The 115,343-nt window shown below is 56.2% G+C and carries 80 protein-coding genes and 1 tRNA gene (1 of these 81 cut by a window edge); 34 read left to right on the top strand and 47 right to left on the bottom strand.

The features are described 5' to 3' along the window. Positions 1 to 23 precede the first annotated feature (23 nt). The 5 genes from ACXKZG_RS07300 to yejF all read left to right on the top strand — a co-directional run bounded on the left by ACXKZG_RS07300 (position 24) and on the right by yejF (position 7,230). Positions 24 to 1,628, top strand: a complete 1,605-nt coding sequence (locus tag ACXKZG_RS07300; RefSeq protein WP_488875915.1) for a cyclic di-GMP phosphodiesterase — start codon at positions 24 to 26, stop codon at positions 1,626 to 1,628. Between the two features lie 86 nt (positions 1,629 to 1,714). Then, the gene (locus tag ACXKZG_RS07295) at positions 1,715 to 3,523 is read left to right on the top strand and encodes an extracellular solute-binding protein (protein WP_488875914.1); all 1,809 of its coding nucleotides are present in this window, start codon (positions 1,715 to 1,717) and stop codon (positions 3,521 to 3,523) included. A gap of 10 nt (positions 3,524 to 3,533) precedes the next feature. Further along, positions 3,534 to 4,622, top strand: a complete 1,089-nt coding sequence (locus ACXKZG_RS07290) for a microcin C ABC transporter permease YejB (protein WP_488875913.1) — start codon at positions 3,534 to 3,536, stop codon at positions 4,620 to 4,622. Beyond that, positions 4,622 to 5,647 carry a microcin C ABC transporter permease gene (locus tag ACXKZG_RS07285; protein ID WP_488875912.1) on the top strand — a complete coding sequence of 342 codons (1,026 nt, stop codon included), beginning with the start codon at positions 4,622 to 4,624 and terminating at the stop codon, positions 5,645 to 5,647. The genes ACXKZG_RS07290 and ACXKZG_RS07285 overlap by 1 nt, the downstream gene beginning before the upstream one ends. Then, positions 5,647 to 7,230 carry a microcin C ABC transporter ATP-binding protein YejF gene (gene yejF / locus ACXKZG_RS07280; protein ID WP_346597871.1) on the top strand — a complete coding sequence of 528 codons (1,584 nt, stop codon included), beginning with the start codon at positions 5,647 to 5,649 and terminating at the stop codon, positions 7,228 to 7,230. The genes ACXKZG_RS07285 and yejF overlap by 1 nt, the downstream gene beginning before the upstream one ends. Positions 7,231 to 7,251: 21 nt before the next feature. Here the strand turns inward: yejF and ACXKZG_RS07275 are convergent, their stop codons facing one another. The 3 genes from ACXKZG_RS07275 to rsuA all read right to left on the bottom strand — a co-directional run bounded on the left by ACXKZG_RS07275 (position 7,252) and on the right by rsuA (position 9,813). Further along, on the bottom strand, positions 7,252 to 7,593 hold the full coding sequence (locus ACXKZG_RS07275; RefSeq protein WP_013203031.1) for a YejG family protein: 342 nt from the start codon (positions 7,591 to 7,593) through the stop codon (positions 7,252 to 7,254). Between the two features lie 275 nt (positions 7,594 to 7,868). After that, on the bottom strand, positions 7,869 to 9,068 hold the full coding sequence (locus tag ACXKZG_RS07270) for a Bcr/CflA family multidrug efflux MFS transporter (RefSeq protein ID WP_013203032.1): 1,200 nt from the start codon (positions 9,066 to 9,068) through the stop codon (positions 7,869 to 7,871). Positions 9,069 to 9,108: 40 nt separating this feature from the next. Continuing rightward, on the bottom strand, positions 9,109 to 9,813 hold the full coding sequence (gene rsuA / locus ACXKZG_RS07265; RefSeq protein ID WP_488875911.1) for a 16S rRNA pseudouridine(516) synthase RsuA: 705 nt from the start codon (positions 9,811 to 9,813) through the stop codon (positions 9,109 to 9,111). Positions 9,814 to 9,998: 185 nt separating this feature from the next. Here rsuA and radD point away from each other — a divergent pair, with 185 nt between their 5' ends. Both radD and rplY read left to right on the top strand, forming a co-directional pair. Then, complete coding sequence (radD, locus tag ACXKZG_RS07260) at positions 9,999 to 11,753, top strand: DNA repair helicase RadD (RefSeq protein WP_488875910.1); 1,755 nt, start codon at positions 9,999 to 10,001, stop codon at positions 11,751 to 11,753. A gap of 137 nt (positions 11,754 to 11,890) precedes the next feature. After that, positions 11,891 to 12,175: a 50S ribosomal protein L25 gene (rplY, locus tag ACXKZG_RS07255; protein WP_488875909.1), complete on the top strand. Its 285-nt coding sequence runs from the start codon at positions 11,891 to 11,893 to the stop codon at positions 12,173 to 12,175. Between the two features lie 56 nt (positions 12,176 to 12,231). On the opposite strand, the gene yejK is transcribed toward rplY, so the two are convergent. Continuing rightward, on the bottom strand, positions 12,232 to 13,236 hold the full coding sequence (yejK, locus tag ACXKZG_RS07250) for a nucleoid-associated protein YejK (protein ID WP_013203036.1): 1,005 nt from the start codon (positions 13,234 to 13,236) through the stop codon (positions 12,232 to 12,234). A gap of 157 nt (positions 13,237 to 13,393) precedes the next feature. Between yejK and ACXKZG_RS07245 the strand changes: the two genes are divergently transcribed. The 7 genes from ACXKZG_RS07245 (at position 13,394) to ACXKZG_RS07215 (ending at position 19,554) form a co-directional block, all read left to right on the top strand. After that, on the top strand, positions 13,394 to 13,621 hold the full coding sequence (locus ACXKZG_RS07245; RefSeq protein WP_013203037.1) for a YejL family protein: 228 nt from the start codon (positions 13,394 to 13,396) through the stop codon (positions 13,619 to 13,621). Between the two features lie 21 nt (positions 13,622 to 13,642). Then, positions 13,643 to 15,394, top strand: a complete 1,752-nt coding sequence (yejM, locus tag ACXKZG_RS07240; protein WP_488875908.1) for an LPS biosynthesis-modulating metalloenzyme YejM — start codon at positions 13,643 to 13,645, stop codon at positions 15,392 to 15,394. 166 nt (positions 15,395 to 15,560) lie between these two features. Continuing rightward, positions 15,561 to 17,042, top strand: a complete 1,482-nt coding sequence (locus ACXKZG_RS07235; protein ID WP_488875907.1) for a hypothetical protein — start codon at positions 15,561 to 15,563, stop codon at positions 17,040 to 17,042. A gap of 84 nt (positions 17,043 to 17,126) precedes the next feature. Next, positions 17,127 to 17,203 (top strand) — tRNA-Pro (locus tag ACXKZG_RS07230). A gap of 331 nt (positions 17,204 to 17,534) precedes the next feature. Continuing rightward, the gene (locus ACXKZG_RS07225; protein WP_134824599.1) at positions 17,535 to 18,362 is read left to right on the top strand and encodes a glycosyltransferase family 17 protein; all 828 of its coding nucleotides are present in this window, start codon (positions 17,535 to 17,537) and stop codon (positions 18,360 to 18,362) included. Positions 18,363 to 18,506: 144 nt separating this feature from the next. Beyond that, a complete protein-coding gene (locus ACXKZG_RS07220; protein WP_053144630.1) occupies positions 18,507 to 18,713 on the top strand; it encodes a hypothetical protein in 207 nt (68 codons plus the stop codon). 202 nt (positions 18,714 to 18,915) lie between these two features. Beyond that, a complete protein-coding gene (locus ACXKZG_RS07215; RefSeq protein WP_488875906.1) occupies positions 18,916 to 19,554 on the top strand; it encodes a 4'-phosphopantetheinyl transferase family protein in 639 nt (212 codons plus the stop codon). Positions 19,555 to 19,569: 15 nt separating this feature from the next. On the opposite strand, the gene ACXKZG_RS07210 is transcribed toward ACXKZG_RS07215, so the two are convergent. The 3 genes from ACXKZG_RS07210 to apbE all read right to left on the bottom strand — a co-directional run bounded on the left by ACXKZG_RS07210 (position 19,570) and on the right by apbE (position 23,019). After that, on the bottom strand, positions 19,570 to 21,222 hold the full coding sequence (locus ACXKZG_RS07210) for a multidrug ABC transporter permease/ATP-binding protein (protein ID WP_488875905.1): 1,653 nt from the start codon (positions 21,220 to 21,222) through the stop codon (positions 19,570 to 19,572). Between the two features lie 88 nt (positions 21,223 to 21,310). After that, positions 21,311 to 21,955 (bottom strand): DNA oxidative demethylase AlkB, encoded by a 645-nt coding sequence (gene alkB / locus ACXKZG_RS07205; RefSeq protein ID WP_134824602.1) that lies wholly within the window; start codon positions 21,953 to 21,955, stop codon positions 21,311 to 21,313. Between the two features lie 23 nt (positions 21,956 to 21,978). After that, positions 21,979 to 23,019 carry an FAD:protein FMN transferase ApbE gene (gene apbE, locus ACXKZG_RS07200; RefSeq protein WP_488875904.1) on the bottom strand — a complete coding sequence of 347 codons (1,041 nt, stop codon included), beginning with the start codon at positions 23,017 to 23,019 and terminating at the stop codon, positions 21,979 to 21,981. 159 nt (positions 23,020 to 23,178) lie between these two features. On the opposite strand from apbE, the gene ACXKZG_RS07195 reads away from it, so the two are divergent. After that, positions 23,179 to 23,307 carry a hypothetical protein gene (locus tag ACXKZG_RS07195; RefSeq protein ID WP_256372240.1) on the top strand — a complete coding sequence of 43 codons (129 nt, stop codon included), beginning with the start codon at positions 23,179 to 23,181 and terminating at the stop codon, positions 23,305 to 23,307. A gap of 78 nt (positions 23,308 to 23,385) precedes the next feature. Here the strand turns inward: ACXKZG_RS07195 and ompC are convergent, their stop codons facing one another. The 5 genes from ompC to ACXKZG_RS07170 all read right to left on the bottom strand — a co-directional run bounded on the left by ompC (position 23,386) and on the right by ACXKZG_RS07170 (position 48,430). Beyond that, the gene (ompC, locus tag ACXKZG_RS07190; protein ID WP_041692069.1) at positions 23,386 to 24,504 is read right to left on the bottom strand and encodes a porin OmpC; all 1,119 of its coding nucleotides are present in this window, start codon (positions 24,502 to 24,504) and stop codon (positions 23,386 to 23,388) included. 593 nt (positions 24,505 to 25,097) lie between these two features. After that, a complete protein-coding gene (locus tag ACXKZG_RS07185; protein WP_013203047.1) occupies positions 25,098 to 26,267 on the bottom strand; it encodes a beta-barrel domain-containing protein in 1,170 nt (389 codons plus the stop codon). Then, positions 26,264 to 28,417, bottom strand: a complete 2,154-nt coding sequence (locus ACXKZG_RS07180) for a type I secretion system permease/ATPase (RefSeq protein ID WP_013203048.1) — start codon at positions 28,415 to 28,417, stop codon at positions 26,264 to 26,266. The genes ACXKZG_RS07185 and ACXKZG_RS07180 overlap by 4 nt, the downstream gene beginning before the upstream one ends. A gap of 34 nt (positions 28,418 to 28,451) precedes the next feature. Next, positions 28,452 to 29,756, bottom strand: coding sequence for a TolC family outer membrane protein (locus ACXKZG_RS07175; RefSeq protein WP_049789663.1), 1,305 nt, complete (start codon positions 29,754 to 29,756; stop codon positions 28,452 to 28,454). 470 nt (positions 29,757 to 30,226) lie between these two features. Then, positions 30,227 to 48,430 carry an Ig-like domain-containing protein gene (locus ACXKZG_RS07170; protein ID WP_488875903.1) on the bottom strand — a complete coding sequence of 6,068 codons (18,204 nt, stop codon included), beginning with the start codon at positions 48,428 to 48,430 and terminating at the stop codon, positions 30,227 to 30,229. An 805-nt stretch (positions 48,431 to 49,235) separates the two neighbouring features. Here ACXKZG_RS07170 and ACXKZG_RS07165 point away from each other — a divergent pair. Genes ACXKZG_RS07165 through rcsB form a run of 3 tightly spaced genes read left to right on the top strand, consistent with a single transcriptional unit; the run spans position 49,236 to position 53,723 of the window. Beyond that, positions 49,236 to 50,390: an MFS transporter gene (locus ACXKZG_RS07165; protein WP_013203052.1), complete on the top strand. Its 1,155-nt coding sequence runs from the start codon at positions 49,236 to 49,238 to the stop codon at positions 50,388 to 50,390. Positions 50,391 to 50,410: 20 nt separating this feature from the next. After that, entirely contained in the window at positions 50,411 to 53,071 is a 2,661-nt protein-coding gene (gene rcsD / locus ACXKZG_RS07160) for a phosphotransferase RcsD (RefSeq protein ID WP_013203053.1), read from the top strand. Position 53,072: 1 nt separating this feature from the next. Beyond that, positions 53,073 to 53,723 carry a response regulator transcription factor RcsB gene (gene rcsB, locus ACXKZG_RS07155; protein WP_013203054.1) on the top strand — a complete coding sequence of 217 codons (651 nt, stop codon included), beginning with the start codon at positions 53,073 to 53,075 and terminating at the stop codon, positions 53,721 to 53,723. Between the two features lie 58 nt (positions 53,724 to 53,781). Here the strand turns inward: rcsB and rcsC are convergent, their stop codons facing one another. Beyond that, positions 53,782 to 56,631, bottom strand: a complete 2,850-nt coding sequence (gene rcsC / locus ACXKZG_RS07150) for a two-component system sensor histidine kinase RcsC (protein WP_105760637.1) — start codon at positions 56,629 to 56,631, stop codon at positions 53,782 to 53,784. Between the two features lie 153 nt (positions 56,632 to 56,784). Then, entirely contained in the window at positions 56,785 to 59,448 is a 2,664-nt protein-coding gene (gyrA, locus tag ACXKZG_RS07145; protein ID WP_105760636.1) for a DNA topoisomerase (ATP-hydrolyzing) subunit A, read from the bottom strand. Positions 59,449 to 59,639: 191 nt separating this feature from the next. Here gyrA and ubiG point away from each other — a divergent pair, with 191 nt between their 5' ends. The 4 genes from ubiG to yfaE all read left to right on the top strand — a co-directional run bounded on the left by ubiG (position 59,640) and on the right by yfaE (position 64,705). Further along, positions 59,640 to 60,368 (top strand): bifunctional 2-polyprenyl-6-hydroxyphenol methylase/3-demethylubiquinol 3-O-methyltransferase UbiG, encoded by a 729-nt coding sequence (gene ubiG / locus ACXKZG_RS07140; protein WP_053144243.1) that lies wholly within the window; start codon positions 59,640 to 59,642, stop codon positions 60,366 to 60,368. A gap of 565 nt (positions 60,369 to 60,933) precedes the next feature. After that, complete coding sequence (gene nrdA / locus ACXKZG_RS07135) at positions 60,934 to 63,219, top strand: class 1a ribonucleoside-diphosphate reductase subunit alpha (protein ID WP_013203059.1); 2,286 nt, start codon at positions 60,934 to 60,936, stop codon at positions 63,217 to 63,219. A gap of 93 nt (positions 63,220 to 63,312) precedes the next feature. Continuing rightward, positions 63,313 to 64,443, top strand: coding sequence for a class Ia ribonucleoside-diphosphate reductase subunit beta (gene nrdB / locus ACXKZG_RS07130; RefSeq protein ID WP_013203060.1), 1,131 nt, complete (start codon positions 63,313 to 63,315; stop codon positions 64,441 to 64,443). 1 nt (position 64,444) lies between these two features. Next, positions 64,445 to 64,705, top strand: a complete 261-nt coding sequence (gene yfaE, locus ACXKZG_RS07125) for a class I ribonucleotide reductase maintenance protein YfaE (protein ID WP_488875902.1) — start codon at positions 64,445 to 64,447, stop codon at positions 64,703 to 64,705. Positions 64,706 to 64,768: 63 nt separating this feature from the next. On the opposite strand, the gene ACXKZG_RS07120 is transcribed toward yfaE, so the two are convergent. After that, complete coding sequence (locus tag ACXKZG_RS07120; RefSeq protein WP_151036898.1) at positions 64,769 to 65,965, bottom strand: nicotinamide mononucleotide deamidase-related protein YfaY; 1,197 nt, start codon at positions 65,963 to 65,965, stop codon at positions 64,769 to 64,771. Positions 65,966 to 66,185: 220 nt separating this feature from the next. Between ACXKZG_RS07120 and ACXKZG_RS07115 the strand changes: the two genes are divergently transcribed. Then, entirely contained in the window at positions 66,186 to 67,625 is a 1,440-nt protein-coding gene (locus tag ACXKZG_RS07115) for a catalase (RefSeq protein ID WP_488875901.1), read from the top strand. A 15-nt stretch (positions 67,626 to 67,640) separates the two neighbouring features. Here ACXKZG_RS07115 and menE read toward each other — a convergent pair whose 3' ends face one another. From menE to ACXKZG_RS07075, 8 genes are all read right to left on the bottom strand, one after another. Continuing rightward, a complete protein-coding gene (gene menE / locus ACXKZG_RS07110) occupies positions 67,641 to 69,014 on the bottom strand; it encodes an o-succinylbenzoate--CoA ligase (protein WP_488875900.1) in 1,374 nt (457 codons plus the stop codon). After that, positions 69,002 to 69,970, bottom strand: coding sequence for an o-succinylbenzoate synthase (gene menC, locus ACXKZG_RS07105; protein ID WP_488875899.1), 969 nt, complete (start codon positions 69,968 to 69,970; stop codon positions 69,002 to 69,004). The genes menE and menC overlap by 13 nt, the downstream gene beginning before the upstream one ends. Then, positions 69,970 to 70,827 (bottom strand): 1,4-dihydroxy-2-naphthoyl-CoA synthase, encoded by an 858-nt coding sequence (gene menB / locus ACXKZG_RS07100; protein WP_488875898.1) that lies wholly within the window; start codon positions 70,825 to 70,827, stop codon positions 69,970 to 69,972. The genes menC and menB overlap by 1 nt, the downstream gene beginning before the upstream one ends. After that, entirely contained in the window at positions 70,824 to 71,600 is a 777-nt protein-coding gene (gene menH, locus ACXKZG_RS07095; protein ID WP_488875897.1) for a 2-succinyl-6-hydroxy-2,4-cyclohexadiene-1-carboxylate synthase, read from the bottom strand. Before menH ends, menB begins: the two co-directional genes overlap by 4 nt. After that, positions 71,597 to 73,252 (bottom strand): 2-succinyl-5-enolpyruvyl-6-hydroxy-3-cyclohexene-1-carboxylic-acid synthase, encoded by a 1,656-nt coding sequence (gene menD, locus ACXKZG_RS07090; RefSeq protein WP_488875896.1) that lies wholly within the window; start codon positions 73,250 to 73,252, stop codon positions 71,597 to 71,599. Before menD ends, menH begins: the two co-directional genes overlap by 4 nt. A 51-nt stretch (positions 73,253 to 73,303) precedes the next feature. After that, positions 73,304 to 74,596 (bottom strand): isochorismate synthase, encoded by a 1,293-nt coding sequence (locus ACXKZG_RS07085; RefSeq protein ID WP_488875895.1) that lies wholly within the window; start codon positions 74,594 to 74,596, stop codon positions 73,304 to 73,306. Positions 74,597 to 74,746: 150 nt separating this feature from the next. Beyond that, positions 74,747 to 75,058, bottom strand: coding sequence for a stress response protein ElaB (elaB, locus tag ACXKZG_RS07080; RefSeq protein WP_013203070.1), 312 nt, complete (start codon positions 75,056 to 75,058; stop codon positions 74,747 to 74,749). Positions 75,059 to 75,169: 111 nt separating this feature from the next. Beyond that, positions 75,170 to 75,595: a VOC family protein gene (locus tag ACXKZG_RS07075; RefSeq protein WP_488875894.1), complete on the bottom strand. Its 426-nt coding sequence runs from the start codon at positions 75,593 to 75,595 to the stop codon at positions 75,170 to 75,172. Between the two features lie 117 nt (positions 75,596 to 75,712). Here ACXKZG_RS07075 and ACXKZG_RS07070 point away from each other — a divergent pair, with 117 nt between their 5' ends. Beyond that, positions 75,713 to 76,606 (top strand): LysR family transcriptional regulator, encoded by an 894-nt coding sequence (locus tag ACXKZG_RS07070; protein WP_013203072.1) that lies wholly within the window; start codon positions 75,713 to 75,715, stop codon positions 76,604 to 76,606. 205 nt (positions 76,607 to 76,811) lie between these two features. Beyond that, positions 76,812 to 78,467, top strand: a complete 1,656-nt coding sequence (locus ACXKZG_RS07065) for a glucan biosynthesis protein D (RefSeq protein WP_488875893.1) — start codon at positions 76,812 to 76,814, stop codon at positions 78,465 to 78,467. Positions 78,468 to 78,507: 40 nt separating this feature from the next. Here ACXKZG_RS07065 and ACXKZG_RS07060 read toward each other — a convergent pair whose 3' ends face one another. Beyond that, positions 78,508 to 79,179 carry a MarC family NAAT transporter gene (locus ACXKZG_RS07060; protein WP_013203074.1) on the bottom strand — a complete coding sequence of 224 codons (672 nt, stop codon included), beginning with the start codon at positions 79,177 to 79,179 and terminating at the stop codon, positions 78,508 to 78,510. A gap of 230 nt (positions 79,180 to 79,409) precedes the next feature. Between ACXKZG_RS07060 and ACXKZG_RS07055 the strand changes: the two genes are divergently transcribed. The 3 genes from ACXKZG_RS07055 to yahO all read left to right on the top strand — a co-directional run bounded on the left by ACXKZG_RS07055 (position 79,410) and on the right by yahO (position 81,436). Beyond that, positions 79,410 to 79,733 (top strand): DUF3302 domain-containing protein, encoded by a 324-nt coding sequence (locus tag ACXKZG_RS07055; protein WP_488875892.1) that lies wholly within the window; start codon positions 79,410 to 79,412, stop codon positions 79,731 to 79,733. Between the two features lie 4 nt (positions 79,734 to 79,737). Continuing rightward, positions 79,738 to 80,874 (top strand): HlyD family secretion protein, encoded by a 1,137-nt coding sequence (locus ACXKZG_RS07050; protein ID WP_013203076.1) that lies wholly within the window; start codon positions 79,738 to 79,740, stop codon positions 80,872 to 80,874. 292 nt (positions 80,875 to 81,166) lie between these two features. Then, entirely contained in the window at positions 81,167 to 81,436 is a 270-nt protein-coding gene (gene yahO / locus ACXKZG_RS07045; protein WP_013203077.1) for a DUF1471 family periplasmic protein YahO, read from the top strand. A gap of 135 nt (positions 81,437 to 81,571) precedes the next feature. Here the strand turns inward: yahO and ACXKZG_RS07040 are convergent, their stop codons facing one another. From ACXKZG_RS07040 to lrhA, 17 genes are all read right to left on the bottom strand, one after another. Continuing rightward, positions 81,572 to 82,021, bottom strand: a complete 450-nt coding sequence (locus ACXKZG_RS07040; RefSeq protein ID WP_013203078.1) for a GNAT family N-acetyltransferase — start codon at positions 82,019 to 82,021, stop codon at positions 81,572 to 81,574. Positions 82,022 to 82,131: 110 nt separating this feature from the next. After that, entirely contained in the window at positions 82,132 to 83,469 is a 1,338-nt protein-coding gene (locus ACXKZG_RS07035; RefSeq protein ID WP_488875891.1) for an HdeD family acid-resistance protein, read from the bottom strand. Positions 83,470 to 83,584: 115 nt separating this feature from the next. Beyond that, positions 83,585 to 85,042: an NADH-quinone oxidoreductase subunit NuoN gene (gene nuoN / locus ACXKZG_RS07030; RefSeq protein ID WP_013203080.1), complete on the bottom strand. Its 1,458-nt coding sequence runs from the start codon at positions 85,040 to 85,042 to the stop codon at positions 83,585 to 83,587. A gap of 6 nt (positions 85,043 to 85,048) precedes the next feature. Beyond that, complete coding sequence (gene nuoM / locus ACXKZG_RS07025) at positions 85,049 to 86,569, bottom strand: NADH-quinone oxidoreductase subunit M (RefSeq protein WP_013203081.1); 1,521 nt, start codon at positions 86,567 to 86,569, stop codon at positions 85,049 to 85,051. A 97-nt stretch (positions 86,570 to 86,666) separates the two neighbouring features. Beyond that, positions 86,667 to 88,505: an NADH-quinone oxidoreductase subunit L gene (gene nuoL, locus ACXKZG_RS07020; protein ID WP_471719850.1), complete on the bottom strand. Its 1,839-nt coding sequence runs from the start codon at positions 88,503 to 88,505 to the stop codon at positions 86,667 to 86,669. Next, positions 88,502 to 88,804 carry an NADH-quinone oxidoreductase subunit NuoK gene (gene nuoK, locus ACXKZG_RS07015; protein WP_034894855.1) on the bottom strand — a complete coding sequence of 101 codons (303 nt, stop codon included), beginning with the start codon at positions 88,802 to 88,804 and terminating at the stop codon, positions 88,502 to 88,504. Before nuoK ends, nuoL begins: the two co-directional genes overlap by 4 nt. Beyond that, the gene (nuoJ, locus tag ACXKZG_RS07010; protein ID WP_013203084.1) at positions 88,801 to 89,355 is read right to left on the bottom strand and encodes an NADH-quinone oxidoreductase subunit J; all 555 of its coding nucleotides are present in this window, start codon (positions 89,353 to 89,355) and stop codon (positions 88,801 to 88,803) included. Before nuoJ ends, nuoK begins: the two co-directional genes overlap by 4 nt. 10 nt (positions 89,356 to 89,365) lie before the next feature. Continuing rightward, on the bottom strand, positions 89,366 to 89,908 hold the full coding sequence (gene nuoI / locus ACXKZG_RS07005; protein WP_013203085.1) for an NADH-quinone oxidoreductase subunit NuoI: 543 nt from the start codon (positions 89,906 to 89,908) through the stop codon (positions 89,366 to 89,368). A 12-nt stretch (positions 89,909 to 89,920) separates the two neighbouring features. Then, a complete protein-coding gene (gene nuoH / locus ACXKZG_RS07000) occupies positions 89,921 to 90,898 on the bottom strand; it encodes an NADH-quinone oxidoreductase subunit NuoH (protein WP_013203086.1) in 978 nt (325 codons plus the stop codon). Continuing rightward, complete coding sequence (gene nuoG, locus ACXKZG_RS06995) at positions 90,895 to 93,621, bottom strand: NADH-quinone oxidoreductase subunit NuoG (protein WP_134824623.1); 2,727 nt, start codon at positions 93,619 to 93,621, stop codon at positions 90,895 to 90,897. The genes nuoH and nuoG overlap by 4 nt, the downstream gene beginning before the upstream one ends. A 61-nt stretch (positions 93,622 to 93,682) precedes the next feature. Then, on the bottom strand, positions 93,683 to 95,029 hold the full coding sequence (gene nuoF, locus ACXKZG_RS06990) for an NADH-quinone oxidoreductase subunit NuoF (protein ID WP_206403905.1): 1,347 nt from the start codon (positions 95,027 to 95,029) through the stop codon (positions 93,683 to 93,685). Then, complete coding sequence (gene nuoE, locus ACXKZG_RS06985) at positions 95,026 to 95,541, bottom strand: NADH-quinone oxidoreductase subunit NuoE (RefSeq protein WP_013203089.1); 516 nt, start codon at positions 95,539 to 95,541, stop codon at positions 95,026 to 95,028. Before nuoE ends, nuoF begins: the two co-directional genes overlap by 4 nt. 2 nt (positions 95,542 to 95,543) lie before the next feature. Continuing rightward, positions 95,544 to 97,343, bottom strand: coding sequence for an NADH-quinone oxidoreductase subunit C/D (nuoC, locus tag ACXKZG_RS06980; RefSeq protein ID WP_488875890.1), 1,800 nt, complete (start codon positions 97,341 to 97,343; stop codon positions 95,544 to 95,546). A gap of 160 nt (positions 97,344 to 97,503) precedes the next feature. Further along, positions 97,504 to 98,178 (bottom strand): NuoB/complex I 20 kDa subunit family protein, encoded by a 675-nt coding sequence (locus ACXKZG_RS06975; RefSeq protein WP_013203091.1) that lies wholly within the window; start codon positions 98,176 to 98,178, stop codon positions 97,504 to 97,506. A 15-nt stretch (positions 98,179 to 98,193) separates the two neighbouring features. Further along, entirely contained in the window at positions 98,194 to 98,631 is a 438-nt protein-coding gene (locus tag ACXKZG_RS06970; RefSeq protein WP_013203092.1) for an NADH-quinone oxidoreductase subunit A, read from the bottom strand. 265 nt (positions 98,632 to 98,896) lie between these two features. Continuing rightward, positions 98,897 to 99,193 carry a hypothetical protein gene (locus ACXKZG_RS06965; RefSeq protein ID WP_134824624.1) on the bottom strand — a complete coding sequence of 99 codons (297 nt, stop codon included), beginning with the start codon at positions 99,191 to 99,193 and terminating at the stop codon, positions 98,897 to 98,899. 107 nt (positions 99,194 to 99,300) lie between these two features. Then, entirely contained in the window at positions 99,301 to 100,227 is a 927-nt protein-coding gene (gene lrhA / locus ACXKZG_RS06960) for a transcriptional regulator LrhA (RefSeq protein ID WP_013203095.1), read from the bottom strand. A gap of 1,011 nt (positions 100,228 to 101,238) precedes the next feature. On the opposite strand from lrhA, the gene ACXKZG_RS06955 reads away from it, so the two are divergent. Together ACXKZG_RS06955 and yfbR are read left to right on the top strand one after the other, a co-directional pair. Continuing rightward, positions 101,239 to 102,453: a pyridoxal phosphate-dependent aminotransferase gene (locus ACXKZG_RS06955; RefSeq protein WP_013203097.1), complete on the top strand. Its 1,215-nt coding sequence runs from the start codon at positions 101,239 to 101,241 to the stop codon at positions 102,451 to 102,453. Positions 102,454 to 102,561: 108 nt separating this feature from the next. Continuing rightward, positions 102,562 to 103,158: a 5'-deoxynucleotidase gene (gene yfbR, locus ACXKZG_RS06950; RefSeq protein WP_013203098.1), complete on the top strand. Its 597-nt coding sequence runs from the start codon at positions 102,562 to 102,564 to the stop codon at positions 103,156 to 103,158. Positions 103,159 to 103,160: 2 nt separating this feature from the next. On the opposite strand, the gene ACXKZG_RS06945 is transcribed toward yfbR, so the two are convergent. The 4 genes from ACXKZG_RS06945 to yfbV all read right to left on the bottom strand — a co-directional run bounded on the left by ACXKZG_RS06945 (position 103,161) and on the right by yfbV (position 106,283). Further along, positions 103,161 to 104,432 carry an SLC13 family permease gene (locus ACXKZG_RS06945; protein ID WP_488875889.1) on the bottom strand — a complete coding sequence of 424 codons (1,272 nt, stop codon included), beginning with the start codon at positions 104,430 to 104,432 and terminating at the stop codon, positions 103,161 to 103,163. A 78-nt stretch (positions 104,433 to 104,510) separates the two neighbouring features. Continuing rightward, positions 104,511 to 105,170: a sugar phosphatase gene (locus ACXKZG_RS06940; protein WP_346594028.1), complete on the bottom strand. Its 660-nt coding sequence runs from the start codon at positions 105,168 to 105,170 to the stop codon at positions 104,511 to 104,513. A gap of 14 nt (positions 105,171 to 105,184) precedes the next feature. Then, positions 105,185 to 105,679 (bottom strand): YfbU family protein, encoded by a 495-nt coding sequence (locus ACXKZG_RS06935; protein ID WP_013203101.1) that lies wholly within the window; start codon positions 105,677 to 105,679, stop codon positions 105,185 to 105,187. Between the two features lie 151 nt (positions 105,680 to 105,830). After that, complete coding sequence (gene yfbV, locus ACXKZG_RS06930) at positions 105,831 to 106,283, bottom strand: terminus macrodomain insulation protein YfbV (protein ID WP_013203102.1); 453 nt, start codon at positions 106,281 to 106,283, stop codon at positions 105,831 to 105,833. A gap of 333 nt (positions 106,284 to 106,616) precedes the next feature. Here yfbV and ackA point away from each other — a divergent pair, with 333 nt between their 5' ends. The 3 genes from ackA to ACXKZG_RS06915 all read left to right on the top strand — a co-directional run bounded on the left by ackA (position 106,617) and on the right by ACXKZG_RS06915 (position 111,434). Beyond that, entirely contained in the window at positions 106,617 to 107,819 is a 1,203-nt protein-coding gene (ackA, locus tag ACXKZG_RS06925) for an acetate kinase (protein ID WP_053144295.1), read from the top strand. A 108-nt stretch (positions 107,820 to 107,927) separates the two neighbouring features. Continuing rightward, a complete protein-coding gene (pta, locus tag ACXKZG_RS06920) occupies positions 107,928 to 110,072 on the top strand; it encodes a phosphate acetyltransferase (protein ID WP_173363015.1) in 2,145 nt (714 codons plus the stop codon). Between the two features lie 369 nt (positions 110,073 to 110,441). Continuing rightward, entirely contained in the window at positions 110,442 to 111,434 is a 993-nt protein-coding gene (locus ACXKZG_RS06915; RefSeq protein WP_488875888.1) for a TIGR04086 family membrane protein, read from the top strand. 66 nt (positions 111,435 to 111,500) lie between these two features. Here the strand turns inward: ACXKZG_RS06915 and ACXKZG_RS06910 are convergent, their stop codons facing one another. Beyond that, the gene (locus ACXKZG_RS06910) at positions 111,501 to 112,586 is read right to left on the bottom strand and encodes an ABC transporter ATP-binding protein (protein WP_206403903.1); all 1,086 of its coding nucleotides are present in this window, start codon (positions 112,584 to 112,586) and stop codon (positions 111,501 to 111,503) included. 277 nt (positions 112,587 to 112,863) lie between these two features. Continuing rightward, positions 112,864 to 114,357: a MocR-like pyridoxine biosynthesis transcription factor PdxR gene (gene pdxR / locus ACXKZG_RS06905; protein ID WP_488875887.1), complete on the bottom strand. Its 1,494-nt coding sequence runs from the start codon at positions 114,355 to 114,357 to the stop codon at positions 112,864 to 112,866. 121 nt (positions 114,358 to 114,478) lie between these two features. Between pdxR and ACXKZG_RS06900 the strand changes: the two genes are divergently transcribed. Beyond that, positions 114,479 to 115,343, top strand: the 5' portion of a protein-coding gene (locus tag ACXKZG_RS06900) for a 4-aminobutyrate--2-oxoglutarate transaminase (RefSeq protein WP_488875886.1). The gene runs 395 nt beyond the window's last position; only the first 865 of its 1,260 coding nucleotides appear in the window; its start codon is at positions 114,479 to 114,481; its stop codon lies off the right edge, out of view.

The raw sequence follows: 115,343 nt of genomic DNA, 5'->3' as shown, positions 1-115,343 counted from the left end.
GGCGCTCCCCGGAGATCCCCACAATGCCACTGACAAAAACGATAACGCGGCATGTGACCAATCCGCGCAAGATTGCCCAGTTTAGTGCCGCTATTGGCGTCTTATTATTTTTTCTCTTTACTGTCATTACCCTGCTTTTGCTCTGGCACCAGCGCGCCAGAAATCATGACCGGCTGGCCAGCGAAACCCAAATTTACGTCATTCATTCTTTAACGGAGCTGCGGCAGACGCTGGCGCCGTTACTCTCAGTCACCACCCTTTCCTGCCCTGCGGTAAACAGCACGCTGACGCAGAAGGCCGCCTTTGCCGGTAATATCCGGGCCATTTTACTGGTCAGTGATAATATCGCCTTTTGCTCTTCCGCCACTGGCACCATGCAGGTCGCCGTTTCCCGGCTGTCACCTGATACGCAAACCAGCCATGCGTCTGATATCCAGCTCCTTGCCGACACGCCAATGGTGCCCGGTAAACCGGCGATTGCCTTGTGGTTAAAAGGCCCCGGCGCGCAGGGAAGTGGTGTCCTGACCACGCTAAATATTAACCTCACCGATTATCTGCTGATGGCCGCAACGCAGCAGGAAGTCAGTGGTATGGCCATCGTGGCAGGCAATAACGCGCTGACCACCTGGCAGCGACGGGTCATTTCCGTTAAAGACCTCCCCGCTTCCCCACTTAAAACCATCGCCATTCCTGGCTATGACATGACCCTGCTGCTGTATGGCAAAACCTTGCCGGCAAAGGATATCAATCTGATCCTGCTGGCGGGGTTACTGCTGGGTCTGCTCGGCGGCAGCGGCTGCTTCCTGCTGATGACGCTGAAAATAAAGCCCGGCAAGGAGATCCTGCTGGGCATTAAGCGCGGTGAGTTTCATGTGGAGTATCAGCCGGTGGTCGAAGTCTCCACCGGCAAAGCGGTAGGACTGGAAGCGCTGCTGCGCTGGACGCACCCAACGGAAGGCCCTATCTCGCCAGATACCTTTATCAGCTATGCCGAAGGGAAAAATATGATTATCCCGCTGACCCGCCATCTGTTTCAGCTGGTCGCCAGGGATGCGCACAAATTTCGCCATGCGGTGCCTGCCGGCGTGAGCCTGGGATTAAATCTTTCTCCTAAGCACCTTATTGATGCCGGTTTTATTCAGGACGTGAAAAACTGGCTGGCTTCGATGCCCGTTAACCACTTCAGCTACATTTTCGAAATTACCGAACGGACGATGGTGGAAAAGAATAATGCTGATGAAGTGTTCGACTGGATCCACCAGCAGGGGATCCGCATTGCCATTGACGACTTTGGCACCGGGCACAGCGCGTTAATCTATCTTGAACAGTTTAAGTTCGATTATTTAAAAATCGATCGCGGCTTTGTGCAAAGTATTGGCCTGCAAACCGTTACCTCACCGGTATTGGATACTGTATTAAGGCTGGGCAGAACGCTTAATTTACGCACCGTTGCCGAAGGGGTGGAAACCCAGCAGCAGGTCAGGTGGCTGCTTCAGCACGGCGTCACCTATATGCAGGGGTTTTATTTCAGCCGCCCGCGTACGGTTTCCCAGCTGATTGAATATTTTAATGAAGAGCGGGCGCGGGGTCCTGTGTCCCTGTCGGCCAACGACTGTCTGGAAGCGTAAAGAGCGGGATTTACGCATTGCTTCGCCTGTTCTCCTGCTGCTACGCTTGCACAGTGCGTTTTTTTCTCCCGGAGCCGAATAACACCATGATATTGCGCTGGTTTACTTTTTTACTCTTCAGCGTGACGGCTGCCGTCGCCCAGGCTGAAAATATCAGTGAGAGTTATGCCTTCGCGCAACTCGGTGAACCCAAATACGCCACCGACTTCACCCACTACGACTATGCCAATCCTGCTGCGCCCAAAGGCGGCAGCGTCACGCTGTCGGCGATTGGCACCTATGACAACTTCAACCGCTTTGCGATGCGCGGCAATCCCGGTGCCGGTACAGACACCTTATATGATTCCCTGTTCACCACCTCCGATGATGAAACCGGTAGCTATTATCCGTTGATTGCCGAGTTCGCCCGTTATCCGGATGACAGCCGCTGGGTGGAAGTGACGCTGAACCCGCAGGCGCGATTCCAGGACGGATCGCCGATCACCGCCGACGACGTTGCCTTCACTTTTCACAAATTTATGACCGAAGGCGTGCCGCAGTATCGCGTGTTTTATAAAGGCGTGACGGCGAAAGCCATTTCCCGCCTGACCGTGCGCTTTGAACTGCCTGAAAGCGATCGCGATAAAATGCTTTCTCTGCTCTCGACGCCGGTATTTCCAGAGAAATTCTGGAAGGATCACAATCTGGGCGAACCGCTCGCCAGCCCGCCGTTATCCAGCGGCCCTTATCGCATTACCGCGTATAAAGTGGGCCAGTCGATCACCTATTCTCGCGTGAAGGATTACTGGGCCGCCAATTTACCGGTGAATAAAGGACGGTTTAATTTCGATACGCTGCGCTACGACTATTACCTTGATGACAACGTGGCCTTTGAAGCCTTTAAAGCCGGTGCCTTTGATTTTCGCACCGAAGGGTCGGCCAAAAAGTGGGCAACGCAATATCGTGGCAAGAACTTTGAGAATCACTTTATTACTAAAGACGAACAGCCGAATGATGTGGCCACTGCCAGCAGCTGGCTGGCGTTTAACGTGCAAAAACCGCAGTTCAGCGATCGTCGGGTGCGGGAAGCGATCTCCCTCGCCTTTGATTTTGAATGGATGAATAAAGCGCTGTTCTACCATGCCTATAACCGTACCAACAGCTATTTCCAGAACACCGAATATGCCGCGCGAAACTATCCGGATGCCAAAGAGCTTGAGCTGCTGGGCCCCTTAAAAGGCAAAATACCGGATGAGGTGTTTTCGCAAATTTATCAGCCACCGAAAACCGACGGCAGCGGTTATGACCGGGCGAATTTGCTTAAGGCGCTGGCGCTGCTGAAACAGGCCGGCTGGGAGCTTAAAAATCAGAAGCTGACCAATGTGAAAACCGGCAAGCCCTTTACCTTTGAACTGTTGCTGCGCAGTGGCGGCAACGATCAGTGGGTACTGCCTTTCCAGCATACCCTGAGCAGATTGGGCATCACGCTGAACGTTCGCCAGGTCGACAGCTCGCAGTATCTTGCCCGCCTGCGCAAAAGTGATTTTGATATGCTGCCCTCACCCTACCCGGCGATGACCTTCCCGGACAGCAATCTGCAATTCTACTGGGCGTCCTCTTTTATCAGTTCCAGCTATAACCGCCCGCATGTGATGAACCCGGTTCTGGATGGGCTAATCGCCCAGATCAACCAGCATCAGGGCGATCGGGCCGCGCTTCTGCCGTTGGGTCGCGCGCTGGATCGGGTGCTGACCTGGAGTTATTACATGATCCCGATGTGGTATAACGCCACCAACCGGTATGCTTACTGGAATAAGTTTTCAATGCCATCGATCCGCCCGACCTATTCTCTGGGCTTCGATAACTGGTGGTATGATGTGAACAAAGCCGCGCAGCTGCCGGCCCAACGTCGTTAAGGAGTCAGGATTGGGCGCTTATTTACTCCGCAGACTGCTGCTGGTGATCCCCACGCTGTGGGCGATCATCACCATCAATTTCTTTATCGTGCAGATTGCGCCCGGTGGGCCGGTCGATCAGGCTTTGGCGAATATTGAGTTTGGCCAGACCACCGGCATGCCGGGCGGCAACAGCGGTGAAAGTCAGAGCCGGGCCAAACTCAGTGCCAATCCCGGTGACAGCCAGTATCGCGGCTCGCGCGGCTTAGACCCGGAAGTGATCGCTGAGATCACTAAACGCTACGGGTTTGATAAACCGCTGTATGAACGCTACTTCACCATGCTGTGGAACTATGCCCGCTTTGATTTTGGCGACAGCCTGTTCCGCAGCAGCTCGGTGCTCCAGCTGGTCAAGGACAGCCTGCCGGTCTCCATCACCCTCGGGTTATGGAGCACGCTGATCATTTATCTGGTCTCCATTCCGCTGGGGATCAAAAAAGCGGTGCGCAACGGCAGCGCCTTCGATATCTGGAGCAGCACGCTGATCATTATCGGCTATGCCATTCCCTCCTTCCTGTTCGGTATTTTATTGATCGTGCTGTTTGCCGGCGGCAGCTATCTCGACTGGTTCCCGCTGCGCGGCCTGGTGTCAGCGCAATTTGATTCGCTGCCGTGGTACGGCAAGATTGGCGATTATCTCTGGCACATTACCCTGCCGGTGATTGCCACGGTCATTGGCGGCTTTGCCACCCTGACCATGCTGACCAAGAACTCGTTTATGGATGAGATCCGCAAGCAGTATGTGGTGACCGCCCGTGCCAAAGGGCTGGATGACAAGAAAATTCTCTATCGCCACGTGTTCCGTAACGCCATGCTGCTGGTGATTGCCGGTTTCCCGGCCACCTTTATCAGCATGTTTTTCACCGGCTCGCTGTTAATCGAAGTGATGTTCTCACTCAATGGCCTCGGCCTGCTGGGCTATGACGCCACTATTCAGCGCGACTATCCGGTGATGTTTGGCACGCTGTATATTTTCACGCTGATTGGCCTGCTGCTGAATATCCTTAGCGATATCACTTATACGCTGGTCGATCCGCGCATTGATTTTGAGGGACGATAATGAGCCGCTTAAGCCCCGTTAATCAGGCGCGCTGGGCGCGATTCCGTGATAACCGCCGCGGATACTGGTCGCTGTGGATTTTTGCCGTGCTGTTTGTGCTCTGCCTGGGTGCCGAGCTGCTGGCCAACGACAAGCCGCTGCTGGTGCATTATCACGACCGCACCTATTTCCCGCTGGTCATCGATTATGAAGAAACCGATTTTGGCGGCCCGCTGGCCACCGCAGCGGATTATCAGGATCCCTGGCTGAAGTCGCGTATTGATAAGGAAGGGTGGGCGATTTGGGCGCCGATCCGCTTTGGTGACGGCACCATTAACTTTGCCACCACGGTGCCCTTCCCTTCCCCACCTTCAGCGCAGAACTGGCTGGGCACCGACGCCAACGGCGGCGATGTGCTGGCACGCATCCTCTACGGTATGCGCATCTCCCTGCTGTTTGGCCTGATGCTGACGCTGATTTCCAGCGTGATTGGGGTGATTGTTGGCGCCTCGCAGGGCTATTACGGCGGCAAAGTGGATTTATGGGGCCAGCGCTTTATTGAAGTCTGGTCCGGGATGCCAACGCTGTTCCTGATTATTCTGTTGTCGAGCGTCATCCAACCGGGTTTCTGGTGGCTACTGGCAATTACGGTGGTGTTTGGCTGGATGCAGTTGGTGGGCGTGGTCCGGGCGGAATTTCTGCGCACCCGCAACTTCGACTACATTCGTGCTGCGCAGGCGCTGGGCGTCAGCGACCGTAAAATCATGTCGCGCCACATGTTGCCCAACGCGATGGTCGCCACGCTGACCTATCTGCCGTTTATCCTCTGTGGCTCGATCACCACGCTGACCTCGCTGGACTTCCTTGGCTTTGGCCTGCCGCTCGGTTCGCCTTCGCTGGGTGAACTGCTGTTGCAGGGCAAAAATAATCTGCAGGCGCCCTGGCTTGGCATCACCGCCTTCTTCTCGCTGGCGATCCTGCTGTCGCTGTTAATTTTTATCGGTGAAGCGGTTCGCGACGCCTTTGACCCCAGTAAGGTGTACTGATGACGCTGCTGACCGTTAAAAATTTAAGCATTGCCTTCCGCCAGGCGGGCGTTGACCGCCAGGTGGTCAGTGACCTGTCGCTGTCGGTGGATGCTGGCGAAACGCTGGCGCTGGTCGGCGAGTCGGGGTCCGGCAAGAGCGTGACCGCACTGTCGATGATGCGTCTGTTGCCCACCCCGCCGGTGATTTATCCGCAGGGGGAAATCCTGTTTAACGGCCAGGATGTGCTGAAGGCCGATGAACGCACGTTGCGCGGGCTGCGTGGCAACCGCATGGCAATGATTTTTCAGGAACCGATGATCTCGCTGAACCCGCTGCACAGCATTGAGAAACAGCTGTATGAAGTGCTGTCGCTGCATCGCGGGATGCGTAAAGAGGCGGCGCGCGCGGAGATGCTGAGCTGTCTCGATCGGGTTGGCATCCGCCAGGCGGCGAAACGGCTGAATGATTTTCCGCACCAGCTTTCAGGCGGCGAGCGTCAGCGCGTGATGATCGCCATGGCGTTGCTGACGCAGCCACAGCTGTTGATTGCCGATGAACCGACCACCGCGCTGGATGTGACCGTACAGGCGCAAATCCTGACGCTGCTGCGCGAGTTAAAGCAGGAGCTGAATATGGGCCTGCTGTTTATTACCCATAATCTGCGGATTGTCCGGCAGCTGGCAGACAATGTGGTGGTGATGCGCAACGGTCAGGCGGTGGAAACCAATAGCACCACACAACTGTTCAGTGCGCCGCAACATGCCTATACCCAGGCGCTGCTGAACGCCGAACCGGAAGGTCGACCGGAGCCGGCAGACGTCGATGCTGAGCCCTTGCTGCGGGTTGAAAATTTGCGGGTGGCCTTTCCGATTAAACAGGGCTTTTTACGGCGCATCACCGGCTACCATCATGCTTTGAAGTCGTTAAGCTTTACCCTGCGGCCCGGCGAGAGTCTTGGGCTGGTTGGCGAGTCTGGCTCCGGTAAAAGCACCACCGGGCTGGCGCTACTCCGCCTGATCCAGTCCGAAGGTGAGATCTGGTTTAACGATCGGCCGCTTCATCAGTGGGATCGTCGTCAGATGCTGCCGGTTCGTCGTCAGGTGCAGGTGGTTTTCCAGGATCCCAACTCGTCGCTGAATCCGCGCCTTGACGTGCTGCAGATTATTGCCGAAGGCTTGCAGGTGCATCATCCCGATCTGAACGCGGCCCAGCGCGAAGCCAGAGTGATTGCGGCGATGGAGGAAGTGGGGCTGGATGCGGAAACGCGCCACCGCTATCCGGCAGAATTCTCCGGTGGCCAGCGCCAGCGCATTGCGATTGCCCGCGCGCTGATCCTTGAACCGCAGCTGATCATTCTGGATGAACCGACCTCTTCCCTCGATCGCTCGGTGCAGAAGCAGATTCTGGCCCTGTTGAAAAAACTGCAAAACACCCACCGGCTGGCGTATATCTTTATCAGCCACGATTTACAGGTGGTGCGCTCGCTCTGTCATCAGGTGGTGGTGTTGCGGGAAGGAGAAGTGGTTGAACAGGGAGAGTGCGAACAGCTGTTCGCTGCCCCGAAAGCCGACTATACCCGCCAGCTGCTGTCACTGGCCTGAGTCACTCTCTGCCTGATACGTTCAGGCAGAAGAGTCTTTAAGGGTTTCTGCAATGCCCACGCCGAAGTTTTTCAGGCGACAGGTGGTGGTGCACTCATCATGACGTGAGACAAACAGGCAAGGTTCCCCTCCCCACTCCACCACGGCACAATCGAGCTGGATTTCAGCCAGCGCGTCTTTAATCATCTGCATAATGTCCCACGCCTGCGCGCCCTGATGGCTGAGCAGCGTCAGACCGACCAGATCGTCATCGGCAGTGATGCTGTTAAGAATAAGCGGTTCGACACAGGTGCCGGTTGGCCCTGCGCCCCAACGATAACTTTGCGGTAAACGGTGTACCACCGAATGTTGTAACGTATTCACCCGAACTCCCCAGACCGGTACTGCAGTCTTCCAGCGGCCAAAGCCGTAAACGTTGCCATGAGAATGGCTTATTTTTGAGAAGTACCTCTCATTTTAACGTTATATTTACCGCGTTAACGGCGTGATAACAACCCCTTTTGTTGCATGAAGGTAACTTTTCGTTGGGTTATTTTCACATATCTATAACATTAGTGCGGGTAAAGCATTCAGGCAAGGTCTGGAAAGAAGGGATGTGACAGGGAATAAGCTGTGCGCCTTGCGACGCACAGTCGGTATCAGGCAGCCGCGCCCTTACGTGGACGGGTGGCGTAGATGAACAGCAGGATGGACAGGGTCGCGCAGATAAAGATAGATCCCACCATTGGCCAGGCGCTCTGGAATGACAGCGTGGAAAGCAACGCCCCCACCAGCGCACCGACACCAAAGCGTAACGTCCCGGCCAGTGAAGACGCGGTACCCGCCATATGCGGAAACTCTTCGAGGATCACCGCCATTGCATTCGATGACACCATCGCCACGCAGCCGATAAACATTGCCACGCCAAACACCAGAGGCAGGAAGCCAAGGTTAAGCGCACTGACGATCACCATCCACACCGCCATGGTGAACTGCACCAGCAGCCCGAAGCGGAACATCGCCAGCGGGCCGAAACGGCGCACCGAACGGCTGTTCAGCAGGGTCATCAGGAACAGGAACACCACGTTAAGCGCAAAGTAGTAGCCAAAATCCTGCGGCGTGATGTGGTTCAGCTCAATATAGACAAACGGCCCGGCATTAAGGAAAGAGAACAGCCCGGCAAACGAGAAGCCGCTGGCCAGCATATAGCTGAATACCCGCTTATGGCGGAACAGCGACAGGAAGTTACCCATCGTGGTGCGCAGATGGAATTTTTGCCGCTTATCTTTGGGAAGCGTCTCTTTAATCTGCGTGACCACCAGCACGGTGGTGATGACAGCCGCGCCGGAGATGGTCCAGAAAATGGCGTGCCAGCTCCACAGCAACAGCAGCCAGCCACCGACAATCGGCGCCATCAGCGGGGCGATAGTGGTCACCAGCATCACAAACGACATCATGCGTGAAAACTCCTCTTTCGAGTAGGTATCACGCATTAACGCACTGATCACCACGCTCCCGGCCGCCGCCGACAGGCCATGCAACAGGCGCATAAAGATCAGCTGGTCGATGGTTTGCGACATCGCACAGGCCGCGGCCGCGACGGCAAAAATCAGCGTGCCGGCGGCAATCACCGGTTTGCGGCCAAAGCTGTCGGCCAGCGGGCCATAAATTAGCTGACCCAGGGCAAATCCAAGAATGTAGATATTCAGCGTCATCTGCACGCTGCCTGCCGACACCCCGAATTCACGAGCAATTTGCGGTAGCGCAGGCAGATACATATCAATCGACAACGGCATTAACATGGCCAACAGGCCGAGGATCACCACCAGTCCCACTGATGAGTTCTTGTCCTTACGCACCCTCATTGCTCCTCACTTCCGGTTTGCTCTTTAAATGTTATTAGCGGGGAACGACCACACTGGCAATTTCTTCTGCCGTCAGTGGGCGATATTCCCCTTCTCCCAAATCTTCATCCATCAAGATGGCACCAATACGCTCACGGTGTAATGCCACAACGTGGTTACCCACCGCTGCAAACATCCGTTTCACCTGGTGATAACGTCCTTCGCTGATGGTGAGACGCACCTGGCACTCGCTGACCACTTCCAGCGTGGCGGGTTTGGTCAGGTCTTTCTCGTTGTGCAGCTGTACACCCGCCGTGAACTGCGCGGCGGTGTCATCGGCAAGCGGTGACTCCAGCGTTACCAGGTAGGTTTTTTCGCAATGATGGCGAGGAGAAGTAATCCGGTGTGACCACTGACCGTCATCGGTCATCAGTACCAGGCCGGTGGTATCGATGTCCAGTCGCCCTGCCGCATGCAGTTTGTAGGCGGTGGGCTCTTCGAGGAAATACAGCACGGTAGGATGATCCGGATCGTCAGTAGAGCAGACGTAGCCTTGTGGCTTGTTCAGCATAAAGTAGCGCGGGCCGAACTGCAGGTGCAGCGGATTACCGTCATATTCTACCTGGTTTTCCGGCTTGAGCTTGAAGGCTCCCTGCCTGACCACTTCCCCGTCTACGGTGACTTTATGAGCCCGCAGCTCACGAAGGGCAATCGCCCGGCTGATTTCCAGTTGCTGAGACAAAAATTTATCAAGTCGCATTAAATCTGCACTGCCTGTTTAAATGAGAATGAAACCGACGCACCGCTAACCGGCACGTTTGAAGAGAGAATCTCGAAATGAACCCACAGTATATCGGGAGTTAGGCCTCAGGCACAGAGGCTGACAGGCATCAATGCTGCTTTCGTGGCATAATGCGGTTTTGCTCCCAGATTGCCTGAAAATTCATGTCGTTTACCCTACGCCCTTATCAACAGGAAGCGGTTGATGCCACGCTCAGCTACTTCCGTCGCTCCCATCAGCCCGCTGTTATCGTGCTGCCCACCGGTGCGGGCAAAAGCCTGGTGATTGCTGAACTTGCCCGTCTGGCAAAAGGTCGGGTGTTGGTTCTCGCGCATGTGAAAGAGCTGGTGGCGCAAAATCACAGCAAATATCAGGCTTACGGTCTGGAAGCCGATATCTTTGCCGCCGGGCTGCAACGCAAAGAGAGCCGCAGCAAAGTGGTCTTTGGCAGCGTGCAGTCCGTGGCACGCAATCTGGCGCAGTTCGATGCGGAATTCACCCTGCTGATCGTCGATGAATGTCACCGCATCAGCGATGCCGACGACAGCCAGTATCAGCAAATCCTCGCGCATCTGCGCCAGCGCAATCCTCACCTTCGTCTGCTGGGCCTGACCGCTACACCCTACCGGCTCGGCAAAGGCTGGATTTACCAGTTCCATTACCACGGTATGGTGCGCGGCAACGAACGCGCGCTGTTCCGCGACTGCATCTATGAACTGCCGCTGCGCTATATGATTAAGCATGGCTTTCTGGTGCCGCCTGAACGGCTGGATATGCCGGTGGTGCAATACGATTTCAGCCGTTTGACCGCTAACGAGAATGGCCTGTTCAGCGAAGCCGATCTCAACCGGGAACTGAAGCAGCAACAGCGCATCACCCCGCATATCATTCAGCAGATCGTCGAGTTCGCGCAGGATCGCCAGGGCGTAATGATTTTTGCCTCAACGGTTGAACATGCGAAAGAGGTGCTGGGCCTGCTGCCCGGCAGTAAAGCGCTGATCAGCGCCGGAACGCCCGGCCCCGAGCGCGATGCGCTGATTACCGCATTTAAAGCCCGCGAACTGCGTTATATGGTCAACGTTGCGGTGCTGACCACCGGTTTCGATGCCCCGCATGTCGATCTGATCGCCATCCTGCGGCCGACGGAATCGGTCAGCCTCTATCAGCAAATCGTCGGACGGGGATTGCGCCTGTCCCCAGGAAAAACCGACTGCCTGATCCTCGATTATGCCGGCAATCCCCACGATATTTTCACCCCGGAAGTCGGCGCGCCGAAAGGCAAAAGCGATAACCAGCCGGTGCAGGTGTTTTGCCCTGCCTGCGGCTTTGCCAATACCTTCTGGGGAAAAACCACCGCCGATGGCACCATCATCGAGCATTTTGGCCGCCGCTGTCAGGGCGTGCTGGAAGACGATGACGGCGAACGCGAACAGTGCGATTTCCGCTTCCGTTTTAAAAGCTGTCCGCACTGTAATGCCGAAAACGATATTGCCGCGCGAAGATGTCACCAGTGTGACGCGACCCTCGTCGATCCCGACGATATGCTGAAGGCGGCGCTGAAACTGAAGGATGCGCTGGTGCTGCGGTGTGCCGCGATGGTGCTGGAAAGCGGTGCCGATGAGAAGGGAGAATGGCTGAAGGCGCGCTATTACGATGAAGAGGCAACGGAAGTCAGCGAGCGGTTCCGACTCACCACGCCGGCGCAACGAACCGCCTTCGAGCAGATTTTCCTGCGTCCGCACCAGCGTGCGCCGGGCGTGCCGCTCGGCTGGAAAACCGCTGCGGATATCGTCGCCCTGCAGCCGCTGCTGCGCCAGCCGGACTTTGTGGTGGCCCGCAAGCAGCGTCATTACTGGCAGATCCGCGAGAAGATGTTCGATTATCAGGGCCGCTACCGCCGCGCCAACGAACTTCGTTAATGCACCCGCTTTAATACATTGCCCGCACAGCCTTAGTTGGGCTATACTTCGCCCCGCTTTTGCTAATGCAAAAGTTGAACACTCCAACCTGTTGCTGGGTCGCCTGTAACAGGATCATCAGATAAAGAGATTGAACAATGTTCACTATCAATGTTGAAGAACGTAAAGAGCAGGGCAAGGGTGCGAGCCGCCGCCTGCGTGTAGCTAACAAATTCCCAGCCATCATCTATGGCGGTGAAGTTGCACCAATAGCTATCGAACTGGATCACGACTCAGTAATGAACATCCAGGCTAAGCCTGGTTTCTACACTGAGGTTCTGACCCTGGTCGTCAACGGTAAAGAAGAAAAAGTAAAAGTGCAGGCTGTTCAGCGTCACCCGTTCAAGCCAAAACTGCACCACATCGACTTCGTTCGCGCTTAATCGCCTGACCGAAATCGTTTGAAGAAAACGCCGCTTATGCGGCGTTTTTTTTTGCCTTAACCGCCGCTGCTCCGACGCTGCAGCTGGTCGCGCAGGTTTGGTGGCGTGCCTTTAATGGTCAGCGTGTCGGTCGCCGGATCCCAAAAAATACGTTCGCCTAACAGCAATGCATCGAAGTTCAGCGTCATTCCGCCGCCGCTTCCGGCGAACTTGGTCAGCTGACGCAGCGTACCGCGATCGGCCGGGAAGCTCTCTTCCAGCTCGTAACCCTGCTCCTGAGTGAACGCCTGGAAAGTTTTCTCGCCCAGCGGCGCCAGCTCGTTGGACAAGCCTTCCAGCTCGATCTCTTCACCGGCTTTTAACTGCTCGCTGCAATAGCTGTGCACCTGCTGACGGTAGTTCTGCCGCTCGTTTTTATCGAGGCTGGCCTCAGAACAGTAGTCATCAACCGCCTGCAACAGACCCCGGTTTTGCGCTTTGGTATCCAGACCGACGCTGGCACCGAGGAAATCCATAAAGAAGTCGGAAACTTTGCGGCCCACGCGCCCCCGCAGGAAGGTCAGGTAGCGGGTGGATTCCGGATTGGTTTCCCATTCCGTCAAATCGATGCGTGCAACGATATCCGCATGATTGATATCAAGATAATGGGTGCTGCTGATATCCAGCGCTTCATTGACGCGCATACTGTTCTGGCTGTTCAACACGGCAACCAGCAAATACTCTACCGCCAGATAGCGATAATGGCCGAACAGCACGATGCCGCCTTCAGCGAACGGGTATTTGGCCAGCTCATCACGCAGGCGACCGGTGGCTGCCCGGCTGAAAGCCAGAAAATCGTCTTCGCCTTTGCGGCAGTTACGCAACGCATCCGCCAGTTCGCTCTCTTCATTAAACAGGCCATAAGCCTTGCTCTTGGCGCTGTAAACGCGGTGCAACTCTTCCATCATTTCGGTGACGGGCGCATTGGCAGGCAGCAGCGATTCGCGCAGCACCAGCTCAAGCGTCTGTTCATCGCGCTTGATCAGCTGGTGGAGGGCAATCTGCTCGATATCCAGACTCATGGTAGACTCTCCTTTTAACGTAGGCGCGTATTCAATCACCGAGTGTCGCTACGATCAACAGGCAACAACATTAACCTGATACTGACGATAAAAGTGCAGAAAAAATCCCGGTTTTACGGTAAGATGCCGCCCTTTAATACTCAATAAATTCGACGTTATGCCACAATCATCTCGCTACAGTGACGACCGCGTGGAGAAACTCCTCGCTGAACTGGCCCATGTACTTGAAAAAGACAAGGCCCCGACCGATCTTTCCCTGATGGTACTGGGAAATATGGTCACCAATTTGTTAAATACCAGCGTGGCACCGGCTCAACGCCGCTCGCTGGCACGCTCGTTCGCCGAGGCCTTACAGGCTTCCGTGCGCGATGATAAAGCCCATTAATTTGATGATCCTGACCCTGTTATGGTAACCAATCGGCAGCGCTACCGAGAGAAAGTCTCCCAGATGATTAGCTGGGGGCATTGGTTCGCCCTCTTTAATATCATCTTTGCCTTTATTCTTGGCAGCCGTTACCTGTTTGTCTCCGACTGGCCAGCCTCGCTGGCCGGGCGCATTTATGCGTTCACCAGTTGGATGGGTCACTTCAGCTTTATCGTCTTTGCCGCCTATCTGCTGATCGTCTTCCCGCTCACCTTTGTGGTGATGTCCCAGAGGTTGCTGCGCTTCCTTTCGGCCATTATCGCCACGGCTGGCCTGACGCTGATCCTGATCGACAGTGCCGTCTTTAACCGCTTCCACCTGCACCTGAATCCGGTGGTGTGGGAGCTGGTGGTCAATCCCGATCAGACCGAGATGGCACGTGACTGGCAGCTGATGTTTATCAGCGTGCCGGCTATTTTCCTGGTAGAGATGCTGTTTGCCACCTGGAGCTGGCAGAAGCTGCGCAGCCTGAACCGGCGCAGTTTCGGTAAGCCGCTGGCGGTGCTGTTTATTGTGGCGTTCTTTACCAGCCACCTGATGTATATCTGGGCTGACGCGAACTTCTATCGCCCGATTACCATGCAGCGTTCCAATTTGCCGTTGTCCTATCCAATGACCGCGCGGCGCTTCCTTGAGAAGCACGGTCTGCTGGATGCGCAGGAGTATCAGCGCCGTCTGGTGCAACAGGGTAATCCTGAAGCGGTGTCCGTGGCCTATCCGCTGAACGACATCACCTTCCGCGATAAGGGCACCGGCAGTAATTTACTGATTATCACCGTCGACGGTTTGAATGAGTCGACGATAGCCAAATCGCTGCCGCATCTGGCGCAATTTGCGCAGCAGAACGTCCGCTTCACGCAGCATTACAGCTCCGGCAACAATGCAGACAGTGGATTATTTGGCCTGTTTTACGGTATTTCCGCCAGCTATATGGACGGCGTGCTCTCCAACCGCGTTCCTTCTGCGCTGGTGGATTCACTGGGCAAACAGGGCTATCAGTTTGGCCTGTTTGCCGCGGATGGCTTTGCCTCGCCGTTATACCGTCAGGCGCTCTTAGCGGATTATTCGTTGCCGCCTTCGCAGCCGCAGTCGAATGCGCAGACCACCGCGCAATGGCAACGCTGGCTTGAAGGACAGAAATCACAAAGCTCGCCGTGGTTCTCCTATCTTTCGCTGGATGGCAACGACACCCCGGACAACGGCGGCAAGAATATTGCCCGCCGCTATAACCGCACTGCGGCCGATGTGGACAAGCAAATTCAGCAGGTGCTGACCACGCTGCAGGAGAAAGGCCTGCTGGATAAAACCGTGGTGGTGATCACCGCCGAGCATGGCGTGGCGTTGGATGGCGATGACAGTCTGGGCAATAGGGCGAATCTTCAGGTGCCGTTGATTGTTCACTGGCCGAACACGCCAGCGCAGCAGGTGAACAAGCTGACCGACCATCAGGATATTATGACCACGCTGATGCAGCGCCTGTTGCACGTCAGCACCCCTGCGGCTGACTATTCTCAGGGTGAAGATCTGTTCGCAGCGCAGCGCCGCCATGACTGGGTAGCCAGCACCAACGAGCGCCAGCTGGTGATCACCACCCCTGACGTGACGCTGGTGTTGGATAACAGCGGTAGCTACACCGCGTGGGATAAGAATGGTCATCGCCTGAAAGACCATAAACCGCAGTTGGGCCTGCTGCTGCAGGTACTGACAGAAGAGAAGCGGTTTATCGCTAACTGACAGGCGATCAAAAATTTGAAAAAAGCAGCTGCTAATAGCTGCTTTTTTATTGACTGCATTTTCTCTTTTTAAGTCGCAATGGCGAATCAATACGCTGTGTTTAATGGATCTATAGGTCAAATATATGTCTACATTCAGGTTCAAAAAGTTACTCATTCTGCTGTTCATGCTGGCATTAGCTTTAGTTATTTCGACCCTGCTGACCTCACGCTATTTCCCCATCGATCCTGATGGCGCCAACAGTTCACTGGTCTGGCGGGCACTGCTTTCCGAAGGATTGTCCGCATTCAGGGATTGGGCGCCTACTCCAGATAACTGGTACTTCACCACCTATCCGGTAAATTTTGTTTTCTTCCTGCTGATGAATAACGACGGCATATTGCCGCTGATGTTATCGACTTCATTGTTCATCGGCCTGACCGCGTTCATGTTGGCGCTGGTTATCTACACTGTTGAAAAGAGCTGGTTTGCGCTTATAGCCTTACTGAGCCTGATCCTTTTCCCTGCCTACGTCTATACGTTTGGCTTCGCTGCACACCCCTTCTCGCATTACTCTACCAACTTCTTTGGTGTGTTGACCTTTGCCCTGTGCTTTTTGAATCTGAAGAGAAATTCAACGACACTGGCCGTTGTCTGTAGCCTGATCGCGCTATTGGCTTCCATATCCGATCCGTGGTTATTGGCGACCTATTTCCTGCCACTGCTGCTGGTACAGGCTTATTTCGCCTGGAAAGGTAGCCCGCAGAAGAAAATCCCGGTCATTTTCGCCGTCAGCTTTATTGTTTCAATGAGCCACGTGGTGCAAAGGCTGTTCGGCTTACCTATTCAGCGTTTTCATCTGATGCCGTTTGATCAGTGGGGAGTCAACACGGAGTGGGCAATCCATATTCTGGGTAAGAGCCTGAATATTCTGTTCGTTGACAGCCCTTACGCGTATGTTATTTCGCTGCTGGTATGGGTGGTGCTGTTTGTTTACTCTTTCTTGCTGTGTCTGCGAAAGGGCAAGGAAGCGGTGTTTGTTGCTGGCTTTAGTTTACTAACCATCGCGGCGATCGTCTCTTCTTTCATTATCAGCTACGACTCCCCTGCCGAGATCAGCGCCAGATTCTTTGTTAACGTCGTCTGCTTTGCCATTGCCCTGTCTGCGCTGGGATATGCTTTCTCTAAAAAGTGGCCTGTGGTAATTGTCTTCGCGCTGTTTATCGCTTCTTCGCTCTATTCCTATCAGCAAAATAAAACGCCGATTTACGATCAGCAACAGCAAACCTATGATTACATTAACTTCCTTGAGAAAAATAATCTTACCTTTGGTTATGGTGACTACTGGAAGTTGTCGAACAACGTTAACTGGCTTTCTGACGGCAGGATCCACATCAGCCCCGTGCTCTTTGACACCACGGATAACCGGATCCTCTTCGATACGGTACGCCTGCAAACCATGAAGTCATGGTTGACCGACGACTACGTGAGCAAATCTCCCGATCGCCAGTTTGTGGCCATCCCGGCGGTGAAGAGCTCAGAAGCGGATACCCAGGCCATCAGCAAACTGGACGCCATACGGCACCAGCTGGGTGAACCCGATGAAATGCTGACCTTCCAGGACATGACGTTCTTCGTTTATCACCACAAGATCCCGCTCATTAAATAGCGATAAAGGTGTTTAAATTCATAGCACTCACACAGCCGGCCACTTGCAATCAACGTCGTTTTGAGTAGTATTAACCCCACGTGTCGGCACGTAGCGCAGCCTGGTAGCGCACGGTCATGGGGTGTCCGGGGTCGGAGGTTCAAATCCTCTCGTGCCGACCAAAACCTCCTTCAAAGCAGCTAGCCATAGCTGCTTTTTTATTGCCTGCATTTCTGTGACCCTGCACAATACCCCCCTCTTCTCCTGACTCCAGAATGTGCCAGCTCCAGCTCATTTTTTGAATGAATTAGCAATATAACCACGCTTAATGTGTGATTTTTGCTAGAATATTTAACGGCATTATAAATATAAATATTGAATAATGAGTTAACTAATAAATTTAACCATTACTCTTTATTCCACGGTTACTTTTTTGATGTTTAGATCACGTCGTTAGTGGTTACATCTTATTGATTATAAACAAAATCCAAATTACTCTGGTTGAATACGCGAATGATTTACGACTGTTTTTTATATTATGACGAAGATATGCTTTTGTCGTTACGGTTGCATACCCTGTCTGACGTCGTCGACAAGTTTGTTATCGTTGAGTCAACACACACCTTTACCGGCAAGCCAAAACCGCTCAATTTCGACCGGGATAAATTCGCAGAATTTGCCGATAAAATCATCTATGTTGTTTTCGATCGTCCTCCTCATGCGGATGCCTGGCAAAATGAAGCCGATACGCGTAATGCCATCATGGATGGTCTGAAGCAAGCCCGTCCTGACGATCTGATTTTGATTTCTGACGTTGACGAGATTTTTAATCCGCAGGTCATTCCTACCATTCGTGGCAGCAAGCTCTGCACCACTATTTACCAGAATTTCTATAATTATCAGTTCAATCTGCAGGTATTCAATACCGACGATACGCCTCGTCAGTGCAAGCTACCTAAAGCCCTGAGCTACAAGAATCTGGTCAACTTCTTTGACGGCCAGCCCGAGATGCTGCGGAACGTGAAGCGCTCGGCCATCAGAAAAAATTGGCTCAAGTGGCGATGGTTAAAATGGAATACCCGGGTTATTCAGCAAGGTGGGTGGCATTTCTCGTGGATAATGACGCCACAGCGTATCGCTGAGAAAATGTCGTCAATTTCTCACACCGAATACGATCTGCCGGAATTTAACAACCCGGAACACATTATGAAGGTGATTGCGCAGGCTGAAGATATCTGGGGACGGGACAGAAAGCTGGTTGCCCAACCATTATCCCACAGCACCTTTCCCTGCCACTTGGTTGATAATCAGCAGGCCTTCAGCCAGTTCCTGAAATTGTAAACTGGCTGATTTGATGAGACTTTCATTTCACAATACGTGGCGAAAGTCTCAATCCGGCACACTGAAACAAAACTGTCACACGATTAACATATGCTGTCGCTACACTTTTATGGCAAAACCAACACCACATACCGGGTGAATAAAATGGCGATAATCAAAGCAAGAAACTTTAAAGATGCAGAAGAGATGCTGCACTCCGGCATCAATAAAGTAGAGCTGGCGTATGATATTGATAGTGATGACTTTTTCAGGCTGGCAAGCCACTGGTGCGACCGGGGTGCGAAAATCTCCCGCGGCAACGAACACTTTGTCGTTTCCCTGAAAAACTTCGCAATCCCGTCTAACGAGTAGTCAGTTTTTGCTATCGTGAATCTAACCTGCTTAAATTACGCTTTATAAAGATAAGCAGGTTAGGTATTCGGTGACACCTCATAGCGCATTCCCCCTTCTGACAATCCCTTGTGGCGTTCCCCTTATTCCTGTTGCCTTGCCTGAATCCAATGGCTTTATTACCGATGTGTGTTTTTGCTCACCAGCAGATCGGCCAGAGACGGTGCTGATAAAAGCGGCTTTCGATCTCTCCCGCTTTGATGAGCGGTTATTTGTCGCATGTGATATCCCCAGCCCGACGCATTTAACTCAAGCGGTGCGCAAACGCCGGGCGGAATATCTCGCCAGCCGGGTAATAGTGCGTAATGCTTTGAGTCGGATGGGAATTGAGGCGGCGATACTGTCCAATGACGGCGATCGCGCGCCGGTGTGGCCGGTCGGCATTTCAGGTTCGCTGTCTCATAGCCATCAGAGCATCGCCGTGCTGCTATCCAGAGCAGAGCATCGGCTTCTTTTGGGGGTAGATTGCGAGAATATCCTGCCAGCGGAAACCGCGGAACAGATGCACAGTGTGATTGTGTCGCCGGCGGAAAAACAGACGCTGCTGGAGAGTGGATTGCCCTTCGCCACCGCGCTGACGCTGGCATTCTCGGTTAAAGAGAGCCTGTATAAGGCCCTTTTTCCGCTACTCAGACAGGCGATGGATTTCAGGGCCGCAGAGATCACGGCTCTGCATCCGGCAACCGGCCAGGTACAGCTGCGCCTGACCGATTCATTTGCCAGCGACTTCCCGGCTGGCAGAGTCTTTAGCGGTCAGGTTGAGGTGCAGGCAGAACAGCTACTGAGCTGGATTATTGCTTGACGCCAACTCCCACCTCTAGCTCACCACATCCGTGCGCTTCACCGCATCCAGCGTCGCCAGTTCACGCTCTTCGCCGGTCAACTCGCTGAGCTTACCTTCACGCATTTCCAGCAGGCGATCCGCGTGCAGGAAATAGTGGTCATCATGGCTGATAGCAAACACGGTTTTGCCCATCTCCTGCAGCCATGGCAGCAACTCCCGGTAGAAAATGCGGCGGAAATGCGGGTCCTGATCGGCGGCCCACTCGTCCAGCAGCAGGATATCGCGCTGCTCAGCGGTCGCCAGCAACAGCGCCAGGCGCTTGCTTTGCCCTTTAGATAGCTTCAGGTTCAGGACTTTGTTCCCTTCCAGCTTCACTTTGTCCTGCATTTGCAGACGCGCCAGCCAGGCCTGAACTTTGGCCGGATCGGCAGCCTGTCCCTGATTATCGATCAAGCGGTCAAACAGATGGACGTCGGTAAATACCGCCGAGAACAGGCTGCGGTACTTCTCCCTATTCGCGCCGTCGATCTCTTCACCATCTAACAGGATCTGACCGGATACCGGGCGATAAAGTCCGGTCAGTAACATTGCCAGCGTCGATTTTCCGCTGCCGTTACCGCCGATCAGGAATACCAGCTCGCCGCGCTTCAGGGTCATGTTTATCGGCCCAACCTCGAATCCCTGCTCACCGTAATGGAATACCAGATTACGCAGTTCAAGCGTCTTCCAGTTGCTGGCAGCCTGAGAAACAATAAAGTCGGGATGGTATGCCGTAAGTTGGAAGGTGTTCAGCTTGTCAAAAGCCACCTGAGCCGTCAGCAGTGTCGGCAACGCCCCCACCGCAGAAAGCAGTGGCGTGCGCAGGAACAGCAGGGTCAGTGAATAGGTTGCCGCAACGGCGGTGTTTGCCCAGCCGAGGCTGTTGGCCATAAAGAACACCAGCCCAATGGCACCCAGCATCATGATGTTCGACCAGTTTACCGCACTCAAATGGAAGGTATCGGCGCGCACGATATGATGGCGATAATTACGGGCATCTTCCTGATAGACCGTTTCATAAATTAGCTGGGCACGCTGACGGTTTAACGCCAGCTCTTTGCGCCCTTCTATAATGGTCTGGAAATCGGTGTAGAGGTTATCTTCAATATCACGAAGTTTGGCCATGTGGCGGTACACTTTCGACACCAGCAGCCAGCCGCCAATAATGGTGATAGCAACCCACACCGCGGTGACAAACAGCATTTGTGGCGAGAGCCAGGCGAGGTAAGCCGCCGATCCGATGGTCAGGATGATCCCCTGAATCAGCTCAGGCAGACGGACAAAGGCGATGGTGATGGCCCGCACATCGCTGGTTAGCCCGGCTAACAACTGGGCGCTGCCGATCTGCTCGATGCGTTCAACCTGGGTATCCAGAATACGTTTGATAAACTCGCCGCGCAGGCGGTAGACGAAATGGTGTCCCAGCACGGTTAATGCCAGTTGCGAGGCCAGCGTAACGGCCATCAGCAGCAGCAGCAGTCCGAGAAATTCTGGCAATATCAGCAGAGAAGAGTTCAGAGCGACGATCAGCTCTTTATTAATAAAGGCGATCAGTCCAATCCCCAGCGCGGCACTGAGCAGGCTGAGAGCAATAACCAAAATAAACGGCCAGCGATACTGCCGGTAAACAACGCGTAGCAACTCCATGACACCATCCAGGTAACAATAAGGCAGTGTGCAGTTTAATGAGTCGCCAGACGATATCAATAATAATTCTCATCTGACTCCGGATCGCTTACCGAAAAGCGCGCCGGAAGGTCAGATTGTAGCGAAAAGCGCCGGTTAAGGGGTGTATTCCGGGTTTCAGCGGCAATATGCCGTGAAAACGCAGACGTGAAGGACCGCCCCAAACCACGATATCGCCATGCTCCAGCAGAACCCGTTGCGTGGCGTCGCCACGATCGAAGCCACCAAACTGAAACACCGCCGGCAACCCCAGCGAGACCGAAACAATCGGCTGCTTTAAGTCCTGTTCATCTTTATCCTGATGCAGGGTTAATTTTGCCCCCGGCTCGTAGCGGTTGATCAGGCAGGCATCAGGATTGAACTGTGCAAAACCCGCCTCGTCAGCGCATTCTCTTGCCAGCTGGCGAAAACGATCCGGCATCGCTGGCCAGCGCAGACCGCTGGCATTATCGCGCTCGCTGTACTGATAGCCGCGTGAATCCGTTGACCAGCCAAAATCCCCACAGTTGGTCATCGCCACCGACATGCGGTGTCCACCTGGCGTAATCCGGTGGTGAAACGGATTGCGGGCAGAAACCTCTTCGACTAACCGCATCAGTTCGCCGGCGTCCTCTCTGGCCCGTCGGCGCAGGATCACCGCGCCCTCTGCCAGGGGTTCGGCCCACGGTGCTTCTTCACTAAACAAATCCAGCATGTTGATTCCTCAGGCCTGTCGCCCTACGGTTGCACGATAAACGCCTTAAACTGCGGTGACATCCAGCTACTGAAACCCTCGCCCTGCTTCTCTATCAGATAGACCGCCAGATTTTCTCGCAGCGCCAGCGCTTTGGCCTTCTCTTCGCCCAACACCATCAGTCCGGTGTCCCAGCCATCGGCCTCCAGCGCGGTGGTGGCAATAACCGTAGCAGAAACCAGCTTGTGCTGGATCGGCCGGCCGGTCGTGGGGTCGATCACATGTGAGATGCGCTTGCCATTCAGCTCGTAATAGTTACGGTAGCTGCCGGAGGTGCTGATGCCATGCCCCTGCAGATCGACCACCGCCTGCACCGCATTTTCGCGATCGGTGGGCTTCTGAATAGCCACTTTCCACGGCTGCCCCTGGGCATTTTTTCCCCGGGTCAGCACGGCGCCGCCCACGGAAACAAGGTAGCTGTTAATGCCCTCTTTCTCCATCAGTCTGGCCAGATGATCGGTGGCAAAACCTTCTCCCACGGTTGAGAGATCAACATACAGGCCGGGCAAATCCTTTTGCAGATAAGCGCCTTCCGCTTTTTGGATCACCCGTAAATGCTGCAATCCCGTCAGCGCTTTTGCCGCATCGATCTGCGCCTGAGTCGGCTCTTTTAGCGGCTGTTTATCCGGCCCGAACCCCCACAAATTGACCAGCGGACCCACGGTAATGTCCATCGCGCCGGCGGTTTTCCGCCCAATGCGCAGGGAAAGGCTGACGATATCCGCCATGTTTTCGCTCACCGGTTGTGGATCGCTGCCGCGGTACTGATTAAAACGCGACAGAACGGAGTCATTTTTCCAGGTTGAGAGCTGGCGATCGTCCTCGTCTAACTGCTGCTGAACCGCTTTTTGCAGGCTCGCTTTACGTTCTGGCGCCACGCCAGCGAGGCTAATTCGCCAGAATGTTCCCATTGTGCTTCCTTCCAGCACCATCGCCGAATTGTCGCGACTCTGGTTATGATCGTCACAGCCCGAAAGCAGGATAAATGCTGTCAGACCAGTACAATACAGCCAATTCTTCTTCATATAACTCACAACACCTGTATTAAATATTGGACCGAAAAATGAGCAAAACGGCCTATACTGCGCTGAAAACTCACTTGATCTTGTGTGAAATGCTCACCAGGATAGGCGATGTACGCAGGCTATAAACGTCTGCCATTTAATGATTTCAAAGGAGATATCATGATTTATTACGCACTCCTTGCCGTATGTCTGGGGCTGATTATCTTTTCAGGCTACAAGCATTACAAGCAGACGCACGTCAAACAGCTCAATCGTCCACGTCACCGTCATCAGCGCGCAAGCCATTAAGAGAATAAAAGAAGGGATGAAGCGGAATACGAGGGATGGTAAACGAGGGAGCGCAGAGGCCTGCGCTCCCCAAACAGCTTAGAACTGGTAAACCAGACCCAGTGCCACGACGTCATCGGTGTTAATGCCGGCTGCGTCGGTGAAGTTGTTGTCATCCAGCAGGTTGATTTGGTAATCAACATAGGTAGACATGTTTTTGTTGAAGTAGTAGGTCGCGCCCACATCAACATATTTTTTCAGGTTCTGAGAACCGTAACCTTCGATGTCGCTGCCGCGTGAGCTAACGAACGCCAGGGAAGGACGCAGACCGAAGTCAAATTGGTACTGAGCAACCAGTTCCCAGTTGTCCGCGGTGTTAGCATAACCGTAGGCATCAGAACCGCTTGAACCGAAGCGAGTGGCGTTCAGTGAACGGGTGTACATCGCCGCCAGGTAGATGTTATTCGCATCATATTTCAGGCCGCCGGTGTAAGCCGTTGCTTTGTCACCACGACCCAGAATGTCCTGAGTTGCTGCGCTGCCGCCATTCTGCTCATTGGTACGGTCAGAACTGAACATTGCTGCACCGATACCAAAGCCTTCGCCCAGGTCGTAAGTGGTTGACAGACCATAGCCATCGCCATTTCCGCCCAGTACGTCACGGCCAGTCGCAGATTCGGTATCGCTGTCATTTTTGCCCTGATACTGAACGGCAAAGTTCCAGCCATCGACCAGACCAAAGAAGTTGTTGTTACGGTAAGTCGCCAGGCCGTTAGAACGCTGGAACATAAAGTTGTCCGCGCCATAGGTGTCACCACCGAACTCTGGCAGGACGTCAGTCCAGGCGCCGATGTCATAGGCTACGCCGTAGTTACGACCGTAGTCGAAGGATCCGGCATCGCCGAACTTCACACCTGCAAAGCCAACACGGGTAAAGCTGTTTGCTGTCCCTTCAGACTCAGCTGTGTTCAGCGCTGCCTGATACTCCCACTGGCCGTAACCGGTCAGCTGATCGCTGATTTGGGTTTCGCCTTTAAAACCGAAGCGAACATAAGACTGGTCGCCATCAGAACCGTCGTTATCGGAGAAATAGTGCAGACCGTCTACTTTACCGAAGAGGTCAAGTTTGTTGCCATCTTTGTTGTAGATTTCAGCCGCGCCCGCTGAACCGGCGATCAGCATCGCTGGGACCATCAGGGAAAGAACTCGAAGTTTCATTTTAATACCCTCTAGTTATGTGCCTTATTATGCCACTGCTTGCTGAACGTCGAATTTTCAGCCGGCAACCTCATACTAGAGTGCGGTGCGTAATAATCTATAAAGAAAATGATACTAAATTTCCGAAACTGTTTCAGAGTACAAAGTATATATTTCAAAATGTAAGTTTAGGGGAACTTTCATACAGCACGTATCGATAAAAAATATAGCATTTATCATCAAAATTCAGGCGATGCTTTGTTTTTCATCAAGTTATGTAAGGTTAGCTTGCTAAGCACTGAATGATAAAAATTTTCAGCCATCAGGGAATATAATGATCTCGCTATCATCATTTTATTTCAGTATTACCTTCATTCACCCCGAATGAGATTGTTTTACCCTATTTCCCGCCGAGCTTGATGCTCGGCATTTTTTTATTCTTTTTTCAACAAACCGTCAATTTAAGTAAAGATAATTACGGTAAAACAATAACCACATCCCCCTTGCCCGTTTTTTCCGCAATTAAGCACAAATAATCAAAAAAAAAGCCACTGATAAAGATGTTAATTATTCCGTGGAAATAACCCTCATCAACTATTCAGTGGCGTTAATTTCTAGCGTTCTCTCATCGATTCTTTAACTTTATTCAGCGGCTTAATCAGATAGTCCATGACCGATTTTTGACCCGTTTTAATTTCAACATTCGCCACCATTCCGGGGACAATGGGGAATTTCCGCCCGGCCTTGTTGGTTAACTCCGCTTTTTGCGTACGAACGTAAACCCGGTAGTAGTACTGATCGCGCTTCACCTCATCCTGAATGGTATCTGGCGAGACGGTTTCCACTTCGCCCGGCAGATCGCCATAGATAGACGAGTCATAGGCGGTGACCTTCACCGTGGCCGGCAGGCCGGGACGGATGTAGGCGATATCCCGCGGGTTGATGCGGGTTTCAATCAGCAGCTGATCCTCCAGCGGCACGATTTCCATCAGCTTGCCGCCCGGCTGCAACACGCCACCGACGGTGGTCACCTGAATGTCCTTTACGATCCCGCGCACCGGTGAATACAGCGTCGCACGGGTGAGCTGATCCTCTTTACCGGTCACCACCTGCAGCTGAGCATCCAGGTCGGCGTTGTTTTTGACCTGCTCTTCCCTCGCCCGCACCGCGTAGTCATTTTTGGCTTCATCGATTTTGCCCTGCAGATCGCTGACCTGGCGGCGAAGACGAATGACTTCCACCTCACCCGCCGCCCCTTTTGCCACCAGCGGTGCGGTCATCCTCAGTTCGTCCTGCACCAGCTTTTTCGCATCTTCCAGGTTTTTAACGGTTTCCGACAGGTTACGGCGACGGGATTGATACAGCTGGGTTTCCCGCGCGACCAGCTCCGGCTCTTTCAGCGTCTCGGCACTGAAGGCCAGCGGCGCACCGGTCAGCTCGGCCTGTAAACGCTCTGCGGAAGCACGCAGCGTTCGGGCTTTGGAGGCAGCCTCACCGAAGTTCGACTGGAAGCGGGTAGGATCCAGTTTTGCCAGCACCTCGCCCTTCTCAACAATATCCCCTTCATGCACGTTGAGCTGGTCGACGATACCGCCGTCCAGACTCTCAATCACCTGGGCGCGGCTTAACGGCGTCACTTTACCGGTGCCGACGGTGACCTCATCGAGAATGGCAAAATGGGCCCAGACAAAGAAAATCACCAGCGCAGCGGTACATAGCCAGATGATGGCGGAGGTTTTGCGCTCGTTCTGCTTCATGCCGCGGTCGACCATAATCAGGCTCATGCTGCATCTCCCCGCGCCACGTTCTGTTTCGCCGTTTGCGCGGCGGCGTTGCGAATGATCTCATCGCGCGCACCGTCAGCAATAATGCGGCCGTTATCCATCACCACAATCCGGTCTACCAGCTTGAGTAACGCCGGTCGGTGCGTCACCAGCACCAGCGTGCGGCCGGAGAGCCAGCCCTGCATCTGACGGATCACATGGTCTTCAAGCTGCTCATCCATTGAGGCCGTCGGCTCGTCCATTAGCACCACCTGCGGCTGGCGCAGGATCATCCGGCTCAGCATCACCATTTGACGCTGACCACCGGACAATCCCCGGCCGCCTTCATTGATTACCCGATCGAGGCTGGCGGCATCCTGCTGCACCAGGCTCAGCGCACCGCTGATCCGCAGTGCCTGCAGCATCTCCTGTTCGCTGGCATGAGGATTGCCCAACATCAGGTTTTGCCGCAGCGTGCCAAAGAACAGGCGGGAATCCTGCGACAGCCAACCCAGCTGGCGGCGCAGGTCGACGGGATCGATATGGCGAATATCCACGCCATCGACCACCACTTTCCCCTGAGTGGCCATCGATTGTCCGGCCAGCAACCGCAGCAGGGTGGATTTGCCCGCGCCCACCTTGCCGAGAATGGCGATACGCTCGCCGGGTTTGATTTGCAGCTGTCCAATATTGAGCACGTTTTTCGCGTTTTCTTCATCGTAGCTGTACTGAACGCCCTTCAATTCATACTGCCCGGTCAGGGTTGGGCAGTGGGCCATTTCCCCTTCATCCACCTGATCGAGCGGCTTTTTCAGCAATTCGTCCAGTCCGGTCATCGCGCTTTTGGCATGTTGCCAGCGGGAGAACACCATCGTCAGCTGCATCAGTGGCGCAATGGTGCGTGAAGACAGCATGCTGCTGGCGACCAGCGTACCGGTGGTGATATCGCCATTCAGAACCAGATAAACCCCGAACACCAGCATGCTGGCATAGGTCAACTGCTGGACAGTGGAGGCCCAGCCGGTCAGCCGCGCGCCCCACAGGCGTTGCTGCATGCCCACCGCCGCGCTGACTTCATGGGTCTGTTCCCACTGGCGCTGGAAGTAAGGTTCGGCCTGCAGGGATTTGATGTCTTCAATCCCTTCAATGGTTTCCACCAGCACCGCATTGCGCAGCGCGCCTTCGCGCAGCCCTTCTTTCGCCAGTTTCGCCATCGGGATCTGCACCAGCAAACCCGGAATGACAATCAGCGGGATCGCCAGCAGCGGCACAATCACCAGCGGGCCGCCGATAAAGGCCATGATAAACAGGAACAGGATTACGAAAGGCATGTCCGCTGCCGCACCGACCGTGGTGGAGGTCAGCAGTTCGCGCACCTGATCGATTTCGCGCAGTTGCGAAATAAAAGACCCGGTTGATTTCGGCCGGGCCTCATTGCGGATATTCATCGCCCGGGCAAACAGCATGGAAGAGACTTTCAGGTCAATGCGCTTCCCCATCAGGTCGGATACCTGGGTACGCATCAGGCGGATCAGATATTCAAACACCGCCGCAATCAGCACCCCGGTAAACAGCACCCACAGTGTCGGTTCTGACTGCGCCGGGATCACCCGGTCGTAGATCTGCATCGAGAACAGGATCCCGGCCAGCGCCAGCACGTTACCCACCACCGACGCCAGCGAGATCTCGGCGATCTTGCGCCCCATGCCGCGGAAGTTTTCCCAGAACCAGTGCTTTTTATACGGCTTAACGAATTCATCGATGCGCGCATCACGCCCACGCGCCGCGACGCCAACAATCCCGACCTGCTCCTGACTTTGCGCCAGCAACAGCGCAAGCTCGCTTTCGCGCACCACATCACCACCGTCGCTCAGCCAGTAACGCGCTTTGCCTTCCGCATCAATGGTTTCGACCACCACCACGTTGCCATTTTCCATGATCAAAATGACCGGCGTTACTTCCTGCCGCCAGCGGATTTTGTCGCGCGGCATCATGGTCATATGCAGCCCCAACAGGCCTGCCAGTCTTTCCAGCTGCTGGGCTGGCGTCAGGTGTTCAAACCAGCGCATCTGCTGGCGTAAGGTGGAGCCGTCCGCAGGTTTGCCAAAACGCGCGGCGACACGCAGCATGGCGTCAATCCAGTTCTCAGTGCTTGCGGTTTGTTTGTTCATAGTACTGCCTTAAAAGTTGCGTGTGCTTCAAGCGTCACAGTGACGGCAAGGTTTGCCCACTGGTGGCTTCGCGATCAATCCCCATAATGTCCAGCAGATTGTCGACCGCTGCGGCATAACGAACCGTGGCATCCCAGCCATCATAAAGTGCCATCAGGCGACTGCTGTCGGCCTGGAATACATCCTGCTCCACGCTCAGCAGATCGTTGAGGCTGCGCTTATTCAGCTTGTACTCATCGGCATAAACCGCGCGGGTGTGGTCGGCGCTGCCCAACTGGGCCTCGCCGGCGGTTTGCCGTTGCTGGGCACCGATCATGTCGGCATAGGCCGTGGAGGCATGCTGATTGATATCCAGTTTCGATTGCTGAATCGCGGCCTCGGCCGCTTCCCGGTCGCCTTCTGCGGCGCGGGTTTTGGCATTGACCAGTCCGCCCTGATAGAGCGGTGCCTCAACCTGCAGCTGCAACTCATCGTCCCAGTAGGATCGGCTGCTGTTTTCATAGCGGGTACGGCCGGCCTGCACTTTGATGGTTGGCCAGTGGTTAGAAGAGGCCTGACGGACGCGCTCCATCGCCGCTTCCTGTTTGGCCTGCGCACTGCGTACCGCAGCGCTTTTTTCGTAGGCGATTTTGTCGAGGGTGATTTGCTGATTGAGCAACGACTGCGGCAGCTCCGGCAAATCGTTGGAGACCACGCCGGTCAGCACCGTCAGCTGCGCCTGCGCCGAACGTTCCTGCGCGCGGTACTGTTCGAGCGTGGCGTGCATGCCCGCAATGCGGGTTTCGGCCTGCAACACGTCGGATTGCGAACTCAGCCCGGCGTCAGCACGCAGTTTGGCAATGTCCTTGACGTGTTCAAGCGAGGCGACGTTATTGCGCGAGGCGTCCACCAGCGCCTTGTAGCGCTTGACCTCCAGATAGGCTTGCAGCGTGTCCTGCGCCACGGTGGTCATGGTGTCATAAAGGTCGTAGCGGTAGGCATCGGAGAGTTTATGCTGCTCGTCGATGGCGCCGCCGGTGCGGCCAAAGTCATACAGCAACTGGCTCAGCGTGATGCCGCCGGAACCATTATTGTTCAGGCTGCCGGCCGAATCGGTCTGCTGTGACCGCCCGCCGGTGGCTGAAAGGGAAATTTGCGGATACCACGCACTTTCGGCGGCATCGAGATCGGCTTCGCCAACGTGGATTTGCGCCGCCGCTTCGGAAATTTTGGGATTACGGGCAAAGGCGCGAAGGATGGCATCGCGCAGGGTTAAGGTGGCGATTTGCTCCTCGGTCGGTGCTGCACGCCAGTTGAATTGAGCTTTCGGCTCTTTTGCTGCCAGCGCAGCCTGTCCCATTGAAGCGCAAAGTGCGCCGATACAGAGTGACAGCCACACTTTCTTCAATTTACTGCCTGTATACACCATCGAAATTCCCTTGTGCACCGGATATTAGGTAAAGGCATGCGGTCGAAAGATAAAGCAGCGCTTTATTTTCCAGAAGCATAAGCTAGCCAGCGCCGAAGAGGGAGCTGAGCCTGACCCGGTGTCGGACGGATTACAGAGCAACCCGCCACAAGAGAAATGGTTAGAACAGCAGCCATGACATCTTGCATAAAAAAGAGGGCATCCCCTCTAAATGGCAAGATCGCCGTTCAAGGCGATCTTCTTATATTAGTATTATTGGTCTTTCTTTACGCAACGTTAACACATTGCCTTGACTGTCTTATTTTATAAGAACCTTTTGCAAAAGCCAGTAACTGTTAACCTCCTCTTAACCTTAGACGCCCTGCACGAGAATTTCCTCTCTCGTGCAGGGAAAGTCTTTATCAGACCACGTGAACCTGCAGATTGTGCTGTACCAGCACGTCGCCGAGCGTGTTGGCCGAAGAGAGCGCCGAGTTGTGATAAACGTCAAACGTTTGTCCATCAACGGTCCGCTGCCCTGAGGTTGCCCATACGCCGCCATCGCCGTTGGCCAGCGTCACCTGGTCACCGGTGGTCCCTTTAATCACCAGGTCGTTGGTCTGACTGTCGGTGATATTCAGCGCTTCGTTGAGATCCAACTTCACGCTGTTGGTGCCGGCTTTACCGAGGTCGATCACCTCAATGTGCTCAACTTTCAGCCCCAGTGAGGTGAGATCGAGGGTCATATGCTCACCGTTCAATACCAGCGTATCGGTACCTGCCCCGCCGTCGATATGGGTAAAGTTCAGCGAGTTCACGGTTACCGTGTCGTTGCCCGCACTCCCGGTAACGGATGCCCCTTCCACCGTGTGACCATCCGCCAGGGTGATCACCACGCCGCCAATGGTGTAAGCACTGCTGTCTGCCACTGCCGCCGTGTCGGTCGCCGTCGCTGCGGCGGCCGTTGCATCATGCGTGGTGGTGCTGGTATCCGTACTGCTGGTATCACTGCCGGTCACCAGAGTGGAATCTACCGTCGCGGCATGGGTCACCGCCGTGGTGCTGGTGTCCGTGGTGGTGGAGTGCGTTGACGCCGCGGCAGCCGAGGTATCGTCGGCCACCACCGCCATCATCACCGAGGCGGTGGCGACAGAGGCGGTGCTGACTGGCAACAGCGAACCCAACAGCAAGGTGTTGCTGGTTGATGCCGGGTTACCCGCCGCATCCACCGCCGTCACGGTGACGATGCTGCTCAGACTCAGCGCCGTCAGCAAGCCGCCAGTGAACTTCACGCTGTAGCGACCCAGCGCATCGGTGGTGGCCTGCAAGGTGGTGCCGTTCAGGGTGACGTTCAGTCGGGTGCCCTGCGCCAGGTTCAGCGTGCCGCCCGATACGGTCAGACCGGTCAGCAACACGCTGACCAGGCTGAGGATTGGGTCGACGCCGATGGCGGGCAGATTATGGGTTACCGCGGTAAAGGCATCGCTGGCCGTCGAGGTATTGCCCACCGCATCGGTCAGCGTGACCGTCACGTTGGTCGAGCCATCCGCGATGTTTTTCAGCGCTGCGGAAGGCACGGTGACGCTCCAGGTGCCGTTGGCCAGCACCGTGGTGGTGTAGACATTCCCCGCCACGTTAACCGAGACCAAACTCCCTACCGCATTGGTCGAGGTACCGCTGATGGTCTCGGCGACATTGGCTTCGCTGAGGTTCAGATAGTGGTCGCCGCCAAACACGCTGCTGTTGGTGATCGCCACGGTTGGCAGCGTGTGGGTGCCCACCAGTACCGTGGTGGCTCCGCTACCGACATTACCGGCGGCGTTGGTCAGGGACGCGGTGACCGAATCCGTGCCGTCCGGCAGGGCAGCCAGCGTTGCGGCCGGAACCGACACGCTCCATGCCCCGCTGGCGCCCACGGTGGTGGTCAGCGTAGCCGTGCCGACTCTCACCGTGATCACCGAACCTTCGGCATTGGTCGAGGTACCGGAAATGGTCTGCGCACTGAGGGCATCCGTCGCATTCAGCAAGCCATCACCAAAGACGCTGGAGATGGTTACCGTTGGCGGCGTCTGCGCAATCACGCTTAACGAGCCGGTATTGCTTGCCTGGTTGCCATACGCATCGGTTGCGGTCGCCGAGGCGGTCAACGTGCCGTTAGCCAGGGCGGTCAGGTCGGCTTTCGGTACGCTCAGGCTCCAGCTGCCGCCGCTACCCACGGTGGTGGTGTAGGTTTTGCCGCTCAGCGATACGCTGACCGTGGTACCCGCCGTCAGGTTAGTTGAAGACCCGCTGATGGTTTGCGCCGCGTTCAAATCGCTGGCACTCAGCACACCGTCACCAAACACCGTGTTGAGGGTCAAGGTTGGCGTGCTGTGAATGCCAACTTTCAGACCCGCGCTGGTGCTGGCCACGTTCCCCACCGCATCCGCGACCGAGACACCGACCGTCAGGTTGCCGTCCAGTAAGGTGCCGAGGATGTTTGGTGCAACCTGCGCGCTGAATACCCCGCCCTGACCCACGGTTGCGGTCACGGTAGAGCTGCCCAGATTAATGGTCACAATTGAACCGGCGGCGACGCCGTTACCGACCGTACCGCTGATGGTTTGCGTCACCAGCGATTCCAGCAGGCTAAGCACCCCGTCACCAAACAGCGGATTCAGGGTGATGGTTGGCACCTGCAGCCCAACCAGCGCGCTGGCTGACGACGCCGTGGTGTTGCCTGCGCTGTCGGTCACGCTAACCCCAACGGACAGATTACCGTCAGTGAGTCCCTGCAGAAGAGTTGGTGTCAGCGCCAGGCTGAAGGTGCCGTTGGCTGCGGTGGTGGTGACAAACTGCGTACCGCCGATGGTAACCACCACGCGGGATCCTGCATCCGCGCCGGTAATGGTTCCGCCAATGGTCTGACCCAGGACCGCATCCGCCACGTTCAGCAGGCCATCACCGAACAATGGATTGATGGTGATAGAAGGCGCGGTCAGTTTGACCACCGCGCCGGCGCTAACGACTGGCGAGGTGTTCCCCGCCGGATCGGTCACCGACGCGGTAACGGTCAGATTACCGCTGGTCAGGGTGCTTAACAGGGCCGGCGTGATGGTGGCGGTAAAGGCACCGTTGCTGCCGACGGTGGCATCCACCGTGGTATTACCGACGGACACATGGACGATGGATCCCGCCACGGCATTGTTAACCGTCCCGCTGATGGTCTGATTGGTCAGCGCATCCGCAATGTTCAGGATGCCATCGCCAAAGATCGATCCGATCGACACGGTTGGCGTGGCGGTAAAGATGCCGACGTTCACCGCCGTTGAGCTGGTGTTCCCCGCCGGGTCGACAACCTTAACCCCCAGCGCCAGCGTGCCATCGGTCAGCGCAGCCAGATCCAGTGGTGGAATGTTGACGCTCCAGCGACCCAACGCATTCACCGTTGACTGGTAAGATTTGGTGCCCAGCGTGACGGTAACGGTTGAACCGGTTGCCGCCGTGACGGTGCCGCCCACCGTTTGGGTTAAGGCAGCCTCGGCGATATTCAGCAGGCCATCGCCGCCAAACAGCGTATCCAGCGCGCCGATAACCGGTGCGGTAAGGATTGTGGTGACGGTTTCGCCGATGGTTCTGCTGTTACCCGCCGCATCGGTCAGCACCAGTTCCAGTTCCGTACTGCCTGGCTGCAGCGCACCCAACAGGCTCGGCGGTACCACCAGCGCAAAGTTGCCGTCCTGGCCAACGTTAGCGGTCAGCGTGGTGCCGCCCAGCGTTAAGGATACCGTCGCGCCGACGCCAGCGGAGGTTGCCACACCGGTAATGGTCTGGGCAACGGCCGTGTCGGCAGCATTGAGGAAGCCGTCACCAAACAGTGAGTCGACCACCAGATTCAGCGCGCTGTTCACCACTTTATTAATGGTGACCGTGGCATCGGTCTGATTACCGGCGGCATCGTCGACACGCAGGCCAAACACCAGCGTGCCGTCGGTCAGGCTACCCAGCACTTCCGGCGTCAGTTGAATGCTGAAGGTACCGTTTGGCTGCACGATGGCGGTCGCAATCGGTGCACCGTCGCCGAGATACAGACCAATGGTCTGGCCTTCGGCCCCGGAGGCGGTACCGGTCAACAACTGCGTGGTGAGGATATCGGTGGCGTTCAGCAGGTTATCGCCCAGCAGCGCCTCCACCTGAATCAGCGGTGCGCCGGTATCCACGGTGAAGGTATCCGTAGTGGTCGTGAGGTTACCCGCCGCATCGCTCAGGGTGGCGGTAATGGTATGACCGGTCTGCGTGAGCGCCTGCAGGTCACCAGAAGGCACGCTGGTGCTCCAGCTGCCGTTTGCCTGCACAATCGCGGTATAGGTTTTGCCTTCCAGCGTCACGGTGACCGCTCTGCCCGCCTCGGAAGTGGATGCGGTGCCGCTGATGGTCTGCGAAACCGCAGCTTCACTGCCATTCAGCACGTTATCGCCAGCAAATGCCGCGATGGTCAGCGTTGGCGCTACGCGGTCGACGAGGATTTGCTCGCTGGCCGTGAACGTGCCGTCGTCCACCGTGACCAGTTGCGCCTGAACAGTGTGGGTCCCGTCGGCCAGGTTCGCTGGCAGATTCGGGATAGTCACCGACCAGGTCCCTGCGGCGGTCGCTACCGGATAGGTGCCGACCGGCACACCATCTACCGTGACGGTAATGGTTCCCGCACCCGTTAAGGCTGGCAGATTGGCAAAGGTGCCGCCAATCGTCAGCGTGTCACCATCGGTGAGGTTCACGATATTGTCAGTCGACACCGGTGCCAGCGTTAACAGCGGCGTTGCCGGCAGCGTCAGGTCTATGGTGACGTCGGCACTGGCGGTGCCGATATTGCCAGCCGCATCGGTCACCGACACCCCGATGGTGCCAGTGCCGCTGGTGCCAAGCTGCGCAATTGCCGCTGGCGTAACGTTCACTGACCAGCTTCCATCAGCCTGTACCACACCGGTCAGCGTGGAGGTACCGATGGTGACAGTCACCAGCTGTCCCGCGCTGGCGCCGACGGTGGTTCCGCTCAGCGTCTGCGCAGACAGGCTTTCGACATAGGTCAGCGCATTGTCGCCGGTAAACGGCGTAATGGTGACGGTCGGTGCCTGGGTATCCACCGTGAAGCTGCCCGCCACGGTGGTGGCATTGCCGGCACTGTCGGTAGCCACAACTGTGACCGCCTGCGTACCCTGTGCCAGCGCACCCAACGCGGCCGCGTCGAGATCCAGCGTCCAGACACCGTTGGTGCCGGCGGTAACGTCATAGTTAGTGCCACCAACGGTGACCCTCACCGCCTGGTTAGCGCCCGCCGTACCGGTCAGAGATGCACCGGCTGTGGCTTCTGCAAGATTGAGGAAGCTGTCGACAAACGGCGTCGCCAGCGTAGCCACCGGGGCCGTCAGTGCCGCGGTAAAGTCGAGGGTTTCCGTGGTGCTGTTGCCCGCCGGATCGGTGACCGTCACGTTGACGCTGTGCGTCCCTGCGGTCAGGCCGCTCAATGTGCCCGCTGGCAACGCCACCGACCAGTTACCGTCAGCATCGACGGTGCCGGTATAGGTGACGCCCGCCACGTCGATCCTCAGCTGTACGCCCTGATTAGCGCCGGTGGCACCGGTGGTGCCGGTCAGCGTTAACGCGCCGGCCGCTTCCGCGATGTTCAGTACGCCATCGCCAAACAGGGTATTGATGGTCGGATCCGGTGCGGTCAGTACGGCGGTAAAGTCGAGTGCCGCGGTATCGCTGTTACCCGCGCTGTCGGTGGCGGTGACGCTGACGGTATGGGTGCCGTTGGCCAACGCGCCCAGCTGCGCGGGCGTCAGGCTCAGCGACCAGTTGCCGCCCGCATCGACGGTCGCCGCGACTGGGTTACCGTTGTTGAAGCCGCTGATGGAGACATTCACCGTCTGGCCCGCACCGAGTTTACCGGTAGAGCCACTGATGGCCTGCGCCAGGGCGGCTTCGCTGATATTCAGCTGGCCATCGCCAAACGGCAGATTGATCGACACGTCAGGCAGATCGTTAATCGCCACCAGCAAGGCACCGCTGGTCGTTCCAACGTTGCCTACGCTGTCGGTGACGGTAACCGCAATTGGCCAGTTGCCATCCGGCAGCGTGGTCAATACGTTGGCCGGTAGTGCCAGACTCCATTGCCCGGTCGCCGTATCCACCGTCGCGGTATAGGCCGCGCCGTTAATATTGACGCTCACCGTCTGCGCACCGGTGATACCGGTGACGCCCGTCAGCGCACCGCCTGCTGCCGCTTCCGTGGCATTCAGCACGCCATCGACAAACGGCTGCACCAGCGTTGGTGCCGGCAGTCCGGTGATGATGGCGGTGAAGTCCAGCGAGTCGCTGCTGCTGTTACCCGCGCGATCGGTGACCACCACGTCAATGGTATGCGTGCCGTTGCCCACATCCGCCGCCATTGATGGCGTCAGCGTGGCGCTCCAGTTGCCGTTAGCATCGACGGTTGCGGTGACGACATTATTATCAATCCGTAATTCGACCGTCTGGCCCGCACCGACAATACCGGTGGTGCCACTGATGATTTGATCGACACCGGCTTCAGCCGCATTCAGGGCGCCATCGACAAACGGAACCGCAATATCAGCGACAGGCAGCGTATTGACCAGCACTTCAATACTGCCGTTGACGCTGGCCGGGTTGCCCGCCGCATCCGTAGCGGTGACGGAAACCTGCAGCGTTCCATCCGCGAGGCCGCTGAGCGCCCCGGCCGGGATGTTCGCCGACCAGAGGCCGTCAGCCTGAACGGTGCCCGCGAAGGTCAGGTTACCAATGGTCACCTGAACCGCCGTGCCGACATCCAGGTTAGTGGCGGTACCGGTGAGGATCTGTGCCGCCGTGACTTCGGCTGCATTGAGCAGTCCATCCACAAACGGCGTCGCCAGCGTCAGCACCGGCAGCGTATTGATCGCCACGCCCAGATCCAGCAGATCCGTGGTGGTATTGCCGGCGGTATCGGTGACCGAAACGCCGACCTGCGCAGTGCCATCAGGCAGCAGCAGCAAATCACCGGCCGGAATAGTCAGGCTCCAGGTGCCGTTATCCGTCACCGAGGTGGTGTAGGTTTTATTGTTCAGCGTCACGTCAATGGTCAGTCCCGCTTCAGACGTCCCGCCCACCAGCAATCCGGCGACCGCTTCAGCCAGATTCAGGATCTGATCCGTTCCGGCACCTAAGGTGACGTCGAGGATCGGTGGATTGGTGTCGACGGTGAAGTTTTCGCTGCTGGTGGCAGGGTTGCCCGCCACGTCATTGCCGCTGGCCGTCACGCTGTTGCTGCCCTGATTCAGCGCCTGAACATCCGCCGCCGGAACGGTTGCCGTCCAGTTGCCGTCCGCATCCACCGTGGCGGTGTAGGTTTTGCTGTTGAGGGTAACGGTGATGTTATCCCCGGCGGCAATATGCTGGCTGGTGCCGGTGATCTGCACATCACTTCGGGATTCATTGAAGTTGATCACATCATCGCTGGTCACCGGGTTAATGGCGATCACCGGCAGTTCGGCTGCCTGAGCAATCACCGTTACCTGATGCGTTGAGCTGGCCGGATTGCCGGAGGTATCCGTTACCGACACGCTGATGGTCTGCGCACCGTCCGTCAGCGCGCCAACGTTAGCGGCCGGCACACTGGTGGTCCATGTGCCGTCTGCCAGCACCGTGGTGGTATAGGTGACGTTGTTAAGCGTAATAGTGACCGTCTGTCCTTCCGCCACGTTAGTGGTGGTTCCCGCAATGGTCAGCGGCTGTCCGGCTTCGGCCTGATTAATGTAGTCATCACCGGAGACGATGCCCACGGTAATGGTTGGCTGGTTAGCCGGAGACGCATCCACCGTCACCGTCAGATTCTGCACGGTGCTGTTCCCGGCGCTGTCGGTCAGCGTGGCGGTGACCGGATAGGTGCCATCGGCCAGGGTTTGCGTCACGCTGGAAGGCAGATCCAGCTTCCAGGTGCCATCACTTTGCACCGTTTGCTGATAGCTCTGGCCATTAAAGGTAATGGTCACCTGCTGACCCGCTTCGCTCACGGACGCGGTACCGCTGATGGAGACTGGCTGCAGGATCTCAGCCGCATTGATGATGTTGTCGCCGGCAACCGGCGTCAGTGCCAGCGTCGGCGCAACCAGATCGACGGTAATGGTGGTGTCGATCGTACCGGTATTGCCCTGCGCATCGGCGGCGGTCACGGTGATGGTCTGGATCCCGTCGCCCAGGCCCTGCAAGGTCGCCGTGCTGAGTGGCAGGGTCCAGTTGCCGTTGGCATCCACCGTGGCGGTGAAATCAGCGCCATTGATGTTTACGGTGACGGTTTGACCGGCCCCGCTGACGCCTGTGGTGCCGGTCAGCGTCTGATCGGCCCCGGCTTCGCTGATACTCAGATAGCCATCGACAAACGGTGTGTTGATGGTCGGCTGCAGCGCTTCCGTCGCCACAACCACCGTGGTGGTGATGGTGCCGGTGTTACCTGCCGCATCACTGAGGCTGACATTCAGCGGATAGCTACCGTCTGCCGCAGCCTGCAGTAAACCGGCTGGCAGTTGCAGACTCCAGTCACCCTGGGCATTAACGGTGGTGCTGTAGTTTTGTCCATTGAGGGTGACCGTGACCGTCTGGCCTTCCTCTGCGCCCACGCTGCCACCGCTCACGGTGATTTCCGCGGCGGCTTCACCGTTGTTCACCACGCCGTCACCCGCGACAGGATTCAGAGACAGTGTTGGTGCAACCGTATCCACGCTGAACGGGATCGCCAGTATATTGCTGTTGCCGGCGACGTCGGTGACGGTCACCGGAATACTGGTATCACCCTGCGCCAGGGTTTGCAGGGCCACAGACGGCACGGACACCGTCCAGTTACCATCCGCATCCACCACACCGGTATAGGTCGTGGTGCCAATCACTACCGAGACGGTCTGACCGTCGCCGGTGACGCCGGTGGTGCCGCTCAGGGTCTGCGTCAGCGCGGCTTCATTACCGTTCAGCACGCCATCGGAGAACGGTGTATCGGCAGTGGCCAATGGCAGATCGTTGACGTGAACATTCAGGATGCTGCTTCCGGTGACGGTTGCGCCGGTATTGTCGGTGACGCTGGCGGTCAGCGTTACCGCCCCGTCCGGCAGACCGGCCAGTGAAGAAGCCGGAATAATGGCATTCCACACGCCATTGGCGCCCACCACGGCCGTAAAGGTCTGGCCATTAAAGGCCACGGTCACCGTGCTGCCTTCGGCGACGTTCGCCGTGGTACCTGAAACAATCAGCGCATCCTGCGCTTCTTCGGCATTCAGATAGCCATCGGTGCTCAGCGGATCCAGGCTGATGCCTGCAGCCTCACTGTTAACCGTCAGGCTGTGGGTGGCAGTGACCGGGTTGCCTGCTGCATCGCTGACCGCCACGTTGAAGGTGGCGGTGCCGTCAATCAGTGCTGCCAGCGCGGCGGATGGAATGCTGACGCTCCAGCCGCCGCTGGCCTGTACGGTCGCTTCATAAACCTGACCGTTAAGGGTCACGGTGACGATCTGACCGGCTTCGACGTTAGTCGTCGAGCCGCTCAGCAGCTGCGCGGTCTGCTGTTCAGCACCGTCCAGAATGTCATTGCCGGCAAAGGTGTTAACGGTAAGGGTTGGCAGCGAGGCGGCATCGGCTTTCACCGCCAGCGTGCTGTCGACCGTGCTGCTGTTGCCTGCCGGATCGGTGGCGGTCACGCTCAGGGTATAGTTGCCGTTGGTCAGCGCAGCCAGGTCGCCTGCAGGAACGGTCACCGTCCACTCGCCGGTATCGTTAACCTCAGCGGTGTATTGCACGCCGTTCAGGGTGATCTGAACCGTTGCATTCGCTTCGCTGCTGCCATTGACCACCAGTGGAGCGCCCTGCTCAGCCGCATTCAAAATGTTGTCGCCGGCAACCGGCCCCACTGCAACCGCAGGTGGCAGAGTATCAACCGCCAGGGTGAGATTGGCGGTCGCCGGATTTCCGGCCGCATCGCTGACGTTAACCACCGCAGTGGTATCGCCCTGAGGCAGCGCCTGCAAGGCATCAGCCGGAACGCTGACGCTCCAGTTGCCGTTGCCATCGACCGTACCGCTGTAGGTGACGCCATTAATGACGACGTTGACCGTCTGACCATCGCCGGTCACGCCGGTGGTGCCGGTCAGGGTCTGCGGAATGCCCGCTTCCTGACCGTTCAGGGTGCCATCAACAAACGGCAGATCGGTGGTGACCACCGGCAGATCGGTAATTGCCACGGTCAGCCCGGCAGTGCTGGTCACCGGGTTGCCAGCCGCATCGGTACTGGTCACGGTGAGCTGCAGCGCGCCGTCAGGCAGGCCCTGCAGGGTTGCCGCCGGAACCGAGATGCTCCAGCTGCCATCCGCCGCCACGGTGGTTGGATAGGTTACGCCATTCAGCACCACGGTTAACGCGGCACCTTCCGCTACGTTAAGCGTTGTTCCGCTGATGATCAGCGGATCCTGGGCTTCGGCGAAACTCAGGTAGCCGTCGCCGCTGACCGGGTTAATCGCCACGCCGCTCAGGCTGCTGTTAATGTCAAAGTTGCCCGGCAAGGTGGTGATGTTGCCGGCCGCATCGCTGACGGTGACGCTGTAGGTCTGGCTACCCTCAGCCAGTCCACCCAGCGCAGCCGCTGGAATGGTGACGCTCCAGTCACCACTCGCCTGCACCACGCCGGTGTAGCTGACGCCATTCAGGGTCACGGTGACCAGTTGGCCTTCCTGCACATTGGTGGTGGTGCCGCTCAGCAGCTGATCAACCTGCTGTTCAGCGCCATCAACCACGTCGTTTCCGGCGAACGCATTCAGCGTCAGCGTTGGCAGCGAATCGGCATCAACGACGACGTTCAGTGGTGCATCCTGCGTGGTGGTATTACCGGCCAGATCGGTAGAGACCACGGTCACGGTGTAATTGCCGTTGGTCAGTCCGGCCAGTGCATCGGCCGGAATGTCCAGGCTCCACTGGCCATTGCTGCCAACGGTGGTGAGGTATTCGGCTCCCTGGAAGGTCACGGAAATGGCCGCGCCGTTTTCCCCGGTCCCGCTGACGGTCAGGGGTTGCGCCTGTTCAGCCACGTTCAGTACGCCGTCTCCAGCGATGGGGGCCACGCTCAGCGCCGGTGCGGTCAAATCCACCGCCAGCGAGGAATTGGCTGAAGTGCTGTTGCCCGCAACATCCGTTGCCGTCACGGTCACCGGATAGGTGCCGTTGGTCAGCGCCGTGGCATCGGCAGCCGGTACCGCAACGGTCCAGTTGCCATCGCCATCGACCGTGCCCTGATAGGTCACGCCATTCAGGGTGACACGAATGCTGTCACCGACCTCGCCCGTACCGCTAATCGCCAGCGGCTGGCCCTGCTCACTGGCATTCAGCGAACCGTCGCCAGAAATCGTTGCCACAATCAGCGCCGGTGGGGTGAGATCCACGGTGACAGTCCGATCAACCGTCACCGGCTGGCCGGTGGTTGGCGTCGCGGTGACAGTCAGGGTGTATGGGCCATCCGTCACGCCCGCTAAGGCACTGGCAGGGATCGCTGCGGTCCACAGCCCGTCAGCACCGACCGTGGCGGTGTAATTCGTGCCGTTAAAGTTGACCACCACGGTGGTGCTGCCATCCGCCACGCTACCGGTGACGTTAACGCCCAGCTGCGCTTCGGCGGCGTTGACGATATCGTCGCCCGCCACGGTATTGACGATCACCGTGGTATCGATAGCGGTTTCGACGCTGACCGCAGGGGTCTGCACCGCGCTGTTACCCGCGGCATCGGTAACCGTCACGGTGACGGTATTGTTCCCTTCGGTCAGGTTGCCCAGCGTGCTGGCAGGCACGGTAACGCTCCACTGCCCATCCGTACCCACGGTGGTGTTGTAGGTCTGTCCGCCCAGCGTCACCGTCACCGCATCGCCCTGCGTACCGGTACCGGTAATGGCCAGCGGCTGGCTCTGTTCAGCCAGGTCGATGATGTTATCGCCCGCAATGTCATTGACGGTAAAGGTTGGCGCTGCGGTATCCACGCTCAACGGCAGGTTTTGCGTGGTGGTATTGCCATACACATCTGACGCCACGATCTGCAACGCATAAGGACCGTCGGCAAGACCGGCCACCACGGTTTGCGGCACAGTCACGCTCCAGTTGCCTGCATCATCCACCGTTGCCGCGTACGTTGTGCCATTCAGCAACACATTAACGGTATCCCCAGGGGAGACCGTACCGCTCAGCACCAGCGCGCTGGCCTGTTCTTCCTGATTAATAATATTGTCGCCGCCGGCCACATCACCGGTAGTCAGCGTTGGCAGGGTGGTTGCCACGGTAATGTCCGGGACCGGCGTAATGGTGGCGGTGTTGCCCGCGATATCGGTGACGGTCACGGTGACCGGCGTGGTGCCCTGCGGCAGCGCCTGCAATACGGTGCTCGGCAGATCCAGTGACCAGACGCCAGAGCTGTTGACCGTGGCGTTGTAATCCTGGCCATTAATATTGACGACAACGGTCTGACCGTCGCCGGTTTGGCCGGTGACCCCGGTCAGTGTCTGTTCCACGCCCGCTTCGGCATTGTTCAGCACGCCGTCGGTAAACGGCGGCGCCAGCGTCGGTGCCAGCGTCGGTTCGTTCAGAACCGTCAGCGAGCCATCGCTGGTCACGGTGGTGCCATTGCCTGCCACCACGCTAACGGCGGCATCCACCGGGCCTTGCGGTAACGCCGCCAGCGCGGTGGCCGGAACCGATACGCTCCAGCTGCCGTCGGCATTGACGGTGGTGGTGTAGGCGACACCGTTAAGGGTAAAGGTGACCAGGCTGTCGACCGGGACGTTAGTGGTATTACCGGTGACGTTCAACGCGGATTCGGTCTCAACCGCATTCAAATAGCCATCGTCGCTGAGCGGATTGAAGGCGATGCTGCTGAGGGTGTTATCCACGCTGAAGGTTTTGTCGGTGGTGCCGGTATTGCCGGCCAGATCGGTCACGCTGACGCTAAGGGTTTGCGAGCCATTGGCCAGGGCGGCCAGATCGTTGGCGGGAACGCTCACCTGCCAGCCGCCGCCGGTTTCAACGGTAGTGACATAGCTGACGCCGTTCAGCGACACGGTCAGCGTTTGCCCCGCTTCAACGTTGGTGGCGGTACCGGTGATCAGCTGGTTCACCTGCTGTTCGGCACCATCGATGACGTTATTGGCGGTGATATCCGAGACAAAGATGGACGGAATATTTTTATCCACCACCAGCGTGGTGCTGGTGTCGGTGGCATTGCCCGCCTGATCGCTGGCGGTAACGTTGAGGGTATAGCTGCCGTTCGCCAGACCGGCCACCACGTTGCCCGGAATCGTCAGCGACCACACGCCATCCGCATTGACCACCGCGGTGTAGTTAACATTGTTCAGCTCAACGCTGACCGTGTTGCCGACTTCGCCGGTGCCGTTAACCACCAGCGGTTGATTACTCTCGGCCGCATTGAGGTAGCCGTCAGAGGCCGGATTCACCGTAACCGTTGGCGGCGTTAAATCGACGTCCAGCGTGCGCAGGACAGACGTCGAGTTACCGGCAGCATCGGTGGTGGTGACCTGGACTTCATAGCTGCCATCGGTCAGCGCAACCAGCGCCGCTGCCGGGACATCCACACTCCAGTTACCGGTGCCGGTCACCGTGGCGGTATAGAACTGCCCATTCAGCGAAATTGTGACGGTATCGCCAAATTCACCGCTGCCGCTTAAGGTCAGTGGCTGGCCCTGCTCTGCCAGATTCAGGCGATTGTCTTCGGCGATGGCATCAACCGTTAAGGCCGGTGCCAGCGTATCAACCTGGAAGCTGTCGTTCAGCGTGGTGCTGTTGCCTGCCGAATCGGTCGCGGTCACCACCAGCGGATTGTTCCCCTGTGGCAGCGCCTGCAGCACGGCATTCGGCAGCGAGACCGACCAGTTGCCGTTGGCATCAACGGTGCCGGTGTAGGTGATGCCACCCAACACAATCGACACGCCCTGACCTGCGCCAGTCACGCCGGTCGATCCGGTGAGGGTCTGATCGGCGATCGACTCTGCACCATTTAAGGTGCCATCCACAAACGGCGTATCCACCACCAGCGCGAAGTCCGGATTCACATCGGAAGTCAGGCTGTGGGTGGTGGTAATAACGTTGCCGTTCACGTCGGTGGCGGTTGCCGTTACGGTCAGATCGCCATTCGGCAAGGTGCCCAATGCCGCAGCCGGCACGGTGACGTTCCAGCTACCGTCAGAGTTAGTGGTGGTTTCGTAATCGACGTTGTTAAAACGCACCAGGATCCGCGCGCCAAAGGCCACAAAACGGCTGCTGCCGTGGATCACCAGATCGTTTTGCGCTTCAACATTATTCAGCATGTTGTCATCGCTGATCGCGCCGATGGCGATGGCGCTGAAGGTGTTATCCACGGTGTAGTTGCCGGTGGTGGCCGCCGGGTTGCCGGCAACATCACTGACGTCGACGGTATAGTTTTGCGTGCCGTTCGCCAGCTGGTAGAAGGCGCTGGCAGGGACCAGGACGCTCCAGCTGCCGTCTGACTGCACGGTCCCGTTGTAGGTTTCGCCGTTCATGGTGACGGTCACAACCTGACCCGCCTGAACATTGGTGGTGCTACCGGTGACAAACTGAGACAGGCCTTTTTCAGCCCCATCCAAAATGCCGTCGCCGGTAAACGGTGCCACGCTGATGGTTGGCAGATCCGCCGCGTTGGCGATGACCTGCAGTGTCTGGGTGGTGGTGCCGACGTTACCCGCCGCATCGGTAGCCTGCACGCTGACGTTGTAGCTGCCGTCAACCAGCTGGGTGACCGTGGCCGCAGGAACGGTGACAGTCCAGTTGCCGTCAGCATCGACGGTAGCGGGGTAAATGCCGCCGTTCAGCGTTACCTGCACCGTTGAACCCAGTTCCGCAGTGCCGGTAAGGGTCAAGGCTGCGCCGTGCTCGACCGCGTTGAGATAGCCGTCACCCGAAACCGGCGCCAGGCTCACGTCAGGCGCAGCGGTGTCTTTGAGGATTGGCGTCAGTTCGGTGGTTTTATTGCCGCCCGCATCGGTGGCGGTGACGCTAAGGTCATATTTACCGTCTGGCAGCGTTTGCAGGGTTGAAGGCGACACGCTGACGCTCCAGTTCCCCGCCGCATCGGTGCCGGTATTGTAGGTTACACCGCCGACCACCACGCTGATGGTGCTGCCGGCTTCGGCGGTACCGCTGACGACCAGCGGCTGATTCTGGCTCTGGCCATTAATGGCGCCATCATTGCCGAACGGGGCGACCGTCAGCGCTGGCGGCGTGGTATCCACCGTCACCGGAACCGTAGACGAGATGCTGTTGCCCAGTGAATCTTTCACCGTCACTATCACGTCGGTGCTGCCGTCTGGCAGCGCCTGAAGCACGCCCGGTTGCAGCGTCAAGGTCCACACGCCGGTGTCAGGATTAACGGTGGCCGGATAATCGACGCCGCCAATGGTCACGGTGACCGACTGTTCGGGGAAGGTTACGCCGGTATTACCGGTCAGCGTTTGTGGCGAATCCGTTTCGGTGCTGCTGAGAATATTGTCGCCAAACGGCGCATTCACTTCGATGTTGTTCGGGAACGTGGTGCGCACATCGAGGCTGGCTTCGTTGCTGACCGTGGTGCCACCCGCATCCACCCCGGTGACGCTCACGGTATAGGTATTGTTGGCGAGGCCAGACAGTGCCGCAGCCGGAACCGTCGCCGTCCAGCTGCCGTCTGCGCCGACGGTGGCCGCATAGCCGATGCCATTGAAGGTGACGGTCAGCGCCGTGTTCTCCGGCAGGCCCACGCTGACGCCGCCAATCAGCAGATCGCTGTTGGCCTCATTCGCATTCAGCGCGTTATCGATGCTGATTGCCCCAATGCTCAGCGATGCCACGCTGTTATCAACGTTCACATCCACGGAGCCCGTGGCGGTATTGACGTTACCAGCCAGATCGGTGACCTGGACGGTAAAGGACTGGGTGCCGTTGGTGAGGGTCTGCAGCTCGCTGGCTGGCAGCGTAATACTCCAGCCGCCACCTGCTGCCACCACGCCCTGATAGACGTTGCCGTCGGCCAGCGTGACCTGCACCTGGCTACCGGCCGGCGCATTGGTGGTCTGCCCGGTCAGGAATTGATCCTGAGTGACTTCAGCGGCATTCAGCACGCCGTCGCCGGTTAACGGATCCACGGTCACCGTTGGGCGATTGGCCGGATCGGCAGCGAAGGTCACGTCGGTATAGGTTTCGGTGCGGTTGCCGGCGGCATCGGTGGCGATCACCGTCACCTGATAGGTGCCATCGGCAATGCCGCCTTTGATATCGTCCAGCGAGACTGTCCAGGCGCCGGTGGTTGGATTGACGGTCGCGGTCAGATCCACACCGTTAATTTGCACCAGCACGGTATTGCCGACTTCCGTCTGGCCGTTGACTGACAGCGGCAGCGCCAGTTCGCCCGCGTTGACATAGCCGTCGGTGGAAATGGTTTCAACGCTGACGGTAGGCGCAATGGTATCCACGTCCAGGGTGGTGGTGGTTGGCGCGCTGGTATTGCCATAGGCATCGGTCGCGGTGACAGAAACGGTGGTACCACCCTGCGGGATCGTCTGCAAATCCGAGGCCGGAACGTTAACGCTCCAGGTGCCGTTCGCATTGACCGCGGTGGTGTAGGTGACGCCATTCAGGGTCACGGTGACGGTTTCGCTGCCGTTGCTTAAGCCGCTGATGGTCAGCGGCTGATTCACTTCCGTCTGATTCAGCAACGCATCCGACAGCTCAACGCTGACGGTGGGTGGCGCGGTGACCACATTGACCGGCGTGGTCGAGGTGGAGGTATTGCCCGCCGGATCGGTGACCACCACGGTGATATCGTTGCTGCCCTGCGGCAGATTCTGCAAGGTGGCTGGCGGCACGGTGACCGTCCAGCTGCCGTCATTGTTGACCGTGCCGGTGTATTCCGTGCCGCCAACGGTGACGGTAACCGTCTGCCCGCTGCCGGTTGATCCGGTATTACCCGTCAGCGTCTGTGGCGTCGACGCTTCACCGCCACTCAGCACGCCGTCACCGAACGGCACATCAATCGTGGCATTCGGTGGCGTGGTATGCACCTCAAGCGAAACGGCAGAGCTGTTTTGCACCACCGATCCATCCGCCAGCGTGGCGGTCGCAGTGACCAGATTCGAGCCTTGTGGCAACTGTTGCAGATCGGCGGCAGGCACGGAGGTGCTCCAGCTGCCATCTGCGCCAACGGTGGCGGAATAAGACTTACCGCCGAGCGTGACGCTCAACACGGTGCCGGCAGGAATGCCGGTGGCAAAACCAGAAATCACCAGCGAAGACTGGGATTCTGTGGCGTTCAGCTGGCCGTCGCCGCTGAGTTCACTGATGCTGATACTGCTGACGGAAATCGCCTGCACATCGAAATTATGCGAGGCAGAGACCGAAGCACCGGCGGCATTAGACACCGTCGCGGTGATGGTGCTCTCGCCATTGGCCAGGGCCTGCAAAGCCGAGGCGGGCACCGAAATACTCCAGCTGCCGTTAGCCCCAACCGTTGCGGTGTAGGTTTGTCCGCCCAGTGAAATGGTAACGGTCTGCCCTTGCTGAACGTTGGTGGTGGTACCGCTCAGGGTTTGCGGCGTCGATCTTTCTGCCCCATCCAGCACGTCGTTTCCGGCAAAGGTATTAATCCCAATGGTTGGCGCGTTAGGCTGGGTGATTTCAGGCTGGACGGTGAACACATCGGTGCCGGTGGCGGTGTTGCCTTCGGCATTGGTGACGCTGACGTTGATGGTGTTGCTGCCGTTTGGCAGCGCCGCCAAATCTGCCGCAGGCAGAGAAATACTCCAGCTGCCATCGGCGCCCACGGTGGTGGTGTAGGTTTTGCCGTTCAGCACGATGGTCACCGTGCTGCCCGCTTCGGCGTTGGTGGTGGTGCCGCTCAGCGTCTGGTTACTGCCCTTCTCGGCCTGAGTCAGCACATCGTCGCCGGTAAACGCATTAACACTGACAGTTGGCGTTAGGGGAGTCGTTCCGCCGCCGTTGTTACCACCGTTGTTTCCGCCGTCGGTCCCGCCATTGTTTCCGCCGTCGGTCCCGCCGTTGTTATTATCGTCGCCGCCACCACCACCGCCGCCACCGCCGGCAATCGCGCCGACCGCCAGTCCAGCCAGACCCAGCGCACCAATACCTGCAGCGGTGATCACGCCGTTAGACGCGCCGGTATCCGCCAGCAGAAGCGGTTCGATCGATCCCAGAGATTCATATTCCGGGGTGACCGCCATGGCGGTCTGGGCATCGGCGAACTCATTGGTGATCGGGAACAGCGCGTGCTCAGGAGGATTAACGCCATCGTCGAAGACCAGCTCGCTGTGGTCACCATCGACGTCGTCGAAGAAGAATTGTTGATAGCGAACCACGCTACCGTCGCGCATGTGCAAAATCAGGTCGTTACCCTGGCGCTCAAACCCGGTCACCATGTCTCGGGTACCGTGAATTCTCACTACGCTGGGTTGATTCAGAAGGACGTTATGGGACAAGCCCGCATTGGCCTGTGACAGGATTTTTCCATCATCGCGTGAAACGATATCTACGCGGCCATCATTGAGCTCTGCCATGGGTAACCTCTATATGCACCAGAAATTTTCATTATGTGTTTCGCGCGAGAAAATGAAGAAAACCTTCACTATCAGACGCAAAGCAAGGGATAACCAACACTCGAAAGTGGTTTGGTTTTTACCTGGTGCATAACCGCTCCCACTGGAAGCGAAAAGAATTACCTGTGGCGCCCAGTCTGGCTGAGCGACTATTTTTTCTAGCTTTTCCTTACACATACTAAGAAAAATCTGTCACCTTTGCGTGATGAATATTTATCAGAAAGATAAAAATATTTAATCAAATACACAACTTCTTAACAAGGGAAGGTGCCAAAAATTGCTAAATAACTGTTGAGTATCGCAGGTAAAGATTTGATTTAACGCAAGGAAAATTCTTATCGATTTAGCGGATTTGAGGAGAAACCTAACCCAAACCGGTTTATTCCCGGATAATTCAGCGGCGTTACTATGCGAAAATTTCCATTAGATTCGTGATAATCAGCACAACCTGACCTACCCTGAACCGGATGAAATTTAATCACCGCCGGTTGAGGTTCCAGCGCGAAATCGCGGTTTTTTCATGTAACACCAATGATTTGAGTTAAATCCAGATTTCGCTCCGTTTCGCCAGGAGTTATCTGTAAATTGGCATTTAGCCGACAAATCTGATTAACAGCTCTGTTTTTCCCTGTTATTAACCTGAAGGCCCTTATAGATCCGGCCTGCCTGCCGCAACGTTTTCGGCTCTGGCTGGCGGGAATCTTCTTTAATGTTGCTATTTGTGGTAAAAAGTAGCGCTAATCGTGGCAGATTTTTAACGGACATTATGACGACACTGGATGCTCGACCGGCCCTTGCCAGCGCAGTGACAACGCAACACGCAACGCGCACCATTTTCTTTATTGCCGGTATCGGCATGTCCGCCTGGGCACCGCTGGTGCCTTATGCCAAGGATCGTGCTCTGCTCAGCGACGGAGCGTTAGGGACCTTGCTGCTGTTCCTTGGGTTGGGTTCACTGATTGCCATGCCGCTGACCGGCATGCTGGTCGGACGGTTTGGCTGTAAGCGCGTGATGGCCATCGCCTGCCTGTTTATTCTGCTGGTGTTGCCGCTGTTAGCGACCCTCGGAACGCCGGTGGGGCTGGGGCTGGCATTGATGGCATTTGGTGCCTCGATTGGCCTGGTCGATGTGGCGATGAATATTCAGGCGGTTGAGGTTGAGAAGGCCTCAGGCAAAGCCATGATGTCCGGCTTCCATGGCTTCTTCAGCGTCGGCGGTATCGCCGGCGCGGGCCTGGTCAGTGCCGGACTGGCGCTGGGGTTGACGCCTCTGCAGGCGGTCGGCGTTATCGCGGCGCTGATCGTGGTGCTGTGGTTGCTGTGCCAGCGCCATTTACTCAGCGGTCGTCTCCATCAGGATGATGCGCCGCTGTTCGTTATGCCGCATGGCTGGGTGCTGTTCCTCGGCATCCTGTGCTTTATTCTGTTTCTGACCGAAGGCGCAGTACTGGACTGGGGCGCGCTGTTCCTCACCCAGACGCGTGACCTGCCCCATTCGCAGGCGGGCCTGGGCTATGCGCTGTTCTCGGTGGCGATGACCATTGGCCGCCTGACGGGCGATCGCATCGTGAATTATGTTGGCCGTTTTCTGACGCTTTTCTGCGGCACATTATGCGCGTCAGTGGGCCTGCTGCTGGCGGTATTTGTCCCCAACACGCTGGTTACGCTGGCCGGATTTTTGTTGGTTGGGTTCGGGGCGTCGAACGCCGTGCCGATTATGTTCAGCGCCGCCGGTAACCAGAAAACCATGCCGGTAAATCTGGCGATATCTTCCATGACAACCATTGGTTATGCAGGTATTCTGGCAGGTCCGGCACTGATCGGATTTATCTCACAGTGGTACAGCCTGGCGACGGCATTTAGCGCCATTGCCATATTGCTGTTAGCCGTGGCCGCAAGTGCCCGGCTGATTACACGTTAACTGGGGTATCACGCTACGCTATGCTGCCATACAAATTTCCACTTACATCAGGAAACGTCACGCGCTTTTTTGTGATGTTTATTTTGGTGCTGTTATTAGCGTCGGGATTTATGATCCACAACGCGGTCAATGCCTGGCTGACCGATAAACGCTATGCGATGGCGGATATTGCCCATGCGATGCAGAAACGCATCGATACCTATCGCTTCGCCACCTGGCAGATTTATGAGAACCTGGCCGCCAATGCCGCCGGTTCACCACCGAACAGTCTGCAGGAAACCCGCCTGCGCCCGGACGTCTACTATCTTGAAAAGACCCGCCGTAAAACCGAAGCGTTAATCTTCGGTTCACACGACAGCAGCACGCTGGATATGACCCAGCGCATGTCCACCTATCTGGATACGCTGTGGGGCGCGGAAAACAGCACCTGGTCGATGTATTTCCTCAACGGCCAGGACAACAGCCTGATCCTCGTCTCCACCCTGCCGTTGAAAGATATGGCCACGCGTTATAAAGAGAGTGCCATCAGCAATATTGTTGATGCGCGCCGCGCGGAGATGTTGCAGCAGGCCAATGCGCTGGACGAACGTGAAAGCTTCTCACCGTTGCGCCGCTTCACCTGGCAGAACGATCACTACTTCACGGTACGCACCACCTTTAATCAGCCGGGGCATCTGGCGACCGTGGTGGCGTTCGATCTGCCGATTAATGATCTGATCCCGGTGAATATGCCGCTGGAGTATTTCCAGCTGAAGCAGGACGCGGCCAGCACCCCGGACAGTGGCGATGCGGATGATGCCACCCACAGCACCAGCGTGACGCTCGCCAATCCAAATATCGAGATTGCCGCTTCGCTGACCAGCACGCCGTTGCAGCTGGTTTATCGCGTGCCGTTGCTCGGTCTGCTGGTCGACACGCTGCACAATCTGATGTGGCCGCTGCTGGCCAACCTCGGACTGCTGCTGCTATCCCTTGCCGGCCTGTTCCTGCTGCGCCAGCAGTCTTTGCGCCCCAGCGAAAACCAAAGCGCCGAGCTGGATTCCCTGCGCATCTTAAACGAAGAGATTGTTGGCAGCCTGCCCGTCGGTCTGCTGGTGTATGATTTTGCCAATAACCGCACCATCATCAGCAACAAAATTGCCGAACATCTGCTGCCACACCTGAATCTGCAGAAAATCATCAACATGTCCGATCAGCATCAGGGTGTGCTGCAGGCGACCGTCAATAACGAAGTTTACGAAATCCGCCACGCCCGCAGCGTGCTGTCGCCGAATACGCAGCTGTTTATGATGCGCGATCAGGATCGCGAACTGCTGGTCAACAAGAAGCTGCAAAAAGCGCAGCAGGTTCTGGATAAAAACCACCAGACGCGCCAGCAGCTGCTGCAAAATCTGGGGCATGCGCTGAACCGCCCTCTGGATAAAGTTATCGCCCATCTGCTGGAAATCAGCGAGGCGCATCCGGCGGAAGATCTGCGCGATACGCTGGAAGAGTCGCAAGCCTTAAGCCGGCTGGTCGACGATATCGTGCTGCTTAACCGGCTGGAAACCCATGACTGGGCGCCGGATTCTGGCTCATTCACGCTGCAAAGCGTGCTGGATGAGCTGGTGACCGAAGCGCTGCCGTCGATTCGTCGTAAAGGGCTGAATCTGGTGGTCAGCAACCGCCTGAACAGCGATGAGAGCCGCTATGGCGACCGTCGGGCGCTGTATAAAATCCTGACCACCCTGCTGCATTATTCGATCACCAGCACCAGCTGGGGCCGCATCAGCATTGAGGTCAGCCATCCTGCCGATCGTCCCGATCGCCTGGCGATAGAAATTGTCGACACCGGCGCGGGCCTGATGGTTGACGAGATGGGCAATACCGATTTCCCGTTCCTCGGCGAAACCAGCCAGGATCGTTTTGGCCAGGCTTCCGGGCTGGCCTTTTTCCTGTGCAAACAGTTGTGTAAGCAGCTGGGTGGGCATCTTGAAATTGTGGCGCGTCCCGATATCGGCACCCGCTACAGCATCCAGATCCACGCCCCGCAGGAACAGCAGCACGATCAGGAAGAGAAGTTGCTGGAAGGCTTAACTACCCTGATTGATATCACGGTAGATGAGGTAAGAAAAATAGTGGTTCATCAACTGGAAAACTGGGGCGCAAGCTGCATTACCCCTGATGAACGCTTTTCGGGCCAGGACCATGATGTGCTGGTCACCGACGATCCGGCACGCTTGACGCCATGGTCGTTACTGCTCACGGATGATGAAACAGGGTTTAGCGCACTGTCACACGATCAATACCGGGTCAATTTTAATATCAGCAGCGCGATGCAGGATGCCCTGCTCCAGCTGATTGAACAACAGCTGGCGCAGGATGAATTAACCGAAGACGTGGGTGACGAGCAGGATACGGCTCAACTTTTTGCTCCCGGTTACTTCCAGCTGTTCGTTGATACAGTACCAGATGATGTGAAGAGACTGTATAATGAGGCGGCGGAAGGGGACATGAGTTCCCTTGCTCAGACTGCGCATCGCCTGAAAGGCGTGTTTGCCATGCTCAATTTGACACCGGGCAAGCAGCTTTGTGAAACGTTAGAACAACACATTACTGAGTGTGACGATTCAAACATTAAAAATACCACCAGTGACATTGACCACTACGTCAATATACTGCTGCAGCAAGGTAACCAATAAAATGAACAACTTGAACGTAATTATTGCCGATGACCATCCGATTGTTCTGTTCGGTATTCGCAAGTCTCTCGAACAGATTGAATGGGTCAACGTAGTTGGTGAGTTCGAAGATTCCACAGCATTGATCAATAGCCTGTCCAAACTGGATGCCAATGTTTTAATCACCGATCTGTCGATGCCTGGCGAAAAATATGGCGACGGCATTACGCTGATTAAGTACATCAAGCGTCATTATCCAGATTTATCTATCATCGTTCTGACCATGAACAACAATCCAGCGATTCTGAGTGCCGTTCTGGACCTCGATATCGAAGGGATTGTTCTGAAACAGGGTGCCCCTACCGATCTGCCAAAAGCGCTGGCCGCTTTGCAGAAAGGCAAAAAGTACACCCCGGACAGCGTGGCAAAACTGCTGGAGAAAATCAGCGCGGGTGGCTACGGCGACAAGCGTCTGTCTCCAAAAGAGAGCGAAGTGTTGCGCCTGTTCGCAGAAGGTTTCCTGGTTACCGAGATTGCCAAGAAGCTGAACCGCAGTATCAAAACCATCAGTAGCCAGAAGAAATCAGCCATGATGAAACTGGGCGTGGAAAACGATATTGCACTGCTGAACTATCTCTCTTCCGTCAGCAGCATGCCGGTTGAGCGCGACTAAGTGACAGACAGTAAAAAGGCGGACTTCGGTCCGCCTTTTTTATTGCCCAAAATCCGCGTTATTCCCTGCCCTTCCTGACCCGCTCCGCGTAGAACGCCAGCGAAGTGTTTAAGGTATCCATGGTCACCGGCTTGGACAGACAGTTATCCATGCCCGCTTCCATACAGCGCTGCTTCTCTTCGGCCAGCGCATTGGCGGTGACGCCCACCACCGGGAAAGTCAGCCCCAGCTGGCGCAAACGCTGCGTCAGACGATAACCGTCCATATTCGGCATGTTCACGTCGGTCAGCACAATATCAATCTCATTACGGCTCAGAACGTTAAGCGCATCCACGCCGTCCTGCGCGGTCTTCACGCGGTAGCCGAGCGATCCCAGCTGATCGGACAGCAGCATCCGGTTGATCGGATGGTCATCGACCACCAGGATCAGGATATCTTCATTGCTGGCGCGCTTATCTTCGATTTCCGGCACGCCTGGCAACGCATCTGGCATCGCCACTTCAACCCGGTAAATGCGGCCCAGCAGCGCCGGCAATTCATGTGGCGTGGTGGTGCCGTACACCCAGCGACCGGCAGCCTGCTCATGCGGCGCACCGTTATAGCTGCCGTCAAAGCGGATCACAGCCCGGAGCGTTTGCTGCGTCTGATAGTCGTAATCGGTGACGATCACATCGTCCGGGCCACAGCAGCCCTCCTGCAACCGTTGCACGGTGATGCCGTGCTCACGCAGCAGCTTTTCGAGGAACGCGGCCAGATCGTCATTACGCAGCTCCAGCCAGCACTGTTTGCCCTGCAACCCGTCGTGCAGCACCGGCGTCATCACCTGGGCGTTATACAGCGGAATGCGCACCACAAACTGGCTGCCCATCCCCGGCTCAGAATCGACCTCAATATCACCGTCCATCATATTGATCAGCTTTTCGCAGATCGCCAGGCCGAGGCCGGTTCCCTGGAAGTTACGCTGCACGCCGTTGCCCACCTGGAAGAACGGGTCGAACAGTCGGGTGATCTCTTTTGCCGGGATGCCCACGCCGGTATCGCGCACCCGGAAGGCGAGATAGCCGTCCTTCACAAACACCTGCAGGATAATGCCGCCGGTATGGGTAAATTTAATGGCGTTGTTGAGCAGGTTGGAAATCACCTGCTGCAGACGCAGCGGATCGCCGTCCAGCGTGACCGGCACATCGCTGTCAATAAAGCACCACAGCGTAAGGCGCTTCTTGACCACCATCGCCAGATAGTTGGAGGAGATATGGGTGATCACTTCGCGCGGGGAGAATTCCCGTGGCTCAATGCGCAGCTGCTCGGACTCGATTTTCGAGAAATCGAGGATATCGCTGATGATCTTCAACAGCAGGCTGGACGAGTTGTTCATCGCCGTGACCAGCGACTCCACGCCCTGCGGCAGGGATTTGGTTTGCAACAGATCGAGGTTACCGATGATGCCGTACAGCGGCGTGCGCAGCTCATGGCTGACCGTGGCCAGGAACATCGACTTGGACTGGCTGGCCTGCTCGGCGGCGTGGGCCATTTCCTGCAGCGACTCTTCCATCTTCACGCGCGCGCTGACGTCCACCAGCACGCAGATCGCCACGTTCTCATTGCGGTAACGTGAATGCACAAAGCTGATTTGCAGGTTGGTATTGCTGCCGGTCAGCACGTCGACAAAGTTAACCTGCTGACCACAGATAATCTCGGTCAGCCGCTGCCGATCTTCCTGGGTCAACATGCTGAGATAGTTATGCGCCAGTTCGTTACTGAGGATATTGGTGCCGTCACTGGTTCGCAGAATACAGATCCCCACCGGCGCCGACGCGACAATCTTGCGGTTAAACTGCTCGTGCTCTTCCAGGCGGTGCGCGTTGTCCTCGGCCGGTAAAAACATGCGGCGTTCAAACAGCCAGGCAAGGGTAAACAGGATAATGGCGCTGATGACGTTCAGCAGAATGGCGTTGATAATCAACACTTTCAGCTTGGCGACCAGCTCGTCGGTCTCGACCGAATAGACCACCGACAGTTCGGAAGGCGTCAGCGTTTTCTTCAGCACCAGCTGTTTGTAGCCGTTGATGTAGCCAAACCAGCTGTGGTCATCCGGCAGATCGTCCAGCGAGACGTTGCCCGCGGTGCGCGAGGTCGACATCAGCCGCTGATTATTGGCATCAATCAGCGTGGCGGTGACCGGGAAACTGCCTGGGGTAATGAAATCGTCCAGACGGATGGTTTGTTCGATGCCCAACAGTGCCGCCATTTTATTGGCCACATAGATCGGGGTAATTAAATAGTAGTAGCCGACGCCCTGCTGCGATGAAGGGGCAATCCACACAATGCTGCTTTTGCGCTCCTCTTCATTACCGTTACGGTATTTGAGAATGCGCTCGTGAAGTGATTTCAACGCCCGTTCGCGGTTTGCCGAGGAGTTACCGACGCCAAAATCCGCCATACACAGGCTTTCGCCGCCAACAAAGAACACCCGGTTCAGCTCATAGGCGGAAGCAAAGTTCTCTTTCCAGTAGTGCAGGAAGTAGCTGAGCGATTCCAGCGAGCTGCGCCAGGTGTTGCTCATCGAGCTACAGTCGGAATCAGAGTACAGCGGATAAAACTGCGGTAGCGCGGTTTTGCCTGGGAATACCCCGTTCAGCACGTCCATGCCGTTGGCCGACGAATTTAGCCGGTTTTCCGCAATGTATTTCAGCTCGCGCGTGACGTCAGAAGAGTGCCGCACATACCACTGCGCCTGCTCAAAGTTAGCGCTCAGCTCCTGACGAACCTGCGACTCTTTCTCATGCAGCACATTAATGATGTAAAAGGTGGTCAGCAGCGCGCCCAGCGTCCAGAGCATCAGTGCCAGCGCCCTGAACAGATAGCGGGAGATCCTTAACGTGGTTCTGAACGAGACAAGATATTTCAAGCGAAACCTATAAGTGGCGACGGGGCTTAAGGAGAAGTCAGATCCCGTTACAGTACCGTCAGAACAGGAAAAAAGCCAGTTGCGGCGGGCGGTCGCAGGCATAAAAAAAGGCCGGTTCACAGAACCGGCCTCAGGCACTAAACGCGATGACGATTATTCGTCCTCATCGCCTTCTGGTGCTTCGTCTTCATTGTCGACGTCTGCTGCATCGTCAACCTCAACTTCCGGGGCGATATCCTCATCCCCTTCTGCTGCGGTGCCGTCAATGCCGTCCAGCTCTTCTTCAGCGACAGGCTCAGCCACGCGCTGCAGGCCGACCACGTTTTCGTCTTCGGCGGTGCGGATCAGAATAACACCCTGGGTGTTACGTCCGACCACACTCACTTCAGAAACGCGGGTACGAACCAGCGTGCCAGCATCGGTGATCATCATGATCTGATCGCTGTCGACAACCTGTACCGCACCGATTACCGGTCCGTTACGCTCGGTCACTTTGATCGAGATAACGCCCTGGGTGGCACGGGACTTGGTTGGGTATTCGCTGGTGCGGGTACGCTTACCGTAACCGTTCTGGGTGACGGTCATGATCGCGCCCTCTTCCTGAGGAACGATCAGCGATACCACGCGGTCGTTTTCGGCCAGCTTGATACCACGCACGCCGGAAGCCGTTCGGCCCATAGCGCGCACCGCGGTCTCTGCGAAGCGAACCACTTTACCCGCTGCGGAGAACAGCATGGCTTCGTCAGCACCGTTGGTCAGCGACACGCCGATCAGTTCATCTTCGTCACGCAGGTTGACGGCAATGATACCGGCGCTGCGTGGACGGCTGAACTCGGTCAGTGCGGTTTTCTTCACGGTACCGCAGGCGGTAGCCATAAAGATGTTCCAGCCTTCCGCGTACTCGCGTACCGGCAGGATCGCAGTGATACGTTCGTTAGCTTCCAGCGGCAGCAGGTTGACGATTGGACGTCCACGCGCACCACGGCTGGCTTCTGGTAACTGATAAACCTTCATCCAGTACAGACGACCCCGGCTTGAGAAGCAGAGGATGGTGTCATGGGTGTTGGCCACCAGCAGGCGGTCAATAAAGTCTTCTTCTTTAATACGCGCGGCAGACTTGCCTTTACCACCACGACGCTGTGCTTCGTAGTCGGTCAGAGGCTGATACTTCACGTAGCCCTGATGAGACAGGGTCACCACAACGTCTTCCTGATTGATCAGGTCTTCGATGTTGATGTCCGCAGTATTGGCGGTGATTTCAGTGCGACGCTTGTCACCGAACTGATCGCGGATCAGTTCAAGCTCTTCGCGGATCACTTCCATCAGACGCTCTGAGCTTTCCAGAATGCGGATCAGTTCAGCGATCTGATCCAGCAACTCTTTGTACTCATCCAGCAGTTTTTCGTGCTCAAGGCCGGTCAGTTTCTGCAGACGCAAATCAAGGATCGCCTGAGCCTGCTGCTCGGTCAGGTAGTATTCGCCGTCACGGATACCGAACTCGTCTTCCAGCCATTCAGGACGCGCAGCATTATCACCCGCACGCTCCAGCATGGCAGCAACGTTACCCAACGCCCATGGACGTGCCACCAGGCCCGCTTTCGCTTCAGCCGGGTTAGCCGCATGGCGGATCAGTTCGATAATCGGATCCAGGTTAGCCAGCGCAATCGCCAGCGCTTCCAGGATGTGCGCACGGTCGCGCGCTTTACGCAGTTCAAAGATGGTACGACGGGTAACCACTTCGCGGCGGTGACGGACGAAGGCTTCCAGAATATCTTTCAGCGGCATAATTTTTGGCTGTCCCTGATGCAGGGCAACCATATTGATACCGAAAGAGGTCTGCAGCTGGGTCAGCGAGTACAGGTTGTTCAGCACAACCTCGCCAACCGCATCACGCTTCACTTCCACGACGATACGCATACCGTCTTTGTCAGATTCATCACGCAGGGCACTGATGCCTTCCAGACGCTTCTCTTTCACCAGTTCAGCGATTTTCTCAATCAGGCGCGCTTTGTTCACCTGGTAAGGAATTTCGTGAATGATGATTGTTTCGCGACCGGTTTTCGCATCGGTTTCGACTTCGCCACGGGCACGGATATAGATCTTGCCGCGACCGGTGCGATAGGCTTCTTCAATCCCACGGCGGCCATTGATAATGGCGGCAGTTGGGAAGTCCGGGCCAGGGATGTGCTCCATCAGCCCTTCAACGGTGATGTTCTCATCGTCGATGTAGGCCAGACAGCCGCTGATAACTTCAGTCAGGTTGTGTGGAGGAATGTTGGTTGCCATACCCACCGCGATTCCTGACGCGCCGTTGATCAGCAGGTTAGGCACGCGGGTTGGCATAACGGCCGGGATCTGCTCGGTGCCGTCATAGTTCGGCACAAAGTCGACGGTCTCTTTTTCCAGATCCGCCAGCAGCTCGTGGGCAATTTTTGACATGCGTACTTCGGTATAACGCATTGCTGCGGCGGAGTCGCCATCAACGGAACCGAAGTTACCCTGACCATCCACCAGCATATAGCGCAGCGAGAACGGCTGTGCCATACGAACGATGGTGTCATACACGGCGCTGTCGCCATGTGGGTGATATTTACCGATAACGTCGCCGACAACACGGGCAGACTTTTTATAAGGTTTGTTCCAGTCATTGCCCAGCACGTTCATGGCGTAGAGCACACGACGGTGTACTGGTTTCAGACCATCGCGAACATCTGGCAATGCACGGCCAACGATGACCGACATGGCATAATCGAGGTAAGAGTTCTTTAACTCTTCTTCAATATTGACCGGTGTGATTTCTCTGGCTAGGTCGCTCATGGAGCCGCTATCCCTCTACGTTATACCCGGATTCAAAGGTGCGAAAGTATATCACCTTTAGCCATGGTGGTGAATGGAAAGCGTCTTTTTGGCTGCTTTAATGCGCCTCAGGCATCGTGAACGCCTGGCGGTGCACATTCCTCTGAGAAAACAGATATACTGCCCGCAAACTTTTCGCGAGTGAGGGACCTATGAAGGCTGAACAAAACGCCACCACGGCTAACGTGGATCATAACGAAATTGCCAAATTTGAAGCAGTGGCTTCCCGTTGGTGGGATCTGGAAGGCGAATTTAAGCCTCTGCATCGCATTAACCCACTGCGTCTGGGCTATATTGCCCAGCACAGCAACGGCCTGTTCGGCAAGAAAGTGCTGGATGTCGGCTGCGGCGGCGGCATTCTGGCCGAAAGCATGGCGCGTGAAGGCGCTGAGGTGGTTGGGCTGGATATGGGCGCGGAACCGTTAGAAATCGCCCGCCTGCACGCGCTGGAAAGCGGCGTGAAGGTCGATTACGTGCAGCAGACCGTAGAAGAGCACGCCGAACAGTTTGCCGGTCAGTACGATGTGGTGACCTGCATGGAGATGCTGGAGCACGTGCCGGATCCGCGTTCAGTGGTTCACGCCTGCGCGAAGCTGGTGAAACCCGGCGGCGAAGTGTTCTTCTCTACCCTTAACCGCAACAGCAAATCCTGGCTGATGGCGATTATCGGCGCGGAGTACGTGCTGCGTATGGTGCCGCGCGGTACGCATGACATTAAGAAGTTTATCCGCCCTGCCGAGCTGTTGAACTGGGTCGACGAAACGCCATTGCGCGAACGTCATATGATTGGTCTGCATTACAATCCGCTGATGAACAGCTTCAAGCTGGCGCCAGGCGTTGACGTTAACTACATGGTGCACACCCACTCTGTCGCCGAATAACCTTCGCCGACGGCCCGCGCAGAGCATGTGGTAAAACTGCTCTGCGCATTTGATCCTTAAGTAAAATTCCCTTCTTCCTTAATCTGCCTGTCATAAGAATTTCTTAGCCTGAGGCTGAGGTCAGATCGTTTTCCTTTTGGACAGCGTTGCCGGTGCAGCGGCAGGATAACCCCGGTTAGCCATGAAAGTTTTTTTTCTAAGGTTATGAAGCGGCGATTTTTCGTCACTTCAGGGCTTTTTGTACGCAAAAAAAACGCCAGGTTTTCGGCGCTGAGCAAGAAACCCGCGCTTGATCAAATTTCTAAAAATTTCTTCAAACTGTTGACATGGCCCCTGGCCCTTGAGAAACGTGGACTTAGGAAATATGCCAGGCTCCGTTCAGTAATTTGTTCCGAAAATCAAGCCTTGTTGAGTGGTGATAAATGACTAAAATACTCACCATATTGTTACTCAATCTTCGTTTACCCCCTATATATAGTGTTTATCCACAGAGTTACTCACATAAGAGCATTCTGTGTATAAACGGGGGATATGTTTGATTTCTCCTTCAAGGATATTACGCGACATGAATCAAAGCCTACTTGTCACCAAACGCGATGGCCGTACCGAACGCATCAACCTCGATAAAATCCACCGCGTGCTTGACTGGGCTGCAGAAGGTCTGCAAAACGTCTCCGTCTCACAAGTAGAACTCCGCTCGCATATCCAGTTTTACGAAGGGATCAGAACCTCTGATATCCACGAAACCGTTATCAAATCCGCTGCTGACCTGATTTCCCGTGACGCGCCGGATTACCAGTACATGGCTGCACGCCTGGCGATCTTCCACCTGCGTAAAAAAGCTTACGGCCAGTTTGAACCGCCGAAGCTGTACGATCAGGTGAAGCGTATGGTCGATATGGGCAAATACGATCGCCACCTGCTGGAAGACTACAGCGCTGAAGAGTTCGAGCAGATGGACGGCTTTATCGACCACTGGCGTGACATGAACTTCTCCTATGCGGCAGTGAAGCAGCTGGAAGGTAAATACCTGGTGCAGAACCGCGTCAGCGGTGACATCTACGAAAGCGCCCAGTTCCTGTATATCCTGGTCGCCGCCTGCCTGTTCTCCGGCTATCCGCGTGATACCCGTCTGGATTACGTCAAGCGTTTCTACGATGCGATCTCGACCTTCAAAATTTCGCTGCCGACGCCAATCATGTCCGGCGTACGTACCCCAACCCGCCAGTTCAGCTCTTGCGTGCTGATCGAGTGCGGCGACAGCCTGGATTCCATCAACGCCACGTCCAGCGCGATCGTGAAATACGTTTCTCAGCGTGCCGGTATCGGCATCAACGCCGGCCGCATTCGTGCGCTGGGCAGCCCGATCCGTGGCGGCGAAGCGTTCCACACCGGCTGTATTCCGTTCTACAAGCACTTCCAGACCGCAGTGAAATCCTGTTCTCAGGGCGGCGTGCGTGGCGGAGCAGCGACGCTGTTCTACCCAATGTGGCACCTGGAAGTGGAAAGCCTGCTGGTGTTGAAAAACAACCGTGGCGTGGAAGGAAACCGCGTTCGTCACATGGACTACGGCGTACAGATCAACAAGCTGATGTACACCCGTCTGCTGAAAGGCGGCGACATCACGCTGTTCAGCCCGTCTGACGTACCAGGCCTGTACGATGCGTTCTTCGCCGATCAGGACGAGTTCGAGCGCCTGTACACCAAATACGAAAACGAGCCGTCGATTCGCAAGCAGCGCGTTAAGGCCGTCGACCTGTTCTCACTGATGATGCAGGAACGTGCTTCGACCGGCCGTATCTATATTCAGAACGTCGATCACTGCAACACCCACAGCCCGTTTGACCCGGCCATCGCCCCGGTTCGCCAGTCGAACCTGTGCCTTGAAATTGCTCTGCCAACCAAGCCGCTGCTGGACGTGAACGACGAAAACGGCGAGATCGCGCTTTGTACGCTGTCTGCCTTCAACCTGGGTGCGATTAACAGCCTGGACGATCTGGAAGAGCTGGCGACCCTTGCGGTCCGTGCGCTGGATGCCCTGCTGGATTATCAGGATTACCCAATTCCTGCGGCACAACGCGGCGCAATGGGCCGTCGTACGCTGGGTATTGGCGTGATCAACTATGCATACTACCTGGCCAAGCATGGCGTGCGTTATTCCGATGGCAGCGCCAACGACCTGACGCACCGCACCTTTGAAGCCATTCAGTTCTACCTGCTGAAAGCGTCAAACGAGCTGGCGAAAGAGCAAGGTGCCTGCCCGTGGTTCAACGAAACCACCTATGCGCAGGGCATCATGCCTATCGACACCTATAAGAAAGACCTGGATGCGATCAGCAGCGAGCCGCTGCACCTGGACTGGGACGGCCTGCGCGAGCAGATCAAGACCCACGGCCTGCGTAACTCCACGCTGTCTGCGCTGATGCCTTCTGAAACCTCTTCGCAGATTTCTAACGCCACCAACGGCATTGAGCCACCGCGCGGTCATATCAGCATTAAAGCGTCGAAAGACGGGATCCTGCGTCAGGTGGTGCCAGAGTACGAGCGTCTGAAGGACAGCTACGAGCTGCTGTGGGACATGCCGAACAACGACGGTTACCTGCAGCTGGTTGGACTGATGCAGAAGTTTATCGACCAGGCGATCTCGTCTAACACCAACTACGATCCAACGCGCTTCGCCAATGGCCGCGTGCCGATGAAGCAGCTGCTGAAAGATCTGCTAACCGCCTACAAGTTCGGCGTGAAAACGCTGTACTACCAGAACACCCGTGACGGTGCGGAAGACACGCAGGAAGATCTGGTGCCATCCATTCAGGATGACGGCTGCGAAAGCGGTGCCTGCAAGATCTAAGCACACTCTGCGGCGCGATGAGTTCAGACATCGCCCGCCACAATCATGTGTCAGGGCCGCGTAGCGCGGCCCGCTCTCACTGGATTACTATTCATGGCTTACACAACGTTCTCGCAAAACAAAAACAACCAGCTGGATGAACCGATGTTCTTCGGTCAGTCGGTTAACGTCGCCCGTTTCGACCAGCAGAAATATGACATCTTTGAAAAGCTGATCGAAAAGCAGCTGTCGTTCTTCTGGCGCCCGGAAGAAGTGGATGTCTCACGCGACCGCATCGATTATCAGGGTCTGCCAGACCATGAAAAACACATCTTCATCAGCAACCTGAAGTATCAGACGCTATTGGATTCGATTCAGGGACGTAGCCCGAACGTGGCGCTGCTGCCGCTGATCTCGATCCCGGAGCTGGAAACCTGGATTGAAACCTGGGCGTTCTCGGAAACCATCCACTCGCGCTCTTACACCCACATTATCCGTAACATCGTTAACGATCCGGCGATTGTGTTCGACGATATCGTCACCAACGAGCAGATCCTGTCGCGCGCCAAAGATATCTCTGGCTACTACGACGATCTGATCGAGATGACCAGCTACTGGCATCTGCTGGGTGAAGGCACGCACCAGGTCAACGGCAAAAGCATCACCATTAACCTGCGCGCGCTGAAAAAGCAGCTGTATATCTGCCTGATGAGCGTCAACGCGCTGGAAGCGATCCGCTTCTACGTCAGCTTTGCCTGTTCATTTGCGTTCGCTGAACGCGAGCTGATGGAAGGTAACGCCAAAATCATCAAGCTGATCGCCCGTGACGAAGCGCTGCACCTGACTGGCACGCAGCATATGCTGAACCTGCTGCGCAGCGGTGAAGACGATCCGGAGATGGCAGAGATTGCCCGTGAATCCCGCCAGGAGTGCTACGACCTGTTCGTGCTGGCCGCGCAGCAAGAGAAAGAGTGGGCAGAATACCTGTTCCGCGACGGCTCGATGATCGGTCTGAACAAAGACATCCTGTGCCAGTACATTGAGTACATCACCAACATCCGCATGCACGCGGTGGGTCTGGATCTGCCGTTCAAGACGCGTTCAAACCCAATCCCATGGATTAACTCCTGGCTGGTGTCTGACAACGTTCAGGTGGCACCGCAGGAAGTGGAAGTGAGCTCTTACCTTGTGGGTCAGATTGACTCCGAAGTGGGCGAAAACGACTTCGACGACTTCCAGCTGTAAGATGGCGGGTTCGATGATTATCCTGCGTGCTTCCGGCACGCAGCTGCATTGTAAGAATGAACACCCTTCGCTGCTGGACGCGCTTGAAGCGCATCAGATCTGCGTGGAATATCAGTGCCGGGAAGGCTATTGCGGCTCCTGCCGTACCCGGCTACTGAAAGGCGAAGTGTGTTATACCGCGAAACCGCTGGCCTTCGTTCAGCATGACGAAATCCTGCCGTGCTGCTGTAAAGCCAACGGCGATATCGAACTAGAGATGTAGCGCGTTATAGCCGGTTATAACGCCTGATACAGGGGGCGAATACCCCGCCCCTTCTGCCTTACATTACCCTTTCAGCGTTTCCACCACATCAATCCAGCCATGACCGGTCGACACTTCCATGCCGTTCATCCAGCGACGCAGCATATTCAGCGCCATCATTGCCACCACATCCTGGCGGGATTTCAGCCCATGGCGGTTGACGTTAAACTTCACGCCCTGCGCCCAGCTGCCTTCCGGCGTATGCAGCGCAAACCCCAGCTTTTCATCCTGTAGCCCACCGACAATCAGTGACAGACTTGCTGCGGATTCGGCGGCCAGCTGTTTGCTGCGCTCAAGCAACGTCTGTAGAGATTCTTCGCGCGCGGGAAGCACGTTGCCGGCCGCTAACGGCGCGTCGACCGACGCCATCTGCCACTGCAACAGTCCGGCGGTGAACTGCTCGCTGATGGCCAGCGTGTAGCCCTTCTCTTTCAGACGACGGGAAAGCTGTGCCGGCAGGCCTTCGAAACCTTCAAAGATCATGCTCTCGCCGGCGATTTCACGCACCTGCTGCCAGAAAACTTCCATCTCTGGCAGTTTGGAGGCCGGGCCGTTCAGCTTCAGCTCAATAATGGGCATCGACGCGCGATACCCCATTACCACACCATCCGGGATCGGCAGCGGCTCGATTTCTTCTGCCAGGTCGCTCTCGCCACGGCCAAAGGTGGTCAGGCGCAGGCACACCGGCGGCTCGGGCAGCTTAAAGCGCGCTTTAAGGCGCGGCAAAATCTGTTCCTCGACCATCACCTTGTATTCGGACGGTACGCCAGGGGTGAAGAACATCCAGCAGCGGTTCAGCTGCATAGCGAAGCCACAGGCGGTGCCCACCGGATTATCCAGCATCTCTGCACCCTCAGGGATTTCGGCCTGCTTGCGGTTGCTGGCTGCCATTTTGCGGCCACGCCCGGCAAAGAAGGCTTCCATCTTCACCAGCCACTCTTCGTGCATCACCAGCTTGACGCCCGCGGCTTTGGCGGCAGCAACCGCGCTCAGGTCGTCACTGGTCGGCCCTAACCCACCGTTAACGATCAGCACATCGGCCACTTTGCTGCGCTCGATCAGCACGTTAACCAGCTCATCAAGATTGTCGCCATGGGTCTGGCGACTGGTCATCGGCAGGCCGTTCTCAAACAGTACGCCAGCCAGCCAGGCCGCATTGGTATCCACAATCTGACCGTGCAGGACTTCATCGCCAGTCGCGAGCATTTCCACTCTTATCATTTTTATCTCCAGTTCGGGCAGCGAACGTTAACTGTATGAACACACCCAGATAAACACAATGCTCTTTTCCAATAAGTTGTGTTTCAGAGATGGCAGCAATAGCCAGAGCCAGATTGTCGGGCAGCGGACGAACGGGGCACAATGGCGCTGATAATAGGAATAGCCGATTGATAACTGTTTTTTGATATTTAAACTAACGTTAACCAGAGAGAGACGCCCGATGAGCAAAAAAGGACTGACCACCGCTGCTGGCGCACCCGTCGCCCATAATAATAATTCGATGACCGCTGGCCGCCGTGGCCCAATGCTGTTACAGGATGTCTGGTTCTTAGAGAAGCTGGCGCATTTTGACCGCGAAGTGATCCCGGAACGCCGCATGCACGCCAAAGGGTCGGGCGCTTACGGCACCTTCACCGTCACCCAGGATATCACCGCCTTCAGCCGGGCAAAAATCTTCGCTGAAGTGGGCAAACAGACCGAGCTGTTTATGCGTTTTTCCACGGTGGCAGGTGAACGCGGCGGTGCCGATGCCGAACGCGATATTCGTGGCTTCTCGTTAAAGTTTTATACCGAAGAAGGCAACTGGGATTTGGTCGGTAACAACACGCCGGTGTTCTACTTACGCGACCCGATGAAATTCCCGGATTTGAACCATGTAGTGAAGCGCGATCCGCGCACCAACCTGCGTAACCCAACCTACAAATGGGATTTCTTCTCCCAGCTTCCTGAATCGCTGCATCAGCTGACCATCGACTTTAGCGACCGTGGCCTGCCGACCTCGTATCGTCATATTCACGGCTTTGGCAGCCATACCTACAGCTTTATTAACGACCAGCAGCAGCGCTTTTGGGTGAAATTCCATATGCGTTGCGAACAGGGTATTCAGAACCTGATGGATGACGAAGCGGCGCTGTTGATTGGTCAGGATCGTGAAAGCTCCCAGCGCGATCTGTTTGACGCGATTGAGCAAGGCAACTTCCCGCGCTGGAAATTCTTTGTGCAGATCATGCCGGAAGATGAAGCTTCGCAGACGCCGTACAACCCTTTCGACCTGACCAAAGTCTGGCCGCATGCCGATTATCCGCTGATTGAAGTGGGTGAATTTGAGCTGAACCGCAACCCGGATAACTACTTTGCCGAAGTGGAACAGGTTGCCATGAGCCCGGCCAACGTGGTGCCAGGCATTGGTTTCTCGCCAGACCGCATGTTGCAGGGCCGTCTGTTCTCCTACGGCGATGCGCACCGCTATCGTCTGGGCGTCAACCACCACCAGATCCCGGTGAATGCGCCCAAATGCCCGTTCCACAATTATCACCGCGATGGCGCGATGCGCGTTGATGGCAATAGCGGCAACGGCGCAACCTATGAGCCAAACAGCTTTAACGTCTTCCAGGAGCAGCCGGATTACAGCGAGCCGCCGTTGTCACTGGAAGGCGCGGCGGATCACTGGAACCATCGCGAAGATGAAGACTATTTCACCCAGCCACGCGCTTTGTTTAATCTGATTGGGGAAGAAGAGCATCAGCGCATGTTTAAACGTATCGCCGGTGAGCTGATCCAGATCCCTGAGTTTATCCAGCAGCGGCAGATTGCCCTGTTCCATCAGGTCGATCCGGCCTACGGCGCGGGCGTTGAGCAGGCGCTTAACGCGCTGAAGTAACCGGACAGGGGCGGCTTACTGCCGCCCTTTTTCCTGCTGCGCGACCCATTGCGTCAAGCGCTGACGGGAAAGCTTGATGCCGCCGCTATCCAGTTCGGGCAACGGATACCAGCTTACCGGACGCTGAAATCCGGCCAGCCGCCCTTTTGCCCATTCGGCTAATGCCGTCAACGGTAAATCCGCCGTCATCGCCACCAGCGCCACCGGTCGCTGACCAAACTCCCGATCCTCGCGCGGCACGATAAACGCCTGGCTGACCGCCGGATGTGACATCAACAGTGACTCAATCTGCTCCGGCTGGATCCCCTCACCTGCCGAGAAAAACTGGTTGTCCAGCCGTCCGGTTAATACCAGTTCCCCCTGTTCAAGGTGCCCGCCATCTCTGCTGGCAAACCAGCCATCCGCATCGGTTAAAGGCAACAGTTCGCCATCATGCCAGTAGCCACAGGCCAGCGCCGGTGATTTCAGCTGCACCTCGCCGTTTCTGATCCTGATCTGATGCCCTGCCAACGCCAGCCCTACGCCACTTCGCTTATCGGCCCGCTTTGCCGCCACCGTCGAGGCGGTTTCGGTCAGGCCGTAGCCACACCAGCAGGCAATGCCGCGCGCCTCTGCCTGTTGCGTTAAGCTCTGCGGGATTGCCGCGCCGCCCAGCAGCACATTGCGCAAACGGCCCGGAAGCTCTGGCTGTTGCAGCAGGCGCCAGAGCTGGGTCGGCACCAGCGAGGCAAAGGTGCAGTGTTCCAGCGCCTGGTGCAACGAGAGGCCATCCGCCAGCACCAGGCCCGCCCCGCGCCGTAGCCAGCGCCAGACAATGCCCTGGCCGGAAACATGAAACAGCGGCAAAGAGAGCAGCCAGCGGTCCTGCCGGGTAAAATTCATCGCGTCCACCACCCCTGCCGCGCTGGCAAGGTGCGCCGCAAAGGTATGCGCTGCCGCTTTAGGCTGCCCGCTGGAGCCGGAGGTTAAGGTGAGCGTGGCGATCTGCCGATCGTCCCATTGATGCCGTGGCGATCCGTTGGCAACGACCCACCGCAACGGGACCATGTCCGCCACAGGTTCACCGTCCAGCGACAGGGCGAAATCAGCGTTCAGTGCGGGAAGGATCACCGCCAGTTGCGTGGCAGGAAGTTGAGGGTTTAGCGGTATCACCCGCGCGCCACACTGCAGCAGGGCCAGATACGCCAGTAAAGCGGGCTGGCTGTTACGCGCTTTCAGAACCACACCACACCCGCTGCGCACGCCCTGCTGCATCAATCCAGTGGCAAGCTGGTCGATCTGATCGGCCAGCTGCGACCAGCTGAACGCGGCACCCTGATTGATCAGCGCGGGTTCATCAGGCTGCTGCTTTGCCCAGTGCCGCCACGGCCAGTCGCTTAATGCTGCCATATCACCTCCAACGCGCCTGAAGCGATTAGCGGCAGTTCGCAGCCCGGCCAGCGGCGCACCAGCTGATGTTGCATCAGATTCAAGGTATCCAGCCCGGGCGTGGTGCCGGGCGTTAACCCCTGTGCGATGCGTGCCAGCTGCGTCAGGCCGAGGCTCGACTCCAGAGACGAACTGATCACCACCGTTAATCCAGCCTGCTGTGCCTGTTGCGCCATCGCGCGCACTTTCTGCAGGCTGCCGAGCAGCGTGGGTTTAAGGATCACGGCGCTGACCTGCGGTTCTGCCCGTGGCTGGAAGCCGGCATCGCGGGTGCTTTCATCCCAGGCGATAGCAATACCGGTTTCAGCGGCAAAACGCCTGGAATCCTGCGGATCGCGGCAGGGTTCTTCGAGGAAAGCGATACGGGAACGCAGCTGTTCAGGCACATAACGCGCGAAGGTCAGCGCTTTCTCCAGGCTCCAGCTGCGGTTAGCATCCAGCCTTAACGTAAGCGCAGGAAGGGCTTCCAGCAGCAGATTAACCATCAAACCGTCGCGCACCGCCTCGTACAGGCCAACCTTCATTTTCGCCAGCGGCTCGGCCTGTTGCTGCAGACGCAGAAAGAGATCGTCGGGATCGCCCACGCACAGTAGCGCACTGTTAAAGTTGCCCTCCTCCGGCAGCTGACCGCCCAGTTCTGCCTGCGCACAGCTCAGACCGAACGCCACCGACGGCAAAGGACAGTCCGCCTGATTTTCGCCCCGACACCAGGCTGCCAGCCAGACCAGCGTGGCATGCCGGGCGTCATCGAGCGACTCGGTGCTGAACCCCGGCAGCGGCGAGATTTCGCCCCAGCCTTCGCGGCCCGCCTCCGTCAGCCTGACCAGCAGGCCTGAGCGGGTTTTAAGCCGGCGGTCGCGCAGCACCACGCCGGCGTCCAGCGGGATTTCCCAGCCATACACCCCCGCGCGGCGCATCAGGGATTGCGCTTAAATTGACTGAAGTCTGGCTGACGCTTCTGGTTGAACGCGTTGCGCCCTTCCTGCCCTTCTTCGGTCATATAAAACAGCATGGTGGCGTTACCGGCCAGCTCCTGCAACCCGGCCTGGCCATCGCAATCGGCATTCAGCGCCGCCTTCAGACAGCGCAGCGCCATCGGACTGTTTTGCAGCATTTCACGGCACCAGCGCACCGTTTCCTTTTCCAGATCGGCTAACGGCACCACGGTATTGATGAGACCCATCTCCAGCGCCTGCTGCGCATTGTACATCCGGCACAGGAACCAGATTTCGCGCGCCTTCTTCTGCCCGACAATGCGCGCCATATAGGCCGCGCCCCAGCCGCCGTCAAACGATCCGACCTTTGGCCCGGTCTGACCGAACCGGGCATTGTCCGCCGCAATAGTCAGATCGCAGAGCATATGCAGCACATGGCCGCCTCCCACCGCATAGCCCGCCACCATCGCCACTACCGGTTTGGGGGAGGTGCGGATTTGCCGCTGAAAATCCAGCACGTTCAGGTGATGCACGCCGGACTCATCCTGATAACCGCCGTAGTTGCCGCGCACTTTCTGATCGCCACCGGCGCAGAAGGCCTCGTTTCCTTCACCGGTCAGCACAATCACCCCAACCTGCTCGTCATGACGGGCATCATTCAGGGCAATCATCAGCTCCTTCACCGTCTGGGGCCGGAAGGCATTGCGCACTTCGGGGCGATTAAGGGTGATTTTGGCGATGCCATCAGCGGATTTGTGATAGCGAATATCGCTGAAAGGCTGCGCAGAGTCCTGCCACTCAACCGGGGCATAAAGCAGGTCGTCGTCGGGATAAATCATCGGTGCTCCTCAGAATGAAGCCGCTGTGCCAGCAGTCCGGCAAAGGCGACAGGATTTTCACGGTGAGCGTTATGGCCCGCCGCAGGAATCGGGGTACAGGGAAGTGAAGCCTGCCGGGCAAGCTGGCGAAATTTCTGGTCATGTTCGCCGCAGAAATAGCTGAAGGGCCGCTGAAAATGGCGGAGTTCGGCCAGTAAACTGGGCTGCTGAGAGAGTGAGGTTGCCTGCAGCATCGCGGCGATCGCTGCGGGGTGATTACCGCTACGTGAGGCGATCAGCGCGGCCCGTTGCTGCCCGGTCAGTTCGGCAAAAATGGGCTGGCGATACCAGGCATCAAGCGTTTGCGCTAACGGCAGAGTGCGAAAGTCTTCCGCCCAACGGGCATCCTGCGCCTGACGTTGCTGACGTTGAGCCGGGTTGTTCAGGCCAAAATGCGCCCCTTCAACCACCAGTCCCTGCAGCGCAGAACCGGCATGGCGGCAGGCGTGATACAGCGCCACCCGACCGCCCAGCGAATACCCTATCAGCCAGTAACGCCCAACGTGATAACGGCACAGCGTCTGATTAATGCTTTCTGAAAGCGGTTCAAAGCCGCAGACCGGATGTGCCTGCGATCCTCCGTGCCCCGGCAGGTCGATCGCCAGCTGCGGCCAGTCCGCCAGCAGCGACTGCACCGGCTGCCAGTCTCTGGCGCTTCCCAGCAAGCCGTGCAGCCAGACCAGCACCGGCCGATCGGGTCGGCGCTTACCCTGCCAGCAGGCATGCAGGATCATCGATAACCTCCCATCCCGGCAGCGGCCAGGGCCTGTGCGCCTTCGGCGCTATCTACCTGCAGTTCAATCAGCGTTGCCTGTCCTCGCCAGCCTTGTTCTAGCGCCGCGGTCAGCTCCTGAGCATTCGCGGGCCGGTGAAAGTCGAGCCCAAACAACTGCGCGGCGGCAGCAAAATCGACCTGCTGCGGCATTAAAAAGAAGCGCTCTCTTTCCGCTTCGGGCGTTGGCAGCAGCGAAAATATCTGGCCGCCCGCGTTATTGATGACGATCAGCACCACCGGCGCGCTGGCCAGCCGCAACAGCGCCAGGCTGTTCAGGTCGTAAAGGGCTGAGATGTCTCCAACGATTGCCAGCAGCGGTTTTCTGCTGCCGCGCTGAACCCCGGCGGCGGTGGCCAGCAATCCGTCGATGCCGCTGGCGCCACGGTTGGCAAACACCGGATAGCCCGGCGGCAGCTGGGCAAAAGCATCCACCAGCCGGATAGTCAGGCTGTTACCGAGAAACAAAACGCCCTGTTCGGGTAGCAAAGCGGCCAGGTTTGCTGCCAGCCCGGCCTCGCTAAACAACGGCGGGTTAAGGCTGGCGGTCAGCGTCTTCACCCGATCGGCAAGCGCCGGGCACCAGGCCGACTGAGGCGACGCCGGATGCGCTGTCAGCCACTGGCGGATATCGGCCACGATGCGGCTGCCACGGTGATGAGCCGGATCGCGCCGCGGCGGCATGGCTTCAATCAGCCAGAACTGCTCAGGTTTCGCTGTCGCCAGCCAGCGGCATAACGCTTTACCGGTCAGGTGGCTGCCAAACTGCACCACAATTTGCGCCGCTGAAAGCCCCTCAATCGCCTGCGGATGCTGTAACCAGATCTCCGCAGCAGGCAGCGGCTGACCGCAGTGGGACTGCACATCGGCAATCAGCGGCCAGCCCAGCTCGCTGGCCCAACGGGCCACGGCAATGCCCTCTTGCGGCGACATTTTCCCGGCAATCACCACGCCGCGCGCCTGACGCCAGCGCGACCATTCCGGCATTAGAGGGGTCGCTCGGGCGGCCACCTGCTGTAACCAGGGACCGTCATCCTGCCACCAGTCACCCAATGCCTCCTGCCAGTGCTGATACGCCTCCGGATCGCCGCCGTATAAGGGTTCCGCAAACGGGCAGTTAATCTGCACGGCACCACATTCCTGCTGGCCGAGCAGCGAGTCAATGGCCGACACCAGCCAGCTGGCGGCAATATCGGGCGTCGGACGGGGAAGGTTCAGGGAAACGGCGTGGCTGGCAAACAGCCCGGTTTGATCGATGGCCTGGTTGGCGCCGCAATCAAGCAATTCTGCAGGGCGGTCGGCGCTGAGGATAATCAGCCGCTCACCGGTCAGGCGGGCTTCAATAATGGCAGGATAGAGGTTGGCAACGGCGGTACCGGAGGTGACGATAATCGCCACCGGCTGGCCAGTCGATTTGGCCAGACCCAGCGCCAGATGCCCGAGACCGCGTTCATCAAAGTGGGTGTGGCAAATCAGTTTTTCCCGGCTGGCGGCCGCCAGCGTCAGCGGTGCAGAACGGGAACCTGGCGCGATGCAGACATGCTTAACCTGATGGCGTGAAACCGCTTCAAGGATCACGCCGGCCCAGCGGCGGTTGAAGGTACTGTGTGACATAGCCCACTCCTGACCAAAGCAGGCAGGCAGTATAAAAGAGCCACCGCGTCGTCATTTTGATTTGGGGCAGGATCCGCTCGCTATTTCCACGCCGAGCAGGCTTGCCAGGCCGGCAGCCTTCTGATTGATCTCCTGCCACTCAAGGCTGGCCTCTGAACCGGCCACGATCCCCGCCCCGGCATACAATCGCACGCTGTTGCCTGACACCTGCGCCGAACGCAGCGCAACCGCAAACTCACTTTCTGCTGCCGATAACCAGCCGACCGATCCGGCATACCAGCCGCGTGAAAACGGTTCGTGCTGGCGAATAAACTGCTGAGCGGGCTGGCGCGGCAATCCGGCGACCGCCGCGGTAGGCTGCAGCCGTTGCAGCAGCGCCATATCGTCCTGCTGATAAAGCTGCCCCTGAATCTCGCGCTTAAGGTGCTGCACCTTACGCAGCCGCACAACGTGGGCCGGGGACACATCCAGACCCGACGTAATCGACTCCAGGCGCTGGCAGATATCTTCCACCACCAGGCCATTTTCCCGACGGTTCTTTTCATCGTTTAACAGCGCGTCGCCCAGCTGCTGCGCCAGATGCGCGTCGCTGGCGTTAGCGCAGGTTCCGGCCAGCGCCTCCGTATTGAGCGCCAGCCCATGTCGATGGAAAAGCTGTTCGGGACTGGAGCCGAGAAATGCCTGCTGCGGCGAGATCGCCAGCATAAAGTGATAGCAGTGGCGGTTGGCCTGACGGCTGGCATCAAGCAGTGCGGCCGCATTAACCGCCTGGGTGAAGTGTAAATCGGTGGCCCGCGCCAGCACCACCTTATCCAGATCGCCCTGACGAATCGCGGCAAGCGCCGCCGCAACCTGCTGGTGCCAGCCGCCAGAATCCGGAAAGTGTTGGCAGGCGCTCAGCCGTTGCGGAAGAGACTCAAAAGGGTGTGCCGGCAGCAGGCTATCGATCAGCCCGATCGCGGCCTGGGCCTCTTCCCGCAGCACACCGTGCAGGAACACGCTGAGGGTGTTGCCCCGCAATAACACGCGTGGCAGGAACAGACAGCAATGCTGTAGCGCAAATTCATTGGATCCCACCAGACAGCCTTCGGCCGGCAGCGCGCGCAGAAGCTGACTGGCCTGCTGAAGCGTCTCTGCGCGCTGAACCTCGCCCAGCGCCATCAGCGTTTGCTCGCCGCCGCGGTGCTGCCAGTAAAACTTTGGCCATACGGGCTGCGCGTCCAGCCAGGCTAAGCCATCGGAAGGATCGGTGACCGTCGCCGACAGACGCAGAAAACCCGGTTGAGATGCGGTGACAGCGCGAAGCTGCTGTTGCAGGTTGTTTAAGGCGGAGGCAAATGACATTGGGCATTCCAGACACACTCACGTCAGGCCAGTGTACCCGCCGTGCCAACATCAATGTTTGATCTGGGCCAGGTGAGAGCAGGCCTGGCGGGCGGAAACAAAACGGGCGCCCCGAAGGACGCCCGCAACTTTTGCCTGGTGACGCAGACCTTAACGGCGCGCCAGCAGTAATCCTACAACCAGACCCAGGGTGGCACCAACGCCAATCCCCTGCCACGGTTTTTCATGCACGTATTCATCGGCACGATACACGGCTTGTTTCGCACGAACATAATAGGTGTCAGTTGCGTTGCTCACGCGGGACTTCACCTCGTTCAGCGACTTCTCAGCTTTCGCTTTCAGCTCGATGTATTTCTGGTCTGCCGGATCTCCGGAAGATTTAAGCACTTCTTCCAGCGTTTCACTCAACAGCGCCAGGTCGTCGTCCAGGCTGCTCTCTTCAGGTGCAATCGTTCTAGCCATAACATCTCCTTGTGCGAATAAGAATCTCAAATAACTATAGACAGTTTTCAGCAACCTGCTTGCTCAGACGACCAGGAATAGACTGATAATGTTGCCTTTAGTGGTAACGGGCTATTTTGCGAACATACTGCGGATGTCTTTGAACGCCTTGAACTCCAGCGCGTTACCACAGGGATCGAAGAAGAACATGGTGGCCTGTTCGCCCACCTGCCCTTTAAAGCGCACGTAGGGTTCAATCTCAAACTTCACCTGGAAGTCCTGCAGCCGCGCGGCCAGTTGCTCCCACTCTTCCCAGCTCAGCACCAGCCCGAAATGCGGCACCGGCACGCCGTGGCCGTCAACGTGGTTAGTGTGAACCGCATCTGGCGCGGTCTTTTTCGGTGCCTGATGGATCACCAGCTGATGTCCATAGAAGTCAAAATCCACCCATTGTTCGCTGGAGCGTCCTTCAGCAAGATTGAATACGGTGCCGTAGAAATGGCGGGCAGCAGCAAGATCGTGAACAGGTATTGCCAGATGGAACGGGCTGAGGGCCATTGCAGTCTCCGGGGATCAGGAAAGGTCGTTGTGAACCCCCATTCTTCACGATAATATTTTTGGTGAAAAGCGAATATTATTACAACGATTCAACAATTATTTTGCTGAGTGGACACCATGATACGTGAACTGAAAACCTTTGTTGCGGTCAGCCAGTTTGGCACTTTCTCCGCCGCCGGACAGCGTATTGGCCTGACGCAATCGGCGGTCAGCGCGCAAATGCGCACGCTGGAGGAAGCGCTGGGTATGCGGCTGTTTGACCGTTCCGGCCGCGCCGTGGCGTTAAATGCTGATGGCACGCGGGTCTTGCCGATGGCGGAAGAGATCCTGACGCTGTTTGCCCGCATGGCTCAGCCCGAAAATCTGGCCGAGTATCGCGGGTCGATTAAGATTGGGGCTATCGCGTCGGTGCAAACCGGCCTGCTGCCCGGCGTGCTGGTCAGCGTGCATCAACAGGCGCCCGCGCTGGAAACCAAACTGATCCCCGGCGTCTCCTCCAGCCTGCTCACCCAGGTGGACGCCGGCAATATCGATCTGGCGGTGATCATCAAACCCAGCTTCGCGCTGACCAAAGACCTGTACGCGGAGACGGTGCAGCGCGAGCCGTTTGTGCTGATCGCCCCAGCGGATGTGGCAGGCGATGATGTGGTTGAGCTGATCCGCCAGCATCCCTTTATCCGCTATGACCGCTCCTCTTTCGGCGGCCGGATGGTCAGCCAGTTCCTGCGCGAGCAGCGGCTCGATCCGCAGCTGGCGCTGGAGATTGATGAAATTGATGCCATCGTCAAAATGGTTGAGATGCAGTTGGGCGTTGCGCTGGTGCCGCTGGCAGGATTGTGGACAGATCGCCCGGCAAACGTCCGCATTCTGCCGCTTGGCGAGTTAACCTTCTATCGCGAACTGATTGTGGTGATGAGGCATGCTAATCGTCAGGCCCCGTTACATAAATTCTTTGTTGGCACGCTGATAAATCACGCCATTTCAAAACAGGAACCGTCTGATAAGGGCTGAAAAGCGCCGGCTATCAGCGGAAAACAGGGATTTTGTTAGATTTATCTGATAAATTTTTTGCTAACTGAATTTTTGATCTCACGGACTGTCCTACTTTGCTGTGATTTAGATCACGCATATGTCGACAAAGCTGCCCGTCAGCGACGGTGTGCAACACCACGACAGTCTCTACAAACTCCGTTCAGCAAAGGGAATGACTTCTGGCATGAATCGAAGAATGTTTATGAAAGCCTCAATGGCTTTCGCTACGGTAAGCGGCATGTCCGGCTTATCGACATTATTTGCACAGGCTGCCTGGGCTGATACCGATATCGCCGATGGCTCAGCGAAGAAATTTGATTTCGGCGTGCTTAAGCAAATGGCGGCTGACCTCGCGAAAAAACCTTACGGTGGCGCTCCGGCACCGCTGCCAGAAACCCTGGCAACCATGACCCCGCAGGCTTATAACGAAATTCAGTACGACGCCAACCACTCACTGTGGAATGACATTCCCAATCGTGAGCTTGACGTTCAGTTCTTCCACGTCGGCATGGGCTTCAAACGCCGCCTGCGGATGTTCTCTGTCGATGCGTCCAGCCGTGAAGCCCGTGAAATCCACTTCCGTCCGGAGTTGTTCAACTACAACAACGCCAAAGTGGATATGAAACAGCTGGAAGGTAAAACCGATTTGGGCTTTGCCGGTTTCAGGGCGTTTAAAAAACCCGAGCTGGCCAGCAAGGACATCGTATCCTTCCTCGGCGCAAGTTACTTCCGTGCCGTTGATGAGACCTATCAGTACGGTCTTTCCGCGCGTGGCGTGGCGATCAACACCTTCGGCAGCCATGAAGAGTTCCCTGACTTCACCGCGTTCTGGTTTGAAACGCCGAAGGCAGATGACACCACCTTCACCGTTTACACCTTGCTGGATGGCGAAAGCTGCACCGGCGCATTCAAATTCATTGTCCACTGCGAAGATAAGCGCGTGGTGATGGAAGTGGAAAACCACCTGTATGCGCGTAAAGACATTGAGCAGATGGGTATTGCGCCGATGACCACCATGTTCAGCTGCGGTAACAACGAACGCCGCATGTGCGACACCATCCACCCGCAAATCCATGATTCCGATCGCCTGGCGATGTGGACCGGTGGTGGCGAGTGGATCTGCCGCCCGCTGAACAACCCGCAGCGTCTGACCTACAACGCCTACAAGGATGAGAATCCGCGCGGCTTTGGTATGTTGCAGCTCAACCATGACTTCCAGGATTATCAGGATGTGATTGGCTGGTACAACAAGCGTCCAAGCCTGTGGGTTGAACCGGTCGGCAAATGGGGCAAAGGCGCCATTAACCTGATGGAAATCCCGACCACGGGCGAAACGCTGGATAACATTGTCTGCTTCTGGCGTCCTGAAGAGGCGATTAAAGCCGGCAGCGAACACAGCTTCAGTTACAAACTTTACTGGAGTGGTCTGCCGCCGGTGCGCAGCGGCCTGTCCCGCGTGAACGCGACCCGAACCGGCATGGGCGGCTTCCCGGAAGGTTGGGCACCGGGCGAACACTATCCGGACGTCTGGGCACGTCGCTTCGCGGTCGACTTTGTCGGTGGCGATTTGAAAGCAGCCGCGCCGAAAGGCATCGAGCCGGTGATTACCACCACCTCAGGCACCATCAAACAGGTTGAAATCCTCTACGTGGAGCCTATCGACGGCTACCGTATTCTGTTTGACTGGTATCCGAACAGTGACTCGGTGGAGCCGGTGAATCTGCGCCTGTTCCTGCGCACCAAAGACGAGACGCTGAGTGAAACCTGGCTGTATCAGTATTTCCCGCCCGCACCCGACAAGCGTAAATATGTCGATGACCGCCAGATGACGGCAGGTTAACCGACAGCAAAGGGCCGCTTAGCGGCCCTTTTTTGTGGCTTCAGCTGGCTGGATAGGTCGAGATGATTTCCAGTATGCCGTTGATGATAAACTGCACGCCCATGCAAATCAGCAGGAAGCCCATCAGACGGGAAATGGCCTCAATTCCGCCTTTGCCCAATACGCGCATCACCCCACCCGCACTCCGCAAGCATATCCACAGCAGCACGCCTATCGACACAAAAATCAACGGTGGTGCCGCAAAGATCACCCACTCCGGAAAATCAACGCCATGACGCAGGGTTGAGGCAGAGCTGATCACCATCGCAATGGTGCCCGGACCGGCCGTGCTGGGCATCGCCAGCGGGACAAATGCGATGCTGGCCTCGGGTTCACGCGCCATCTCATCGGCTTTACTTTGCGCTTCAGGTAAACTGACGCCCTTTGCCGGTGGGAACAGCATTCGAAAGCCGATAAAGGCGACAATCAGGCCACCGGCAATGCGCAGGCCCGGAATGGAAATGCCAAAGGTATTCATCACTATTTGCCCGGCATACCAGGCCACCATCAGGATAATAAACACATACAGCGAAGCCATCATGGCTTCTTTATTGCGTTCGGCACTGCTCATCTCCCCCGCCAATCCGAGGAACAGCACCACGGTGGTCAAGGGGTTGGCAAGTGGCAGCAGAACCATTAATCCCAGTCCAATCGCCCTGAGTAAATCCATCATAATGATGCTCCCAATGTGGAGAGAAACAGCCACACAATGTAGCCAGGCTCACAGAGTATAGAGAAGGTTAACCAAACAAAATATGAATCACCCGTCAAAAATAGTCGTGAAGGCCATTAATTTCTCTGGTTTAAAATGGGACGAAATTATTAAGCGCTCAGATTTAATGGCTGGCCAGTAAAGTTAAGACTATATTTAAGCCAAATTAAATCACATCATTCGAGGCGAGTATGTTTCTTGACTACTTTGCGCTGGGTGTACTGGTGTTCGTTTTTATCGTTATTTTTTACGGGATTATTATCCTGCATGATATCCCCTACCTGATAGCGAAATCACGTAATCATCCTCATGCCGATGCTATTCATGTTGCCGGCTGTGTCAGCCTGTTTACCTTACATGTTATTTGGCCCTTTTTATGGATATGGGCCACCCTGTATCGTCCTGAAAGGGGCTGGGGAATGCAGAATGAAAGTGATGTTATCCAGCAATTGCAGCGACGCGTAACCGAGCTGGAGAAGAAACACCCTGACGTTAACGTGCCACCGCAGGAGTAATGTTATGGATCTGCTCATTATTCTTACCTACGTTGCGATTGCCTGGTCCATATTTAAAATCTTCAAGATCCCGGTCAATAAATGGACCGTGCCCACGGCGGTATTAGGCGGCGTATTTCTGGTTAGCGGATTGATTCTGCTGATGAATTACAATCATCCTTATACTTCCTTAGCGCAAAAAGCGGTGATTACCATCCCCGTGACGCCGCAGGTGACGGGTGTGGTCACTAAAGTCACCGACAAACAGAATGTCCATATTGAAAAAGGTGAAATGCTTTTTGAGATAGACAATACCCGCTTCCAGGCGCGGGTAGACCGGCTGCAGGCCGATCTGGTCAGCGCCATCCATAATACTCAGGCGATGAAGGGCCAACTGGATGAAGCGATTGCCAATACCTCTAATGCCACCGCCGATCGCGACCGCCTGTTCACAGACTATCAGCGCTATCTGCGGGGCAGTAAGGCCAAGGTCAATCCGTTCTCTGAAAGAGATATCGACACCGCGCGACAAAACTTTTTAGCGCAGGATGCGCTGGTAAAAGGGTCACTGGCGGAGCAGGCGCAGATTAAGAGCCAGCTGGACAGTGAGGTTAACGGCGAGCAATCGCAGATTGTCAGCCTCAGAGCCCAACTGGCGGAAGCCAAATATAACCTCGATCAAACGGTGGTTCGCGCCCCGAGCAACGGCTATGTGACGCAGGTGTTGATCCGCCCAGGCACCTATGCTGCCGCGCTGCCGTTGCGGCCGGTGATGATTTTTGTCCCCGAACAGACCCGGCAAATTATCGCTCAGTTCAGGCAAAATTCGCTGCTGCGCCTTGAGCCTGGGGATGAAGCAGAAGCGGTGTTTAATGCGTTACCGGGCGAGGTGTTCAGGGGCAAATTAATTCGCGTCCTGCCCGTGGTACCCGGTGGCGGTTATCAGGCGCAGGGTTCATTGCAGTCGCTTAACCTGACGCCCGGTTCCGATGGCGTGCTGGTGGTGATTGAGCTGGATGCCAATCCGCAGATAGATTCCCTGCCTGACGGTATCTTTGCGCAGGTAGCGATCTATTCCGACCACTTCGCCCACGTCTCGGTGATGCGCAAAGTGTTATTACGGATGACCAGTTGGATGCACTACCTGTATCTTGATCATTAATTAATAAGCAGGCTATGGAAATAAAACAGTATGATATTAATCAGCCTGACTATTTTGTCTGTGTTGTTGAGAAATAGTTATACAATAATATTTTACGCGTACAGATTAAAAGTATCCTTCATGTATTTAGGATGAAATAAATAAATTCATCACTGCATAATGGATGAAAAGCGGCTTTCATCACAAAACAAACAAATCGCATTAACGCTATTAGACAGTGTCGATTGGGCCAACTATATATTTATTAGCACAAATCATTATCCACCCACCATTCTGTTAAAAGGAAATTCCGATGAAGAAGATCGTTCTTGGCGTCGTGTTATGTGCATTTTCGATCAGTTCATTTGCTGCAGAATTGATGACGAAAAATGAGTTTAAAAAGGTTCATGACCAATATACCAAAGTAGGAAGTGTCACCACCGCAGGTGAGACCAGCGCTGCCGATGCCAAAACCGAACTGTCGAAAATGGCAGATGATAAAGGCGGCGACATCTATGTCCTGACCTCAGGAAATACCAATAAAAAGGTCCACGCTACGGCTGATGTTTACAAGAAAAAGTAACCGTCTCAACATTTCACTGAGAATGCCTGCTGCGTTAAGACAACCAATCGGGCATTCTCAGCCATCAACGCCCCTTTTCTCCCGCCGTTCCTGACCTTATCTTCGTTCCAGTCAGCGCTCAGGGACGTGTTGTGTCTATTTTTGCATATCAATGTGCGGGATATTATCTTCCAGATATTCTTCGCTGACCGGCTCAAAACCAAACCGACCATAGAAATCCTGCAGGTGGGCCTGCGCCGACAGGAAGATTTTGTGCTGCGGCCAGAAATGCTCGCAGGTGGCAACGGCCTGTTCCATCAGACGGTGCCCCAGACTCAGCCCCCGGGCTTCGCTTGAGACAATCACTCTGCCAATCTTCACCGGCTTGTCCGCCGACTCTGGCGCGAGGATGCGGGCATAGGCCAGCAGTTGCTGATCGAATATCGCCAGCAGATGGCGGTTCTCGCCCTGTAAATCAGCCCCGTCAAGATCCTGATACGGACAATTCTGTTCCACCACAAACACCGCATTCCGCAGCGCCAGCAGCTGATAAAGCTGAGCCACGCTCAGCTCACTGTGGTGTAGATCCTGCCAGTACACTTCCATACTCTCTGCTCCATTATTCAGACATCTCAATAATGTACAGGTTTCTTTGCCAGAACACTGCTGCCCACTTAACAAGATTTCTTGCAGGCCACGACAGTCAGAACTTGTGGTTACATCGGGGTGTTATCCGATTTGAGTTTCTTACTCACCGCCCGCCGTAATGCCACCGCCTCGCCCAGCCGCTTATGCCAGGCGCGGCTCGTTTCGGGCTCGATCACCCTTTTCAGCAGCAGGACATAATCATGGACCAGCCCCGGCGTCCAGGTCATCTCTTCTGCCCTGCCCCTGACCAATCCGAGTAGCCAGAAGTTCGGGTCACACAGCATTCTCAGCCCGACCAGGGTTCTGTTGCCCAGCACTCCTTCAATCGCCACATCCAGCGCGTGGATCACCGTGGTTGAGCAGTTGCGCGAGGTGAGATTATAGGTGGTATCCGTCGCGTAGCGCTGCCAGTAGTTTTTTAACGCCTCAGCATTATAAATGCGAAAAGCGATCAGCCGGTCCGGTGCGCACCAGGCCACAATTTCCTCAGGCAGCGAGGGTAAAAACCGGCCGGGAACATCATTCTCTTCGCCGGCCCGGAGCACGGCACGGAAATTCCCGCTGTCGCGGTCAATCAGCTGCAGCGGGTAATGGCTGATATACAGCTCCCCCATCTCCAGCGCGGCATGTCCGGTCGAGATCACCCCATGCTGATCGACGGCGGCAATATAGCGATCGATAACCAGCCGTCGATCCTTGACCACCGACGATCCCACCGGCGTCCAGACATGAATATTGAGCGGCGTGACCGCCGGCCGGTGGGGGAAAGGAGGATGGATATAATCGGTTGATTGCTGGCCACGCATTCCCTGAGCAGTGAACAGAGGCAGCGACATCACCGAGGCGTTCTCCCCTAACAGCCAGACATTCCGCGCCATCACCAGCAGCGAATAGCCGGACATCAGCAGCAGAAGGGCAAAGCACAACGGAACCGTGATGTGATGATGGAACGGCCAGTTGCTGAAGACGATCAGACTGAGGACGATTTCGATGCTGCCAATCAGCACCCCTCTACGCCATTGCCGGCCTTGTAGTACCAGCGAAGAGGCAATCCGAAACAGGCCATCGCCTAGAAAGGCTACGCCAAACAGTAACGATGCCAGCAGGTTATTATCCCAGGGCACGTCAAACACCAAGAACGCAATAAACAGAAATCCAACGCCTTTTGCCAGCGCAGGAAGATAAACGCGGGTGCCAATCAGCCAGCCGGACAGAAGCTGCACAATGCCCTCTACTACCAGCAAGATGGCCAACGTATCCAGCGGCACTGAAAGACGTCCATCCCCGGCCATATCGATAAAAATTGCCACGGAGAGCGCAATCAGCAGCAGCCCCATCACGGCGAGCAGCAGCCATCGGGGGCGCAGCGCGCGGGCGCCCATCAGCAAAAAGATCAGTCTTATCACCCGCCGTCTCCGCAAGGAACGATGTTTTAAAGCTAGCATGCGGCGCGCTATTTACCCGAACGCAGGCGAAAAAAAACGGGCTCATATGAGCCCGTTTTTCGGTGGTCAACGTTGATTACATCAACGGTTGCGCCATCTGCACCAGCGAAATCAGTGGCTGAGGATAGATACCCAGCAGCAGCACCATAATCGCGGAAATCAGCACCACCACACCACCGGCCGTAAAGGCCCAGTTAGCCGGTGTATCACGCTGCAACAGCTCTGGCGGATTCAGGTACAGGCTGACGGTAACGCGCAGATAGTAATAAAGACCAATCGCACTACCGACCACAACCGCACCCGTCAGCCACCACAGGTGTGCACCGACACCGACTGCGATGATGTAGAACTTACCAATAAAGCCCAGCGTCATCGGGATACCGGCCAGTGACAGCATCATCACCGTCATCACCGCTGACAGGATTGGACGGTGCCAGAAAAGACCACGGTAAGAGTACAGCGAGTCAGCATCCGGCCCACGGTATGGGCTGGACATCAGGCTGACCACGCCAAATGCACCGAGGCTGCTGAACAGGTAACCGGCCAGGTAAACACCGGTAGCTTCCAGCGACATCTGATGCGTCTGAATCGCAATCAGCGCCACCAGCAGATAACCGAGGTGAGCGATGGACGAGTAACCCAGCAGACGCTTAATGTTGCTCTGCGAGATCGCCATCAGGTTACCAAACAGAATCGAGGCCACCGCGATAATCGCCAGTACCGTCCGCACGGCTTCGCTATCCGCCACCGGCGCATAGAGGAACAGGCGCATCACCACACCGAAGATGGCAATTTTGCTGGCGGTTGCCAGGAAAGTTGATACCGGTGCAGGCGCACCCTGGTAGACATCCGGCGTCCACAGCTGGAAAGGCACCAGCGACAGCTTGAAGCCCAGACCGACAATCATCATCCCCAGACCCGCCAGCAACAGCGGCGCATGGATAATGCCGTCGTTCAGGCTCTTGCCCAGTGCCACAAAGCTCAGGTTACCGGAATCTGCGTAAATCAACGCCATACCGAACAGCAGGAAGGACGATGCCACGGCAGACATGATGGTGTATTTGATACTGGCTTCCAGCGAGCGTTTTTGCTGGAAGGCATAGCCGACCAGGCCGAACAGCGGCAGGGAAATCAGTTCAATGCCGATAAACAGCGACGCCATATGATTGGCGCTGGCCAGCACGATGCCGCCCATTGCAGCAATCAGCACCAGCAGATAGAACTCTTCGCGGTTATCCGGGTAGCCCGCCAGCCATGGATAAGCAAAGGTGCAGGTCGCCAGGCTGGCAAGGATCACCAGTCCGGTATACAGCATCGAATACCCATCCACACGCAGCAGCGGCGTGACGTCCATCGGGCCAGCCTGGCCGACAAAGTACAGCGAGAACAGCGCAATGTTCAGGCCAATCACCGCCAGCGTGGCATTGACGAAGTGGTTGCGTCGCCACGCAATGGACAGCATCACAACTACCACCGTCAATCCGACGATCAGCAGCGGCAGAAGCGCGATCAATTGTTGAGGAGTTATTGTCATGGCGAATTACGGCCTTGTAGTTGTAATTGAAGCGGTATACCACTGCTGAATGTTACTCATCGCAGCATGTGAGGTGTCCAGAATCGGCTGTGGATAAACACCCAGCAGCACCAGCAGAACCACCAGCACCATAATCATCAGGAACTCACGGGCATTCATGCCGCGCAGAGGCGTTTCTGATTTTGGTGCGCCGTAATAAGCACGTTGCATCATGACCAGCGAGTAAACAGACGCGAACACCAGACCGAAGGTCGCGATAACGATAGTCACCGGCACGGTTTTGAAGCTTCCGGTCAGGATCATAAATTCCCCGACGAAGTTACCCGTGCCTGGCATACCCAGGTTAGCAACCGCGAAGAACAGTGACAGACCCGGTAACCATTTGATGCGTGACCACAGGCCGCCCATCTGACGCATATCACGGGTATGCAGACGCTCATACAGCTGACCACAAAGGATGAACAGTGCAGCGGCCGACAGACCGTGAGCAATCATCTGCACCACTGCGCCCTGGAACGCCAGCTGGCTGCCGGTGTAGATAGCAATCAGCACGAAGCCCATGTGCGAAATGGAGGTGTAGGCAATCAGACGCTTAATGTCGTACTGCGAGAACGCCATCCACGCGCCGTAGAAGATACCGATCAGGCCCAGCACCATCGCAATTGGGGCGAAATCGTGCGACGCATTCGGGAACAGCGGCAGGGCGAAACGCAGCAGACCGTAGGCCGCGGTTTTCAACAGGATGCCTGCCAGGTCAACCGAACCGGCGGTTGGCGCCTGACTGTGTGCATCCGGTAACCAGCCGTGCAGCGGAACCACCGGCATTTTCACCGCGAAGGCGATAAAGAAGCCCAGCATCAGCAGATATTCAACGTGCTGCGACATCGGCGTTTTCAACAGCTCTTCGTAGTTGAAGGTCCAGACGCCGGTCGCGTTGTAATGCACAAACACCAGGCCCAGAATCGCAATCAACATAATCAGGCCGCTGGCCTGGGTATAGATGAAGAACTTGGTCGCTGCGCTGATACGCGTTTTACCGTCCGATGCTTTGTGACCCCACAAGGCGATCAGGAAGTACATCGGCACCAGCATCATTTCCCAGAAGAAGAAGAACAGGAACATGTCGATGGCAAGGAACACGCCGATCACGCCGCCGAGGATCCACAGCAGGTTCAGGTGGAAGAAGCCCTGCCATTTTTCAATTTCATTCCACGAACAGAGGATCGCCATCACGCCCAGCAGGCCAGTCAGCACCACCATCAGCAGTGAGAGACCATCCAGCGCCAGATGCACGTTAATACCAAAACGTGGGATCCACGAGACGAAGAATTCAGACTGCCACTGCGGAATGCCGGCGGCCTGAGTCAGTGAGTAGCCGCCCTGCAACCAGAGTTGCAATGAGAGCGCCAGCGTCAATCCCATTGAGATCAGGGCTATCCAGCGCGGAACTTTTGCGCCGAAGCGCTCAAGCTGCCAGCAAAGCAGGCCACCGATGAACGGGATTAATATAAGCCAGGGTAATAACATGGCGGTTTTCTTCCCTTCTTTAGTCCCCCGGTCAGGGGAATTTTTTCACAATTCTTTGATGGGGTAAGGCAGACCGCCTTACCCCGCTCACTAACCTTTAGATCGTCATCAGTAGCGCCAGTACCACCACGGCACCCACGCTCATTGACGCGACATACCAGCGCAGATAGCCGTTTTCGCTGACCACCAGCCCTTTGTTCGCCAGACGGGAGAACAGAGCAGGCAGACTCATCAGGCCATCGAGGGGATCGCGTTTCAGCACCCAGGCGACGAACAGATAAGGCTTAACGAACACTTTGTCGTACAGCCAGTCGAAGCCCCAGGCCGCAAACCACCATGTCGAGAAGAAACGACCCGGCGCGCTTTTGGCGATGCTGGTTACCAGCGTGCGTTTGCCTAACCACAGGGCGGCTGCCAGCAGGATACCGACAATGGCCACCACGCCAGAGGTGATTTCCAGTGCCAGCACGCTGCCGTGCGCCAGTTCGGTGGTATCCGGCAGAACGCCTTTCAGCGGTGGCACGATCATTGCGCCAATAAAGGTTGAGAGGACAAGCAGCACAATCAGCGGCAGGTGATGGGTGATCCCTTTGCCGGCATGTGCATGAATTTTCTCTTCGCCATGGAAGGTAATGAAGATCATTCGGAAGGTATACAGCGAGGTCATAAATGCCCCCACCAGACCTGCCACCATCAGCGTCAGATGCCCGTTCGCCAGCGCGCCAGCAAGGATTTCGTCCTTACTGAAGAAGCCAGCGGTAATCAGCGGCAGGGCTGACAGCGCCGCGCCACCCACCAGGAAGCAGACGTAGACCAGCGGGATGCTTTTACGCAGGCCACCCATCTTGAAGATATTCTGCTCGTGATGGCAGGCGAGGATCACCGAACCGGAAGAGAGGAACAGCAGCGCTTTAAAGAACGCATGGGTCATCAGGTGGAAGATCGCCGCATCCCAGGCCTGAACGCCCAGTGCGAGGAACATGTATCCAATCTGACTCATGGTTGAGTAAGCGAGAACGCGTTTGATATCGGTCTGCACCAGCGCAGCAAAACCGGCCAGCACCAGGGTGATCGCGCCGACAATGCCCACTAAATGCAGCACTTCAGGCGTCAGCAGGAACAGACCGTGGCTACGTGCAATCAGATAGACACCGGCGGTCACCATGGTTGCCGCGTGGATCAGCGCCGAAACCGGCGTTGGACCGGCCATCGCATCCGCCAGCCACGTTTGCAGCGGCAGCTGTGCTGATTTACCCACGGCACCACCCAGCAGCATCAACGTTGCCCACTGCAACATATGATTGTCTGCAGCGAAGTGCGCAGGCGCCAGCTCGACCATTTCACGGAAGTTCAGCGTACCCAGCTCGTTGTAAAGAATGAACAACGCAAAGGCCAGGAACACGTCACCTACACGGGTGATGATGAAAGCTTTCATCGCCGCCGCGCCGTTTTTCGGGTCGGTGTAATAGAAGCCAATCAGCAGGTAAGAGCAGAGGCCCACCCCTTCCCAACCCAGATACATCAGCATCAGGTTATCGGCCAGTACCAGAACCACCATGCTGGCGATAAACAGGTTGGTATAGGCGAAGAAGCGGGAATAGCCCTCTTCCCCACGCATATACCAGGAGGCGAACATGTGGATAAAGAAGCCCACACCGGTCACCACCGACAACATGGTCAGCGACAGGCCGTCCAGGGTGAAGTTGACGTCGATCTTAAAGTTGCCAACCTGCATCCAGGTCCACAGTGCCTGCGTGTAAGGCGCCTGACCCTGACTGAAGAAGTCCATGCCAACGAAGACCGTAGTTAGCGCCGCCAGACCGACGGAACCCATACCCACAGTGGCCGAAAGATTTTCTGACCAGCGGCCGCGAGAAAAGGCCAGCAGCAGAAAGCCAATCAGCGGAAAAAGTACTGTTAAATAGAGAAGATTCATCCGCGCATCTCGCTCACTTTATCAATGTTCAGGTTCTGGCTGCGACGATGGAGCTGAAGCAGCAGCGCCAGACCAATACTGGCCTCGGCAGCAGCAAGGCTGATCGCCAGGATATACATCACCTGTCCGTCTGCCTGTCCCCAGTAGCTGCCCGCGACCACGAACGCCAGTGCTGCGGCGTTAATCATGATTTCAAGGCTAATCAACATAAACAGCAGGTTACGACGGATTACCACGCCCGTCAGTCCAAGGACAAACAGGATGGCTGCCAGAATCAGGCCGTGTTGAAGAGGGATCATGCGCGTTCCTCCTTGTTGCTTTTCGGTGCGTCACCCGGACGGTTGCTCAGGACTTCGCCCTGACGCTGTTCGCGTCCGATGTGGTAAGCCACCACCAGACCCGCCAGCAGCAGCATGGAAGCCAGTTCAACCGCCAGAACATAAGGACCAAACAGGCTGATGCCGACCGCTTTCGCGTCGATCATCGTGCCATCAATGCCCTGGTCGTTAACGGAGCGGATGGCGTAAATCATCACGCCCAGCAGCACCAGCGACAGGACGCCGGGTCCGATCCACACGGTCGGTTTCAGCCACTCGCGTTCCTGCGCTTGCACGCTCTCACCGAGGTTCAGCATCATGACCACAAAGACGAACAGAACCATGATCGCACCGGCATAAACGATGATTTCCAGCGCACCGGCAAAGTAAGCCCCGAGCGAGAAAAACACCCCGGCAACGGCCAGCAGGGAGATGATCAGATACAGCAGTGCGTGGACCGGGTTGGTGTGGGTGATAACACGCAACGTTGTCAGCACCGCCACCAGTCCGCAAAGATAAAAAGCAAATTCCATGCCTGGCTCCTTAAGGTAACAAGCCCTTGACGTCGATAGGTTTGGCTTCGTTTTCAGCGTCGCCCTTGTCTTTCCCGTCGATCGCCATACCCGCCATCCGGTAAAAGTTATATTCCGGGTATTTACCCGGGCCGGAAATCAGCAGGTTTTCTTTTTCGTACACCAGATCCTGACGCTTAAACTCGCCCAGTTCGAAGTCTGGGGTAAGCTGAATCGCAGTGGTCGGGCAAGCCTCTTCACACAGGCCACAGAAGATGCAGCGCGAGAAGTTGATACGGAAAAATTCTGGATACCAGCGTCCATCCTGCGTTTCTGCTTTCTGCAACGAAATACAGCCAACCGGACAGGCTACCGCACACAGGTTACAGGCTACGCAGCGTTCCTGGCCGTCCGGATCGCGGGTTAACACGATACGGCCACGGTAACGTGGCGGCAGGTAAACCGGCTCTTCCGGATACATCATGGTTTCACGCTTGGCGAACGCGTTCATCCCAATCAGGAAGATACTGCGAACCGTGGTGCCGAATCCCACCACCAGGTCTTTTAATGTCATTATCTTTACCCCTTACTGCGCGTTGTAAAGAATCACTGCGGCAGTTGCCAGCAGGTTCAACAGCGTCAACGGCAAACAAACTTTCCAGCCGAACGACATCACCTGGTCATAGCGTGGGCGCGGTAACGCAGCACGGATCAGAATGAACATCATCATGAAGAACGCCGTTTTGATGGCGAACCAGATAACCGGTGGCAACCATGGGCCGTTCCAGCCGCCGAAGAACAGCGTTACGATCAGCGAAGAAACCGTCACGATACCGACATACTCACCAACGAAGAACAGGCCGAACTTCATACCGGCATATTCAATGTGGTAACCGTCGGCCAGTTCCTGCTCGGCTTCCGGCTGGTCAAATGGATGACGGTGACATACCGCAACGCCGGCAATGGCGAAGGTCAGGAAGCCGAGGAACTGTGGCACGATATTCCACAAATGTTGCTGGCTGTTGACGATATCGACCATATTGAACGAACCGGCCTGCGCGACAACGCCCATCAGCGACAGGCCGAGGAACACTTCGTAGCTCAGTGTCTGTGCCGAGGCACGCATCGCGCCCAGCAGGGAGTATTTGTTGTTACTGGACCAGCCAGCAAACAGCACCGCATACACCGCCAGACCCGCCATCATCAGGAAGAACAACAGACCGATATTCAGGTCCGCGCCCATCCAGGTGGAGGTGACCGGCACGATAGCCATCGCCAGCAGTAAAGAGGTAAAGGCAATCATTGGCGCCAGGGTAAAGATCACCCGGTCGGTAAACGGCGGCGTCCAGTCTTCTTTGAAGAACATTTTGATCATGTCCGCCACCAGCTGAAGCGAGCCGCCCCAGCCAACGCGGTTTGGTCCGTAACGGTTCTGGAACAGACCAAGCAGACGACGTTCGCCAAAGCTCATAAATGCGCCACAGCCAACCACCACAAACAGGATCACTAACGCTTTACCTACGGCAATCAGAACATCGATAACTTCCGGTGTCAGCCAGCTCATTGTGCCGCCTCCTGCAGATTGTCAATGTTGGCACCCAACAGGAATGGCGGGATACCCGGCAGACCTAATGGCAGACCAACCTGCCCTGCCTGCAACGTGTCAGAGAAACGCACGGGAAGACGCAGGGTTTCACCGGCACAGCTGAACTCGACTTCCGTCCCGGCATTGACGCCAAGCGTTGCCGCATCCGCCGGGTTCACCATCACATACGCCTCAGGCATACGCTGCTGGATCACGCCGGAGCGCTGGGTCATCTCTTCGCTGCCGAACAGGTGGAAGTAAGGCGCGACGCGGAAGTTATTTGCCTGACCGGCAAACACCTCGGGAACCGCATCAAACCAGTCCAGCTGCGCATCGCCGGCTTCAAACAGACGCACGCCCGGATCGCCGTTACGCAGTTTTCCGCCCACTTCGTCCTGGAATTTGTTCCAGGCCTGTGGGGAGTTCCAGCCTGGCGCCCAGGCAAACGGGATCTGCGAACGGGCGGCAGATGGCTGGTTGTTCCCTTCCATGGAGAAGGCGAACATGGTGTCTTTGTCCTGCGGCTGACGCGGTTCGTGCACGCTGATATTGGCGCGCATCGCGGTACGACCACTTGAACGCGCCGGGGAACGGGCCAGTTTCTGACCACGAATACGGAAGCTGGCATCCGGTGCCGCGTCCTTGATCCCCGCCAGCTGCGGCAGTGCCGCAATACAGGCATCAATCACGTGATCCAATTGGGTCCAGTCCGGCTGACGGCTGGTGATGGTGCTGGAGAGCGAGTGCAGCCAGCGCCAGCTTTCCAGCATTTCAACGGTGGTGTCATAGTAAGCCGGGTCATAAACCTGGAAGAAGCGCTGTGCGCGGCCTTCCTGATTCACTACGGTGCCATCGCTTTCCGCGAAGCTGGCCGTGGAGAGGATCAAACCGGCTTTTTCCGTGGTCGCTGTCCGCTGGTGATCGATGACGATCACGTTGGAGACATTGCTCAGCGCCGCATCAACTTTCGCTTTCGGTGCCTGACGATAAAGGTCGTTTTCCAGCACGATAACCGCATCGGCTGCGCCGCTTTCCAGTTCGTCCAGCGCCGTTTCCAGTGGGTTACCGCCAATCAGGCCGAGGCCAACGCTGTTTGCCGCACCGGCCAGCAGCGTGATACCCACGTCCGATCCGCGTCCTTTCAGCGCTTTCGCCACGTTGGCCGCCGCCTGAATCATCGCTTCGCTGCCCGCATGAACGCCAGAGATAATCAGTGGCTTTCTTGCGCCGGCCAGCGCCTGAACGATCACATCAATTTTGCCTGCCAGTGAACGATCGATGCCGCTCACCGCCGGTGCCGTTTCGTCCAGCGCGTTAGCGATCGCGAAACCTAAACGCGCCTGATCTTCGACCGGCGCGCAGTAGGTCCACGCGGCGATGTCATCCAGACGGGTTTTATCGACATTAGTGACGAACAGCGGATGCTTGGCGTTCTGACCGATGTTGAGGATCGCCGCGATCTGCCAGTCTGCCACTTTCTGTGCCGCTGCCATCTCACGCGATTTCCCTTTCACCGCCTGACGCACCGAGAGCGCAACGCGCGCACCGACCTGAGTCAGATCTTCGCCGAGCACCAGCACCGCATCGTAGCTTTCAATTTCACGCAGCGCCGGGGTGTGGACACCACTGTCGCGCAGTACGTTCAGCATCAGCTCCAGACGCGCCTGCTCGGCTGCCGGAATACCGGTGGAAAAGTTTGCGGCACCGACCAGCTCACGCAGCGCAAAGTTGCTCTCTACGCTGGCACGCGGTGAACCGATACCGATTACTTTCTTCGCCTGACGCAACACGTCTGCGGCACCCTGCATGGCCTGATCGGCGTTCAGCGCGATCCAGTCATTGCCGCGGCGCTGCATAGGATGGCGTGGACGATCTTTCAGGTTCACATAGCCATAACCAAAGCGGCCACGGTCACAGAGGAAGTAGTGGTTGATGACGCCGTTATAGCGGTTCTCGATGCGGCGAATTTCGCCATAACGCTCACCCGGGCTGGTGTTACAACCGATGCTGCACTGCTGGCAGATGCTTGGGGCGTACTGCATGTCCCATTTACGGTTATAACGCTCTGAGTGCGTTTTATCGGTGAACACGCCGGTTGGGCAGACTTCGACCAGGTTACCGGAGAATTCGCTTTCCAGCGTACCGTCTTCCGGGCGACCGAAGTAGACGTTGTCGTGAGCGCCATAGACGCCCAAATCGGTGCCGTCGGCATAATCTTTGTAGTAACGCACGCAGCGATAACAGGCGATACAGCGGTTCATTTCATGGGAAATGAACGGGCCGAGATCCTGATTACGGTGAGTACGTTTAGTGAAGCGGTAGCGACGGAAGCTGTGGCCGGTCATCACGGTCATATCCTGAAGGTGGCAGTTACCGCCCTCTTCGCAGACCGGACAATCGTGTGGGTGGTTGGTCATCAGCCACTCCACCACGCTTTCGCGGAACTCTTTCGCTTCGCCATCGTCAATCGAGATGAACGTCCCGTCGGACGCTGGTGTCATACAGGACATCACCAGGCGACCACGGGTATCTTCGGCATTCTGGAATTGCTTCACCGCACACTGGCGGCAGGCACCGACGCTACCGAGCGCCGGGTGCCAGCAAAAATAAGGAATATCTAAGCCGAGGGAGAGGCAAGCCTGAAGCAGGTTGTCCGCACCATCAACATCATATTCTTTACCGTCTACATGAATTGTAGCCATAGTGAACATGCTTCCGTAAGGCTCGTCTGAGACGAGCGTTAATCAATTCAAATCTGCAGTGTTACCAGCGCGCCTTTAACAGGTTTGGCTGGATACCGGCAATCGCGTGCGCATTGCTGTAGACCTGAGGCGCGATACCCGCCTCAAACTCTTCGCGGAAATATTTGATCGCGCTTTGCAGTGGCTCTACTGCACCTGGCGCGTGCGCACAGAAGGTTTTACCCGGGCCGAGCTGGCGGCAAAGTTGCAGCAGGGTTTCGATATCGCCCGGCTGCCCTTCTTTGCGCTCCAGCGCGCGGAGGATTTTCACACTCCACGGCAGGCCGTCACGGCATGGCGTACACCAGCCGCAGGATTCACGGGCAAAAAACTCTTCCAGGTTACGCACCAGCGACACCATGCCGATTTCGTGATCGACGGCCATCGCCAGCGCCGTTCCCAGACGGCTTCCGGCTTTACCAATGCTGGCAAACTCCATCGGCAGGTCGAGATGAGATTCGGTCAGGAAGTCTGTCCCTGCACCGCCTGGCTGCCAGGCTTTGAATTTCAGGCCATCGCGCATGCCGCCGGCGTAATCCTCAAGGATCTCACGGGCGGTGGTGCCAAACGGCAGCTCCCAAACGCCTGGGTTTTTTACCCGGCCGGAGAAGCCCATCATTTTGGTGCCGGTGTCATCGCTGGTTGAAATGCCTTTGTACCACTCAACGCCGTTGGCGAGGATCGCCGGAACGTTGGACAGGGTTTCCACGTTGTTCACGCAGGTCGGCTTGCCCCAGGCACCTGCAGATGCAGGGAATGGCGGCTTGGAGCGCGGATTAGCGCGACGTCCTTCCAGCGAGTTAATCAGCGCGGTTTCTTCACCACAGATATAACGGCCCGCACCGGTGTGAACGATCAGCTCGAAGTCAAAACCGGTTCCGAGAATATTTTTCCCGAGGTAACCGGCTTCGGTCGCTTCCGCAATCGCCCGACGTAAGTTCACTGCCGCTTCGATGTATTCGCCGCGCAGGAAGATGTAGCCACGGTAGGTTTTCAGCGCGAATGCACTGATCAGCATGCCTTCCACCAGCTGATGCGGCATTTGCTCCATCAACAGACGGTCTTTATAGGTGCCCGGCTCCATTTCATCGGCGTTACACAGCAGGTAACGGATGTTCATGGATTCGTCTTTCGGCATCAGGCTCCACTTCAAACCGGTTGAGAAGCCTGCGCCACCGCGACCTTTCAGGCCGGAGTCTTTTACCGCTGCCACAATTTCATCCTGTGACATGGTTTTCAGCGCTTTATCCGCACCGGCGTAACCGTTTTTGCTGCGGTATTCGTCAAAGAACACCGGCTGCTTGTCGTCACGCAGACGCCAGGTCAGCGGATGCATTTCGGCAGTACGAATGATCTGTTTGAATGTCATTGATACTGCTCCAGTAAGTTGACGATGTTTTCCGGCGTCAGGTGAACGTGCGTATCTTCGTCCACCATCATCGTCGGGCCCTTGTCACAGTTGCCGAGGCAGCAGGTTGGCAGCAGCGTAAAGCGGCCATCCGCCGTGGTCTGGCCAGGTTTGATATTCAGGTTGTCTTCTAACGCGGCCTGAATGCCCTGGAAACCGGTGATGTGGCACACCACGCTGTCGCAATAGCGGATCACGTGACGGCCGACCGGCTGACGGAAGATCTGGCTGTAAAACGTTGCCACGCCTTCAACATCACTGGCTGGAATGCCCAGCACATCAGCAATGGCATGGATCGCGCCATCCGGCACCCAGCCACGCTGTTTCTGCACAATTTTCAGTGCTTCAATCGACGCGGCGCGGGCATCTTCGTAATGGTGTTTCTCATGCTCGATAGCGTCACGTTCCAACGTGCTCAGCACAAAAGCGTTGTTGTCCTCGATCGTTTCGATCGCAATTCTTTGATCGTGCATAATTAGCGGTCCACGTCTGACATAACAAAATCGATACTACCGAGGTATACGATCAGATCGGATACCAGGCTGCCGTTGATCACTGACGGGATCTGCTGCAGGTGCGGGAAGCTCGGCGTACGCACACGGGTGCGGTAGCTCATGGTGCTGCCGTCGCTGGTCAGGTAGTAACTGTTGATCCCTTTCGTCGCTTCAATCATCTGGAAGGATTCGTTGGCCGGCATCACCGGGCCCCACGACACCTGCAGGAAGTGAGTAATCAGGGTTTCGATATGCTGCAGCGTGCGCTCTTTCGGTGGCGGCGTTGTCAGCGGGTGATCCGCTTTGAACGGGCCTTCCGGCATGTTGTTCAGACACTGTTCAAGAATGCGCAGACTCTGGCGCATCTCTTCCATCTTCAGCATCACACGGGTGTAAGCACAGCTCACGCCATCGCCAATCGGAATTTCGAAGTCGAAGTTTTCGTAGCCGGAGTACGGACGCCATTTACGCACGTCGAAGTCCAGACCCGTCGCACGCAGACCGGCGCCGGTGGTGCCCCAGGCTAGCGCTTCTTCCATGTTGTAGGCAGAAACGCCTTTCGAACGGGCGATCAGCACCGAGTTTTTCAGTGCGGTTTGCTCGTACGCCTTCAGACGTTTTGGCAGCCAGTTGATGAACTCACGCAGCAGGCCTTCCCAGCCTTTCGGCAGGTCGTGCGCCACGCCGCCAATGCGGAACCAGGCCGGATGCATACGGAAACCGGTGATGGCTTCAACCACGTCGTAAATTTTCTGGCGATCGGTAAAGGCAAAGAACACCGGAGACATCGCCCCAACGTCCTGAATAAAGGTCGAGATATACAGCAGGTGGCTGTTTATACGGAACAGCTCTGAAAGCATCACGCGGATCACGTCAACGCGCTCGGGCACCTTGATACCGGCCAGCTTTTCAACCGCCAGCACGTACGGCATTTCGTTTACGCAACCGCCAAGGTATTCGATGCGGTCAGTGTAAGGAATGTAGCTGTGCCAGGACTGACGTTCGCCCATCTTCTCTGCGCCACGGTGGTGGTAACCCACGTCCGGCACACAGTCGACAATCTCTTCGCCATCCAGTTGCAGAATGATGCGGAAAGCACCGTGCGCTGACGGGTGGTTAGGCCCGAGGTTGAGGAACATAAAGTCCTCAGTCGCGTTGCCCCGCCTCATGCCCCAGTCTTCCGGCTTGAAGGTCATCTGCTCCATCGCCAAATCTTCCGTTTTCTTGGTCAGCTCAAACGGATCGAATTCGGTGGCGCGTGCCGGATAGTCTTTACGCAGCGGATGCCCTTCCCAGTCCTGCGGCATCATTATGCGCGTCAGGTGCGGGTGGCCATCAAAGGTGATGCCGAACATTTCCCAGGTTTCACGCTCATACCAGTTGGCATTGGCGAAAATTTTGGTGACGGTTGGCACATGCAGGTCGTTTTCAGACAACGCCACCTTGAGCATGATGTCACGGTTACGTTCAATGGAAATGAAGTGATAGAAAACGGAAAAATCCGCGGCAGGTAAACCGGCGCGGTGAGTACGAAGACGCTCATCCATCCCATGTAAGTCATACAGCATCACATAAGGTTTTGGCAGCTTGCGTAAGAATTCTACGATCTCCAGCAGCTGTTCACGCTTCACCCACACCACCGGCACGCCGGTACGGGTAGGCTGAACGGTGAAGGCATCAGGCCTAAAACGGTTACGCAGCTCGCCGATCACCGGGTCATCCTGGTGATCACGGGTTTGCCATTCAGGCTGAGCGAGATCTTGCGTGGTCAAATCTGTCATAAGTTGTTCACCCTGTGGGCCTGCAGGCAGGCACTCAGTATTGGCGTCAGGATGGACCGTGCGCGTGTTGTGATTTTTATACGCTGCCGGGCATCCATAAACTGCTCTACCTGCTGTTCTGACGCTGCGAAGGCTCGCAACGTCTTAATGGCGGTAGCGGTTAAATTTCGTCAGGTGTGCGCAGGTTGGTGACGGCAATACGTTCCGCCTGCTTTCTTTCGCGCTCGGACTGCATATTGGCGCGATAAACACCCTGATCGCCCACCACCCACGAGAGCGGACGACGCTCTTTACCAATGGATTCCTGCAGCAGCAGCAGTGCCTGCATGTAGGCTTCTGGGCGCGGTGGGCAACCCGGAATATAGACGTCAACAGGCAGGAACTTATCCACGCCCTGCACCACCGAGTAGATGTCATACATCCCGCCGGAGTTGGCGCAGGCACCCATCGAGATCACCCACTTTGGCTCCAGCATCTGGTCATACAGACGTTGAACTACCGGTGCCATTTTGGTGAAGCAGGTTCCTGCAACCACCATAAAGTCGGCCTGACGTGGCGAGGCACGGATAACTTCCGAACCAAAACGCGCCACGTCGTGCACTGAGGTGAACGAGGTGGTCATTTCGACGTAACAGCAGGAGAGACCGAAGTTAAACGGCCAGAGTGAGTTTTTGCGTCCCCAGTTCACCATGTCGTGCATGGCATGTTCTAACTTGCCCATGTAGACGTTTTGATGAACGTGTTTTTCCAGGGGATCGGTGACGATCTCCTGTTTCTGTAATGGGTAACGGTCATTCTCGCCGTTCGGGTCCGCGCGGGTGAGCGTATAGTCCATCTTTAAGCCTCGCTTTTACTGCGTATGACGGTTGGAATGCGAGATGGTAGTGGGTTTGACAACGACACGACGAGGTGCAGGAGCCCAATCCAGCGCGCGGATCCGCACCAGATAAACCAAACCAGCCAGCAGTACCAAAATGAAAATTGTGGCTTCCACGAAGCCGATCCAGCCGCTTTCACGGATGGCAGTCGACCAGGCGTATAAATAGAGGGCTTCAACGTCGAAGATGACGAAGAACATGGCCACCAGGTAGAACTTGGCAGACATTCGAAGGTGGGTCGTTCCTACCGCAGGGGCTCCGGACTCGAAAGGCGTGTTGGTATAGCGTCCACGGGCTTTTCCGCCTAAAAACCATGCTCCGGCCAACATTGCGCAGCAAAGGCCAATTGCGACGATCAGGAATACGGCAAAAGCCCAGTGATGGGCGATAACTTCAGTAGTTGTAGACATACGCTCTGCTTAACTCAACTCGGGGTGCCCGGTATTCTGCTCTGTAATTGGCAGTTGACCTACCCCATCGATTCAAGGGAAAAATAAAAAACCTTATAAACTTTGCTGACTTTTTTGATTAGGCAGCGATTTTATGTGGTTTTTTACTCCTTTCTATAACCTTCTGTCAACTTTGACAAAAGTATCCACACATTAATTTACACCCGCAGCATTTATTTAACATATGATGCGCAGAAAGTGAGCTAAATCGAGTCAGTTCAGCTTCTCAGTCAAAGTGTAGCGGGTATTTCCCTGTGCGGATCGCGGATTTAACAACGCCTATTTTGGCAGGATTCTGCGGGTTTTCCTTCCCCTTATTGGGGCTATTTTTTTGATCCAGCACACACTTTTGCCTTTTATGAGTTAAAAAGCAGCGCAATTCAGTGCGCAAAATCAATTCACTAAATAGTTTCTTCGCTGACAGAAATTGTCCAAAACAGGGGAAATCTGTCGCGGAGGGTTTTTGCATCAGCAGGGAAATTTGCGGGGAATTTTGCGGCAAAAAAGGGCGAGAAAATTTCAATAAAAAAGCCCTTCAATGCAAAGATGCACTGAAGGGCTTTATTTCCGTAAATAGTTCTTATTAAGCGTTAAAAATTAACAACTAAAAATAAACTTTTACAGCGAAACTTACTCGTCTTCATCCGTCAGCGAAGCGGCATCCTGAGCGGCAAGCGTCAGGTTGTACGGATCGTTGCTTGATTCCATGGCATTGAAGATGGCCAGCGCCAGCTCGTTGTCACTTTCCGGATTACGACACAGCAGGTATTCGGTATCAGGCAGAACCGGCAGACCTTCTGCCGCACCCATTACGCGCAGTTCCGGGCTCATCATCTCAACCGGACGTGCAGTCACGCCCAGACCCGCTTTCACCGCTGCGCGGACGGCCGCAAGAGTGGAAGCAACATAAGAGATGCGCCATGGGATGCCAGCCTCGTTGAGGTGGTCAATGGCCATATCACGGTACGGGCTTGGCTCGTCCAGCAGTACCAGAGGAATCGCTTCCCCGCGCTGGAAGATATAGTCAGCGGCGCAATACCAAAGGGTCGGAGAAGTACGCAATACCTGGAAGGCGAAGTTCATCGGGCTCGAGGTGGTCACAACTAAGTCCACTTCACCCTGATTTAACATCTCCATCATGAACGGATTGCGCTTCACCCGCACATCAATCGCCAGCTTGGGATAGACAGACGTGACGCGGTTCAGCAAGAAAGGCAGGATGGTATCAGACGTATCATCAGAAGCACCGATAGTCAGTACGCCCTGAATATTGCTGTACATCAACGAAGTACAGGCTTCGTCGTTGAAACGAAGGATCTTTCTGGCATAGCCAAGAAGCTGAATACCATGTTCCGTCAGTAATTTATTACGTCCATGTCTGGCAAACAGTTCTTTGCCAACCAGTTGTTCCAGACGCTGCATCTGCTGGCTAACCGCTGATTGCGTTCTGCAAACCGCAGCTGCCGCAGCAGCAAAGGTGTTCAGATCGGCAACAGCAACAAATGTTCTCAGCAGATCGAGGTCAAGATTGAGGATCGGACGATTTGCACTAGTCATGTTTTCTTCACTTTATAAGATTTATACGAACAGCTACCCTGGTGTCATTACCTGCTGTATCAATAGGATACAGTGATAACAATGGCGTAATGCGGTGCGCTGAACTGCACGTTGCACTACTTTTTCTCGCAGACGTCAAAACTCCATCAGCCTGAATGTCCCCGGTATTAACCGCAGGTGGAGCCGATGACAGTTTGTTCCATCTGATACATCACTTCGGTGTGCAGCACTGACTCATAAGAAACAGAAAGCGGCACTAATATGGTCAAATAACGCCGCCAGCCTGACAGTAATGCCTGACTACGGTGCTGATAGTGTAAAAAAACCATGTAAAATTGAAAAACCAGAACGCTGCAGATACAGCGGAAAAATGATAAGCCGTACTTAAGCTTACCGGTGACAGTATACGACGTAATATCACCTGAGAAACCTGCACGCACGGCGCAAGGTCCTCTGGTTATTATCCTGCCATACTGTCGTTTACTTTTTAAGCCCCAATCCTATTATTCTTATCAGTAAAGTAACATTTTATTGGCCGAAGCCCGGCTATCAGGCCTTCCGATACAAAAATTTATCATTCCGTGCCCGGGTGCCTGACTCAAGGTAAAGGTGGACCACTTCGACGCGGGTAACCCCCTGAAAATAGCCCTAAGCCAAACTGATTGATTTTTAACCAGTCAATTAAGACAATTTTGACAGTTACAGAGTTCATCAATCCATCGAATTTTACCAAATTCTTACATATCTAACTCTTTCAAGACCCATTAGTGCCCTTTCGCCTCAATAAGAAGACTCGCGGTTCAGTTTTTAGTTTCAGCATGATGAGAATAGTCAGCATTTTATGCCAACTCATCGGCTGCATCCCTTCCCTCCTCCCGGCCAAAACCGTTTTCTTCCGGTAAGCCACCAAAGCCTGCTGATGCCCTTCAAAAGCACCGCAGACAGGAGTACATTGTGCTGGTTTAGTTTTCCATGGCAGGAAGGCAGTTCTGCAAGTCAAAGGCGAGAGAAATGAATCCAATTGAAAAATCAAGCAAACTGGATAACGTGTGTTACGACATCCGTGGACCGGTGTTAAAAGAAGCAAAGCGTCTTGAGGAAGAAGGCAATAAGGTCCTTAAGCTGAATATCGGCAATCCAGCGCCGTTTGGTTTTGAAGCCCCCGATGAGATCCTGGTAGATGTGATCCGTAATCTGCCGAGCGCGCAGGGTTATTGTGATTCAAAAGGCCTTTACTCCGCCCGGAAAGCCATCGTTCAGCATTATCAGGCGCGCGGTATGCGCGACATGACCGTGGAAGATGTCTATATCGGCAACGGCGTTTCCGAACTGATCGTGCAGTCGATGCAGGCGTTGCTGAATATGGGCGACGAGATGCTGGTTCCGGCACCGGATTACCCACTGTGGACAGCAGCCGTGTCTCTTTCCAGCGGCAAAGCGGTGCATTACCTCTGTGACGAATCCGCCGGCTGGTTCCCGGACCTCGATGATATTCGCAGTAAAATCACCCCACGCACCCGTGGCATCGTGATTATTAACCCCAATAACCCGACCGGTGCGGTTTACAGCAAAGAGCTGTTGATGGAAGTGGTGGAAATCGCACGTCAGCATAATTTGATTATTTTTGCTGATGAGATCTACGACAAAATCCTGTACGACGCGGCACAGCATCATTCTATTGCCACGCTGGCCCCCGACCTGCTGACCATCACCTTTAACGGCCTGTCCAAAACCTATCGCGTGGCCGGTTTCCGCCAGGGTTGGATGGTGCTGAATGGCCCGAAGAAGCACGCGAAAGGCTATATCGAAGGTCTGGAAATGTTGGCATCCATGCGTCTGTGCGCCAACGTGCCTGCACAGCATGCGATTCAGACGGCATTAGGCGGCTACCAGAGCATCAGCGAGTTTATCGTCCCTGGCGGTCGGCTCTATGAGCAGCGCAACCGGGCATGGGAATTGATCAATGAGATTCCAGGCGTCAGCTGCGTTAAGCCTGACGGCGCGCTGTATATGTTCCCAAAAATTGACGCCAAGAAGTTCAATCTGCACGACGACCAGAAAATGGTGCTGGACTTCCTGCTGCAGGAAAAAGTGCTGCTGGTTCAGGGCTCCGCCTTTAACTGGCCGTATCCGGACCATGTCCGAATCGTCACCCTGCCTCACGTTAACGATCTGGAAATGGCCATCAGCAAGTTTGGTCGCTTCCTCGAAGGTTACCGTCAGTAATCTGTAGCAAAACCGCCACTGACGCCGTCATCAGTATGGCGTTATACTGGCAGCTTGGGGAACGGAGCCGTCCGTTCCCCGCAGTCACGCTACAGGAAATCGCCACACATGAACCAGAGCCATTTTTTCGCCCACCTTTCCCGTCTTAAGCTGATCAATCGTTGGCCCCTGATGCGCAACGTGCGCACTGAAAATGTTTCCGAACACAGCCTGCAGGTGGCAATGGTCGCCCATGCGCTGGCGGTGATCAAAAATCAAAAATTCAATGGCAACCTGAATGCTGAACGCATCGCGATGATGGCGATCTATCATGACGCCAGCGAAGTGCTGACCGGTGATTTACCGACGCCGGTAAAGTATTACAACGCGCAGATTGCCCATGAATACAAAAAAATCGAAAAGATTGCCCAGCAAAAGCTGATTGAAATGCTGCCTGAAGAGCTGCGCAATGCTTACCGGCCGTTGCTGGATGAGCATCAGCACAGCGAAGAAGAAAAAGCGATTGTGAAACAGGCTGATGCGCTTTGCGCCTACCTGAAATGTCTGGAAGAACTCTCCGCCGGTAACCATGAATTTCAGCTGGCAAAAGCCCGGCTGGAGAAAACCCTTAGTGAGCGCCACAGCCCGGAAATGGACTACTTTGTTGAGGTGTTTGTCCCGAGCTTCAGCCTGTCGCTGGATGAAATCAGTCAGGATTCGCTGTAGCGTCAGAAGGGAAACAGTACCGGCACCAGCAACACGCTGACCACCATGATCATCAGGGTGAAGGGTACGCCAATTTTGACAAAGTCACTGAAGCGATAGCCGCCAGGGCCCATCACCAGCATGTTCACCGGTGAGGAGACTGGCGTCATAAAGGCGGCGGACGCGGCCACCGCAATAATCAGGGTAAACGGATAGGGAGACAGGCCCATCTGCTGCGCGGCGGCAATCCCGATCGGCGCCATCAGCACCGCCGTGGCGGTGTTGGAAATAAACAGTCCGACGGTGGCGCACAGGATAAACAGGCACAGCAGCATCACATGCGGACTTTTGCCGCCCGCCAGATCCATCAAGCCCTCGACGATCAACGTCACCCCACCGGTTTTCTGCAACGCTAACGCAAACGGCATCATGCCGATAATCAGGATCAGCCCCGGCCACTGAATCGCCCGATAGGCGCTCTCCATATCTATACAGCGGAATTTGCCCATCAGCAGGCAGGCTATTATCGCGGCGATCGGATTCGGAATGGCGTTGGTCAGCATCATCGCCACCATCAGTGCCATGCAGAAAATTGCGTGTGGCGCCTGACTTTTTGCCGGTGCACCCTCCAGGCTATCCACCGCCGTTTTTCTGAAACTCAGCGCTCGGCCTCGGCCTTTCTGCCCAGGATCCGCCAGCCATTTGCGTGCCACCAGCATATAGCCAATGCCAAGGATCAGCGCCACCACACCCACCGGCGTAACGTCGAAGAAACGAAATCCCGTCAGCCCCTCGCGCAGCAATTCGCTGTTTACCACCAGGTTGGGTGGCGTGGCGACCAGCGTCATCATGCCGCTGATCAGACCGGCGAAGCTCAATGGCATCATCAGCCTGGCCGGTGAGCTGCCCATTCTGGCCGACACGCTGAGCACCACCGGAATAAAGATGGCGACCACCCCGGTCGAGCTCATAAAGGCCCCGAGTCCGGCCACCGTCAGCATCAGAAAAACCAGCATTTTCGTTTCGCTACTGCCCGCGACCCTGACCAGCCATTCCCCCATATTCAGCGCGACGCCGGTGCGCACCAGGCCTTCGCCAATCACAAACAGGGCGGCAATAAGAATCACGTTGGGATCGCTGAAACCGAGGGTGGCTTCCTGCAGGGTAAGGGTTCCGCTGAGGACAAAAGCAACGATCACACACAGCGCAATTACATCCATGCGTAATTTGCCGGAGATAAACAACAGAATGGTGATCGCCAGCAGGCTGAGGACCCAAATCAACTCATTGTTCACGGGGATCTCTGTACAGGGGAATGGCGGTACAGATCATCGCATAAAAAAAACCCCGCTATAGCGGGGTTACATCATGTCTTAGTGCTTTCTGTGCACATCAATGCTGCCATCGGCATTTTTGTGGATCACCAATTCTTCCAGCGAATTGAGCAGCATATCGACATCTTCCAGCCTTGGCGATCCGGCCGGTGCGTTGACTGCCACCACATGGCAACCTGCTGCCAGGCCTGAAAGAATGCCGGCTGCGGCATCTTCCACCACCACGCACTCCTCCGGCTCGAGCTCCAGCAACTGTGCGCCGAGCAGATAGGCATCGGGCTCAGGCTTGCCATTCTGCACGCGTTCGGCAGTGACAAAGACTTCCGGCTCCGGCAAACCCGCGGCTTTACGGCGGGCAGACGCCACCGGAACAGAGCCCGAGGTGACGATAGCCCACGGAATATCCAGCTCATTCAATCTGGCCAGCAGCTCAACCGCGCCAGGCAACGCGACGATGCCGTCGGTATCTTCCGCCTCAAGCTTCTCCAGCGCGATGAACTCCTGCTGAATGGCCTCTTCAGAAGAGCCGGCCATAAAGTGGCGCAATGAGGTGATAGCCTGCTTGCCATGAATGAAGTTCAACACTTCTTCGGCTGCGATGCCGTGCCGTGATGCCCAATTAGACCAGGCGCGTTCGACAACCGGTAATGAATCGACCAGCGTGCCGTCCAAATCAAACAGAAAACCTTTACACTTCACGACGCTTTTCCTTCTCAGGCGTTGATGATTTGCGCGATCTCATTCGCACTCAGATGGTACTGCCGCGGACAAGTGTGCCACACAGTCAGCATGCGTTGATACTTTTCCCACATCGGCGTTTGGGCATTAAAGCCATGCGTACCGGAATCAAAATGGGTGTAGCGCCCTTCCACATTCACCATAAAGCGCACATAGCCGAGATATCGGGCTTCTGTGGCGGCATCAAAACCGAGGAAGGTCAGGCGGCGTTCTTCAATGACGGTGGGATCTTTCAGATTTGTCCAGGACACATGCAGCGCGTGATGCAGCTCCATAATATCGATAATGCTGCGGCAAACTGCTTCGGTCAGCTCGCCAAATTCGCGGTCCAGCTCACGCATCTGCAAGCCGTAGCCTCGCTCAATAATGGTTTGCTGACGGCGATAGCGCTCGGCATTATCGGGATCAAGCATGGTCATCATTTTGTACTGATTAGAGAGGATCAAACGCTGGGCATTGGTCATTTCCATCATTAACTCCTGTGCCGCACTGGGCGTAACGAAATTTGAAGGGGATGACTAAGGATCGCACAACAGGCTTGGGGGCGGTACGGCAAGCAGACGCTTCTTTGATCCAGACCGGGTTTCGTCAAATAAATGCGCAGAAAACCCGGTCAGGACGTTAAAGATCGTCGAGGAAGGTCTTATCAAGCTGCTTGAAGGCACGTTTCAGCACATCGGCTAACGATTGATACGTGGGTTTGCCTTCCACTGGCGCAATGGCCTGGCCGGCGGCCTGCAGTTTCTCGCGAACTTCATGGAACCAGTTGAGCAGCGTGGGCGGTAATGGCGTTACGGAACGCTTACCCAACCACCACAGCCCTTGCATTGGCAGGCTGCAGGCGAACAGCGCGGTCGCCACGGCAGGGCCCAACTGACCGCCCAGCGCAATTTGCCAGCTCATGGCGAAAACGGCCAGCGGCGGCATAAAGCGGATAGAAAACCGTGTTGCACGTGAAACACGGTTCTCCGGAAAAATGGCCGCCAGGCGCTTATCGGCAGGCCATGTTTTCATATAATGCTGCCCACACTGGAACAGTTTAAACCAACCGACGGTGCCGGATTCATTAGCCATGGTTGACCTCAACTTCGGAGATAAAATTTAAACAAAATAGACAACTCAACAACTTTACCTTACATCCTTCAAAATATTTTGTCTTTAACAGGCACACTGGTTATCCTGTGCGCGATTGTTGAATGGCTGTTACGAGGTTGCTATTAGCTAGCAGTAAGGCCAGTCAAAAATCACTCTACGTTCAAAAAAAGGCGTAAAGTTTATAAAGTTTTTTTGCTTTTGGACAAAATTTGCCGTGAGCTTGACGTTCATCATTAATGTACCAGCTTTCATGCGCTACGCTGATAGTCTGATTGAGTTTTTTTTCGCCACTTTTAACCAATAGGACCTTCCATGTCGAGTAAGTTAGTTTTGGTTCTGAACTGCGGCAGTTCTTCACTTAAGTTTGCCATTATCGATCCGGCAAATGGTGAAGAATATCTCTCCGGTTTAGCCGAATGTTTCCACCTGCCAGAAGCACGCATTAAGTGGAAGATGGAAGGCGCTAAACACGAAGAAGCCTTAGGCGCTGGCGCGGCACACAGCGAGGCACTTAACTTCATCGTTAAAACTATTCTGGCACAAAAACCAGAGCTGTCTGCACTTATCACTTCGATAGGTCACCGCATCGTTCACGGTGGCGAAAAGCTGACCCAGTCAGTGATCATCGATCAGGATGTGATTCAAGGCATTAAAGATGCGTCGTCCTTCGCGCCGCTGCACAACCCGGCGCACCTGATCGGCATTGATGAAGCCATGAAGAACTTCCCGCACCTGTCAGATAAGAATGTGGCGGTTTTCGACACCGCTTTCCATCAGACAATGCCGGAAGAATCCTATCTTTATGCCCTGCCGTACAAACTGTATCGCGAGCACGGCGTTCGTCGCTATGGCGCACACGGTACCAGCCACTTCTATGTCACTCACGAAGCGGCCAAAGTGCTGAACAAGCCGGTTGAAGAGCTGAACATCATCACTTGCCATCTGGGCAACGGCGGTTCGGTTGCGGCTATCCGCAATGGCGTCTGTGTCGATACCTCGATGGGCCTGACCCCGCTGGAAGGTCTGGTGATGGGAACCCGTTCAGGCGATATCGATCCTGCAGTGGTGTTCTTCCTGCACGACACGCTGGGCATGAGCGTTGATGCGATTAACCGTCTGCTGACCAAAGAGTCTGGCCTGCTGGGTCTGACCGAAGTCACCAGCGACTGCCGTTACGTTGAAGACAACTACACCACCAAAGAAGATGCCAAGCGCGCCATGGACGTCTATTGCCACCGCCTGGCAAAATACATTGGTTCGTACACCGCGCTGATGGACGGTCGCCTGGATGCGGTCATCTTTACCGGCGGCATCGGTGAAAACGCCGCGATGGTTCGTGAACTGTCGCTGGGTCGCCTGGGCCTGCTTGGCTTTGAAGTGGATCATGAACGCAACCTGGCTGCCCGCTTCGGCAAATCAGGCTACATCAATAAAGAAGGCACACGCCCGGCTCTGGTCATCCCAACCAATGAAGAGTTGGTGATTGCCCAGGACGCCAGCCGTCTGACTGCATAAGCCCTTCCCTCCGTCAGCTCAGGCTGACGGAGTTGTTTTTGACACCAGCCACTCAGGATCGCGCAAGCCCGCGCTTCAGGGATCCTGAGCCAATTCGAGAGGTTCATTGTGTCTCGTACTATTATGCTCATCCCCACCGGCACCAGTGTCGGTTTGACCAGTATCAGCCTCGGTGTGATCCGCGCCATGGAACGTAAAGGCGTGCGCCTGAGCGTGTTCAAACCTATCGCCCAGCCTCGCACCGGCGGCGACTCGCCGGACCAGACCACCACCATCATCCGTAAAAGCTCCTCTATTCCCGCAGCCGAACCGCTGCAGATGAGCCGTGTGGAGTCGTTGCTGGGTTCGAACCAGCAGGACGTGCTGATGGAAGAGATCATCGCGCGTTATCACGAAAACACCAAAGATGCCGAAGTGGTGCTGGTTGAAGGCCTGGTGCCGACCCGTAAGCACCAGTTCGCCTCTGCGCTGAACTATGAAATTGCCAAAACCCTGAATGCCGAAATTGTCTTCGTGATGTCACTGGGCAATGATTCTCCGGCTCAGTTAAAAGAACGCATCGAACTGACCCAGAGCAGCTTCGGCGGCAGCAAAAACAAAAGCATTACCGGCGTGATCATCAACAAACTGAACGCGCCAGTCGATGAACAAGGCCGTACCCGTCCGGATCTGTCCGAAATCTTTGATGACTCCAACAAAGCCAGCGTTGCCAATATCGATCCTAAGCAGCTGTTTGCCAACAGCCCGCTGCCGGTACTGGGCTGCGTGCCGTGGAGCTTCGAACTGATTGCCACCCGCGCCATCGATATGTGCCGCCACCTGAACGCTGAAGTGATCAACGAAGGCGATATTCTGACGCGCCGCGTGAAGTCCGTAACCTTCTGCGCGCGCAGCATCCCGCATATGCTGGAACACTTCCGTCCCGGTTCACTGCTGGTGACATCTGCAGACCGTCCGGATGTGATCGTTTCTGCCTGTCTGGCGGCAATGAACGGCGTGGAAATCGGGGCCATCCTGCTGACCGGTGGCTACCAGATTGATGAGCCGATCCGCAAGCTGTGTGAGCGCGCCTTCGCCACCGGCCTGCCGGTGTTTATGGTGAAAACCAACACCTGGCAGACCTCCCTGAGCCTGCAAAGCTTCAATCTGGAAGTCCCAAGCGACGATACCCAGCGTATTGAGCGCGTGCAGGAATATGTCGCCAGCCATATCGACTCCGACTGGGTTGAATCGCTGACTGCGGCATCCGAGCGCAGCCGTCGTCTGTCGCCTCCGGCCTTCCGTTACCAGCTGACCGAGCTGGCGCGCAAAGCCGGCAAGCGCATCGTGCTGCCAGAAGGCGAAGAGCCACGCACCATCAAAGCAGCAGCCATCTGCGCCGAACGTGGCATCGCGTCCTGCGTCCTGCTGGGCAACCCGGAAGAGATCCACCGCGTTGCCGCCGTGCAGGGCGTTGAGCTGGGTAAAGGCATCGAGATTGTCGATCCGGAAGTCGCGCGTGAGAACTATGTCGCGCGGCTGGTTGAGCTGCGTAAGAGCAAAGGCATGACCGAAGTGGTGGCCAAAGAGCAGCTGGAAGATAACGTGATGCTCGGTACGCTGATGCTGGAGCGTGGCGAAGTTGACGGTCTGGTTTCCGGTGCCATCCACACCACGGCCAACACCATTCGTCCGCCGTTGCAGCTGATCAAAACCGCGCCGAACAGCTCGCTGGTTTCGTCGGTGTTCTTTATGCTGCTGCCTGAGCAGGTGCTGGTGTATGGCGACTGCGCCATCAACCCGGATCCTAACCCGGAGCAGTTGGCAGAAATCGCGATTCAGTCTGCGGATTCCGCCCTCGCCTTCGGCATCGAGCCGCGCGTGGCGATGATCTCCTACTCAACCGGCACTTCCGGTGCAGGCAGTGACGTAGAGAAAGTGCGCGAAGCGACGCGCATCGCTCAGGAAAAACGCCCGGATCTGGTGATCGATGGTCCGCTGCAGTATGACGCGGCGATCATGGCGGACGTGGCAAAATCCAAGGCGCCAAACTCGCCGGTAGCGGGCCGTGCCACCGTATTTATCTTCCCGGACCTGAACACCGGTAACACCACCTACAAAGCCGTGCAGCGCTCTGCGGACCTGATCTCCATCGGGCCAATGCTGCAAGGTATGCGTAAGCCGGTAAACGACCTGTCTCGCGGTGCACTGGTAGACGATATTGTTTATACCATCGCACTGACGGCGATTCAGTCCAAACAGGCTGAAGGCTAAAGCTGGCTATTCTGTGCGTTAAATGACGCTGATGACCACGTAAAGGCGGATCCACTGGATTCGCCTTTTTTTTAACCTCTTTTTACTGACATCACAAATTTAAAATAATATTCACTGACTTTCCTTTCCTGTGCTTAGGAATTTTATGTCCCATGTATTTTTTCGCGCAGGGTCCATTTTCACATCTGGCAATAATTCAAAAGGGTTTAATTCGTTGAAAGCTATCTGTAATTTAGCGGCGTAATTATTTTATGGACAAAATGCAATCCAGGACTAGTCTTAATCAGGAAAGCCATCAGGAGCGTAAAAAGCTTAATAATAATATTAACTTGCTATCCCTACTTATAATCAGATTAAGAGAGAACAGTTATGAGCGACCATAATATCCATCCGGTTTACAGTGACGTTAATACTGGCGTCCCGCTTAAACGCATCTCGTGGAGTGCCATTTTTGCTGGCGTGATCTTATCAGTGGTCATTTATTTATTGCTGACCATTCTTGGTACCGCAATTGGTGCCACCACCATCGATCCGTTAAAAGAGCAAAACCCTCTGGATGGACTGGGCACAGGGGCCGCGATCTGGACGGGTTTAAGCATGCTGATTTCCATTGGCGCGGGGGCATTTGTTACCGGCCGTCTGGCTCAGCGTGAAGGCGCGTTACACGGCCTGCTGATGTGGGCGGTAAATACCTTGTTTGTGGTTTGGTTAGCTATCTCGCTATTAAGCAGCGCGGTGAGCGGTACCGCCAGCGTAATTGGTTCGGGCTTTAGCATGGTGGGCAACGGTATTTCTGCTATCGCACCTTCCATCGCCAATAAAGCGAAAGAAACGTTGAAGGAAAATAACTTCGATCTGGGAAATGTACAGAGCGAACTGGAAAAAACGCTGCAACAAACTGGCAAGCCAGAGTTACAGCCGCAGGCGCTGAAAAATGATGCGAATAAGGAATCGCAGACGGCCCAGAATCAGGCGCAGAATACGGCGAATAATCCACAAAATGCCGATACGGATTTAGCAAACTGGTTCAAAGGCGTGCTGCAACGCAATCAGGATACGCTGCAGGCAGCCGATGTTGATGCGCTGAAAAATATCATCAAAGCGCGGACCGGAAAAAGCGATCAGGAAGTCGATCAGATCGTTGCGCAAACACAGAAAAGCTACGAGCAGGCGCGTCAGAAATATCAGGAACTGAAGGCTCAGGCCGAGCAGAAAGCGCGTGAAGCCGCTCAACAGGCTGCGGCCGCCACTGCCAAAGCCAGCTGGATGACATTAATCGTTCTGCTGATTGAAGCCGCCGTTGCCGGCGCACTTGGCATGATGGGTCGTAAAACGCAGCCTCGTCAGGTTGTCGTTCGTTAATCCCTGCCGCAGGTAATCGAAAAAGGCCGCTAAAATTGAGCGGCCTTTTTTTTGTGGTTGCAGGCGTTACTGAATCATTACATCCAGCGCCCGCAGATGCGCTGGCTGCCAGGAGAGCGTTACTTCGCTGCCCGGCTTCCAGCTGTTGTCGACTTTGGCTGGCGTCAGCTTCACCATAAAGTTGCCCTGCCCACCGACTTCGGTCAGCATTCTGACGTGATCCCCCAGATAGATAAACTGTTGAATTCGCGCACGAACCTGCTGGTCACCCGCTTCTGGCGCATTGACGTTGACGCGCTCGGGGCGAATGCTGAGCTGGATCTTTTTACCCGGCGAGCTTGGGCGTACCTTCAGCGCATCAAGACGCGTGCCGTCATCCAGCTGCACCTGATAGTAATCCCCTTCCGAGCCGACCTGAGTCGCCAGCAGGCTGTTATTCTCCCCGATAAACTGCGCCACAAAGGCATTCGCCGGCTGTTCGTACAGGCGGTTTGGGCTGTCCATCTGCTGGATCATGCCGTCGTTAAACACCGCCACGCGATTCGACATGGTCATCGCCTCGCTCTGGTCGTGGGTGACGTAAACAATCGTCAGACCCAGCATCTCGTGCAGCTGCTTGATTTCCATCTGCATATGTTCCCGCAGCTGCTTATCCAGCGCCCCTAAGGGCTCATCCATCAAGACCAGTTTAGGTTCAAACACCAGCGCTCTGGCCAGGGCCACGCGTTGCTGTTGTCCACCCGACATTTGCGCCGGATATCGATCGGCCAGCGAGGTCAGTTTGATCATATCGAGGATCCGGCTGACCCGATCCTTCACGTCCGCCTTGCTCAGCTTGCGGATCGACAGCGGAAACGCCAGGTTCTCGGCCACCGTCATATGCGGGAACAACGCATAGTTCTGGAACACCATGCCGATATCCCGCTGATGCGGCGGCAGCGTGTGCAGCGGCTTATCACGCAGGAAAATCTCGCCGTCGGTCGGCGTCTCAAACCCGGCCAGCATCATCAGACTGGTGGTTTTTCCGGAACCGGAAGGCCCCAGTAGCGTCAAAAATTCGCCTTCCTGCACGTCCAGATTGAGATTGCGCACCACCAGCTTTTCGCCGTCGTAGCTCTTTTTGATGTTCTTAAAACTGACCAGTGATCTCATGGCATTCTCTCGTCGAGGCAGGAAAGGGATCCAGTGCTCTGCGGATTATTCCGTCAGGCGCAATGGGTGGCTCCTTTTTAGCTCTACCACAACAAATTTCCTTCCCACAAGCAGAATTTGACAAGCTATCGACGCTGAATTCATTCTCAACACAATCAACGCAATGAATTTTAATCGTTTTTAATCACTGAAAATTTATTACCTGCATCACCCGCGTAGAATCAGGCAAGACTATGCGCACTATTATCGTGCATTCGCCCTGTTTTGAGGCAATACCTCAGCTGGGTTTCAGCCGCCGTTGCAAACACGCCAGCACCGGCGCGAAGGTTGCCACCATGTTCTGCTCCTCGACGCAGGCATAACCGAGGATCAAACCCCGGCGCGTGGTGCCCTGCAGGTAATACGCTGAAAGTGGCCGGGTCAGCACGCCCTGCTGTTCCAGTTCCGCCGCAACGGCCACATCGTCGATGCCGTCGGGAAGCGAGAGGATCAGGTGCAGCCCGGAGTTGCTTTGCTGCGCCAAAAACGCCGGTCCAAGGCTTGAGGTGATGGCGTCCACCAGCGCGGCACGGCGGCGGCTGTACAGCTGGCGCATCTTGCGGACGTGCGCGGCGTAGTGTCCTTCGCGAATAAATTCGGCCAGCGTCAGCTGCACTAGTCCGTTCCCGCCGCGATACAGTTCCGAATGGGCCATTTTCATCCGCGCGGCCAGCGGTTTTGGCACCACCATGTAGCTCAGCCGCAGGCCGGGATAGAGCGTTTTGCTGAAGGTGCCGAGGTAGATAACCGGCGCATCCGCAGACAATCCCTGCAGCGAAGGGATCGGGCTGTCGCCAAAGCGAAACTCGCCGTCATAATCATCCTCGACAACCCAGCTTCCGGCGTTTTTCGCCAGGTCCAGCAGTTGCTGACGCCGCTGCAAACTCATCACCGATCCCAGCGGATACTGATGCGATGGCGTGACGCAAATCAGCCTTGGCGGTCGGCTGACATGGCTGAAGGCGGCGATATCCGGCAGCACCATGCCCTGCTCATCCACCGGCGTCGGCAGCAGTTCAACGCCGTTCACCGCCAGCACATTGCGAAATCCCCAGTAACCCGGCTCTTCAATCCACGCGCTGTCGCCCGGATCGCACAGCATTTTCGCCAGCAAATCCAGCGACTGATGCGTGCCGGCCGTGACCAGAATCTGATCCGCCGAACAGTTCAGCGAGCGAATAACCCGCAGGTACTCGGCCAATGCCTGCTGCAGCTGCACGCAGCCGCCATGGCTGGAGTAGCTCAACGCCTCCACCGGCATCCGACGGCTCAGCCGTAACTGGATTTTGCGCCAGATATCGTGCGGCATATGGCTGACGTCGGGCACGCCAGGCATAAACGCGCCCCACTGGAAGGCGCCGGCACCGCTGCGCGCCAACACGCGCGTGCCCCGGCTGGACAGGCGGATGTAGTTAAACGGTTTGCCCGCCGGGACGGGTGACGCGGTGGCCTCCGGCGCCATCTCCGGCAGCCGCTCGCAGACGAAGGTCCCACTGCCGGTTTTGGTTTGCAGATAGCCCTCGGACTGCAGCTGTTCGTAGGCCGAAAGCACCGTATTTCGCGAAACGGAGAGATCTTTTGCCAGATCGCGGGTGGCCGGTAAACGGCTGCCGGTGGCAATGGCCCCTTGCTGGATCGCCGACTGCAAAACATCGTACAAACGCTTGCCCAGCGCGCCTGCGGGAGCCTGGCTTAAGCGGTGTGCGAGCAGGTCGCCAAGTAACGTTCGCAAAATTGGTACCTCGCAATAAAAAAAACTGGCTCTGGATTATAAAACCCACAAAACGGTAAAAACGAGTCAACCCAATACCACGTGGACCGTTCCACGCGAAGACATCTGATGAGGTACAACCATGAACAGTGAAGTGCAACAGCGTCGTTTAGCTGCCACGCCGCGCGGCGTTGGCGTGATGTGTGATTTCTACGCCGTTCGCGCAGAAAACGCCACGCTGTGGGATCATCAGGGACGAGAGTATACCGATTTTACCGCCGGGATCGCCGTTCTGAATACCGGACACCGTCATCCAAAAGTGGTTGAAGCGGTTCGCAACCAGCTGGACTGCTTCACGCATACCGCTTTTCAGGTCATTCCCTACGAGAATTATTTGCTGCTGGCCGAGCGCCTGAATCAGCGGGTGCCGATTGCCGGCCCGGCAAAAACCACTTTTTTCTCCAGCGGCGCGGAAGCGGTTGAAAACGCGGTGAAGATTGCCCGCGCGGCCACCGGTCGTCCGGGCGTTATCGCCTTCACCGGCGCTTTCCATGGCCGCACCATGATGACCATGGGCCTGACCGGCAAAGTGGTCCCCTACAAAACCGGCTTTGGACCGTTCCCGGGGTCGGTGTTCCATGCCCGTTACCCGAACGCGCTGCATGGGCACAGCATCGACGATGCGATGGAGAGCCTGGAATCCCTGTTCCGCTGCGACATCAGCCCACAGCAGGTCGCCGCCATTATCTTCGAACCGATCCAGGGCGAAGGCGGCTTCAATATCGCGCCAGCCGAGTTTGTCAGCAAACTGCGCGCGCTCTGCGATCAACACGGCATTCTGCTGATCGCCGACGAAATTCAGACCGGCTTTGCCCGCACCGGCAAGCTGTTTGCCTGCGAATACTACCCGGATGCCAAACCTGACCTGATCACCATGGCGAAGAGCCTGGGCGGTGGTCTGCCGATCTCTGCCGTCTCCGGACGCGCCGAAGTGATGGATGCCCCAC

The sequence above is a fragment of the Erwinia sp. 2186 genome (genome assembly GCF_057812255.1).
Note: the sequence above shows the minus strand (reverse complement) of the source record. Positions and strands in the feature narration are given on the sequence as shown.

Excerpts from the sequence above, each read along its gene's own strand:
- ACXKZG_RS07300 (WP_488875915.1), top strand. The coding sequence starts at position 24 with ATGCCACTGACAAAAACGATAACGCGGCATGTGACCAATCCGCGCAAG.
- ACXKZG_RS07295 (WP_488875914.1), top strand. The coding sequence starts at position 1,715 with ATGATATTGCGCTGGTTTACTTTTTTACTCTTCAGCGTGACGGCTGCC.
- ACXKZG_RS07285 (WP_488875912.1), top strand. The coding sequence starts at position 4,622 with ATGAGCCGCTTAAGCCCCGTTAATCAGGCGCGCTGGGCGCGATTCCGT.
- yejF (WP_346597871.1), top strand. The coding sequence starts at position 5,647 with ATGACGCTGCTGACCGTTAAAAATTTAAGCATTGCCTTCCGCCAGGCG.
- rsuA (WP_488875911.1), bottom strand. The coding sequence starts at position 9,813 with ATGCGACTTGATAAATTTTTGTCTCAGCAACTGGAAATCAGCCGGGCG.
- radD (WP_488875910.1), top strand. The coding sequence starts at position 9,999 with ATGTCGTTTACCCTACGCCCTTATCAACAGGAAGCGGTTGATGCCACG.
- rplY (WP_488875909.1), top strand. The coding sequence starts at position 11,891 with ATGTTCACTATCAATGTTGAAGAACGTAAAGAGCAGGGCAAGGGTGCG.
- yejK (WP_013203036.1), bottom strand. The coding sequence starts at position 13,236 with ATGAGTCTGGATATCGAGCAGATTGCCCTCCACCAGCTGATCAAGCGC.
- ACXKZG_RS07245 (WP_013203037.1), top strand. The coding sequence starts at position 13,394 with ATGCCACAATCATCTCGCTACAGTGACGACCGCGTGGAGAAACTCCTC.
- yejM (WP_488875908.1), top strand. The coding sequence starts at position 13,643 with ATGGTAACCAATCGGCAGCGCTACCGAGAGAAAGTCTCCCAGATGATT.
- ACXKZG_RS07235 (WP_488875907.1), top strand. The coding sequence starts at position 15,561 with ATGCTGGCATTAGCTTTAGTTATTTCGACCCTGCTGACCTCACGCTAT.
- ACXKZG_RS07225 (WP_134824599.1), top strand. The coding sequence starts at position 17,535 with ATGATTTACGACTGTTTTTTATATTATGACGAAGATATGCTTTTGTCG.
- ACXKZG_RS07220 (WP_053144630.1), top strand. The coding sequence starts at position 18,507 with ATGGCGATAATCAAAGCAAGAAACTTTAAAGATGCAGAAGAGATGCTG.
- ACXKZG_RS07210 (WP_488875905.1), bottom strand. The coding sequence starts at position 21,222 with ATGGAGTTGCTACGCGTTGTTTACCGGCAGTATCGCTGGCCGTTTATT.
- alkB (WP_134824602.1), bottom strand. The coding sequence starts at position 21,955 with ATGCTGGATTTGTTTAGTGAAGAAGCACCGTGGGCCGAACCCCTGGCA.
- apbE (WP_488875904.1), bottom strand. The coding sequence starts at position 23,019 with ATGAAGAAGAATTGGCTGTATTGTACTGGTCTGACAGCATTTATCCTG.
- ACXKZG_RS07195 (WP_256372240.1), top strand. The coding sequence starts at position 23,179 with ATGATTTATTACGCACTCCTTGCCGTATGTCTGGGGCTGATTATCTTT.
- ompC (WP_041692069.1), bottom strand. The coding sequence starts at position 24,504 with ATGAAACTTCGAGTTCTTTCCCTGATGGTCCCAGCGATGCTGATCGCC.
- ACXKZG_RS07185 (WP_013203047.1), bottom strand. The coding sequence starts at position 26,267 with ATGAGCCTGATTATGGTCGACCGCGGCATGAAGCAGAACGAGCGCAAA.
- ACXKZG_RS07180 (WP_013203048.1), bottom strand. The coding sequence starts at position 28,417 with ATGAACAAACAAACCGCAAGCACTGAGAACTGGATTGACGCCATGCTG.
- ACXKZG_RS07175 (WP_049789663.1), bottom strand. The coding sequence starts at position 29,756 with ATGGGACAGGCTGCGCTGGCAGCAAAAGAGCCGAAAGCTCAATTCAAC.
- ACXKZG_RS07170 (WP_488875903.1), bottom strand. The coding sequence starts at position 48,430 with ATGGCAGAGCTCAATGATGGCCGCGTAGATATCGTTTCACGCGATGAT.
- ACXKZG_RS07165 (WP_013203052.1), top strand. The coding sequence starts at position 49,236 with ATGACGACACTGGATGCTCGACCGGCCCTTGCCAGCGCAGTGACAACG.
- rcsD (WP_013203053.1), top strand. The coding sequence starts at position 50,411 with ATGCTGCCATACAAATTTCCACTTACATCAGGAAACGTCACGCGCTTT.
- rcsB (WP_013203054.1), top strand. The coding sequence starts at position 53,073 with ATGAACAACTTGAACGTAATTATTGCCGATGACCATCCGATTGTTCTG.
- gyrA (WP_105760636.1), bottom strand. The coding sequence starts at position 59,448 with ATGAGCGACCTAGCCAGAGAAATCACACCGGTCAATATTGAAGAAGAG.
- ubiG (WP_053144243.1), top strand. The coding sequence starts at position 59,640 with ATGAAGGCTGAACAAAACGCCACCACGGCTAACGTGGATCATAACGAA.
- nrdA (WP_013203059.1), top strand. The coding sequence starts at position 60,934 with ATGAATCAAAGCCTACTTGTCACCAAACGCGATGGCCGTACCGAACGC.
- nrdB (WP_013203060.1), top strand. The coding sequence starts at position 63,313 with ATGGCTTACACAACGTTCTCGCAAAACAAAAACAACCAGCTGGATGAA.
- yfaE (WP_488875902.1), top strand. The coding sequence starts at position 64,445 with ATGGCGGGTTCGATGATTATCCTGCGTGCTTCCGGCACGCAGCTGCAT.
- ACXKZG_RS07120 (WP_151036898.1), bottom strand. The coding sequence starts at position 65,965 with ATGATAAGAGTGGAAATGCTCGCGACTGGCGATGAAGTCCTGCACGGT.
- ACXKZG_RS07115 (WP_488875901.1), top strand. The coding sequence starts at position 66,186 with ATGAGCAAAAAAGGACTGACCACCGCTGCTGGCGCACCCGTCGCCCAT.
- menE (WP_488875900.1), bottom strand. The coding sequence starts at position 69,014 with ATGGCAGCATTAAGCGACTGGCCGTGGCGGCACTGGGCAAAGCAGCAG.
- menC (WP_488875899.1), bottom strand. The coding sequence starts at position 69,970 with ATGCGCCGCGCGGGGGTGTATGGCTGGGAAATCCCGCTGGACGCCGGC.
- menB (WP_488875898.1), bottom strand. The coding sequence starts at position 70,827 with ATGATTTATCCCGACGACGACCTGCTTTATGCCCCGGTTGAGTGGCAG.
- menH (WP_488875897.1), bottom strand. The coding sequence starts at position 71,600 with ATGATCCTGCATGCCTGCTGGCAGGGTAAGCGCCGACCCGATCGGCCG.
- menD (WP_488875896.1), bottom strand. The coding sequence starts at position 73,252 with ATGTCACACAGTACCTTCAACCGCCGCTGGGCCGGCGTGATCCTTGAA.
- ACXKZG_RS07085 (WP_488875895.1), bottom strand. The coding sequence starts at position 74,596 with ATGTCATTTGCCTCCGCCTTAAACAACCTGCAACAGCAGCTTCGCGCT.
- elaB (WP_013203070.1), bottom strand. The coding sequence starts at position 75,058 with ATGGCTAGAACGATTGCACCTGAAGAGAGCAGCCTGGACGACGACCTG.
- ACXKZG_RS07075 (WP_488875894.1), bottom strand. The coding sequence starts at position 75,595 with ATGGCCCTCAGCCCGTTCCATCTGGCAATACCTGTTCACGATCTTGCT.
- ACXKZG_RS07070 (WP_013203072.1), top strand. The coding sequence starts at position 75,713 with ATGATACGTGAACTGAAAACCTTTGTTGCGGTCAGCCAGTTTGGCACT.
- ACXKZG_RS07065 (WP_488875893.1), top strand. The coding sequence starts at position 76,812 with ATGAATCGAAGAATGTTTATGAAAGCCTCAATGGCTTTCGCTACGGTA.
- ACXKZG_RS07060 (WP_013203074.1), bottom strand. The coding sequence starts at position 79,179 with ATGATGGATTTACTCAGGGCGATTGGACTGGGATTAATGGTTCTGCTG.
- ACXKZG_RS07055 (WP_488875892.1), top strand. The coding sequence starts at position 79,410 with ATGTTTCTTGACTACTTTGCGCTGGGTGTACTGGTGTTCGTTTTTATC.
- ACXKZG_RS07050 (WP_013203076.1), top strand. The coding sequence starts at position 79,738 with ATGGATCTGCTCATTATTCTTACCTACGTTGCGATTGCCTGGTCCATA.
- yahO (WP_013203077.1), top strand. The coding sequence starts at position 81,167 with ATGAAGAAGATCGTTCTTGGCGTCGTGTTATGTGCATTTTCGATCAGT.
- ACXKZG_RS07040 (WP_013203078.1), bottom strand. The coding sequence starts at position 82,021 with ATGGAAGTGTACTGGCAGGATCTACACCACAGTGAGCTGAGCGTGGCT.
- nuoN (WP_013203080.1), bottom strand. The coding sequence starts at position 85,042 with ATGACAATAACTCCTCAACAATTGATCGCGCTTCTGCCGCTGCTGATC.
- nuoM (WP_013203081.1), bottom strand. The coding sequence starts at position 86,569 with ATGTTATTACCCTGGCTTATATTAATCCCGTTCATCGGTGGCCTGCTT.
- nuoL (WP_471719850.1), bottom strand. The coding sequence starts at position 88,505 with ATGAATCTTCTCTATTTAACAGTACTTTTTCCGCTGATTGGCTTTCTG.
- nuoK (WP_034894855.1), bottom strand. The coding sequence starts at position 88,804 with ATGATCCCTCTTCAACACGGCCTGATTCTGGCAGCCATCCTGTTTGTC.
- nuoJ (WP_013203084.1), bottom strand. The coding sequence starts at position 89,355 with ATGGAATTTGCTTTTTATCTTTGCGGACTGGTGGCGGTGCTGACAACG.
- nuoI (WP_013203085.1), bottom strand. The coding sequence starts at position 89,908 with ATGACATTAAAAGACCTGGTGGTGGGATTCGGCACCACGGTTCGCAGT.
- nuoH (WP_013203086.1), bottom strand. The coding sequence starts at position 90,898 with ATGAGCTGGCTGACACCGGAAGTTATCGATGTTCTGATTGCCGTAGGT.
- nuoG (WP_134824623.1), bottom strand. The coding sequence starts at position 93,621 with ATGGCTACAATTCATGTAGACGGTAAAGAATATGATGTTGATGGTGCG.
- nuoF (WP_206403905.1), bottom strand. The coding sequence starts at position 95,029 with ATGACATTCAAACAGATCATTCGTACTGCCGAAATGCATCCGCTGACC.
- nuoE (WP_013203089.1), bottom strand. The coding sequence starts at position 95,541 with ATGCACGATCAAAGAATTGCGATCGAAACGATCGAGGACAACAACGCT.
- nuoC (WP_488875890.1), bottom strand. The coding sequence starts at position 97,343 with ATGACAGATTTGACCACGCAAGATCTCGCTCAGCCTGAATGGCAAACC.
- ACXKZG_RS06975 (WP_013203091.1), bottom strand. The coding sequence starts at position 98,178 with ATGGACTATACGCTCACCCGCGCGGACCCGAACGGCGAGAATGACCGT.
- ACXKZG_RS06970 (WP_013203092.1), bottom strand. The coding sequence starts at position 98,631 with ATGTCTACAACTACTGAAGTTATCGCCCATCACTGGGCTTTTGCCGTA.
- lrhA (WP_013203095.1), bottom strand. The coding sequence starts at position 100,227 with ATGACTAGTGCAAATCGTCCGATCCTCAATCTTGACCTCGATCTGCTG.
- ACXKZG_RS06955 (WP_013203097.1), top strand. The coding sequence starts at position 101,239 with ATGAATCCAATTGAAAAATCAAGCAAACTGGATAACGTGTGTTACGAC.
- yfbR (WP_013203098.1), top strand. The coding sequence starts at position 102,562 with ATGAACCAGAGCCATTTTTTCGCCCACCTTTCCCGTCTTAAGCTGATC.
- ACXKZG_RS06935 (WP_013203101.1), bottom strand. The coding sequence starts at position 105,679 with ATGGAAATGACCAATGCCCAGCGTTTGATCCTCTCTAATCAGTACAAA.
- yfbV (WP_013203102.1), bottom strand. The coding sequence starts at position 106,283 with ATGGCTAATGAATCCGGCACCGTCGGTTGGTTTAAACTGTTCCAGTGT.
- ackA (WP_053144295.1), top strand. The coding sequence starts at position 106,617 with ATGTCGAGTAAGTTAGTTTTGGTTCTGAACTGCGGCAGTTCTTCACTT.
- ACXKZG_RS06915 (WP_488875888.1), top strand. The coding sequence starts at position 110,442 with ATGAGCGACCATAATATCCATCCGGTTTACAGTGACGTTAATACTGGC.
- ACXKZG_RS06910 (WP_206403903.1), bottom strand. The coding sequence starts at position 112,586 with ATGAGATCACTGGTCAGTTTTAAGAACATCAAAAAGAGCTACGACGGC.